This window comes from Burkholderia sp. M6-3 (assembly GCF_050858985.1).
Lineage (GTDB): Bacteria > Pseudomonadota > Gammaproteobacteria > Burkholderiales > Burkholderiaceae > Paraburkholderia > Paraburkholderia caledonica.
The window spans coordinates 57,672-171,359 of the sequence record NZ_CP110090.1 but is presented as its reverse complement, the minus strand read 5'-3'; the positions used below and the strand labels follow the sequence as shown (position 1 = coordinate 171,359).

The following is a 113,688-nucleotide window of genomic DNA, read 5'->3' as shown; positions in this document are numbered from 1 at the left end:
GGCCATTTCGTTGCGCAGTTAAGGCTGCCCAACAATAAACCCGCGTCGAATGCTCGAAAAGGAACTCCCCCTCCGAGTGACGTATGTATCGGGCAGCGTCGCGTGCCAATTTGCTGTCAGGGATTGCTATGTGGGGCGTTCTATCGGCCGTGTCCGAACTTTGCTGGTGCGGTGCAGGAGCACGGTCAGCGGCACACACGTTCGACGCCTGAATGAAACCCATCACAAAAATTAGAAGCACGGCGCTAGCCATACTCATAAAGCGAGCGATCTTCATAGTCCAATTCCTTTTCAACATGCAGACTTCTGCCGCCGTCCCGTCCGGCGAGAGATAGCTATGACATTTCCCCCCAACTGTTCGACTTCCGCCAAGACCATTGCGGATGACCGTCGAGTGGACAGCACACGCGTTGATGCATGGGATCCTGACAACTACAAGCGCATCGTGAGTGGTCGTTCACCGTGCTGAAGGTCGACTGGAGTCGATGCTCATTCCCATCGTTGAACGCATCGGCGATTTGTTCCTTGGGATTCCCTTCAGGAACGCGGAGCACTTCCGCCAGCATTCGCGGGTCTTCGGTGAACTCGCTTTATGCAAGTCCGAGCACTTCAACCTCGACGCCTCTGGTCAACCAGTTGAACGACTGTGATTATTTTTAGACATGCAATCGCGCCGCGCCTATGCAAAGCGGCTGCATTATTACGTCACAGAATCGTGCGTGCTTATGTCGAAGTCCAGGCGCTTTCGGTGTGAAAGCCCGGAATGTCTTTACGTTTCCATCACGGCCTGCGGCGTGTTCCGGAAGCCGATTGCCATACGGTTATACGTGTTCATTAGACTGATGGCGATGGTCAGGTCAACCAGTTCGCGTTCATTGAACACGGCGCGGACAACCTCGTAGGCCGCGTCCGGCACGCCGGTCTGCGCCACCAGCGTGACCGATTCGGCCCACGCGAGTGCGGCGCGCTCACGGAGGTCGAAGAGATCGCCCCCTTCGCGCCATGCCTGCACCAAGGCCAGTTTTTCGATCTTTACGCCTTTTTTCATCAAGTCGCGTGTATGCATGTCCAGGCAATAGGCGCAGTTGTTGATCTGCGAGACGCGCAGGTAGACCAGGTCGACGAGAACCGGCGACAGGTCGCTCTGCATGACGTAGCCGTAGACGCCGCCAAGGGCTTTGACGCCCGCAGGCGCAATCTGAGCGTAGTCGAGACGCTTGCTCATGAGGTGCCTCCTTAACGTGGTGGATTACTTGATGGGGGTGGTCAGCACTTTGTCGTTGGTGTCCGCGACGAACACGGCGAGTAGCTTTGCAGGCTCTGTTTCGCTCGCGTTGCGGCTTATGCGGTGAACGGCGCCGGGCTCCTCGAAGAAGCTTTCGCCAGCATGGTAGACACGCTTCGGACCGTCATCGACCTGTGACTCGATCTCGCCCGATACGACATAGGCATAGATGAAGGCCGAGTTCGCATGCCTGTGCGCTGAAGACGCGGCACCCGGTGCGTAATCGACGACGACGGCGGTCAACGACTTCCCCGGAATGTTGGGAATGGCATGCTGAAAATTTGGTGTGACCCTTTCAGCCACACCGTGCGCCGCGGCCGGCACGGCGATGGCGAAGGCCATGGCTGTGCAGGCGGCTCTTGCGATGGTTTGAATGTTCATGGATGTCGGGCTCCTTTGTGCTTTCGCATTGTCTCGTGGCATGCGGGCACGCAAAAGCACCAGGAATGAACATTTTTACTGTACCAAGAAGCGATGGCAAAGTAGGTGTCGTTGGTCCGTCAGTGGCGCCCGCGAGCGAGTTCCAGCAGGCGGGAACAGTTGGCCGGCAGCGTTTTTTCATTCAGATTCGTCACGCTGAGCAGCAGCCCCTGCTGCCCCGGATCGCCTGTGTACCAAGGAGACAGAGGAACTGGGGCCAGCCCGAAAGCTCGCGCCCGCAAAGCGATGTCGACATCCGATACGGATTGGGAAAGCGCGGCCACGACGGTCATGCCGGCGGCGGCCTGCACTCTGAGCGATTCCGAGGCCTGCTCCTTGAGACAACGAACGAGAGCTTCCTGCCGCGCAGCGTAGAGACGTTTCATTCGTCGCAGATGGCGAAGATAATGTCCTTCGTGCATGAACTCTGTTACGGCGTGCTGCACGGCTGCAGCCGGGGCAGGCGAAAGGCACGCCGCGACGTCGCCGAAGTGCCGCGCCATGCCCGGCGGGACAACAAGGAACCCTAGGCGCAGTGCCGGGCTGATCGTCTTGCTGAAGGTTCCGATGTGCAGCACCCGTCCATCCCGATCGAGCGAGGCCAGTGCCGGTGCGGCCCGTCCTTTCAGCTGCAACTCGCCGAGGTAATCGTCTTCAACGATCCAGGCTTCGTGTTGTCTGGCCCAGCCGAGCAGTGAAATCCGTCGAGCGAGAGACATCGTCATCCCAAGCGGGGCCTGCTGGCCCGGTGTCACCACCGCGAGGACCGCTTTGGGTGCGATCCGGATGCCTGCGTCGATATCGAGCCCATCCGCGTCCACCGGCACGCCTGCCACGGTCATTCCCGCCAGCTCAAGCGCCGTACGCGTGAGCGGAAAGCCGGGGTCTTCCATCCAGGCTTGTCTACCCTCCACGCGCAGGGCACGAATCGCGAGATTGAGCGCGCCGGAGAAACCTCCCGTGACGAAGACTTGGGACGGACTGCATCGAAGTCCGCGTGAGACACCAAGATACGCCGCGATCTCCTGTCGCAAGTCCGGTTCGCCGCGTGGATCGGGGTAGCCTACAGGAGCCGCTGCCGCATGGCGCGCCGCGCGCGCCTGAATGCGTGACCAGAGCTTGAACGGAAAGGCGTCCTGGGAGGGCACACCCATTTGAAACGCCAAAGGCGCTGCGTTGAAGTCGTAGAAGAGATCGGGCAGCGGCGGCGTCTCGGGAGACCATCCGGTCGTCGTTGGCGACGGCCGCTCGGTTACCCGGGTGCCGGCCGCACCCAGGCCGATCGCGAACTGCTCGTCGATCAGACGTTCATAGGCGGCCCGCACGGTGCCCCGGGCCACGCCGAGCTGGGCGGCCAGATCCGACCAGGAGGGCAGCCGCGCGCCGGCGGCAAGCTGGCCCGACTCGATCGCATCTCGAATCGAGCCGTAAATTTGCGCCGATAGAGAGATGCGTCCGGCGCGATCGAGGCCGATAGAAAGCTTTGTCATGGACGCGATAGTACATTCGGATTGTTCGATCTTGGGTCTTTTGCATGACTCAAGGGAAGCGTAACTTTCCCGGAGTAGCGCCGCCAGACAATGCCATGCGGGATCAGCGGACAACGCGGCACGGTCCAGAAGTCAGGCGTGTAGCGGAAACCGCACGCTATCTCCAGCTTGAGGAACCCAATGAAGCACGATAAAACAACGCCGGCGAACGACATGCTCGGCGTCGTCATTCCCGACAGCCAGCTCGCGCGGGAGGTCGCGCAACTCATTCGCGACACCGAGAGCGAACTGCTGTTCAATCACTCGACACGCGTCTACCTATGGGGTGCACTGCTGGGAAAACGAAACGGCGTCTCCTTCGACCCGGAACTGCTCTACGTTGCGTCTATGTTCCACGATATCGGTTTGACGTCGGCCTATCGCGAAAGCGAACTGCGTTTCGAGGTAGACGGCGCCAACGCCGCGCGCGATTTTCTGCGCAGCCATCATGTTGACGAGGTTGACATAGCGAAAGTGTGGACCGCTGTCGCGCTCCATACGACGCCGGGCATTCCCGAGCACATGCACGGTGAAATCGCGCTGGTGCAAGCCGGAGCGGGGATGGACGTGGCGGGACGGGGCTTCGATACGTTTTCGGAGGAACAGCGCGCGGCGGTGATCGCAGCGTGGCCGCGCGGCGCTAATTTCGCCGGCAGGATGATCGACGCCTTCTACGACGGCATGAAGCATCGTCCAGCCACCACGTTCGGCACGTTCAACGACGATTTCCTCGCATACAAGGACCCGGGCTTCGAGCGCGTGAACCTGTGCAGCATCATCTTGAATTCCCGTTGGGGCTAACGTCCTTGCGGACGATACAGCCCAGCTCTCTTATGCCTTTCAGGATTTTCCGATGTTCAAACGTACATTCTTGGTAACGGGCGCCAGCAAGGGTATCGGGCGGGCGTTGTCGAACCGGCTCGCCGCCGACGGCCACCTGGTCGTCGGTCTCGCACGCGGCGCCGACGATTCAAGTTTTCCCGGCACACTGGTTTCAGTCGATCTGACGGATCGAAATGCGACCGCGCGTGCGCTCGCGGGGCTGGCCGAGCGCTACGCCTTCGATGGCGTCGTCAATAACGCGGGTTTTGTCCGGCTCGCCGGCGTTGAAGCGATCGATCTCGACGATCTCGAAGCGTCCTTCCGTCATAATCTCACGTCTGCCGTGCAGACCGTACAAGCCCTGCTGCCCGGCATGCGGAACCGAGGGTGGGGGCGAATCGTCAATCTCTCCAGCCTTGTCGTTCTTGGCGTGGCCAACCGCACGGCCTACGCTGCGGCGAAAGCCGCGATGATGAGCTTTACGCGCACGTGGGCGCTCGAGCTTGCGCAGACGGGCATCACTGTCAACTCCGTCGCGCCTGGGCCCACCGAAACCGAACTGTTCCGGCAGAACACGCCCATGGGCAGCGAAGCGGAGCAGCGGTTTCTTTCGCTCGTACCGATGAAGCGGTTTGGCAAGCCTGAGGAATTGGCCGCGGCTTTAGCATTCTTTCTGTCCGACGATGCGGGCTTTATCACTGGACAAACGTTATTCGTTGACGGTGGCGCGTCGGTGGGAAAGGCGGCGTTCTGATCGCCCACCTATCATCGTGCTCGAAGTCGGCGGGGCGCATTACCGCGCTTCGCTGATACGCCCGAAACGACTTCGCGACAGCCGCTAGCGCGTTAGTGGCAAGAACAACTTTCTCTCCGGTTCGTCAACCGCTCTCGGCACAATGACGAACTTCTACGCCGCTCCAGCAATGGGGTGGCTCTTCTATATCCCCAGCGAACGACTGTTGCACTCCATCAAGGGACGCCCATGGTAGTAGTGCTGACTGGCCGAAGCGGGTCGGGTTGCGTCAATCCGCTCTTCAAATTCATCGCCGGAAAGCGGCCACTTGAATTCCGCTTCCCGGAAGCGGCCAGTCGCCAGTGCGTACTCCCGACCCCGTTCCCGTCGTTCGTTTCCAAACTGTGTCGAAGGCGGTTTCCACTGTACAACGGTCGTTCACTTCAATACTCGCCCAGCGCTTAACGTTGACGTATCTGCTAGCGACCTCAAAGACATAAACGAGCCCACGTCCGCGCAGTCGAAAGCGTAGGCCAAGCCTGCAGCGGTCAAGATTGGCGAGGATGCTGCAGGCTCAGGGTTTTCTAGGCGGCGTAATTCGCGACTCACGAATTGCCGCGTAATGCCAGCAACCACCTTTGTAAGTACGTCCTCGGCGCAAAAAGAGGCCGCATGTAACAACGGTCAAGCCGATCAACATGCAGTACGGCCAGTTGATCGGCCAGCGTATATTCAGCGGCCAAATTACGTAACGTACTAGGAAGGCCCACAAAAGAAATACGTAGAGACTGACTACTTGGTTGATCTTTGAAACTGAGAACGCTGAAATCCCGGTGATGAGATGATCCAGACGTTCCAGAGGCGTCAAGGTCGGATTGCGGAAAAGCGTGATCTTGTAAAGTGCCCAGTCTCATAATCCTCGAGCAAATCCACATGCTTTTCCCAATTTTCTTGCCAATATTGCTTCCTCGATTGACAAGCAACCAAGCGAACGAGAACACTTGCCAAGGCACGACAGCAGGACGGAAGTATTTCGCGTCTGGGCGAGTTCCCTGCCTGAATTGCAATAAACCCGGCGAGGGTTGCGCCGATAAAAGTCCAGAAATAGGTCGCCCGCTTCCAATAGAGGTCAATCTCGAACTGGCGGGTGTCCAGCGCGCGCTCTAAAGCCTCCTTTCTTCTCGCCCTCGAACGCCTTGAGATTTCCTCAGGTGTCATATTTTTCGTAGTAGTCTCTTCCATACTCCTCCAAAGGTTTGCCTGTTATCGAAAAGGCCTAAATCGCAAACGGCCTCATCGGTATCACCGAGCGAGTCTTTTGCGTCTAGACGTTCTTTTTGTCTCGATTGTGTCACGCAGGATTCCATGCTCTTCCATCATTTTTTTGGCGTCGTCTTTCTCAGCATCGGTCATTGGCTCTTTCGCGCTAAACGCAATAACTGTTTCTGACGACCTTTCGGCACCTCGCGTATCCATCCCAACGACGACAATCTCTTCTGCTTGAGGGTATTTATATCTCGCAACATGCGCGTACAGATTCATGCATGCGGTCCGCTCCTTCCTATATTCTATGTAGTTTTCGTAATTTGTGGACCAAGGAAAAAAGAGAAACACATACAATCGCTCAGGTTTGCTTAGTGAGAAGACAATTCGAGAGCTTCTGGCTCCGGGGGGAACTTCGGCATACTTTTCGAACAGCGCCTTGGATAGATGCGCACGCGAGAAGAGATTTTCGGAGGCCAGCACGCGAACTGCGATTTCGTGATCGAGAAAATGTAGACTCTCCCCTTCTCCCACCTGTGCCGTTGCTATGGCATTCGAAAAATCGCTTACAATTTTGCCCCACGGCCGGGCTTGCTTTCGGATTTTTTCGTATTCGTGGTACATTTTCGAATCGAAAAAACTTTTCCACCAAAGTTCTGGGATCGAAAAACTGAAATCTTTGGGCATTCTTTTTGGCGACGAAATCCTTCCGAAACCTTGCTCGGTTATTTCATTCAGGTAGTACGCAAGGAAATCCTCCTCGCCCGCAAGTTGACTTAGTCCTTTCCTACGAACCGCCGACTCTTTTTCATTCAGATAGTTGACGAAATCGCTGATTGTCTCAAGGTGAAGCAGGACTAAATCCAAAGAAAAGTCATCAAAGACATGAATAAATGTCTTGTTCGGATTTAAATCTGGAACGTTGAAGGGATTGTCAAGGGCCTGTTTTTCATTCATGAAATAGGCGTGCATCAGCGAACCGGAGCTGCCTGGCATTATTTCGTCAAAATATTTTCGCGAGTTAAAACTCGAATTGCGTGCTATTGCAACCAGGTGAATTTTCAGGTCGTCCGGGTTAACGGGGAGCGGGAAGCTGACCTTGCAGGTTTTGTCGAGGAATAAGCGGCCGGGATGATTCCGAATGAACGATTCAGCACCGAAAAGTTGCTTGGCAGAATCGTTGATCGCTGCTCGATACCAACGACCCCAAGCCACTTTGATGTCGATGTGTTTCGGGAAAGAAATATCTTTGTCGGAGAAGATTATTAAGTCCGTACCAAACAATACTAGCAAATCGGCAACTTCCTGACCGATTCCATTCTTTGCGATTCCTTCGTCGCGGTACACACTCGGGTAGCTCCAAAGTCCAAAAAACGCATCCTCCGCGATCATCGCGAGGTGCTTCTCCGTTCGCGTGCTGCCTTCTTGTTTTACGATGGGCGTTAGCATTTAGCAAAGTAAAGACGTGGTGAGCGACGCGATGTTAGCCGCGTACGCGGTATGCGTCGAGACTATTCCACCTCGCCGCACCACACATCGCGCGAATTGTACAGGCGCGTCAGCTGTTTACTGCCAGAGCGCAGACATTCCGCTACCGACCAGGCGCGTCCGCAGTGGCTTATGAACCGCCACCGCGTTGCGAGGTTTGCCGACCGCTTTCGATGGGCTACCGACGCTCCAATGTCGAATTGCGGCACCATGGGAACGTCGCTTCATGGTCGCGTTGAGGCAAAGCCACCGGCAAATTGCTCGCCGGAAACCGGCCATTGAGCGGGAGCTGTCGAGACCTTGGCGCTTCGAATTGGATGACGACCACGACCGGCTGCTCGTGGCCCGCACTGAGACCGACGACTGACACCGTCTGTCAAATCAAGTCCAGACTTTTACACTTAAAAGCCCAAGCCGGAAAACGTCGTCAGGCTTGGGCCTCTGTCATCTGTCGTATTCGAGGTTGTTCCGCGCTAGGCGTGAGAACGACCGTGACCATTAAGCCGTGGATTTGTGGACAAACCCGCTACGCGGGTTTCCGTCCTCAGCACTGCGCGCTCACCGTTGCCCACAAGCTCCACCGCTCAACGTTACCAATGAGATCGAAAAACGCCACCCCTGACTACAAATATGCGGCTTACTTGATGCGTGGGCGTGGTGTACGTTGAACCGGCTCCGGCGCGTTGTCTGGCTCGCGGTATGGGACGACTGGAGTCGCTACGGGCACCAACTTTTCACCAAAGTCCTTGTACTGCTGGGTCTTTGTCCGCGCCATCTGAGAGCGCCGCTCCGCTGTGATTTCGTTCAGCTTCGGATCCGCGAACTCGACTCGAATATGCCGCTCGGCGGCCAACTCCGCTACCCGCCGCTTCTCCGCGTCCGTTCCCGACATGTCAAGGGCTGCGCCCCAACCTCGCGCGATTGCAAGCCGCATGGCTGTCTCAAGCGTCGCGTCGTCATGCCGCAGTATTTTCACTTCGTGTGCGCGATCGACGATGACTGTATGACCGTCCTTCGTATAGGTCACGTCACCATTCGCAGCGACAACGTACGCCAACGCGATGCCCGGATGCAATGGATCTCGTTCGGTCTGTGGCTGCGATCGCGCTGGGCGCATGATGGCTTCATTCGAAACATCCGCCAGCGACTTAGCGCGTCGCTGAACGCGCCGCAACTCCGCCAGTGCTAGCTCGTCGCCCACCTGCACACGTTCGGCGAGGAATACGCGATAGCGTTCGACGTAGGGCTTGTTTTTCGCCGCCTTCAGTTCCGCACGCTCAAGTTCGTTCTGCTCACGCAGAGCCGTCTCCTGCGTTACGCGCGTCATGCGCGCAATCGATAGCTGCGCGCGAATCTGTGCGCCATTGCCGGTGCTGCGCTGCGCATTGAGCCGCGCGCTCGTTGCGTCGAAACTATCCTTGATGACTGCCTTACGCGCCTTCGCTCTCTCTCGTTGCTCCGCACTTCGCGCGGTGAGCTGTCGCGATCGCTCGCGGTTCCATACCTGGTAGGCACGCCAGAGGTCGCGCCTTGGGTCCTGTGCTAAGCCTCGTAGATCGTCGCTGCCGTGTACTTGCTGAACCGCTACAGCCGCCCGGAAACGTTCCAGTCCGCCACTGTCCCGCTCTTTATCGTAGGTAACACCTCGCTTCTGCAAACCATTCCATTTGTAAGCCTCTCCTAGGTCCTGCCCCTTAAAATGGATGCCGCTAATCTCAAAACTGAAGCCATTCAGACGACCAGTACTTGCGAGATTGATCCGAGCGTTGACCTCGACGGCCTCGAGGCGCCTTGCAAACTCCAATGCACTCGGCCTTCCTTTCGCTGCATCATCAATCAGCCGCTGCAAACGCTCACGCGGCGGTTCCTGCCCTGTTCGCGCCGCCGACTTCGTTTCATTTCGGGTTAATTTCTTTCGCTCTACACGAGCATCCCCGAGTCCGGGCGTTACGGTTAATCCATGCTTCTTTTCGAGCTCTTGCGTCGCCTCGATCGCGCGACGAGCTTCCCATTGACCTAACCAGACACTCCCGTCTAACGCTATTCGTGATGCGATAATATGAATGTGGTCGTGTTCCGTATCGTTATGCCTGACCACCACATAGAGCGTTGTATCTACTTGGAAACCCATACATTCCATAAAGTCCCGCGCTATCTCGTCCCACTTCTCGGTGGACAGGCTTTCGTCTTTCGGCAACGCGAGCGAGCAATGCCAAACTGGTTTTTTGATATCAGGCCTCAATTTACGGACGACCCCGAACTCGCGAGAAAGGGCCGCAGGATTGTCGCCAACCATGTTGCCGCCAACTAACTCTGCGTTCTTCTTTTGGGTAGCCTCTGATCGTACGTCGAAAGTGTAATTTAACGCTCCGCGAAAACCACCGCCCCGTGTAATGTTTGCCTTCATCGTTATTCTTCTTCGCTATCCTCATCATTGGCTGGTTTGACGCCGACTAGATCCCTGCGCAAACCTTTCACCGCATCTCGCAAATCGGCCAGGAAACCCCGCGGATATCCGTGCGCCCGCCCTTCGTTGACAGCGGTCTGGTATTGATTGAGGTTACCGGCGACACGCGCCATCACCGCCCATGCCTCACGATTGACCATTGGTATGGTCGGCGGCAACTGGTGAAGCGCAGCCGCCCGCAGGTATTCGCCACGCTGCATCGATACCCGCGCTCGTAGCGAATCCAACCGATCTAATTCCCCGGTATTCAGGCGGACAGATACCGTGTGATGGCGCTTATCGTCGGCATCCAATGGGACCGGTCCACGGCGTCGCCGCTTGCTAACGTCAATGGCCATGCATCCTCATTTGCAAGTTGAGTTTTGCGAAACGCGCAGTGTCGAGCGAAGCGCGGACACGAAGGCAACCCCTGAGCAAAGCGATTGGGGCGAGTGCTCGGTCCGAGCGTAACAATTCAAGCGAAGCGCGAATTACACCTTGCTTCCCAACCGCATTTATCTATCGCGTCAAATTCGACTCTACAGAAGACATCGAAAAACAACTACATCGTTATAGGACGCGAAAAGCAACGTCAAGGAAACGCGACGACGCACAAAAGAGAAACAATTTCGTTGTGCACAACGTTTTTCGAACAGCAATGAAACACTGTGGCAACAAATAGACAACATTCAGGCAACATTCATCAGTCCCGCAATCTTCATAACTTAGTATGGCTTTTGATGTATAGCCGCAACACAGGAGGTTTGACTAAAGCGCTACTGTTGGCGAAAGCCGTCGCGAGGCACGAGAACGGATTCGGCGGGTCCGTCACTCGGCTGCTTGCAACCGTAGCCCAGCACCCCACGCTGACAAAGCTGGGCCTGCGGATGGTCGACGCCGAACAGACAATGGAAGACGACGTCTTTCGTGAGCCGGTTGTAAACACAGACGATCGATTCATACGCGGCCGCCGGGAGATCCAGCTCCCCCGAGCAGCAAAGAAGGAGAGTCGGTCACGTCTTCGCCTGCCGGCTTTTGCTGCCACGGGAAAGATCGTCGCGAGAATTTGACCGCGGGTTAAAAAATTATTTGCGTGACGGTCAAAATGCTTGGCTACCTCGCGTCTAGATCAAGGCTGGTACCCAACTGCAACCAACGCCCGCTGTGTGTCCTCACCCAGATACCCGAAAAGCTCTGCTCGCGCCTTCGGCTGAAGGCTCATGAGTCGCTTCATAAGCGCACGCACGACGTTTGAGTCAAGGGCCGGTTGTGTGCTTTGGGTGCCTCTGGGCTGACCTTGCATCTCGATTACCACTACACTGCTTACGACGGCGATCAGCGAGACTAGAGCCAAGAGCGCCGCGACCGTCATCCATGGCGTGGCCCACGTCATCGAAAACTTCATGGGACCTCGCTTTGTCGGTTTAACCGCATCGCTCGATGCCTGTGCAGCCGCTCTCAACTGCCTAGCCTCTGCCTTGATTTCCTTTGCTGAATCCGCACCGGCTTGTCGTACCATGCGTGAAAAAATGAGCGCGGCGGCTACGACCGGGTCACTCAGATCAGTCTTCTGGCCAGTTAACTTGAAGACATCGTTGACGACTTCTTTCGCTAGCCGCACTGACTCCGCACCGGTGTCCATGACGAGCCCCTCCCTCAAATGCCCACTCCCTCAAGTTGACCAAAAATTGACTTCTGAACGACCATCAGTCGGTTGCGATGCATGAGATGTGCAGCTCCCATGGCCTGATCAAAAGTCAGCTTGTTGACGATCATCAGCTCCATGTCCTTTCCGAAGGTGTCTGCGCTTCGCTTGTGCAGCGTGATTATTCCTTTCACACGGCCACGATTTTTTTCGTACATCTTCGATTCCGAAAAACGACGTCCTTCTTTTGATACAGCGCCGAAATATTCGTTTTCCCAAACGACAAGTTGTGCGGACATCGTTGCGAAGAGGGCGTTGAGGCCCGTCATCGTGTCATCCAACGCCTGCCCGCCGGTCAGAATAGTATGAATGTAAACCTCTTTCCCGGACTCTCGCAGCACGTCAATGACATTGTTTTCCGCCATATATGAAGAAAGCGGAATAAAGGTCGACGCGCCGTTGTCTACCACCGCCGGGCCCTGATGTTCGACTAGGCTTTCGATCAGACTGTCGAATGCGCGGGTATCGATCTTGTCACCGACCAAAATCTTGAAGCGCTTCGCGCCAAACGCCTCATACCGTGCAAATGTATCGTTCACCGGGTCAGTATCGCCACAAAATACGTTTTGATGTCGAGATTTGATGTATTGCGCAATCAGGGATGCAACCAAAGACTTACCGACTCCCCCCTTACCCTGTAGAACGATGTGAATTGCATGTTTAACGTCGGTTGCGACTTCGCTCATGATGCCCTCCTTCTTTGAAGGTGAATGATTACCACTCGACTTTTTTTCCGCGTTCTGATTCCCAATCGAACGACGCGGGTGCAACGCTGCCGATGGGTGTCGTCGACTGCTTTGGTAATGCTGTAGGCGCATGCTCGGTAGGCGATATGGCTGCGTTCCCCCGCGTCGAGCCCGGCAATACCTGCGAAACTATTGTCTTGCACGTCTCCGCCCGCTCCTTCCTAATGCGATACAGCGTCGTCTTGTAGACCTCCAATGACATGCTCAAGCCGAGTTGGTTGAGCACGGTATGAATATCCTCATGGCGAACGCCCTCTTCGACCTTGGCTTCTATGATCGGAAGTAATTCGCGCAACCGGCCGGTCTTGCTTTTCGCCCTTAGTCCAAGCAGAGCATCCTTGACTCCATCCATCACTGATCCTTCCATGCATGATCACCGACTTCGATAATTCGACGCGATATCACGCCCCGCGCACGGATCGGCCCATACGACGCTCAAAGGCGGAGCAACGCGGCTTTGGCGCCGATCAACAGGGACATTGAGGCAACGAGTATCACTGCGGCTCGCGCCTGCCGGGACATCGGAAGACAAGTCGGGCCACTGGGCAGCACGAATCTTGGGTGAAAGGGCACGAGCCCCCCGTTGTCCACATGTCCGAACGATGGTTAAAAGCTAGGGTAAGTAAACGGTAAAAATACCAACGGTTAGCCTTGGCAAATTTCGATCGAAAGAGCAAGCCCAGCAGGGTTTTTGATATATCTCTTGGTCGGTCATACGTCAACGCTCTGGGTCGGTCATGCGTCAATACTTTCAGCCGATCATAGGTCGTGTCGAAGTCGGTCATAGGTTGACTCGGTCGGTCATACGTCGATATGGAAATACGCAAACCAAAACACAGGTTCCAGTTCATAAATACGACTGCGAGATAGCTGCTTCGGCGGAGCGACCGGCGTAGCAGAGCAGGGCAACAGGGCTTCATGGTCGGTCATAGGTCGATATCACGCGGCGTCAGCTGCTCAACGGTGTGCATTTCATTGTTCGCGTGCTGCCGCTTGACATGCACGAGTCCGCCCTCAACCCGCCCGTCGCGGAGAAATTTCACGTCCTTCAGCGCAGCAAGCGCCTGTTCGACCAACTCCCTCAGATGTTTTTGATTCGCAGTACTCAATCCCGCTCCGAGTCTGATTGTTTCGAGACGAACTGGATGCGGATCGCGATGACACGAGTAGTAGCCGTGAAGCCAAGTTGCCAGACCGTCCGGCAACATAAGGCGTTGCCGCCACTGCACGTAGGGAATAGCATTTCCGCCGTACATCGCAACAAGCGGCGGTGCCAGAGCAACCTTGTAGCGAGCTAAAGGCTTCCCGGTGCGTGGATTCTGCCATTGGAACACTGGGATCATCGAAAGGCTAACTCCCTCTTCGGCTTCAAATCGGTCCGATATCACGGTTAGGGATGTGGCCTGCATACGTGCCAAACATTTCCGAAGCCGCTCGTAACTTCCCTTGTTTGGCGCCCAGTGGATGGCCTTGCAAAACGCATAGGCGGTAAACTCCACGACCATCCCGACTGGCAGCGACTTTGCGATCTGGACCAGCTGCAGCCACACTTTCTGATCAACTTGTCGCAGCTCTTCCCCACGATACAAGAGACGCGCGGTACCGGCGCTTGCAGTTCCAATTACGTAGAGCTCGACATCATTCAGCTGAATTCGTTTTTGATTCCGGTTCCGCGCATTGAAGAGAGGGGACGCTGCAAACACGGGCGGCAGGCCTCGAACATCAGCCGGCCAGAACGGCAGCATCTTTTGTTTTTCAAAGCCGGCCGCAGCAGGCGTATCTGCCGCGGTGTCCCCTTCGTGCGTTCCGTCGGAGCGTTTCGGCTTCTGCGCGACTTGGACCGCTAACGCGCCAGCGGAGGTTAGCTTCCCCTGTCGGCGCGCCACTACGTCCGCTCGAAGCACTCGCCTCGTGGCACTAGGAACGAGCGTGGTCGTGTCTCGCACAACCATCCAGTCGTGGTCAAAGCCTGCGGCCCCGTCAGCACCGTCGACGACCTGTGTGGCGTCCATCCGCTTCATTTGCTGAGCCCGTTAGATAAGCCAACAGCCGCAGCGTCTTGCCGCATTCGCCCACGTCATCGCCTTCAATTCTCCGCGCGATAAGTGGCAGGGGAGACGAGAAAATCGTCAATATCGCCTGCTCGCCAGCCGACGGAGCGCGGCCCTAGCTGGACCGCAGCCGGGAAGGTCTTCTCTCTGATACGAGCGTAAATTGTGGAACGAGACAGCCCTGTTGCCGCCTCCACCTCTCTACGTCTCAGAATGGTTAGTGCAACCTGGATGTGTGCAGCCATGTTTCACCCTTAGTGAATTTCCCCGGAACGCACCGGAGTACATGGCTTCTCATTATTGTTATTTTTCCTTCAACGCCTAGACGCCTGAGCCGGCACAGTAACGATCTGACCGGCTTGGTCACTACCGAGCTAGCTCGGTAGCTTGGATCTGGTCCGTAGCTTCGTAGCAATCATCTCACTCGCATTGCTCTTTCTCCCATTGACGTGTCCATCGCTTGATCGCCTCCTCGCTCTCCAGTTCAGGATGTTTATCCCGCATCGCGTCTGCAAAGGCGCGCTTGCTCTTGTAAAGCGATGGATCGCCTTGCCACTTGGACCACCACGTATGCACGTCCTCCTTCGCAGACGTCTTCTTGCTTTTTGCGACTCGTGCGATGGCGCCCCGTCGCGCCATTTCGCGTTTTCCTTTCTTTACCTGCTCTTTGTATCTCAGGATCTCCATCGCCAAGTTGTACGCTTCGGATGCGTTGAGGGCCGAACTGACAGCGCCTTGGCCGTCGGCGCTCATTGCCAAAAGCGCTGCATCAACTTCGTGAAGACACACAAACAGAAACGCCTCGCCAAAAATATCGTGAATTTCGAAATCCGTTCTTGCGTCTGCTTCGTCGATCGCTCCGGTGAATCTCCATCCCAATTTCATCAGATCGTGCATCGGCAGACGTTCGAGCCAGGCGCGTGCCACGTGAGAATCTAGATCGTGAGGCAACCCCATACGACCAGCTTTCAGCACGCCCCTTAGATCGTGCTTCACTGAAGCGACGTGCTCTTGGAATAAGCCGATCCGCTCGGCAAATTCATCTCGTGATTCACAGAGAGGTAACGCCACGTAGGCGTCACGCGCAAGTATCCACAACGATCCCAGATCTGCATTTTCTCTAACAAGCCGCCCCCGCTTGCCGCGGACATCAACGAAATGTTCAGCAGCCGGATCAAGGAAAGTCGAATATGGGTCATAAGCAACAAAGCCAGCGAAATCCATCTGCGTCCTCAAGTGAGCTTTTTATGAAAGCCAAGCCGGCGGGCAAGTGACCTGTCCGACACGTTGTTTAACCCGGTCAATGCGCTTCCACAAAAATATTGTTGGGGCCAACCGCTACAGTTGTCGCAACGCTCACCCCAAAGATGGCACCTTCCATCTGCCAGTGTCAGGCTTTGCGCAACTCGCGATGTTTTCTTTGCCAGCGCCGGAATGAACTCACTGTTCAACATTGAGGCTAGGGCGGAAGCTCATCGGCCGCCAGTTACTCCCGACTTCGACTTGATGTGCGCCCCAGCTTTCAGCTGGTCCAGATAGTCGGCCCACTGTTGCATCATTTCAACGCGATCATCAATAAACCTTGTGCGGTTGTAGGCGCTCCCCAGTGCGTCGGGAACCTTGTGTGCAAGCTGATGTTCGATAACTTCGCTCGGAAAGCGCAGCTGCTCGTGAAGAATCGTGCGCGCCATAGCCCGGAATCCATGTCCGGTGATTTCGGTCTTTGTATCGAAGCCCATTCGCCGGAGAGCCGCATTGATCGCCGCGCCGCTCATCGGCTTTTTGACGTCTCGCCCTGGGAAGACATGTTTACGTTGTCCAGTAAGCGCGTGCAGTTCTCGAAGGATTTCGACCGCTTGCTTCGCAAGTGGCACGAGGTGCTCAGTCTTCGTCTTGGAGACTGTATAGCGCCACTGAGCTTTGTCGAGGTCGAATTGCCCCCATTCAGCCGTCCGCAGCTCACCCGGACGAACGAATATCATCGGGGCGAGACGCAGCGCGCACTGAACGACGAACGTCCCTTGAAAACCGTCGAGCGCCCGCAGGAGACTCGCAACCTCGGCGGGCTCCGTCACAGAAGCGAAGTGCGTGTGCTGTGCTGGCGGGATTGCACCGCGAAGATCCGAACTGATGTCGCGCTCCGCTCGCCCAGTCGCGACCGCATACCGGAATACTTGGCCACAATTCTGATGAACGCGATGGGCAGTATCGAGCGCACCGCGTGCTTCGACCCGGCGCAGCACGGTGAGCACTTCCGGGGCTTTGATCTCCGCGATCGCCCTACCGCCCAGCCAAGGGAACACGTCCTTCTCCAAGCGCCCCATGATTTTGTCAGCGTGGCTGGCAGCCCAACCCGGCGCTTGTCGTGCAAACCATTCCCGCGCCACGGCTTCAAAGCTGTTCGCCGCGCGGTCCACCGATGCCGCTTTCTGCACCTTGCGTTCAATACTAGGATCGATACCGTTGGCCAGAAGCTTGCGAGCTTCATCCCTGCGATCCCGTGCGTCCTTCAAACTCACGTCAGGATAGACACCAAGGGAGAGCCGCTTCTCTTTGCCTCCAAATCTGTACTTGAGGCGCCACCACTTGCCCCCCGTGGTCGAAACCTCCAGGTACATGCCGCGCTCGTCAAACAGGCGGTAAAGCTTGTCTCTCGATTTCGCGTTGCGAACCGCTACGTCGGTCAATGCCATTTTCACTCCTAGACGGGTACGCACCGCGTTGCGCCCAGAAAGGCGCGAAGCCCGGCAGTTTCCGATGGACTAAAGTTCACTCTGTGGGCCCCCGATCCGAATCGAAGCCGCCCCGTCGCTATCCAAACAATCGCGCATTTCCGCTTCGACCCGCGCGGGTTCGCCCCGGAGAGCTGTGTTTCTGCTTTCTTACCTCGTCCGGGCTCACTGCTACGACAAGCAAGGCCCGAGGTTGCTATCGAAGCCTACTCGCACCGCAAACGTTACTCGCGGGTAATGCTGAACGACAAACGTTCCTCCTGCCAAGTCCGTACTCGAGCCACCAGTGCTTGCCATCACCCGGCGGCGGGGGCACATGCCACCGGCGGCCTTCGTGCTTCTGACGGGAGGTTCCATCGGAAGCGTTTGGGGAATACAGCATTGTAAGGGCGGCAGGTTGCCCCAAGAGTGTTCCCCCGACGGGGGCAGATGTCAATGGAACAGCTTGGACAGTGTCGGAAATAAAAAACCCCGCGAGCCTTGCTGGCTGCGGGGTTTCCGGACTTTCCAGGACATCTTAAGAACTGTTAGTGGTGGAGAGGAGGAGGATCGAACTCCCGACCTTCGCATTGCGAACGCGACGCTCTCCCAGCTGAGCTACCCCCCCAACGTGCAAATTATTCTAGCACAGGCGTTTTCCGTTTTGCCAAGCCGCCAGCCCCGGCAAAAACTCACTTCGAAGGCGCCCCAGCAAGCACCCAATCGACCACCGCGCGAATATCCGCATCGCTCATCGACTGATGCGCGGGCATCGGAATCATGCCCCACACACCCGAGCCGCCGTCCTTCACCTTGCGCGCCAACTTCGCGGGAGCCTGCGCGTCGCCCTTGTATCTGGCGGCGATCTGCTGAAACGAAGGACCGACCAGTTTGCGATCCACCGCATGACATCCCATGCAGGCATTCGCATTCGCGACCCGCTGACCGCTCGGCATATCGGCCGCGTAGGCCGTCGATACAAACAAGCTCGCCGCCCCGAACATCAAAGAAACGATAACAACACCGACAACCCCGAGCTTCATTGCGGCGCCTTCGGATTGCCCGGATGCACCGCGTTCGAGTTCGTGACCGGCGCAGGCGCCTGCTGCTCGAGCGGCCTCGCGCTGACCGACGAGTCCGGAATCGTCCCAACCGTCGCCGCGCCAGCATCCGGCTGCGACGCGGCAACAGGCGCTGTCGCCGCAGCCGCATTTGCCGCCGCTGCCTCTTGCGGCTGGATGTACTGGAAGACCTTCACGACCTGCGTGACGCCCGGCACCCGGCTGGCGACGTCCGCGCCGCGATTGCCTTCGTCCATCGTGACGAGGCCCATCAGATACACGGAACCGCGTTCGGCGACCACCTTGAAATCGTTCGCCGAAATATCCTTCTCGGCGATCAGCGCGGTTTTCACGCGCGTCTCGAGATACGTGTCGTTCGTGCGCGAGGAGAATGAACTCGCCGGCATGATCGCAAGTTCGTTGACGATCGTATTCACGTTGTTCAAACCACGCACGACACTTTCGGCGCGCTGCTTGGACACATCCCCTGCCACTTCGCCGGTCAGCAGCACGCGGCGGTTGAACACCGTCACGTTGACGTGCGCCGAATCCGGCAGGTTCTGACTGATCTGCGAAAGCGCCTTCACCTGGATCTCGCGGTCCTCGGTTTGCGCGCCGATTGTGCGCCGGTCGGTCGCCATCAACGCGCCGCCGCCCGCCGCGCCCGCAACGGCGAGAAAACAACCCTGCAACGTCGCGGATAACCCCGCCGCAAACCCAACTACAAGCACGGTTCTCACCAGTGTCTTCTTGACGCGGAATACACTCATCAACTAGCTCTCCTTCGGATCAATCTCAGTCTTCGCCCAGCAACATGGCATCGATGCCGTCGCATAGACAATGGATGGTCAGCAAATGCACTTCCTGGATGCGCGCGGTACGATCTGACGGCACGCACACGTGGATGTCGGTATCGCTCAATACTTCCTGCATGCGTCCGCCGCCCTTTCCACTCAACGCGACGACAATCATCTCGCGCTCGTGCGCAGCTTCGATTGCAGCAATCACATTCGCGGAATTGCCCGATGTGCTGATCGCGAGCAGGACATCGCCCGGCTGGCCCAATGCCCACACCTGCTTCGAGTAAATCTGCTCGAACGAATAATCGTTAGCGATGGCGGTGAGTACCGACGTATCGGTACTGAGTGCGACGGCCGGCAAGCCAGGCCGCTCGCGTTCGAAGCGGCCAATCAGTTCGGCGGCAAAATGCTGCGCGTCCGCCGCGGAACCGCCATTACCGCACGCAAGAATACGGTTGCCATTGGCAAGCGCGGCAAACATCGTGTCGATTGCTGCGGCAATCGGCATCGACAAGGTTTCCAAAGCTTCGAGTTTGACTGCCGCGCTATCGCGGAAGTGTTGTTGAATGCGTTCGACTGACATCGAGTCTCTATCTTCTACCGCGAGTAAGCCGCGACATGCGGCCGTGTTGTGAAGTTGTATGAATGAAGTCTTGCTGCAAGCAATAACGCTCCACCGACCTTTGAGCGCAACGAACTGTGTGCGTTTCTACACCTCGCAAAATGCGCTGTGAAGCACGCTGAAATCTCACCAATTCGCCCCGTAGCTCGCACGCGAGCGCAAGTTTATCGCACTAACCCGTGTTCTCCGCGCAATTGCGTCACACTTCGTCGGCACGGAAAGCATCGCGTAACCAGACGAGGCGCCCCGCTTCGAACGCAATCACGTCGAAGCGGCAAGCGGGTTGATCCTGCGAATGCGAACGGTGGGTCGCAAGATAGTGCTGCGCGGCGCGTACGATTAGTTGCCGCTTCTGCCAACCGATGCTCGCCGCCGCGCCGCCATATTTGCGTTGCGCGCGTGCACGAACTTCGACGAATACAAGCCCGCCGTCGCGCTCGCGCATCACGAGATCGATTTCCCCGCCGCGGCAGCACACATTGCGCGCCACGAACCGCAAACGCTGACGCTGCAAAAACTCCTGCGCACGCAACTCGAACGCCGCGCCGACGAGTTTGGACCCCGCCTGCCGGGAAAAGTTGTTCGTGATGGCGGCGCTTGCGTTCGGCTTCTTCCTCGCCGCGTCGGCATTCGTCGCGCCGGCCGGAACGCGCGGCGCTGCGTGGCACAATGACGGCCTCATTCCGTCCGTTTGCGTTTTCTGCCTCATGACTCCTCTCTCCGAACTCGCGCAAGGACAGCAGTACCCCGCCGCCGCGCTGTATGTGGTGGCCACGCCGATCGGCAACGTCGCCGACATCACGCTGCGCGCGCTGCATGTACTCGGACTCGTGGATCGCATCGCCGCGGAAGACACGCGCAACACCGGTCAGTTGCTCGCGCGCTATGGCATCTCAAAGCCGCTCATCGCGGTTCATCAACATAACGAGCGAGCCGCCGCGCAACGCATCGTCGAGCATTTGCAAGCAGGCGAGCGCGTGGCCTATGTGTCCGACGCGGGCACACCCGGCATTTCCGATCCGGGCGCAAAGCTCGTCGATGCAGCTCGCGAAGCGGGCTTCGCAGTGATTCCCCTCCCGGGCGCCAGTGCTCTTGCCACCGCGCTGAGCGCGGCCGGGGATTGGGTCTCGACGTTCTCGTTCCTCGGCTTCCTTCCGCCGAAACCTAAAGCCCGCGCCGCCGCGCTGCAAACGCTCGCGCAGCATCCGCACGCGATGGTCTTTTACGAAGCGCCGCACCGCATCGTAGAAACGGTGCAGGCGTTGGCCGATGTGTGGGGCGGCGAGCGCAAGCTGCTCATCGCGCGAGAACTGACGAAGTTACACGAAGCATTGCATTGCGGCACCCTGGCCGAAGCGCCAACGTGGCTCGCCGCCGATCCAAACCGCCAACGCGGTGAGTTCGTACTGGTGGTTGAAGGCGCGCAACAGGCGACGTCCGGCGAACACGATCACGACGCGTTGCTCGAGATGTTGCTGGAGGAGTTGACGGTGAGCAGCGCGGCCAGGATCGCGGCGTCGATCACCGGCGGGTCGCGCAACGCACTGTACACGCGCGCATTGGCGCTCAAGAAAGAAGACGATTGATAGAAGCGGCAGCGCCTTGCACGCAGCAGCAAAGATCAAACAAAAAAGGGCCGCCCATGTGCATGAGCGGCCCTTTCTTTTTTCAGGCAGGCGTAGTTCGCCATACCGACCGACGCAAACAGCGCCTTGCGCCTATTACTTCTGCGCGAGCGGCCCCGAATCGGACGCCAGCGTTTCGTCGCGCGCCTGGCGCGCTTCGTCCTGCGTCAAACCTTCGATCTTCACGCGCGCGGTGCCTGCGTGGCGCATATCGAGAACATTCGCTGCCGCCATCGACAGATCGATCACACGGCCGCGTGCGTACGGGCCGCGGTCGTTGATCCGGACGACGACAGAACGCGAAGTGGCGGGATTCGTCACCCGCACATACGAACCGAGCGGCAACGTGCGATGCGCTGCGGTCAGCGCGTGCATGTCGTAACGCTCGCCATTGGCGGTGCGGCGGCCATGAAAGCCGCGGCCGTACCAGGAGGCGCGTCCGGTCTGATGAAAGTCCGAGACTCCGGTACTGTCATCCGAAAGCGGCTTTGCATCGGCCAGCGACGGCCCTTGGGCGGCACCATCGGCGGACGCCGGCGCGCTGCCGTAGGCTTGCGGTCCGAAAGACGCCGCTTGCGCGTTTGTGCGGAGCGGCACGGCGCTTGCGATGCTGTTGTCGGCGCCCGGCGGCGTAGCGCAACCAGCCAGCACAAAAAAGGCAAAAAGTGTCCCCAGACTACGGGATAACCGAGTTTTCATAAGACGTGCAATCAAATTGTCGAGCCGCATCACGCGTAGTTGCGCGTGTTGCCTGCGACTCCGGCGGCAAAGGACGACAACGCGCCGCGCAGACGAGCGCAGAACGTCAAAGCCCGGATGCGGCTCATTCAGCCGCTACCGCACGGTTAATTTTCACGTCTGGCGCAACCTGTCCCCGGCAGCCTGACCAGACCCCACATGCCGCCATCGAACGTGGCAAACACGTTCTTGCGCGCGAGACTCAGCGCGCAGGAACGGCGGCGTAGGCCCCACCCAGCGTCACGACCGTAAGAGTCATAGCAGGCGCGTGGCGCCTGGCTGGGCAAGACGTGTGCATCGAAAGCTCGATACCTGATGGCCGTCCAAAACCGCGACAGCCCATACTTGAGTGGCGATCCGCGCTCCTATTTTTGATAGGGACGCATCGCCTTGTGGCAGCACGATTCCTCGTGCATGGGGTGCATTATACCCAAAACAGAATGTTGTGTTGCTAAGCGACTGAAAACCTTGATGAATCTTCACCGTTGCTGCAAAAATCAGCAGACAAAACGGTGCGCGGCAAGCATTCGCGGGCGCCGGCAAACGTCGGTGCGGCACGTCGAGACGCCGGTACAATCAACGTTTTACCCGCGGCGCCGTCATTCATGAAAGTCACTTTGATCCCCGTCACGCCGTTCCAGCAAAACAGCTCGTTGCTCGTTTGTGAGGCAACCGGGCGCGCGGCCGTCGTCGATCCGGGCGGCGATCTGGACGTCATTCAGGCTGAGATCGCGCGCCAGAACGTGAGCGTCGAGAAAGTCTTCCTGACGCACGGTCACATCGACCACTGCGCAGGTGCGAAGACACTCGCCACGCATTACGGAGTGCCGATCGAAGGCCCGCATCCTGACGAACGCTTCTGGCTCGACAAACTGCCCGATCAAAGCACGCGGTTCGGCTTTCCGGCAGCCGACGCGTTCGAGCCCGACCGTTGGCTCGACACTGGCGACACCGTGCAGTTCGGCGACGAGACGCTCGAGGTCTATCACTGCCCGGGACATACGCCCGGCCACGTGGTGTTCTTTAGCCGCGCGCATCGGCTAGCGCTGGTCGGCGACGTGTTGTTCGCAGGTTCGATCGGTCGCACGGATTTTCCGCGCGGCAATCATGCGGATCTGGTGCGCTCGATTCGCGAAAAGCTCTGGCCGCTCGGCGACGACGTCACCTTTGTCCCGGGCCACGGTCCCACGTCGACCTTCGGCGCGGAGCGGCGTAGCAATCCCTATGTTGGCGACGGAGTCGTCCCATGAGCAGCGAAATCTATGTCAGCACCGACGTCGAAGCGGACGGCCCGATTCCCGGTCCGCATTCGATGCTGAGCTTCGCGTCGGCGGCCTATACGGAAGACAAGCAACTCATCGCCACTTTTTCAGCGAATCTGGAGTTGCTCGAGGGCGCAGCGCCGCATCCCGTGCAAGAAGCGTGGTGGAAGACCCAGCCGGAAGCTTGGGCGGCTTGCCGCAAGGACTTGCAACGGCCGGAGGCGGCGCTCGCGGCGTATGTCGACTGGGTGGAGGCGCTGCCCGGCAAACCGGTGTTCGTCGCGATGCCGGCCGGCTTCGACTTCACCCACATGTTCTGGTACATGATGCGCTTTGTCGGCCGTTGCCCGTTCTCGTGGTCGGCGCTCGACATCAAGACACTCGCGTTCGCAATGACCGGCTTGCCGTATCGCAAGAACATCAAGCCGCGCTTTCCGAAACACTGGTTCGACGAACATCCGCATACGCATGTGGCGCTCGACGACGCTATCGAGCAGGGCGCTCTGTTCTGCAACATGCTGAAGGATCTGCGCGCAATGCAGGCGGCAGGCTCGGCGGCCGGCGTCGAAGGGGACGCGTCAGGACAAAATCCCGCTGAGGAACCGGCAAATTAGGTAATCTCCCTCGCTCAGGCCGTTTTGCATTGCGTTTCGTTTTCGCGCCCTCTACCATGCGGTGATACGGCGACGCCAACGGAGGCGCAGTTGACACTCGATACGTTCTCTCAAAAAATCCTGCGCCTTTTGCAGCTGGATGCACGCCGCTCGGTGCAAGAAATATCCGACCAGGTCGGTCTGTCGAGCACGCCTTGCTGGCGGCGCATCAAGGACATGGAGCAATCGGGCGTGATCCAGCGCTACACGGCGCTGCTGGATCGCGAGAAGCTGGGACTGCACGTGTGCGCGCTCGCGCACATTCACCTCACGCGTCATACCGAGGGCGGCGTCGAACAGTTCGAGCGGGAAATCGCCACTTGCCCGGAAGTGACCGAGTGCTACAGCACCACCGGCGAGTCCGATTACATCCTCAAGATCGTCGCCCCGGACATCAAGGCGTACGACACGTTCCTTCACGAACGCATCTTCAAGATTCCAGCGGTTGCTCAGGTACGCACGAGCGTCGTGCTTCGCGAAATCAAATTCGATACGCAACTACCGCTGTGATTCGCGCGCATAGGCGCTAACGCGCGCTGTTAGATGGCCGCGGGCCGTTTAGCAGCCGCACAAACCGGTGCGGCTGCGTGCGGTGGCTCGTTCAACGAGGCTTGCAGCGGCGTGCGTCGTGTCGTGCCGTGTCGAGTTGCATCCTCGCTCTGCTTAGCTGGTGCCATGCGGAACCCTGCCCTGATGACGATCCGCACCCGCGCCGACCTGCGTCGACGGACCGCTTTGCGCCGACGGCGTGTCGACTTCGCGCAGCACATCGAGCTTGCGCGCGCCGAGGCGGCGCTTGAGCGCGGCAAGGTCGACACGTTGGAGCGCCTCCGTGCCCTCGATATCGTTATCGCGCACGGACTGCGCGGGTAGTACGACTTCGACGTCGAGCCCAGAACTCAGATAATGAATGTTGACCGCCGCGGCCTTGAGGCTGACCGTCGCCAACGCCGCGTTCACGTCTGCAACGATCCGCTCGCGCGAAGGCAACCCAACCGGCGGATGCGCGACCGCATCGTTCTCGGGATCGACGTGGATCAGCGCGTCGAGCACACGGTTGTCGCTCAACACACGCAGGCGTGCACTCTCAGCAATGTAATGCCCCTCGGACACCGAGATCAGCGGATCGACCAGAATATGTGCGTCGACCAGCGCGAAGTCGCCCATTTTTCGCGTTCGTAATTCGTGGACATCGCGCACGCCCGGCGTCGACAGCAACAGTGCGCGCATGTCGGCAGTGGCGGCTTCGTCTAGCGCGCGGTCCGACAGATCCTGCAGCGCGTCCCACCCGAACATCCAGCCCATGCGCGCCACCATGAAACCGACGATCGCGGCCGCGATGGGGTCGAGCAGTCGCACGCCGGCGAGACTGCCGAGAATACCGAGCGCGACCACCAGCGACGACGCAGCGTCCGACCGCGCATGCCACGCGTTCGCAATCAGCATGGCCGAGCGCACGCGTTGCGCTTCGCGCAGCATGTAGCGGAACAGTCCTTCTTTGGAAAAGAGCACGAGCACTGCCACGAACAGAGCGCTCAGATGAACGGCCGGAATGTTGTCGAGATCGGCGAGGCGAGTGCCGGCACGCCACAACATGCCGACGCCGACTGCGATGAGCAGCGCGCCAAGAAATAACGAAGCGACCGTTTCGTAACGGCTATGCCCGTAATTGTGATCCGCGTCCGGCTTTGCGCCGCTGTGCCGATTGGCAAACAGCACGACAAAATCTGAAATCAGATCGGCAAGAGAATGGATGCCGTCGGCCACGAGTGCCTGCGAGTGCGCGAACACGCCGATGGCGATTTGCAGCACCATCAATACGGCATTCAGCGCAATACTCACAAACGTACTTTTGCGCGCGACGCGGTGTTTCTCGGCGGACTCAACGGCGGCGGAGGGCATCTTGGAGAAAGCAGGAGTTCAATGCCTACATTCTACCCGCCGGGCCTTCTTAAACTGCGCCGACTCGAAAAACATCCATAAAAATCAGCCGCTTATGAAAACGAAAACTATTCGCATTCCAATTACGCCAAGCAGCGCATGCGGCAACTTCGGGCGAGTTAGGCGCGACAATGAAAAGGCCGCGTTCTGAACAGCACGCGACCTTTCATGACGAGGCATCGGCGCTAGTCCGACCCGCTCGTATTCGTATTACATTTAATGGGGCAGCCATTTACATCTGAGTAATTCCGAGGGAATTACTTTTGAATCAGAAACTTCTCACGATCGAGACCGGCAATCCAACGCGGCGGTTTGCCGCGCCCGGACCATGTGCTGCCGGATTCTGGGTCACGATATTTCGGTGCAACGCCGGCGCGCGGACGCGCGGCTTTGGCGCCTTTAGGTGCGCGGCCGCCACCCAGTTCGCTAAGCGAGATGCCGTAGTCGGCCATTTTCTGTTTGATTTCGTTCAGCACTTCCGCGTATTCGCGCGACTTAGCCTCTTCGATCTGCTTTTCAAGCTTCTCTCGCTGAGCGAGTAGTTCCTTGTAGGAAGACATAGGTTCCCTTGTGGTTTGAATTAACGACTGCCAGTCTTAGCCAGCTTGCCCTTTGAAGGTGTTCATGCCTCGGAATTTGAACGCGAGATTAACACAAAATAGAAAGACTACAAATGCATTGGCATGAAACTAATACTTCTTCGTTTCAAAAACTTTCCTTCCGGCGCCCTGTCTGCGCGTTCCCTTTCATTTAGCCATGTCCGCAATTTGCAGCGAAAGACCGTGTCGTGTCGGTAATTATGGGATTAATTATCAGCAGATGAAAATTAAGATACGTTTCAACGGTCAAACATGTCATTTCATGAAAGCTTTGATATGAGACCACGTAACATATTGCGATAGGAATTTCCCGCCGTCTTTTCTGCGATAAGGTCGTTCGCAATCGGCAATAAACGCCTAATTCGTTTGTCGCCGTATGCAATCTTCTAGCGCCGCGTGCAAGGTTTCCCGATCAGGCATTCCGCTGTCGAATGGAAAACGTTTGCGAAGCCCGTCTTTCCTTAAATCGGCGCCATACCGGTCCACGCCGATGAGCTGATAACCGGATCGGTTTGAAAACGCATCGGCGAATTCTTCTATGAGTGCTTCTTCCTGATCGGATTGCAGCGCGGGCAGCGGGTCGAGCTCATCACCACCAAGCCACCCCATCGCACCGAACCCGCCGATATAGCGCAGGCGGTCGAGCGTCATGGTCCAGAACGTAAAGTCGCCCAGAACAAGATAGCGCTCCGCGTCAGGGTGATAGCGCAAATAGCGCGCAACGAGCTCCGGCGCCGGATCGACCGGTTCGAACGTTCCCAGCAAGGTGACGCGCTGGCCATTGAGTACGTCGCCGTCGGGCGCGTCGACCACGAGAAAGCCGGCCCGCGGGTCCGCATGCAGGTTGTGCGTATGTTCGGCGAGCCGACTCACCAGAATCGTAGGCCGGTGGCGCACGTCTGGCGCGAACGGCAGCACGGACGGATAAGGGAAACCTTCCGGCTGGCGAGCGTGCGTCGCGAGCGTACCGACGGCGGAGGTATGCAGCAGGTGCAATGGCGCTTGTGCAGGAATGTTCAATTGCTTTCCTTGATGGATGAGCTCTGCTCGCCGGAGACCCCGAAAACGCAGTCGCACGGGGGATTCCTGAGCTATCGCCTGGGGCCGGCGCTAGCGCTTGCAGTCGGCGCCGATCGCCTCCGGACCCAAGCTTTCATGGTCTCAGGCGCTTCAAGCATAAGACAGCGTGCCTGGTTAGAATCGGAAATTCGCTTTCAGTGCGCTTTCTCCCGCATCTTCCTCCACGAGACTTCCGTGTCCGATCGCTCCCCCGACTTCGCCGCCATTCCCGCCGCTCACCGAGACCTGTCCTACACAGTTCGTCAGCGAGCCCGGATTGCGACCATGGCAGTGTTTTTCATCGCCGGGATGGTGTACGGGTCGTGGGGCGTGCATGTGCCAACCGTGCGCGATCGTTTCCAGCTTAGTCCAGCATTGCTGTCGCTCGCGCTTCTCGCCGTCGCCGGCGGCTCGATCGGCGCGATGGCCGCCAATGCGTCGTGGATCGCGCGTGTCGGCACACGCCGCGCCTGCCTGACCGGCGGCCTCGTGATGGCGGTCTGCGCCGCATTCATCCTGGTGGTGCCGTATTACTGGCTTCTGCTGATCGTGCTGGCAACGTTCGGCGCGGGCATGGCCACGCTCGATGTCGCCATGAACGCAGAGGCCAGCGCCGTCGAAAAAGCGCTGGGCAAGCCGATCATGTCGTCGTTGCACGGCATGTTCAGCGTCGGCGGGATGTTCGGTGCGGCGGCGGGCGGCGCGCTGCTCGCACACGGCATGGCGCCGGCCGTGCATCTGGCGTTGGCGGCCACCGTCAGTGCACTGGTGCTGATCGCCGCGTGTCCGGCAGTGTTGCCGCACGTGCCGCACGACGAACATCCGGATTCCGCGACGCCGCGCGCCAATCGTTGGCGCTCGCCGGCGTTGTGGGCGCTCGGCACCATGGCGCTCGTCGCGCTGATCGCAGAAGGCGCAATGTACGACTGGGCGACCGTCTATATGCGCGACGTCGTCCTCGCCACGCCCGCGCTCGCGAGCGCTGCTTATGCGGCATTTTCCGGCGGCATGGCGGCGGCCCGTTTTGCCGGCGACGCGGTGCGCGCGCGCTTTGGCGCTCCGCAACTCGTGATGGGCAGCGCAACGCTCGCGCTCGCGGGAATGATCGGCGCGCTCCTGCTGCCGACGCCGGTCGCCGCGCTAGTCGGTTTTACTTTGATGGGCCTCGGCTTGGCCAACATGATGCCGGTGCTGTTCGCTGCCGCGGCGAGCGTAAAGGGCATTCACGCAGCCGAAGGTCTCGCGCACGTCGCGGGGCTCGCGTATTTCGGGCTGCTGTTCGGGCCAGTGGTGATCGGTGCAGTCGCGCAGGTGACCAATCTGTCGATCGGGCTTTCCGTTGTCGCCGTGTGTTGTGCATTGATTGCGTTCGCGGGCCCGAAAGTACTGCGACGCCTGAAAATCTAGCAACAACGCGCGGCATCAAAAGAAAAGGCACGCGACCTGACGGTACGCGTGCCTTTTTAATCATGCGTTCACAGGCAGCGCAAGCTGCCCGCGTACATGCACTTTTACATCTTCACCACGTCGAGCAGCGTCTTCTTGCCCGACTTGTAGTTGTACAGCGAGATCACGCCGTGCTTCAGGTCGCCCTTCGAATCGAAGCTCGTCTGGCCGATCACACCCTTGTAGTCGGTGTTCGGCATTGCAGCCAGGATCTTCGCCGGATCGGTCGAGCCAGCGCGCTTCATTGCGTCGACGATGATGTACACCGCGTCATACGTGAACGGAGCGTAAATCTGAATCGGCTGGCCGAAACGCTTCTGATACTTTGCCTGGAACGCCGGGCCGCCTTCCATCTTCTCGAGCGCCATGCCGGCTTCCGAGCAGACGATGTTGTCGGTTGCGTCGCCTGCCAGATCGGACAGCTTGTCGGTACACACGCCGTCACCTGCCAGCACCTTCGCACGCAGGCCAAGCTGCTTGGCTTGCTTCGCGAACGGGCCGCCGGTTGCGTCCATGCCGCCGTACATGATGGCGTCCGGATTCTCACCCTTGATCTTCGTCAGAATTGCGCGGAAGTCGACAGCCTTGTCGTTCGTCGCGTCATGCGACATCACGTTCAGGCCCAGCGACTTTGCGGTCTTTTCGAATTCGTTCGCGAGACCCTGGCCATAAGCGGTCGAGTCGTCGACGATCGCGACGCTCTTCACTTTCAGACCCTTGGCTGCGTAGTTAGCCAGTGCCGGACCTTGTTGTGCATCGGTCGCGACGACGCGGTACGTCGTCTTGAAACCTTGTTGCGTGTAGGCCGGGTTCGTTGCCGACGGCGAGATCTGCACGATGCCTGCATCGCTGTAGATCTTCGAAGCCGGAATCGACGTGCCCGAGTTCAGGTGGCCGACCACTGCGACGACTTTATCGTCGACCAGCTTCTGCGCGACCTGCGTAGCGGTACGCGGGTCGGCTGCGTCGTCCTGTGCGTCGAGTTGCAGCGTGATTTTCTGGCCGCCAATCGTCAGGCCCTTCGCGTTGATTTCTTCAACCGCGAGGCGAGCGCCGTTTTCGTTGTCTTTCCCCAGGTGAGCGATACCGCCAGTCAACGGTGCAACGTGACCGATCTTGACGACCGTGTCAGCCGCAGCCGATGTTGCCAACGTCGCGAACAGCATCGCCGCAGCGCTGATCGGCAACAGCTTTTGAATCTTGATGTTCATGTAAGTCTCCAGTTTCGGTCCCAAAAACAACGTAATCGCCCTGTGCCCCCGCTTCCCCTACACGTGTCGCTCAGTCCCGTGGACGACCACGCCGGTTGCATCGTTCATGCACTTGGCCAGCACGTTCGCCGGACTGTTTGTGGCAGGCGGCGACCCGTACTTGCGCGCAAGTGTAGGCTATCAAATTAATTTGTGGGACTTTTTTGAGGAAGTGGGATGAACACTAATAGCGTTTATCCAACAGCGACCGTTTCCGGCCTGCATGACGGGCCGGAGAACTCCAGCCCATGCGGGTTTCCGCTATGTAATGCGATCATCGAGGAACCAGGCCTCAAGCTTTTAGCGGGTTAAACCGTTAATCGTTGGAATAAGCTTCGAGCGGCTTTTGATTGTGAAAACAACGTGCAACGCAAGCGGCGTCGATGTACGCCTGACTCATGCCGATCAGCGCCCGAATGCCGCAATACGCGCGCTCGCCGCACGCCATTCCTGCTCGAGTTGCTCCATCAGTTCAGCGGCGCCGAAATCTTCGCGTCGCGCGCGCCCCAACGGTGCGCCCTGCCCCGACCACAGCGAGAGATAGTCGCCGTTCTGCGCGCGGGCGGCCGTTTGACGCAACTCTTGCGTCAATGCGTTCTGCACCGGATACGGCGCGATGTTCTGCGGGGTGTCGCTCAAACGCTGCATCAGCGGATTACGTATGCCGCGGGCATGACGGCCTGTGATTGCGCGCGTCACTGAAGTCGATGTGTCCGTGATCGAACGCAGCCGCTCTTTCCATGCCTGCGGTATCGCGCTCTCGCGGCTCGTCAAAAACGCGGTGCCCATCACGGCGGCTTGTGCACCGAGCGCAAGCGCGGCGACGATCCCGCGTCCGTCCATGATGCCGCCCGCGGCCAGCACCGGCAGCCCGGTTGCATCGACCAGTTGCGGCACGAGCGCCATCGTGCCGACCAGCGCCTCTTCGAATGAGCCGATGAACGTACCGCGATGCGCGCCCGCCTCCGATCCTTGCGCGGCGATTGCGTCGGCGCCGGCATCTCGCCACGCGACACCTTCGGCGACGTGCGTTGCGGTGCCGATTACATATTGACCGTTGGCATGAAGCCGCGCGACATCCTCGCTCGACAGCACTCCGAAAGTGAAGCTCACGACCGGCACGCGCGACTCGATCAGCGCCTCCAGTTGCGCGCGAAAATCGGGTGCATAGCGTTCGAGCGGCCGGCCCGGCGGCAAGCCGAGATCCGCGCGCACCGGGTCGATTGCTTCGAGCGCGCGGCGCACCGTGGAGTCGTCAGGCGAGGCCGGCTCCAATACAAACAGATTGACGCCGAACGGACGATCGGTGAGCGCGCGAATCGCTGCGACATCGGTTGCAATCTTCTCCGGCGACAGCGCCGCGGCCGCCAGCGTCCCCAGGCCGCCGCTATTCGATACCGCAGCCACCAGCTCCGGCGTGGTCGCGCCCGCCATTGGCGCCTGGACGACCGGCACCCGCATTTCAAAACGCTCGGCAAACGGCGTCACAAAATTGACTTCACCCATGATCGATTCTCCTTCGCGCGACCCACTCTTCATTACGGCAAACCACTACCGTGGACTCTACCGGCACCACGCGCAACGGAAAAATGAATTATCGAGAACGTTTCAATCGTCTTACGAGATTGCCTTCAGAAGGCGCGCCGCCACGGCTTCCGAAGGCTGCGCGCAAGGCTGCCGGACCCCTGCCTGCAGCGGCTTTCGTTTGGTGGCAAACTGACCGCCCGCTTCAGGCATTCGAGCCTCTTGCGTTGACCTGGACTCAATTCGCAGACTCACCTCGCGCGCAACGCGCGACTATGGAGAACATCATGAGCACCACTTTCCGATGGATCGACATCCCTGCCGGCAACGACACGTTCGGCGGCTATCTGGCGTTGCCCAAAGGCGGCAAGGGACCGGCCGTCGTCATCATTCAGGAAATTTTCGGCGTGAACAGCCATATTCGCTCGGTCGCCGATCAGTACGCGCAAGACGGATATATCGCGCTTGCCCCGGACGTGTTCTGGCGGGTGCAGCCGCGCGTCGAGTTGACGTATGAAGGCGCCGACCGCGCAAAGGGCATCGAACTGATGCAAAAGCTCGACGCGAACGAGGCCGCCGACGACATCGGCGCCGCTGCCGCGGCACTGCGCGCGATGCCCGAGGTCGCCGGCAAGATCGCCGCCATCGGCTTCTGTTTCGGCGGACGCCTTGCATATATGGCGGCGGCGCGAGGCAGCGTGGACGCCGCAGTCGCCTATTACGGCGGCGGCATTCAGAACCAGCTCGACGAAGCCGCAAAGATCAAGGTGCCGATGCAGTTTCATTACGGCGAACTCGACGAGCATATTCCGCTGTCGGCCGTCGGGCAGATTCAAGAGCGCTTTGCGGGCCGCACGGATACCGAATTCCACATCTATCCGAATGCCGATCACGGCTTCAACTGCTGGGACCGCGCGTCGTACAACCAGCGCGCTTCGGCGCTCGCGCATGGCCGCACGCTGACGTTCCTCGGCGAGCGTGCCTAAATCAAGCCAATAGTCGGCACGAGGCGCGCGGCTTCTCACATCTGCGCGTAAGTCGGCTACCCTGTCAAGAACGGCGCGTCGCCAACGCGCCGTCTTCTTTTGTGCGCGCCCATGAGCGGCTCGAACATCGCGGCGCCCCGTTTGCCGCAGCCGTTGGCGCGCATGAATATCCGGTATTCAACATTCGGCAACGAGGGCTCTTCCGTCGTGCTATCAGACTATCTTGCCCATGACGCCATCGGCCTGGCCGAACTGGTGCGAACTCGAGAAGCGAGCGCGCGCGAGTTGATCGACACAGCGATCTCACGCACCGAGGCGGTCAATCCCGCGATCAACGCGATCGTGCTGAAGGACTATGACGCGGCCCGCGAACGCGCGTCGCGTTACGACGCAAGCATGACGAACGGAGCGAATCCCGCAGACGCCGGCAGCAAAGGAACGACGCCGAGCGCGCAGACTGCGCTTGCCGGCGTGCCGTATCTGATCAAGGATCTCGGCGCTCCCGTTGCAGGACTGCGCATGACAATGGGCAGCCGCCACTACCGTCACTTCATTCCCGGCGACGACGCGCCAGTGGTCGCGCTTGCCAAGGCGGCAGGGTTGAACATCTTCGGCAAGACCAGCACTTCTGAGCTTGGCCAGATGCCTTATACGGAGCCCGAACTGTTTGGCGCATGCCGCAATCCGTGGAATCTCGACCATACGCCGGGCGGCTCCAGCGGCGGGGCGGCAGCGGCAGTCGCCGCCGGCATCGTGCCGCTTGCGCATGCGTCGGACGGCGGCGGTTCGATCCGCATTCCTGCATCGTGCTGCGGGCTCTTTGGACTGAAGCCGTCGCGTGGACGTGTGCCGCGCATGCCCGCTGCGGTGACGGCCGGCGAACTCGGCATCGATCACGGCGTATCGCGCAGCGTGCGCGACAGCGCGGTGTTGCTCGACCTTCTTACTGGCAATGCCGACCGTCCGCTCGGCGCGCCCGGCACGTTTCTCGGCGCGAGTCGCGAGCCGTGTAAGCCGCTGAACATCGCTTACGTCACCGAGCCGATGCTTGCGCCGTCCCTGTCCGCCGATGCGCGCGCCGCACTGGAGGACGCCGCGCAACTCGCAAGTTCGCTTGGCCATAACATCGAGCCGATTTCGCTTGGCATCGATTTCGCGGCTGTCAGACACGCGTTTCTCACGCTCTGGTCCGTCACTGCGGAAGATCTCGTGCTGAACGCCGAGCGCATCACCGGGCGCAAACCGCTGCGCGGCGAGTTCGAAATCTCAACATGGGTGATGGCGCACGTGGGCCGCAAGCTCGGCGAACGCGGCCTGCCCGCTGCGCTCGAAGAACAGCGCCGCATCACCGAACGTTTGACCGGTTTGCTGCAGCGCTACGACGTGATCTTGTGCGCGACGCTTGCGAGCGCGCCAATCAAGATCGGCGAGATGCAGCCGACTTCGACGGAACGCATGCAAATGCGCGCCGTCAGCGCCATGCCGCTTGAGCCGCTGCTAAAGAAGCTGCTCGCCGAAGCGTCGAATAAAGCATTTGCGTGGGCAGGCTGCACGGAGTTGTTCAATCTGAGCGGCCAGCCGGCCATGTCGATACCGCTTTACTGGAATGCACGTGGACTTCCGATGGGTGTGCAGTTCGCTGCTCGCGACGGTGGCGAAGCGACGCTGTTGCGCCTCGCCGCGCAACTGGAAGCGGCGCGTCCCTGGTTCAACAAACGGCCGCCGCTTATCAGGGCGCGCACCTAGGCGGCGCAGTTGCTCTTCGACTCGGGCTCAGCAGCTATGACACGCCCGACGCCAACGCCATGCAGATATCGCACCTCCGGAAAGTGTCCCGTGATGTTCTGTGTGAGCGTCAATATGCGTCCGCGCGGCGAAGCCACAAAAAGGGCGTCTGCCGCGCATGGCGGCAGACGCCCAAGTGACAGGTCATTGAACGTGCGCCGCAATATTGCAGCGCTTTTCACATTACAAGTCAGCGCAGCATGTGGGCCACGCGTTCACGCCTTCTTGTTATACGCGCTGCACCAACCCTTGGCCGCGACCTGCTTGCCGGCGAACATCGGGCACGGCGCGTACGGGTCTGCCGCCTTGCCCTGATAGAAGCTGCAATTGCCGCAGTCCTGGCCCGGCGCGTACTTGGCGAACTTCGCCTTGTCGACCTTGCTGGCGTCTTCCTTGTAGCCGAGCGCTTGCGCGGTCGGATCGCTTTCGGCGACCTTCGGCGCATCGGCGAAGGCCTGGCGGGACAGCGCGAGCGACGAGGCAACACCGATGCTGGTGATCAAAAACGTACGACGGGAAGCTTTCATGGGGACTCACTCCATTTATATTGAACTGATCGCCGTTCTATCGACAGCGGTCCCCAAGCATAGCAATGAAGCCGCCGTGCGTGACGGCTCAAATGATAGAGATAAGCGAATCGGTACGAATTGATGCAGCATGGCGGCAGACGCAGCCGCCCTCCTCACGCGCGCCCGCTCAACTCACAGACCCGTTGCGCGATCGCGAGCGAAGCGGTCAGTCCCGGCGATTCGATGCCGAACAGATTGACCAGTCCGCGCACGCCGTGCGCGGCGGGCCCCTGAATCACGAAGTCTGCGGCAGGTTCGCCCGGGCCCGACAGCTTTGGACGGATGCCCGCATAGGCGGGCTGCAACGCATTGTCGGGAAGCGCCGGCCAGTACGCGCGGATTGCCGCGTAGAACGATTCGGCGCGCCGTGGATCGACGTCGTAGTTGATTGCATCGACCCATTCGACGTCGGGACCAAAGCGCGCCTGGCCGCCCAGATCAATTGTCAGATGCACGCCGAGTCCCGCTTCATTGGGCATCGGATAAATCAGCCGGCTGAACGGCGCGCGCCCCGAGATACCGAAGTAGTTGCCGCGCGCGAGATAAAGCGGCGGCACGTGCCGCGCGTCGAGTCCGCGGATCTGGCGGGCGAGCGCGTTTGCGTGCAGCCCGGCGCTGTTGATCACGCAAGCCGAACTGATGGTGGCAGGGGCGTCGCCGCCCACTTTGATGATGAATCGGCCATTACTCGCTTCGATTGCCTCCACAGGCGAGTGAAACGCGAACACCGCGCCATCGCGCTCGGCGTCGCCCTGCAACGCAAGCATCAGCTGATGACTGTCGACAATGCCCGTCTGCGGCGAGAAGACCGCCGCCACACATTCGAGCGCCGGTTCGAGCGCCTGCGCCTGGTCGCCGGTAATACGCATCAGGTCGAGCACGCCGTTTTCGCGGCCTTTGTGCATGATGCTTTCCAGCTGCGGAATCTGATTGGACGACGTCGCTACAAGCAGTTTGCCGCAGCGCGAATGCGGCACGTTATGCTCGACACAGTAGTCGTAGAGCATCTCGCGTCCCCGCACGCACAGCGTTGCCTTGAGCGAGCCGCGTGGATAGTAGATGCCCGCGTGAATCACTTCACTGTTGCGCGAACTCGTGCCTACGCCAATGGCCTCGGCCGCTTCTAGCACGATCACTTCCCGCCCGCGCGCCGCGAGGGCGCGCGCTACCGCGAGCCCGACCACGCCCGCGCCGATTACGACACATTCGATTTGGTCCATGTCCCTCGACGCAGCCAACTTCGCCGCGCGCCGCCTCGTTCACCAATATAGATGACGCCAGCATGCAGCCAACGAGCGTCTTACACCGCTCGCTGGCGAACGCACTGCCGTTTCGCAACCCGCTGCGTGGAATTGTACGACGCCGCACTGAGCTTGATGCCCTCCGTGGTTCCCGAGGCGGCGTAACGCGGGCATCGGCGCCCAAAACAAGCGCAGAGGAGCGAGCAGGAACGTTAGAAGCCGATCGGTCTGCGACGATTGCCATAGTCGAGCCGGATGTCGCCGCCGCCTATCTCGTCGCGCCCGTCGATCCGCGCGGCGCCGAAGCCGTTCAGAATCGCGCGGCGCATTTCGCGTGGCGACGCATTCTTCAACGCCTCGAGGGCGCCCTCTCCGATCTGTTCGGGAAAACGCAGACCCCAGTTGTGTGCGCCGCGAATTTCCGCGTAGATGGATTGCGCGATCCGGCGCGCGCCGTCACGGTCCGGCGGCGGAATTTCATACACATTCATCCGGTTCATGATCGGCTCGGGAATCGAGCGCTCGTCGTTGGCTGTGGCGATCCAGATCACATGGCCGGCGTTGATGGGAACTTCAGCGAATTCGTCGATGAAAGTCTGCGCCGTGTCGTGCTCCAGCAACGCGTACAGCGCGCCGAGCGGATCGTATTGCGAGTCGCCGGTAGCCTTGTCGATTTCGTCGACCGTGATAACAGGGTTTGCATAGCTGCCGTTCACGAGCGCGTCGAACACCTTGCCCGGCTTCGCATTTTTCCATTGCGACGACGCACCGGAAAGAATCCACCCAGCCGTCAACGAACTCATCGCGACGTAGTGATAAGCCGTGCCGAGCAGGCGCGCTAACTGCTTCGCGAAATGCGTCTTGCCGATGCCGGGGTCGCCGAGCAGCAGAATCGGCATCAGTTCGAGCCGGTCTTCCGTCTCGAGACAGAGGGCGACCTGCTTGCGAATATCGTCGAGCGGGTCGGCAAAGTTTGGCAGTGCGTCGATCAGATCGTCGATAGACGGCATGCGGTTCGGCTTGACGCAGAAGCGCAGATTGCCGGTTTTCAGCATCTTTTCGTAGGTTGTACGCAGCGCGTCGTTGGCGCCTTCGCCGAGATCGTTCAAAGCGGTCTCGACCTGATCGAGGTCGTACACCTGACTGAACGATGCGACGGCGATTTCCTGTTTGACCATTGCTGTTGTCATTGCTCACCCCGTTCTGGCTGGCCTTGCTCGGCGGCACCCAAGCCGGGCGCCGTTTCAGGTTCAGTTTAACGAGGACAAATCGCCACGCAAGCCAGCAGTCGCGCGGCTCTGCTGCTAAACAGCCGGTCGTTTGAGACGGGCGGGGGAAGCGCCGTCCGGATTACCGGCCCGACAGGAAATGCATTGTTGCTGAACCCGGCCCCGTTTAACCTGTCAGAAAAGCGTTCTGCTCATCAGGCGTAAGATGGCCATCTAACAACGCTGCCGGACGCAGTCACCGGAGATTTGCTTTATGTGGAAAACCAGTATCGTGGCCGTGCTGCTTGGCACTTCGTTGCTCGCACAGGCGCAGCAACGCCCGCCACAGCCGGTCGTTCAATGGGAGCTGCAAGTACTAAGCGACGGTCAACAGATCGACACGTTCGAAGGCACCACCACGGTTGGCCAGGCGCGCACGGATACGCATCACAAAGTCGTTCAGCATAACGTCGGCTGCAAGGATCGGCCGGCCGGCAGCATCGACCTCGCCCGGACGCTAACCGTGTCGCCATTGCAGGCGGACAGTAACGAGGTCACGCTGTCCATCGAGGCGCAGGAAACTTTCGAGGACTCCGCCGCGCGGCAAACGGACACCGGCTGCAAACTGCCGCCGCAGCCGCGTCAGGTGAGCGCGAGCCACCCGGGTCTGAAAGTGGCAGCGGGTCAAATGGCAAGCTGGACGATCGTCGCCAAAGATCCGAACCTGGTCTATCGCGTCCGCGCGAGCCTGACTAACGGGGCAAGCGGGGCGACAGGCACGAGTGCCGCGAGTGGCGCAAGTGACGCGAACGCCGCGAACTGAGCGGCTAGGCGAAGGGTTGAAAAGCGAAGCTGAAGAGCCAACCTGCACGTTGTTTGAACAACGCACGAATAATCAAAGCCCCGAAAACAGAACACGTGGATAACGCGGCATGCGAAACCCCGAAGAATTGATCCGCGAAAGCACAGCACCCAAAGATTTTGTGGCGGTGAGCTGGAACCTTCACAAAGGGAGAACGCCGCTCGGCTTTCAGGCCTGGCAGGCCATGCAGCGCTGGGTTCAGTCGACTCAAGCCGACGCCTATTTTCTCCAGGAAGCCATGGCGCGGCGCATGCCGTCGCCCGTGCTGGGGAGCAGTTTCGGCGCACCGGTTGCCGATCCGCTAAGCGACGTCTGGCATTGCCAGGCCACCGAAATCGCGCGGGCGCTCCAACTCGAAATCGCGCTCGGGCCGAACGTCTTCAAACCGTCCTGGCGACACGGAAATGCAATCCTGTCGCCGCATCCGCTCGATCTCGGCGGACGCTGGGACATCTCCGCGCATCGCTTTGAGAAACGCGGCCTGCTTGTCGCGCGCGCAACGTTCGGCGGGCACTCGGTCACCTTGTTGTGCGCGCACCTTGCCCTTACGCGCTCGGCGCGCTTGCGTCAGATGAACTGGATCGCCCATTGGATCGCGAAAGAAGCGCCGGACGGGCCACTCGTGCTGGCCGGTGACTTCAACGACTGGCGCAACGACTCGGTGCCGCTTTTCGGCGAACATGGCCTGCACGAAGTCGCGACGCTGCTCGGCGAATCCGGCCGCACCTTCCCGGCTTTTTCGCCAGCCCTCGCGCTGGACAAGATGTTCATCCGCGGCATGAAGCCGATTGAGTGGATTCAACCGACGCAGGAGACCGCGTGGCTTTCCGATCACCTGCCGTACATGGCGCGGCTGCGCGTCGAATGACGGCGCGAAAGTGAAATGGAAGTTGTAAGGGGCGGTGCGACCGCCCCTTTTCTTTACCGCAGCAGGTGTAGGAGATTCCGACGGACTCCACGCCCCAAGCGGCTACATCCGTTTAGGCGTCCACGTCACCGTAGCCGAGAGTTCCTCGCCCGGTTGCAGCACGCAGCCGCCCACATGCTCACGCGGACCGGACGCGTTAAAGCAATCGGTCGTGTTCGTCACCGGCTCGACACATAGCTGCGAGTCGTCGGCGGGCGCAAAAATCACCATATGGTCGAACGGCGCGTCGGCGGTCATCGTCAATTGACGGCTTTCGTCGGGCCATGCGATCGTCGCTTCGCGCGCCCAGTTTGCGAAGTTGTTGTCCAGATCGAAAGCATCCGCAGAGAGACCGTCGCAGCGCAATGCATCGACAGCCGGATGCTGACCAAGATGCGTCGGCAGCACTTGAGCGTCGGCGTGCCACATCGCCGATACATCGGCGTAGATGCGCGTTTGCCGCGTGCGCGGATAGTAAGGATGGTGTCCCATGCCGAACGGCATTGCCCGCCCCGACAGGTTTTGCGCCGACAGCGTGATGCGCAACGCCTGATCGCTGAGTTCGATCCGCTGCCGCGCGCGATACCGGAATGGCCAATCGCCGGCAATGCGCGAATCGGGTTCGTGCTCGAAATGCAGATCCACCGAATTTGGCGTGAGCACGGCAACTTGCCACGGACGTCGCCACGCATTGCCATGCAGCGCGTGCGCAAAGCGCGGGTCGTTACCGCTGAGATCGACTATGGCGCCGTCGAATCCGAAGCGCGCATCGCGAATCCGGTTGCAGTACGGAAAGAGCGGAAAACTCGCCATGCGCAACGGGTCCTGCTCGGTGAAAGCGGCATGCGAAGCAGGCCGCATCCAGTGCAGCGGACCGTTCGCCGTGCTCTCGTAGAAAGCAGCCAGCGCGCCGCCAATCGCAGGCGCGACCACGAGCCGCAGCGTGCCGGCCGTCAGCGTGACAAGCTCCGGCGCGATGGAACGATCGTCGAGCCAGGCCAGTTCGGTTGCAACAGGTAACTTCGGATTGGCGGAAACGTTGGGCATGTGGAGAGAGAGAAAACGTGGCATCGCGCGAAGACAGCTAACGGCTACAGCGCGGACGCTGTTGGCGTCGATGTACCGCGCGCTCTGCACGGTCCGTGCGGATCAAGGTCCGCGCGTCGCAGAATCGCACGCCACGACGCGTCGGTCAATATTATTAGTAATAATACCGCCTTCAACCACAGCGAAACTCCCTCCCACCTGCGCCCGTCATGACGGGTTAGCGCGCGTTGCCGGGCGCATATTATTAGTGGTACCGTCAGCACGGAATGTTCAGCATGTCTTCGCTTTAGCGCCGCTGCCGCGCGGCCCGCACAATGAAAAAATCGACTCAACGCCGTCCCACCATGACCGACATCGCCAAATTCACTGGCGTGTCGCAATCGACTGTCTCACTGGTGCTCAACAACGCGACCGGCGCGAAGTTTTCCGAGAATACCCGCAAGAAGATTCTCAAGGCCGCGCACGACCTCGGCTACCGGCTTGCACCGCGCGCGCCGGTCGCGGCTTCGAGCGACGAACGCAATCTGATCGTCTATCTCGCCGACGAAATCTCCACGAGCCCGCATCCAGTCGTTAATGTTGACGGCGCCCGTGACGCGGCCTACGCGAGCGGCAAGATGCTGGCGGTCTATTCGACGCACGGCAACGCCGACATCGAAAAGCAGGTGCTCGACACAACGTTGTCGAACCCGCATGTGCTCGGCGTAATTTACGCGACCGTCTATACGCGCAAGGTGACGCCGCCCGCCGCGCTCTCTCGCGTGCCGACCGTGCTGCTGAACTGCTACACGGGCGACAGCGGCTTTTCGTCGGTCGTGCCGGCCGAAGTCGCGGGCGGTCATCTGGCCACCGACTATCTGCTGCAAGCGGGGCATCGGCGAATTGGCTATATCAACGGCGAGCCGTGGCAGGATGCGTCGAAAGACCGGCTCAAAGGCTATCGCACCGCGCTGGCGACGGCCGATCTGCCGTACGCACCCGAACTGGTCCGCGACGGCGACTGGAGTTCTGGACTCGGCTTCGAGCTGACGCTTTCGCTGATGCGCGAACCCAATCCGCCGACAGCGATTTTCTGCGCGAACGACCTGACCGCGATCGGCGCGATCGAAGCGCTGAAGCAGCTCGGCCTCCGCGTTCCCGATGACGTCTCCGTGCTGGGCTACGACGACCAGGAAATTGCTCGCCATACGCATCCGCCGCTATCCACGGTCGTGCTGCCGAACTACGAACTGGGACGTTGGGCCGTCGAAACGCTGCTTCAGGAAGAGCACAACCGGGCAGCCGGCGCACCGGTGCGGCACCGCATGGTGAAGCTCGACGGACCGCTCGTCGAACGTGCTTCAGTGCGGGTAATTACCGAGGCGAAAAATCCCATGACTAATATTATTAGTGATTGACCGATAATAATTCACGGTGAAATAATCGACGCGTCCGGTCGTGGCAAAGTTGTCGGGCGAAAGCAAAATCAAAAAGCAAAATACACCTCACCAGGTACTGGAGGAAGACATGGCGTTGCTCAACAAAGAGGCGCGCAGGAATGCGCGCACGCAGAAGATTCGTCCGCTGGCGGGTTCACTGCTGGCTCTGGCAGTCGGTCTCGGCGCGGGTCTTGGTGCGATCGCGGCGCACGCGGACGACGCGTTGCCGAAACTGCCCGGCAAGACTCCGCTCAAGGTCGGCTTCGCGCAGACCGAAAGCAATAACCCGTGGCGCCTCGCGGAAACACGCAGCTTCAAGGAAGTGGCCGCGAAATGCGGCTGGCAGCTCGTGATGACCGACGCCAACGGCTCGAACTCCAAGCAGGTGTCCGACATTCAAAGCATGATCGCGCAGCACGTCGATCTGCTGGTTTTCCCGCCGCGTGAAGAGAAGCCGCTTGCACCCGTCGTGCTGCAGGCGAAAAAGGCCGGCATTCCGGTGATTCTGGTCGACCGTAACGTCGATCAGTCGGTGGCCGTCGCGGGCCGCGACTACATCACGTTTATCGGCTCCGACTTCATCGATCAGGGTCATCGCGCCGCAGACTGGCTCGTCAAGGCAACGGGCGGCAAGGCGAAGATCATCGAACTCGAAGGCACGACAGGCGCGTCCGCCGCGAACGATCGCAAGAAGGGCTTCGACGAAATCATCGCGAAGAATCCGGGCATGACGATCATCGCGTCGCAGAGCGGCGACTTCGCGCGCGACAAAGGCCGTCAAGTGATGGAAACGTTGCTTCAGGCCCATCCGGACGTCACCGCCGTCTACGCACACAACGACGAGATGGCGCTCGGCGCGATCGCCGCGATCAAGGCGGCGGGCAAGCAGCCTGGCAAAGACATCCAGATCGTCACCATCGACGGCACCAAGGGCGGACTCGACGCCATCGCCGCCGGCGAACTGGGCGCGAGCGTGCAGTCGAGCCCGTTCTTCGGGCCGCTCGCCTGCGACGTCGCTCAGCGTTATGCGAAAGGTGAAAAGATCCCAACCTGGGTCAAGGTGTCGGACCGTTTCTACGACAAGAGCAACGTGCAGCAGAGCATGCAATACGGCTACTGACCGTGTTGCTGGCGAAGCTCGCCAACCAGGCAGCAAGAAGTCTCCGGCTTGAAGCAGTCTCCTCTGCAAGCGGATGACGGAAGGGTTCGAAGCGACGCGCCCGTGAACCACGGACCGTCGCTTCGCTTTTATGCAGCGTAAGATGGTCAGGCGCAAAGCGCCGAGCGTTGTACGCGCATCAGGAGGACACCTGTGACGCAATCCGGCATGCACACGCCGCACTCCCCGCAGCCTTCGCAGTCTCCAGTTACACGTCCGCTGCTGCTCGAGATGCAGGACATCGGCATCAGCTTCGGTGGTGTGCCCGCGTTGCGCGGCGCGAATCTCAGCGTCGCGGCGGGCGAAGTGCACGCGCTGATCGGCCAGAACGGCGCAGGCAAATCCACCATGATCAAGATCCTGACCGGCGCTTATCGGCGCGGCTCGGGCAGCGTGCGCTTCGAGGGCCGCGAAGTCGATTTCCGCACACCGAAGCAGGCGCGCGAAGCCGGTATCAGCACGATCTATCAGGAGATCAACCTGGTGCCGTTCCGCTCGGTGGCCGAGAACATTTTTCTTGGCCGCGAGCCGCGCCGCTTCGGTCTGATCGATTGGCGCACGGTGCAGCATCGCGCCGCCGCACTACTCGACTCGTTCGGCTTGCATATCGATGTGAAGAGACCGGTGGGTCGCTATTCGACTGCCATTCAGCAAATGGTCGCGCTTGCGCGCGCCGTTTCTTCCGACGCGAAGATGGTCATCATGGACGAATCCACTTCGTCGCTCGACGAACGCGAAGTGGAGTTGCTATTCACCGTGGTGCGCAAGCTGCGTGACGATGGGCGGGCGGTGATTTTCGTGTCGCATCGGCTGGACGAACTGTATGCGCTGTGCGACCGCGTCACGGTGATGCGCGACGGTCAGACCGTTGCGCAAAGCACGATGGCGGAGATGGACAAGCTGCAACTCGTGACGACGATGCTCGGCCGTACGCTCGCTGCCGTCGTCCACGACGATCCCGCGGCACGCGAAGCGAATCTCGCACGACGCGGCAAGCAGGCCATCGCCGCGCGCGATCTCGGCGCGCATCCGAAAGTGGGCGACGTCTCGCTCGAAGTGCATGCGGGCGAAGCCGTGGGTCTGGCGGGCCTGCTCGGTTCAGGGCGTACCGAAACCATGCGGCTGATGTTCGGCGCCGATCCGCTGGAACGCGGGTCGGTTTCGGTCGACGGTGCAACGGTGACGCTGAAATCGCCGCAAGACGCAATCGCGCGCGGTCTCGCGTATCTGACCGAAGACCGCAAGGCCGAAGGCATCGTCCCGGAACTGTCGGTGCGCGACAACCTCACCCTCGTCTGTCTGCGCACGCTGACGAGAAACGGCATCGTCGATGTGAAGAAACAGCAGGCGATTGTCGATCGCTTCATTGCGTCGCTCGGCATCAAGCTGCGCTCCGCCGATCAACCGATCCGCGAACTGTCGGGCGGTAATCAGCAGAAAGTGCTGCTTGCGCGTTGGCTCGCCGCCGAGCCGTCGCTTCTGCTGCTCGACGAACCGACGCGCGGCATCGACGTGGGTGCGAAGGCGGACGTCGCGAAGATCGTGCGCGAGTTGCGCGACGCGGGACTCGCCGTGCTCATGTCCGCTTCGGAACTGGAAGAGTTGACGGCGGTGGCCGACCGCGCGGTCGTGATTCGCGACGGCCGGACCGTCGCGGAACTGAACGGCGCCGAAATGAGCGAGAGCGCGATCATGGACGCCATTGCCTACGGCGGCGACAGCAGTTCGCAACTGGCCGAAGCGGCGCAGACGCAGACGGCGAATGCCGCCCATATCGAAGACGCGCTGGAGGGCGACCGTCATGGCGTTTAAGCTGGACACGGAGTCTTTGCAAAGCGAGCCGCAGGCAGGGCAGGAAGCCAGACCGCAAACCGGCAGCGAAGCGTCGCCTGAGCAGGCAAGTTCGTCGGCTTCCCAAGCCACCGGCGTGCGCAACTGGCGGCGCCTCGCGATGCAACGAGAAGTGATCGTGCTGCTCGCGATGGTGCTGTTCAACCTGATCTTCACGCCGCATTTCTGGTCGCTACAGACGTTCAACGTGAACCTCACGCAGGTGGTGACGATCGTGATCGTCGGCATCGGCATGACGCTGGTGGTCGCGACAGGCGGCATCGATTTGTCGGTCGGCGCGTCCATGGCCATCTCGGGCGCGCTCGCACCGATGCTCTTCCTCAACATACCCGGACCCGGCGGCATCGCGCTGGCGTTTGTACTGCCGGTGCTGGCCGCGGCGTTGTGCGGTGTCTTCAACGGACTGCTGGTAACAAGGCTTGCCGTTCAACCGATTGTCGCGACGCTCGTCCTCTTCATCGCCGGACGCGGCATTGCCCAGGTCGTCACCGACGGCAGCCTGCAGGCGTTCAACACGCCGGCCTTCCAATGGATTGCGCTTGGCAAGGTCGCGGGCGTGCCGTTCCAGGTGCTCCTCATGCTCGCGCTGGTGGTCGCATTCGCGTGGATCGTGCGTAAGACGCTGTTTGGTCAGTATCTGCTGATCACCGGCGGCAACGAGAAGGCGGCTTATCTGTCGGGCGTGCCGACGGCGAGCGTCAAGCTGATCGCCTACACGTTGTGTGCGGCGCTGGCCGGACTGGCCGGGCTGATTTCGATCTCCGTTAATTCTTCGTCGGATGCGAACGTGGTCGGGCTCGGCATCGAACTCGATGCGATCGCCGCGGTGGCGGTGGGCGGCACGGCGCTGACCGGCGGCAAGGCGTTTATCGGCGGCACGCTGGTCGGCGCGTTGATCATCCAGTTGCTGCGCTACACGTTGCTCGCGCACGGCATTCCCGATGCAGCCGCGCTGGTGGTGAAGGCCGGCATTATCGTCGCCGCGGTGTACGTGCAGCGGCGCTCGCGCTAACGCCAGGAACCTTATCGCGATGAAAAAGAATCTGCCTATCCTGCTCGCGCTGGTTGCGCTCGTCGTGCTCGGCCTGGTGCGCTACGAGCATTTCGCGTCGGCGTACAACATCACTTCGTTCTGGCGTTACAACTCGATGTTCGCGCTGATCTCGGTCGGCATGGCGTTCGTGATCATCACGGGTGGCATCGACCTGTCCGTGGGAACGGTCGCGGCCATGTCGAGCGTCGTGGCGGCACTGGCGAGCGCGCACGGAGGCTGGGTCGCCGTGGTCGCGGGTTGCGCGGCCGGGCTTGCAGTCGGCGTGCTGAACGGAGTCATCATCACGCGGCTGAAAATTCTGCCCTTCATCGTGACGCTCGCGACGAGCCTCGGCGCACACGGCGTCGCGCTGCTGCTCGGCAAGAACGATGCAGTGTCGATAGCCTCGGATTCAAATTTTGCCAACGTCGGCCAAGGCGATCTGTTCGGCTTGCCGATTCCCGGCATCGTCGCCGCGCTGGTCGCCGGGGCCGGCTGGCTTGCGCTGCGCAGCACGCGCTTCGGGCGGCATTCGCTCGCCATTGGTGGAAGCGAGGAAGCGGCGCGGCTAATGGGCCTGAACGTGGACCGCACGCTCGTCATGGCCTATGCGGTCAGCGGCCTGCTCGCCGGCATGGCGGGCGTGATCCTGGCCGCGCAGTTCGGCGCAGGGCAGCCGAACGAGGGCGTCGGCTGGGAGTTGTTCGCGATCTCCGCAGTGGTGCTCGGCGGCACGCTGCTCACGGGCGGAGAAGGCTCGATTGCGATGACGATTGCCGGCGTGCTGTTGCTCGGCCTCGTGTTCAATCTGCTGAACTTTGAGAACGGCCTCGGGTTCATCAGCCTGTCGGCGTACTGGCAATCGGTGATTCGAGGCGTGTTTCTGCTGCTCGTCATCGTTTTGCAAGCAAGAGTGTTGAAGCAGCGGGGCAACAAGAGGATGGACGCAGCCGCGCAGAGTTAGGCGACGGGTGACTGGCTAGAGCGCGGCGCCCCCAGCCGCGCCGGGCTGCCGCGAGGCCGCTCCACGCGGCTTTTTTCTGGCGCGTTTGCCTGCTTTATCGGCAGGGTCTATGCTGCGCCGCACGGCAGGTTTCGGTATTATCCCGAAAATGTTGGCCGCGCGGCGCACCTACCCGGCGCGATCCGGCAGCCAATGGCGACCGCCCTGCGCGGCTTTCGCCCATCGCCGTACCCGTGGTGAAGCGCGGCTACCATCACGCCAGTTTTTCCCGCCGCCGATCGCACTTAGATGCGGCGCGGGCGCTTTCAAACCAGTAATCCGCTTGATGACCGCAGGCCGCTAACCGTCGCCTGGACTGCTGTATCAGTGCCAGCCGCAATGCTTTTGGCCGCGCTCCTGGCGGCGCTTGTCTCTGTATTTGTCGCGCCCTATCGCCCGCGCCACGGCCCACCAGCTGCGGGCGCGGTAAAATAATGGATTGCGTGCACTTCCCGTTCGCGGGTGAGCGCAGCATCGCCCTTGCCGTGCCGGCCGGCTCGAACGACTGGCCGCCTTTGTTTTCGCACTATCCAAGAAGCCATGAGCAACCTCAATTCACAAACCGTCCTGAGCGTCCATCACTGGACCGATACGCTTTTCAGCTTCACCTGCACGCGCGATCCGTCGTTCCGTTTCGAAAACGGCCAGTTCACGATGGTGGGCCTCGAAGTCGACGGCAAGCCGCTGATCCGCGCTTACAGCCTCGCCAGTGCGAACTACGAAGAACATCTCGAATTCCTGAGCATCAAGGTGCAGGACGGCCCGCTCACGTCACGTTTGCAGCATTTGAAGGTGGGCGACCAGGTGCTGATCGGCAAAAAGCCGGTCGGCACGTTGATGGCCGACAACCTGCTGCCGGGCAAGACGCTGTGGCTGTTGTCCACGGGTACGGGCCTCGCGCCGTTCATGTCGATCATCAAAGATCCGGACATCTACGACCGTTACGAGCGCGTGGTTCTCACGCACACCTGCCGTTTCGTCGACGAACTGGCGTACAAGGAATACATCACCGACCACCTGCCGGCGCACGAGCACCTCGGCGAACTGGTGCAGGAAAAGCTGCTGTATTACCCCACCGTCACGCGTGAACCGTTCCAGAACCGTGGCCGTATTACCGAACTGATCGAAACCGAAAAGCTGTTCGCCGACCTCGGCGTGCCCGGCTTCTCGCTCGAAGACGACCGTGTGATGCTCTGCGGCAGCCCGCACATGCTGCGCGACACGCGCAAACTGCTCGACGACCTCGGCTTCCAGGAAGGCAGCAACAATGCGCCGGGCCATTACGTGGTGGAAAAAGCGTTCGTCGGTTAAGCCGATTACCGCGGCCTACGCCGCAACTCGCGCAAAAGGAGCCTTCTGGCTCCTTTTTTTTCGCGGTTACAATTGGGCGTCACACAGTTGACGTTTAATGTCGGAATTCTTCCTACAAAAGCGCCAGTGACCAAGGGCAACCGTTGCTCCTGATATTCGCGCTAACCCTTGGTGCGCCTGTATTGTTCCTCTTTTTAAGATATGATCGCGGCGCACTGACGGTCGATTTTGTTGTGGCTCATGGTGCGCCCCGCTTGTTACTGAATGTAAATTTCGTTACGTTTGCGGTAGTGAATTCGCCTCGCGCTTTTCCAATACGGGCCGTCCGGGTGTACTGAGACCTTATGCATTCTTTCGTTTTCGCGGCGCCGATGCGCCACTCTGTCGTTGTCCGCGCCGCTTGCTGAGAGAAAGTCATGGATACGTCGACTGTCGTCCGATTAACCGCCCATTCGCCGACGCCGTTGCTGCGCGACGGTTTCGACGCGAGCGGTATAACCGCTAAGTCGGCTGAGCGCGAACTGGCGCGGCTTCGCGCTCGGGTGCGTGAACTTTCCACGGAACTCGTCAGGGCGCAGGAAGCGGCTTGCCGCCATGTTGCGCGCGAGCTGCACGACGGCGTGGGCGCCGAGTTGACCGCCACGCGCTTTGCGCTCGCCGGCGTGGAGACATGGCTACCCGCCGACGCTCCGGCACAATGCTCGGCCGCGCTCGCCGTCGCGAACCGTTCGCTCGACGCCGTCTGCACCGCAACGCGTCAGGCTGTGGCGGAACTACACGCACCGGCGCTGGAAGCGGGCATCGTCGGCGCGCTTTCGCAATGGACCGGTGATTTCGCCGCGCGCACGCAGTTGCGCACGAGCTTCGTCTGCGCCGCCGACGTCCGTATCACACGGCTACCCGGCGACGCGGCGCTAGCCGTGTTTCGCGTCGCGCAGGAAGCACTGAACAACATCGCCAAACATGCGCGCGCCCAATCCGCCGACGTGCGCATCGAGACAAGCCGCCGTCATCTCACGCTGATAGTCAGCGACGACGGAATCGGCGTTTCGCGCAACGCCCAGCGGCGCAATGGTCATTTCGGCTTGAGCGGAATGAAGGCGCGTTGCGCCACCTTCGACGGCTCGCTGCGCGTGACTGCGCGGCGCGACAAGAACGATGGTTCGCGCGGTACCGGCGGCGAAGACTCGCGCGGCACGCTCGTGCGTGCGCGCTTCGCGTGGGACGCGATGCTCGTCGACGGGCACGCCGCCGGACTGCGCGCGGTGCAATTGTGAGCGAGCCGTCATGAGTCTGCGCATCCTGCTCGCCGACGATCACGCCGTGGTCCGCCAGGGCGTGCGTCAATTACTGGTCGATCGCGGCGTGGCCCGCGAGGTCACCGAGGCGCAAACCGGCGCAGAAGCGCTCAATGCCGTCGCCGGCCAGAACTACGACGTGGTGCTGCTCGACATTTCGCTGCCGGACATGAACGGCGTGGAAGTACTCAAGCGCCTGAAACGCACGGCACCGCGGGTGGCGGTGCTGATGTTCTCGATGTACCGCGAGGATCAGTATGCGGTGCGCGCCCTGAAGGCCGGCGCCGCGGGCTATCTGTCGAAGACCGTCGACGCCGCGCAGATGATCGGCGCGATCCAGCAGGTCGCTGCGGGCCGCAAGTACGTGAGCCCGGCGATGGCGGAGGCGCTGGCCGATTACGTCTCGTTCGACGGCGAACAGTTGCCGCACGAAAAGCTCTCCGACCGTGAATACCAGACGCTGTGCATGCTCGCTTCGGGCAAACGGCTGACTGACATCGCCGAAGCACTGTCGCTGTCGGTGAAAACGGTGAGCGTGTATCGCACCCGTCTGCTCGAAAAGATGAAGCTGCGCAACAACGCGGAACTCACTTTCTACGTGATGAGCAACCGCCTCGTCGACCTCAATCCAGCGATGGCGGGCTGAACCGCGGCTTGTTATCGCTCTTGCCGCTTCACTATCGCTTTCGTCGCCACTCCGACGTCCAAAAATTAACCGGCGATCACGCCAGTCCAATAGCGCGTCCCAAAAAGGTGCATAGGGCGCGCATCCGCTAAAATTGCGGGTTTCCCCGACATTCGGCGCGCGACGCGCGTGCACTACTGGAGACCCCCGCCAATGTCCCTCTTCCGCAAAAAGAGCGTCGAGCACATGATCGCGACGAGCGCTCAGAATGCCGGCCTGAAAAAAGCGCTCGGCGCGCTCGATCTCACGTTTCTCGGCGTCGGCGCCATCATCGGCACCGGCATTTTCGTGCTCACGGGCACGGGCGCCGTGCAGGCCGGCCCTGCGCTGATGGTCTCGTTTCTGATCGCCGCCGTGGCCTGCGGCTTTGCCGCGCTGGCATATGCCGAGTTCGCGTCGACCATTCCGGTCGCGGGCTCCATCTACACCTATTCGTACGCGACGCTGGGCGAACTGGCCGCGTGGATCATCGGCTGGGATTTGATGCTCGAATATGGGCTCGCAACCTCGGCCGTGTCCGTTGGCTGGTCGGGGTACTTGCAATCGCTGCTGTCGGGCTTTGGCGTGTCGCTGCCGGTCGCGCTGACGGCGGCGCCCGGGGCGCTGCCAGGCCACGAAACGCTCTTTAATCTGCCCGCGTTCCTCGTAATGATGGCGATTACCGCCCTGTTGTCGGTGGGCGTGCGCGAATCCGCGCGGATCAACAACATCATGGTCGCGATCAAGGTGGTCGTGGTGCTGCTGGTGATCGCCGTGGGCGTATTTCACGTGACGCCGGCCAACTGGCATCCGTTTATGCCGAATGGCTGGAACGGCGTGTTCGGCGCGGCTGCGGTGATGTTCTTTGCGTTCATCGGCTTCGACTCGGTGTCGTCCGCCGCCGAAGAGGTCAAAAACCCGAAGCGCGATCTGCCCATCGGCATCATTGCGTCGCTCGGCGTGTGCGCGGTGTTGTACGTGGCGGTGGCGGCGGTCGTGACCGGCATCGTGCCGTCGGCGCAGTTCGCGAACATTTCACATCCGGTGTCGTACGCTTTGCAGGTGGCGGGGCAAAAGTGGGTGGCGGGCTTTATCGACCTTGGTGCGGTGCTCGGCATGCTCACGGTGATTCTCGTGATGGCTTACGGCCAGACCCGCGTGATCTTCGCGATGTCGCGCGACGGCTTGCTGCCCGCGCGGCTCTCGCGCGTGCATCCGCGCTTTGCGACGCCGTTTTTCACCACATGGCTCGTCGGCATTTTCTTCGGGCTGATTGGGGCGCTCGTGCCGCTGAATGTGCTGGCCGAATTGATCAACATCGGCACGCTCGCCGCATTCTCGATGGTGTCGATTGCGGTTCTCGTCTTGCGTAAGACGCATCCTGAACTGCCACGGGCGTTTCGCTGCCCGGGTGTGCCGGTGGTGCCGGTGCTCGCTGTCGCGTCGTGCGTGTTTTTGATGGCAAATCTGCAAGCCGTGACGTGGGTCGCTTTTGTAGTGTGGCTTCTGATCGGAATGGTGATTTATTTCGGGTACTCGCGGCGGCGGTCGCATCTGGCCAGGTAACGGGTGGTTGCTGAGGGCGGGCAAAAAACCCCTCATAGCGCGCCCGCCCGATTTGTGCTTTACTTTTCGGCAGACTCATAAAAACCGCAGCACCCTAATCGGGCCCATGAAGGCAGGCTGAAGGCAAAAACAAAACGGTCCGGTTTCACCCCATAAGGAGACGACTTCATGGCGATCAGCATCAGTCTGACGGTGAACGGCGCGCCCATCAGCGCTTCAGTCGAGCCCGGCACCCTGCTTGTACAGTTCCTTCGCGATCAACTCCGGCTCACCGGCACGCACGTCGGCTGCGATACGGCCCAATGCGGCGCATGCACCGTCCACCTCGACGGCCGCGCAATCAAATCCTGCAATATCCTCGCGGCCCAAGCGGACGGCGCGCAGATCACCACCATTGAAGGCCTCGCCAAAGACGGCGCGCTGCATCCAATGCAAGCCGCCTTCAAACACTGTCACGGCCTGCAGTGCGGCTTCTGTACACCCGGCATGGTGATGAGCGCGATCTCGCTCGTGCAGCGTCAGCCAGACCTCACCGGCGAAGACGTGCGCACCCAACTGGACGGCAATCTCTGCCGTTGCACTGGCTACCACAACATCGTCAAGGCAGTGCTCGAGGGCGCCGAAGGGATGAAGTCCTCCGGCACAGCCAACGCCACCGCAAATGCCGATGCGAATGCATCGACAAACGCCAACGCAGCGGCCACCGCCTGAGGAGCCGACGATGAACGCACCCGAAACTCACAGCCTGATCGGCGCTTCCGTCGAACGTAAGGAAGACTACCGGTTCCTGACCGGCAACGGCCAGTACACCGACGACATCCTGCTACCGCAGCAAACCTACGCGGTGTTCCTGCGCTCGCCGCACGCGCACGCAAAGATCAACAGCATCGACACGACCGCGGCGAAGCAGTCGCCGGGTGTGGTCGCGATTTTTACCGGCGCGGACATGGCTGCGGAAAACGTCGGCGGCCTGCCGTGCGGCTGGTTGATCCACAGCACTGACGGCAAGCCGATGAACGAGCCGCCACATCCGATCATCGCGCATACGAAAGTGCGCCACGTCGGCGATCAGGTCGCGCTCGTGATCGCCGATTCGATCAAGGCCGCGAAAGATGCCGCCGAACTGATCGAAGTCGACTACGACGTTCTCCCCGCTGTGGTCGATACCGCGCATGCAGCTGACGCAGGCCAGCCGGCCGTTCACGACGAAGTGCCGGACAACGTCTGCTACAACTGGGGCCACGGCGACAAAGCCGCGACCGACGCCGCGTTCGCCAAGGCAGCGCATGTCACGACGCTCGACATCGTCAACAACCGCCTCGTGCCGAACGCGATCGAGCCGCGCGCCGTGAATGCCAGCTATTCGTCGCAGGACGACAGCTACACGCTTTACGTCGCCAATCAGAATCCGCACGTCGAGCGACTACTCATGGCCGCTTTCGTGTTGTCGTTGCCCGAGTCGAAACTGCGCGTAATCGCGCCGGACGTCGGCGGCGGCTTCGGTTCGAAAATTTTCCTCTATGCGGAAGACGTCGCGCTGACGTGGGCGTCGAAGAAAATTCGCCGTCCCGTGAAATGGACCGCCGAGCGCTCGGAAGCATTCCTGTCGGATGCGCATGGCCGCGATCACGTGACGAAAGCCGAGTTGGCAATGGATGCCGACGGCAAGTTTCTCGCCATGCGCATTCACACCATCGCGAACATGGGCGCATATCTGTCCACGTTCGCTTCGAGTGTGCCGACCATCCTCTACGCGACGCTGCTCGCAGGCCAGTACGCGACACCCGCGATCTACGCGGAAGTGAAAGCCGTTTTCACCAACACCGTTCCCGTCGATGCGTATCGCGGCGCGGGCCGTCCGGAAGCGACCTATGTGGTAGAGCGTCTGGTCGAGACCGCCGCGCGCGAGATGAAGCTCGATCCGGCGGAAATTCGCCGCCGCAATTTCATCCGCGAATTTCCTTATGCGACGCCGGTCGGCCTCACCTACGATACCGGCGACTACGAGACGATCCTCGCGCGCTCGCTCGAACTCGCCGATGTGAAAGGCTTCGAAGCGCGCAGGCAGGAATCCGAACGGAACGGCAAGCGGCGTGGCTTGGGCTACTCGTGCTACATCGAAGCGTGTGGACTCGCACCGTCGAATATTGCCGGCGCGTTGGGCGCTCGCGCGGGCCTCTTCGAAGTCGGGCAGATTCGCGTGCATCCGACCGGTTCGGTCACCGTGTTCACCGGCTCTCATAGTCACGGCCAGGGTCACGAAACGACCTTCGCGCAAGTGGTCGCGGACCGGCTCGGTCTTCCGCTCGAAAGCGTCGAGATCGTGCACGGCGACACCGGGCGCATTCCGTTCGGCATGGGCACGTATGGCTCACGCTCGATCGCGGTGGGCGGCTCGGCGATCATGAAGGCGCTCGACAAGATCGAAACCAAGGCGAAGAAAATCGCCGCGCATCTGCTCGAAGCCGCGGCGGAAGACATCGAGTTCAAAGACGGCGTGTTCCGAGTCGCGGGCACGGATCGCACCAAGGCGTTCGCCGAAATTTCGCTCGCTGCTTACGTACCGCACAACTATCCGCTCGACGTGCTCGAACCCGGCCTCGAAGAAAGCGCGTTCTACGATCCGAGCAATTTCACGTATCCATCGGGCGCGTATATCTGCGAAGTGGAGGTCGATCCGGATACCGGCGTATGCCGGATCCAGCAGTTCACCGCTGTGGACGACTTCGGCAACGTGATCAATCCGATGATCGTTGAAGGCCAGGTTCACGGCGGACTTGGTCAAGGCATCGGGCAAGCCATGCTCGAACGCTGCGTGTACGACAACGAAAGCGGCCAACTGCTGTCGGGCTCGTATATGGACTACGCCATGCCGCATGCGTCGGACCTTCCCGACTTCACCGTGGAAACCGCGAAGGGCACGCCGTGCACACACAATCCGCTCGGCGTCAAAGGCTGCGGAGAAGCTGGCGCGATTGGTTCGCCGCCGGCGGTGATCAACGCGATCATCGACGCGCTCGCGCCCTTGGGCGTGACCGATCTGCAAATGCCGGCAACGCCACATCGCGTATGGTCGGCGATTCACGCCGCCAAGCAGGCAGCCCATTGAGACCCTGAGCGGAGCATTCGACATGTATTCATTCGAGTATCAACGCGCGACGGATCCGCAAGCGGCCGCCGCAGCCATTTCTGCCGACAGCGATGCCAAGTTTCTCGCCGGCGGTCAGAGCCTGTTGCCCACCATGCGGCTGCGTCTCGCGCAGCCATCGCAACTGATCGACGTGACGCGCATTCCCGCGCTCAAGTCGATCGCCGTCGACGCAAATCTGGTCACGATCGGCGCGGCCGTCTGTCACGCGGACGTCGCCGAGCACGCCGAGTTGCGGCGTGTGTCGCCGGCGCTCGCGGACCTCGCCGCGCATATCGGCGACCGCCAGGTGCGCGCGCTCGGCACGCTGGGCGGCTCGCTTGCCAACAACGATCCCGCCGCGTGCTATCCGGCTGCTGCAATGGGATTGGACGCAACCATCGTCACGCAGCGCCGTCGCATTGCATCGAGCGACTTTTTTGTCGGCATGTACGAGACGGCACTGGAGCCGGACGAGTTGATCGTCTCCGTCGAATTTCCGGTTCCCGAGCGCGCCGCCTACGAGAAATTCCGCAATCCCGCCTCGCATTTCGCGCTCGTCGGTGTGTTCGTCGCGAAGTTCGCAAGCGGTGTGCGCGTTGCGGTGACGGGCGCGGCGGCGTCCGTCTTTCGCGTGCCCGAACTGGAAAGCGCGCTGTCGGCGAACTTCACGCCGGAGTCGGCGCGAGCGGTCAGTGTGCCGTCGGCGAATCTGAACGACGATATGCACGCAAGCGCCGAGTATCGCGCGCATCTGATCCCCGTTCTGGCGGCGCGAGCGGTGGCGAAGGCAAACGCTTAGTCTTGCTTGCTATTGGCTGCTGACGTGTCGAGCGTGGAGCTCGCGCACGTCAGTCGCTCGCATTCGCCAGCGCATGCTGTATCGCGCAACGAACGCGCTTCACGTTTCATTGACGCTGCATTTGACGAGCAGACAGCGCGCAGATTCAGGAACGCCATGCACCCCGTTTCAATCGACGACACCCTCGCGCAACTCGCCGCTCAAAACTACTTCGCGAGCCGCGAGCTTGCGACGGCGTTATACCTCGCGCTGCGTATGGACCGGCCGTTGTTCGTCGAAGGCGAGCCGGGCGTCGGCAAGACGGAACTTGCCAAGGCTGCCGCCGGCATGCTCGATACGTCGATGCTGCGGCTGCAATGTTATGAAGGGCTCGACACGGCGAGCGCGCTGTACGAATGGGACTATCCGCGGCAGATCATGGCGTTGCGTCTCGCGGAAGCCGCCGGCCAACGGCCCGATAACGACACCTTGTATCGCGGCGAATTCCTGCTCAAGCGACCGTTGTTGCAAGCGCTGATGCCCGACGAAAATCATCCGGGCGCGCGGCGCGTGCTGCTGATCGACGAAATCGACCGCGCAGACGAACCGTTCGAAGCGTTCCTGCTCGAACTGCTCTCCGACTTCCAGGTGTCGATTCCCGAGTACGGCACCGTGCGCGCAACGCAACCGCCGCTCGTCGTGATGACGTCGAACCGCACGCGCGAAGTGCACGACGCGTTGAAGCGTCGCTGCCTCTATCAGTGGATCGGTTATCCGGAGCGCGATCGCGAGCTTGAAATTGTCGCGGCGCGTGCACCGATGACATCGGCGGAATTGCAGCGGCGCGCGGTCGATTTCGTGCACCGCCTGCGCGGCATGGACCTGTTCAAGGCGCCGGGCATCGCCGAAACAATCGACTGGTGCCGTGCGCTCGATGCACTGTCGGTCACGGAACTCGATCCGCAATCGGTGCAGAACACGCTAGGTGTGCTGCTCAAGTATCAGGACGATCTGGCGCGTGTCGATGCGGATCAGATCGCGCAGTGTCTCGCCGCGCCGGGATAGCGGGCATGACGACGCGACACTCCGCAGACGAGACCGGCATAGGTGCCGACGACGCGCCGCGCGCTCAGCGCGTGAAAGATGCGGCCGCCGATCCAGCCGCGCCACTTGCTGCCGCGACGCCAACGCTTGCTCGCAATGTGGTGCATTTCGTGCGCGTGCTGCGCGGCGCGGGCCTGCCGATGTCGCCCGCACACGCAGTCGATGCGCTCGCCGCGTTGCACTGGATCGACTTGAGCCGCCGCGACGACGTGCGCGCAGCGCTAGCCGCATCGCTCGTCTCCGCGCCCGACGAGCGCGAGCTTTTCAACGCCGCATTCGATCTGTTCTGGCGAGATCCGGATTGGGAAGGGAAGCTGCGTGCGCTGCTTCTGCCGAAGGTCCGCGACGGCCTTCCGCCGCCCAGACGCAACAACCGTCTCGCCGACGCGCTAGCGGTTCGCGCGCCGCCCTCTCCGCATACGCACAGCCCGCAGGAAACCGAGCGACAGGATTTGCGCGCGCACGTCACCTTTAGCGCGGAAGAGCGGCTGCGTCATCGCGACTTCGACACCCTCTCCGCCGATGAATGGCGCACGCTGCGCCATCTGATCCGCGCTCAGCGTCTGCCGCTTGCGAAGGAGCCGACACGCCGCCTCAAGGCCGCGTCGCATGGCACGCATGCGGACCTGCGCGCGAGCGCGCGGCAGGCGGTGCGCGCGGGCGGCGACTGGACCGTGTGGAAATATCGCGCGGTGGTCGAGCGCAAGCCGCCGCTGGTTCTGATGCTCGACATTTCGGGTTCGATGAGCAGCTATTCGCGTGCGGTGCTGTATTTCTGCCACGCGCTCGTGCAGTCGCGTGAACGCCTGCAGGTTTTTCTGTTCGGCACGCGCCTCACCAACGCGACCCGCGCATTGCGCGAGCGCGATCCGGATGTGGCGATTGCCGCGCTCACCGAACAGGTCGTCGACTGGTCGGGCGGAACGAGAATCGGCGCGGCGCTCGCTGAGTTCAACCGGCGCTGGGCGCGGCGCGTGTTGACCGGTCGCGCAACGGTGCTGCTCGTGACCGACGGCCTCGATCACGAAGCGATCGACGTCCTCCAGCTGGAAATGGCCCGTCTGCGCCGCTTCGCGCACCGTATCGTATGGCTTAATCCGCTGCTGCGTTTCAGCGGCTTTTCTCCGAAGGCACGCGGCGTGCAGGCGATCCTGCCCTACGTCGACGCCCATCGTCCGGTTCATAATCTAGACAGCCTGGCCGCATTCGGCCGCGACCTCGCGCAACTCACGCGCGCGCCGCGTCGGGACGTTGCTGCCACGTCAACCGCAGGAGCAGGTCCATGGAACTGACCGAAACTCATACGCTGCCGGTTTCGCAGCAGCGCACGTGGGATGCGCTGAACGACACCGAGGTTTTGCGCGCCTGCATTCCGGGCTGCGAAAGCATCGACCCGGACGGCGAGAATGCGTACCTGGTGGTCCTGAGCGCCGCGGTCGGCCCGGTCAAGGCGCGCTTCAAAGGCCGCATGCAATTGACCGATATCGACGCGCCCAACGCGTACAACATCGTGTTCGAAGGCCAGGGCGGCGCGGCTGGCTTTGCCAAGGGCAACGCCCGCGTCACGCTCGAAGCCGACGGCGAAGCAGCAACCAGGCTCAGCTATACCGCGAACGCACAGGTCGGCGGGAAGCTCGCGCAGATCGGCTCGCGGCTCGTCGATGGGGCGGCGCGCAAGATCGCCGGCGAGTTCTTCAAGCGCTTCGGGGCACGATTCGATGGCGAAGACGCCGGTGCCGTCAGCGATGAAAACGCTGAAGATGCCGGCGGCGCTGCAGCCGCCGACGCGGAGGGGCACAATATGGCATCGACCGAGGCCGCGGACGGCGGGTCCGGCGGCGATGCAACGAAGAGGAAGAAATCATGGACAGCGTGGATCTCGAAGTCCTGAAGTCCAGTGCACGTTGGCTGGAAGAGGGACATCGCGCGCTACTGGTGACGGTGGTGAAAACGTGGGGCTCGTCGCCGCGCCCCGAGGGCGCGATGCTCGCGGTGCGCGACGACGGACTCGTAGTCGGCTCAGTGTCGGGCGGCTGCATCGAAGACGACCTGATCGATCGCGTGCGGCAGCGGGGCATCGAGCAGGCGCATCCCGAGGCCGTGAAATACGGCATCTCGGCAGAAGAGGCGCATCGCTTCGGACTGCCTTGTGGCGGCACGATCCAACTGGTGCTCGAACCGTTGACGCCGCAAAGCGGTATCGCCGAACTCTGCAATGCCGTGGAAGAAGGCCGCCTCGTGGCGCGTGAACTGGACATGAACTCGGGTGAGGCGCGGCTCGGCAAAGCGCTCGCAACAGATGGCGTGCTTTTCGACGGCCAGCGTCTACTGACGATTCACGGTCCGCGTTACCGCATGCTCGTGATCGGCGCGGGACAGTTGTCGCGCTATCTGTGCAATATTGCCGTGGGTCTCGACTATCAGGTGACGGTCTGCGACCCGCGCGAGGAATACACCGAAGAGTGGAACATCCCCGGCACGAAGATCGTGCGGACCATGCCTGACGACACCGTTCTCGACATGAAACTCGACGAGCGCTGCGCGGTCATTGCGCTGACACACGACCCGAAGCTCGACGATCTCGCACTGATGGAAGCGCTCAAGACGCCGGCGTTCTACGTCGGCGCGCTGGGTTCGAGGCGCAATAATCAGGCGCGTCGCGAGCGGCTCAAAGAGTTCGACCTGAGCGACACGGAACTGGCGCGCTTGCATGGGCCGGTCGGTATTTATATCGGCAGCCGCACGCCGCCCGAGATCGCAGTGTCGATTCTCGCCGAAGTGACGGCGGCGAAAAACGGCGTTTCGTTGCCGAGGCTGCTGCAGGTCGAGGGCGCGAAGGCAGCGCGCGAAATTGCGGCTTCCGGCGGGGAAGCCTGCAGCGCGTAGTTGTCTGGACGCTTGGGCGTTCGGCCACGTGGCTGGCGCGACGCCCGGCGGCTTACATCAATCCGCACACCACGGCGGCAATCACCGATCCGCCGATCAGCACCACGCCCACCACGCGGCGCTTGTTCAGTTCGGTCCACAACAGCACGCCGGTCAGCGAAAGCAGGATCAGCGAGCCGGCGATCGTATCGACCAGCAGCATCCATCCGATGCTCAAGCCCACGCCCTTGTGCAGATTGGTCATCGTCGCGAGGAAGGAATTCTGCGTGCGTTTGACCGCGACGAAGCCGTTGCCGACCCAGTACTCGGCCTGCACGTTTTGCGTGGGCGCGGCGAACGCAATCTGCCAGAACTCGGGCTGAATCGTGCTGCGATCGCCCCAGGCCACGGGATGCGCCGGCTCGCGCTTCATCCTGCCAGGCTTGCCGTCGATCTTCAGTTCGCCCTTGAGCCACTTCGCCATGTCCATCGGCGAATGAAACGGCTTTTCGGGCACGGCCATTTGCAACTCTTCGACTTGCGGTTGTCCGGTCGACATCTTCATTGGCCCCGCGCGATGGTTCAGCAGGAAGCCGGTTGCGCCGAACAGGAGTCCGAGCACCGCGCCCCACAAGCCAACCCAGCCATGCACTTTGCGCAACCACTTGATGAAGTTCGCGCGCCGCGAACGCTGACGCCGTGCCGCCTGCTCGGCGTCGTCCATCAGATGATGGCCGGGCCGCTGTTCATGGGCGACATATCGCGAAGCGCCATTGGCAGCAGGTTTCATATCGATCGAATCAGGCGCGTTCATCATGCTCCAGGCACGGCAGGTTAAGCCGCCGACCGCGCGCAGGCAGGAGCGCGCTCAGAGACGGGCGGCGACGGAATTTCTGAGGAGAGAGCGGACAGCTCCGGCTTGCGGTCCAGAGCGGTCCTGTTGAGAGGCTGGCTGGCAGTCACAGAGGAGGAGAAATGTGACAGGAAGCTGGCGACGCCCTTCAATTGAGAATGGCTATCATTACACAATTGGCGCGTTTGCTCAATCGCGGCAAAAAGCTCACACCGGCCACAACGGCCCTTCCTGCATCGCGCCGAGTTGCTCGCGCATTTCGAGGATACGATCTTCCCAATAACGTTGCGTGTTGAACCAAGGAAACGCTGCCGGAAACGCCGGATCGTCCCAACGGCGCGCGAGCCACGCCTGGTAGTGAATCAGCCGCAACGTACGCAGCGCTTCGACCAGATGCAGTTCACGCGGCTCGAAGTCACAGAAGTCTTCGTAACCGGAGAGCAGATCCGCCAGCGCGCGCGATGCCTCAGCGCGCTCGCCGGGCAGCAGCAGCCACAGGTCCTGCACGGCCGGACCCATGCGGCTGTCGTCGAAGTCGACGAAATGCGGGCCCGCGTCGGTCCACAACACGTTGCTCGGATGACAGTCGCCGTGCATGCGGAGCATGCGGATCTCGCCGGCCCGCTCAAATGCACGCTCCACGCCTTCCAGCGCCAGATTGACGACAGTTTCCCAGGCAGCGCGCACGTCGTCGGGTATGAAGCGGTGCGCGAGCAGGAAGTCGCGCGGTTCATAGCCGAACGTTTGACTGTCGAGCGTGGGACGCTCCGTGTAGTCTTGCGTCTGCCCAACCGCGTGAATGCGGCCGATGAAACGTCCCAGCCATTCAAGCGTATCGCGCCGGTCCAGATCGGGCGCGCGTCCGCCGCGGCGCTCGAAGATCGAGAAACGGAAACCATCGAAGGTATGAAGCGTGCGGCCCTCGTACGCACGCGCCGGCACAGCGGGAATCTCCCGCGCGGCCAGTTCGGCAACGAACGCGTGTTCTTCGAGAATGGCGGCGTCGCTCCACCGCTCAGGACGATAGAACTTCGCAACGACGGGTGGGCCGTCTTCCACGCCCACCTGATACACGCGGTTCTCGTAGCTGTTGAGCGGCAACATGCGCCCGTCGGTACGCACGCCGACTGTGGCGAGCACGCTGTCGAGCGCGTCAAGCACGATTTCCGGCTGGAGCCGGGCGAAAGGCACGGCGCGGTCCGCGCCGTCCTGTGTATCGAGAATGTCGTTCATGCCCGCATTGTGCGCCGCGCCGCCGTCAAAGACGAGTGCGAGTGAACATGGGGGCACGCGTCTGCCGTCACGCGACAGACGCGCCAAACGGTGATCGCTTCAATGCATCTGCGCGCTTGACGGACGCACGAGTTCGCCGGTGTCGATAAGGTCTTCGAGGAAAAAGGGTTCAGTGTTCAGTTGCGGCGAAGCGCCGGGCTCGCCGGCATACCACGCCACCATGGCCATGTCGCCGAGAATGCGCATGACGATTCCGCGCGCGCCCTGCGGCACGGCGATATGCACTGATCGGACAATGGAACCGATTTGCATGATGTTTCCCCGTTCTCCCATAGCCGGCTTTATAAGTTCGCGCCGGTCAAGGTGATGATAAAAGCGCCGCTTCGCCGGTAACGTTGCGTACGCACCCAAACAGCTGCGCGTGAATACGCGTGAGAGCTTCGAGTCATTGTTCCCGTTTTGCGGGGCCTTGGAAAGCGGGAACTGAGGGCGCTTCACCCGTCGTTTCGCTTGATTCGTCGAGACGCGCGGCATCGCGACGAGACCATCATAAACCCTCGCGGGCTGAGATATCAAAAACGTGCGGCGTCGGCGCGACGCGTGCGTTGCGGCGCACGCAGGCGCCATTTTCAGCGTATCCTTAACTGTTTTGCACGAGCGTCGTCTGCGCGTGGCGGCCCCCTTCGCGCCGCGCCTGATACATCGCTGCCGGTTGTTCATCTGCTTCGTTCCGCCCTCTGCTCTTTGCTCTCTGCCGTGCCCAATACCTCCGACACGCCCTATCTCGAACGCGGCACCCGCGCTTACTGGCGCGCCAGCATCGCATTGCTGTTCGCGGGCTACGCCACATTTTCGTTGCTCTATTGCGTGCAGCCGCTGCTGCCGTCGTTTTCAGCGGCATTCAACGTGACGCCCGCGCAAAGCAGTCTCACCGTCTCGTTGAGTACGGCAGCGCTAGCAGTCGCCATCTTTATGGCCGGCTTCGTCTCCGAAGGCTGGAGCCGTCACAAGCTGATGACGATGTCGCTCACCGTCTCCGCGCTCCTCACCATCGGCGTGTCGATCGCCCCGCAATGGCACCAGTTGCTCGTGCTGCGCGCGCTCGAAGGTCTCGCGCTCGGCGGTGTGCCGGCTGTCGCGATGGCTTATCTCGCGGAAGAAGTGCATCCCGACGGCTTGGGTCTTGCAATGGGCCTCTACGTCGGCGGCACGGCAATCGGCGGGATGGCGGGGCGCGTGATTACGGGCATCGTCGCCGATCTGTTTTCATGGCGCGTTGCAATCGGCACGATTGGCGTACTCGGCATTCTGTCGATGCTCGCGTTTCGTTCGCTGCTACCGCCGTCGCGCCATTTCGTGCCGCGGCGCGGGCTGGGCTTCACGCATCATCGCAGCGCGCTCGTCAGGCAGTTCAGGCGGCCGGGTCTGCCCCTGTTGTTCCTGCTTGGCTTCGTGCTGATGGGCAGCTTCGTCACGCTGTACAACTACATCGGCTACCGGCTGCTCGCGCCGCCGTACCGGTTGAGTCAAACCGAGATCGGCGCGATCTTCGTGGTGTATCTGACGGGCGTGATCGCCTCGCCGTGGTCGGGACGCATGGCCGACACATTCGGCCGCGCTCGTGTGCTGACGGCAAGCCTGCTGTTGATGGCCTTGGGACTCGCACTCACCATGTTGAGTCCGCTTTCGGCGATTGTCGGCGGCATCGCATGCGTGACCTTCGGCTTCTTCGCCGGACACGCCGTCGCGAGCGGCTGGGTCGGGCGACTCGCCAAAGAGGCGAAAGGCCAGGCGGCCGCGCTGTATCTGCTCGCGTACTACATCGGCTCGAGCCTGGTCGGCTCGTACGGCGGGCACATGTGGGCCGGTTATGGATGGAACGGCGTTGCTGGACTGGTCTTCGCACTGCTCGTGATCGGCGTGCTGGCGACGCTGAGGTTACGCCGGCTCGACCAGGCCTGAGCGTGACCGGCGAATCCGCGACTGCCTCCATCGCGCAGTTCGCCCGGTGATTCACACTGCATTGGAAATCCATAAAAAGTAAGCAGCGCGTAAGCAAACGCTTCACACTTTCTGGCCAGCTTTGCTGCGTCGCGGCAACCGCGCCAAGCCTTGCGGCAACTGGGTTCTACGGATTGCGAATAAAGCTTCTGGATGTACCGGACGCGCCTACGCCGTCTCAGCCGTCACCTATACTCAAATCGAGCGTTGCAGCGTGCGACTCTGAACGAGTTCCGCTCACTACGCCGCCAATACAAAAGGAGACGAGTATGACGACCTATTTCACGATCGGCGATTTCATTCTGGTCATTCCGATGGCGCTCGCCGGGGCATTATTCGTAGGCGCGCTTCCTTGCAAAACGGAATTGCGGCACAACGCGCTGCGCGTGCTGGGCGCCCTGCTCGGCGTAATGTTCGCAGTCGTGCTGGTCGAAGGCTTACCCGCGCTCGTATAGCAAAAAGCCGCCTGATCGGCGGCTTTCTTTTTTCATTTGCGCGGCGGCAGCGCCGCTGTAATCAGACCGCCTGATCCGTCGACGGCTTTTCCCACAAGTTGACGCCGCCCTCCGTCGCGTAGCGGTCGATCTCCGCGAGTTCCTCTTTCGAGAACGCGAGGTTCTTCAGCGCGCCGACGTTCTCGCGCACCTGTTCCGCGCGGCTCGCGCCGATCAGCACCGAGGTCACGCGCGGATCGCGCAACGCCCACGCAAGCGCCATTTGCGCGAGGCTTTGTCCGCGACGCTGAGCAATATCGTTCAGCTTGCGTACATGCTCGATGTTCTGCGCGCTCAAATGCTCCTCTTTCAGCGAACCGCCGCCCGGCTTGTTGACGCGCGCGTCTTGCGGCACGCCATTCAGATACTTGCCGGTGAGCAGGCCCTGTGCGAGCGGCGTGAACGCAATGGTGCCCGCGCCGACCTGTTCGAGCGTGTCGAGCAGATCCTGTTCGATCCAGCGATTGAGCATGTTGTACGCGGGCTGATGAATCAGCAACGGCACTTTGTATTCGGCGAGCAGCTTCGCCATTTCGAGCGTTTTGCTCGCCGAGTACGACGAAATGCCGATGTAAAGCGCCTTGCCCTGCTGCACCGCGCTCGCCAGGGCGCCGGCGGTTTCCTCGAGCGGCGTGTGCGCGTCGAAGCGATGCGAATAGAAAATGTCGACGTACTCGAGGCCCATACGCTTCAGACTTTGGTCGAGACTCGCGAGCACATATTTGCGCGAACCGCCGCCTTGTCCATACGGACCGGGCCACATGTCCCAACCGGCCTTCGACGAAATCAGCAGTTCGTCGCGATACGGTTTGAAGTCGTCCTTGAAGTGGCGGCCGAAGTTCGTTTCGGCGCTGCCATACGGCGGCCCGTAGTTGTTCGCGAGATCGAAGTGCGTGATGCCAACGTCAAACGCGGCACGCAGAATTTCGCGTTGAGTCGAGAGCGGCGTCGTATCGCCGAAGTTGTGCCACAAGCCGAGCGACAGTGCGGGAAGTTTGAGGCCTGATTTGCCGCACACGCGGTATTGCATGTCCGAATAGCGTTCTGAAGCTGCTTCGTAAGCCATTGCTGGTGTCCTTGATGGTGATGTCGCCCGGAATCTGCGGGCATGGGCAATCGCATGTTGCGGGAGGCGTGCTGCTGTGGGTTTGTTTTTATATGCGGTCAGACCACTATGGTAGCCAATCGACGGGATGCGTGCAGACGCCCACTATGCAGGATGGACGACTGCTTGCACGTCCCCTACACTTTCGCCGTTCGAGCTTATGGAGCGTTAAATGACGAAGGCGATCTCAATCGCGTTGATTGTCGGTGGCATTCTGTTGCTGTATTTCGGCGGACAAGCGTTCAATTCGGTCAGCAGCGACGTGTCCCGCGTCTTTACGGGCTCGCCGTCGAACAAGGCGATCATGCTGATCGTAGGCGGCGTGGTGGCGACGCTTGCGGGAATAACTGGCATCGCCCTGTCTGGCCGCAAGCGCTAGGCGCGAAGCGGCGCAGGCCAGGGTGGCGACAAAACCCGACAGAAAGCGCCAAAAAGTCAGAAGGCGATTTCAGGCTTCGCCGCTGACCGGGTGCCCGGCAAGGGCACATTGCTCGCGCCGTGGTACGTGTACACGAGCGAGAACTTCACCTGATCGCTGATGTTCTTGCCCGCCGAATGCAGCGTATTGCAATGAAAGAACACCACGTCCCCGGCTTTCAGTTCCGGCGACACGGCGGTGCGAATCCACGCCTGGTTTTCCTCGAGATCGGAGCGGAAGAACTTCGCCTCGTCGAAGCGTTCTCCTGTGAATGCAGCTGTGTGCGATCCAGGCACGAACCATAGCGCGCCGTTGTCGACGGTTTCGTTGCCTAGCGCGAGCCATACCGAAACCAGATCGTCGCGCTCGAACGACCAGTAGCGCACATCGCGATGCCAGCCGGTCAAGCTGCCGTAAGCCGGATGCTTCGTCATCATGCAATTGTGATGGGCGCGCGACAGGTGCGGCTCCTCACCGAAATACAGTTCCATCCAGCCGCGGATTTCCGGCGCAGTCGCCCATTCGGCGAAACTGCGATCGCGGGCATACGCGTCGAGCAATCGCCGCACGGTTTGGCCGCCGGGCGCATGCCGGGATGACGGCGCTCCGGGGTATTGCAGATCCGCTTCGAACTCGACCGGTGCCGCGGCTTCGTTCAGCTGACGTTGCGCGACCTGCTTCATCTCCTCGCACCGCTCGACCGGCACGAGGCCAGGCACGACGACGAAGCCCTGCTCCCGCAATGCTTGAATCTGCTCTTTCTTCGAATGAAATGACATGGTGTTCCGTGACCGTCGACAAACCGATGTTCGATTGTAAAACGGGCGCGATCATATCGCCCGGTGTTTGACGTCGCACGTTGCGACGACTTGATGCAACCCGGCCATTTGCGCACTGTTTGCATGCGGCTCGCGATGGCGCCGCACATTTCTCGGGCAGCCGCGCACGCTAATCGTCCGCGAAGGGTGCGAGCGATGTCCGTCTCAAAGCCTTCATGCACCCCGTGAAAACCCGCATCCGCAGGGTAAAAACCGACTTTCAGACGTCACGAATCACGTGTAGCCTGCATGCATGTTGATCGCTATTCCCGCCTGTTTGCGCGCTGCACCGGCCATCAAGGCCCGCCCGGCTGTCCGCCGCGCAGTTTTCCATCGAATCCCGGGCTCCCGCGCAGTCGATCGCGATGCCGCCATTGGCATGCTTGGTGCTGCTATTGGCGCACATTTGACCGCGCGACACGTTGCCTACCTGTAAAGCCATGCATACTCTTCTGAGCACCCGTTTTACGCGAGCCGCACTTAAAGCGGCCCGGCCCGCGCGTCGCCATGTGGTGCGCGCTCTGCGTCACCACGCCACGCGCACACGCGCTTTAGGCGAACAATGGCGCGACGCCCGAGCGGTCGACGGCATTCGCACCTGGTTCAATACTTTCTTCTCGGCGCTGCGCACACGCGGCGGTTCGCGCCGCTTTTCACTGCGCACGCTCCTGCGCAAACCGACACCAGTGCGCCTGAGCGCGACTCAGCGCGCGCCCGTCGCCGTGCCGGCGCAAAGCGCGAGCCGCCGTCCCCGTCGGATGTCGACGAACGGCAGCACGGGCTGGTTTGCGTTCGCGTTTGCGAGCCGCTGACGAGCCGCTAACGAGCCGCTGAGCAGCACGCGTCGCTAGCCGCAATGATGCGGCGGCTTCGGACGGTTTAAAGCACACCAGCGCTCGGGCCACGCGCGATGCCGACGCATCGCGCTTTGTCCGCGCCGAAGCGCCGAACAATCCACGGCCAATAAAAAACCCCGCGCGGCGCAAGCCGGCGGGGTTTTTCACACTAAAGACGCGTGCAGCTAGCGTTAATCGGCCAGCGCAGCGACCGGTTCGGTACCGGCAGCTTCCGCGAGTGCCAGAGCCTTGTCGGTGGCTTCCCACGTGAATTCCGGCTCTTCGCGGCCGAAGTGGCCGTAAGCCGCGCTCTTCTCGTAGATCGGGCGCAGCAGGTCGAGCATCTGGATGATGCCCTTCGGACGCAGATCGAAATGCTCCTGCACGAGGCGCGTGATCGTTGAATCCGAAACGCGGCCCGTGCCGAACGTGTTGACCATGACCGAAGTCGGCTGCGCGACGCCAATGGCGTACGACACCTGAATCAGGCAGCGCGATGCGAGACCGGCCGCCACGATGTTCTTCGCGACATAACGGCCCGCATAAGCAGCCGAGCGGTCGACCTTCGACGGATCCTTGCCCGAGAACGCGCCGCCGCCGTGGGGCGCCGCGCCGCCGTACGTATCGACGATGATCTTGCGCCCCGTCAAACCGCAGTCGCCTTGCGGACCGCCGATCACGAAACGGCCGGTCGGGTTCACGAGGAACTTGATGTCGCCCTTGATGAGTTCAGCCGGCAGCGTCGGCTTGATGACTTCTTCGATCACGGCTTCGCGCAGCGTATCGAGGTCGATGTCCGGCGAATGCTGCGTGGAAAGCACCACGGTGTCGATGGAGTGCGGCTTGCCGTCGACATAGCGCACGGTGACTTGCGACTTCGCGTCCGGACGCAGCCAGGGCAGACGGCCGTCACGGCGCAGATTCGCCTGGCGCTCGACCAGTCGATGCGACAGGTGGATCGGCAACGGCATCAATTCAGGCGTTTCTTCGCACGCGTAGCCGAACATCAGGCCCTGGTCGCCCGCGCCCTGATCGAGGTTGTTGTCGTGCGCACGGTCCACGCCTTGGGCGATGTCCGGCGACTGCTTGTCGTACGCGACGAGCACCGCGCAACCGCGGTAGTCGATACCGTAGTCGGTGTTGTCGTAGCCGATGCGCTTGATCGTGTTGCGCGCGATCTGGATGTAGTCGACGTTGGCGGTCGTGGTGATTTCGCCCGCGAGCACCACGAGACCGGTGTTACACAGCGTTTCCGCGGCAACGCGCGAGTATTTGTCCTGCGTCAGGATGGCGTCGAGAATCGCGTCGGAGATCTGGTCCGCGACTTTGTCGGGATGGCCTTCGGAAACGGATTCGGAGGTGAAGAAATAGTCGTTTGCCACGTTGCAGACTCCTGTTTTGTGGTTACGGTTGAGTTTCACGTAGCCAGCTTCGGGAGTCTGAAGCGGCGACGCTTTAGCGGATTACCTTACCGGCAGGCGCATATCACGTGGATCGCACCGCCCGGCTTCGCCCCGCAAGTTGTCTATTAACTCGGCGAAGCCCTTATTATAGCGACTTCCATTGATTGTCACAGAGTGCCCACGAGTGCGGTATTACGTCCACCTCTCCGCTTTCCTGAACCCCGTCCCGCAAAACGCCTCCATGGAGGCCACATGCTGAGCCGCCTTGGAGCCCGGCTCGCGATCGGCCTGCTCAAACTTTTCGCGCTGCTGCCGTATGGTCTCATCGCCCGCCTCGGCGACGGACTCGGCTGGCTGCTGTATCAGATTCCCAGCCGGCGCAAGCGCATCGTCCATATCAACCTGAGCCTCTGCTTCCCACAATGGAGCGACGAGCGGCGTGAAGAAGTCGCGCAGAAGCATTTCCGTCACGCGATCCGCAGTTACCTCGAACGCAGCGTGCAGTGGTTCGGCTCCGCCAAAAAACTCGAGAAGCTGATCCAGCTCGACAGCGCGATCGATTTGACCGACCCCAATCTGCCGCCCACGCTTTTTCTCGGCTTTCACTTCGTGGGCATCGAGGCGGGCTCGATCTTTCTCAATTACTCGCTCAAGCGCCGTTGCGGCTCGCTTTATCAGCCGATGTCGAATCCGGAGCTGGAAAAAGTCGCCAAGGCGGCCCGCGCGCGTTTCGGCGCGGACATGGCAAGCCGCGCCGACAGCGCGCGCATCGTGCTGCGCTGGTTGCGCGAACGCAAGCCGGTCATGCTCGGCGCCGACATGGACTACGGCGCGCGCAATTCAACTTTCGTGCCGTTTTTCGGCGTGCCGACCTGCACGCTGACCGCCGTCGGACGTCTTTCGAAAGTCGGTCATGCGCAAGTCGTGCCGTTCATCGGCGAAGTGCTGCCTAACTACAAGGGTTATCGCCTGAAGGTGTTCAAGCCGTGGGACAACTATCCGACCGGCGACGACGAAGCGGATGCGCGACGCATGAACGCTTTCCTCGAAGAACAGATTCCGTTGATGCCCGAGCAGTACTACTGGGTCCACAAGCGTTTTAAGACGCGGCCGCCCGGCGTGCCGAGCGTGTATTGAAGTCGGCCTGCCCGGCTGGTGAGGTTGGAAGCAGCGCCCCGTTCGGCTCACCGACTTGGCTCACCAGCTTGGCTCACCGGTTTGGCTTACTTATGGGCGCGTCACTTACAATAGCGTGATGAAACTGAAATTCACCAAAATGCACGGCGCGGGCAACGACTTTGTCGTGCTCGACGGCTACACCCAACCGGTCAACCTGACGCCGGCGCAGGTGCGCGCACTTGCGGACCGGCATTTTGGCGTGGGCGCCGACCAGCTTCTGCTGGTCGAGAAGCCGACGGTGGAAGGCGTCGACTTCAGATATCGCATCTTCAATTGCGACGGCGGCGAAGTCGAACATTGCGGCAACGGCGCCCGCTGCTTCGTGAAGTTCGTCCGCGACAGCGGCCTCACCGATCAGCGCAGCGTGCGCGTGCAGGTGCAGAACGGCACGATCACGCTGACCATGCAGGAAAACGGCGAAGTGCTGGTCGATATGGGCACGCCGGTGTTCGACCCGGAACGCGTGCCTTTCGCTACCAAAGGTCTCGAAGGGCGCCAGGAAGGAGCGGACACGCTATGGCCGCTCGACGTCAACGGCACCACACGCTGGATTTCGGTCGTGTCGATGGGCAATCCGCACGCCGTGCAAGTGGTCGACGACGTAGAGCAGTTCCCTGTGCTCGTCGAAGGTCCGGTGATCGAGCGGCACGCGCGCTTTCCGCAGCGGGTCAACGCGGGCTTCATGCAGATCGTCGGTCGCAGTGAAATCAAACTGCGCGTGTATGAGCGCGGTGCCGGTGAAACGCTGGCGTGCGGCACGGGCGCCTGCGCGGCAGTCGCAGCGGGCATTCGCCGCGGATTGCTCGACGCGCCGGTGCTCGTGCATACGCATGGCGGCAAGCTCACCATCTCATGGGACAGCAAGCAGCAAAACGAACCTTTGCTGATGGCGGGCCCCGCCACAACCGTTTTTCAGGGCGAGATCGAACTGGCCGATTGAACGCCTCCAGTTCCATCGCGCATGACTGGTGCACAAACTCTTTTGATCGACGCGTCGCATGAAGGCGTCGTCCCGTAGTCCTACAGCCGAAACCATGAACGATCGCGAAGTCGCCGAATACCTGCTCGCCAACCCCGAATTCTTCACCGAACACGCGGAAATCCTCGCGACCATTCGCCTCGCGAACCCGCACGGCAAAGCCGCGGTGTCGCTGCAGGAGCGGCAAATGGAAATGTTGCGCGACAAGAACAAACATCTCGAGCGCCGGCTTGCCGAACTGCTGCGCTACGGCCACGAAAACGACAGCATCGCCTCGCGCTTCAATCGCTGGACGATCCGCGTCATGTCCGAGCGCGACTCGTACGCGCTGCCGCGCACGATCGCCAACGGCTTGCGAGACATCTTCGACGTGCCGCAGGCCGCGCTGCGCGTTTGGGACGTCGCCGAACCGTACGCCCAAGCGGACTTCGCGCGCCACGTCGGCGAGGAAGTACGCATTTTTGCGAACAGCCTGACCACGCCCTACTGCGGCGCGAACACGGGTTTCGAGGCGGCGCAATGGCTGGTGCCCGCGGCCGGCGCACCGGGCGCACAGGCCGCGTCCGACGAAAACACGTCGGGCGGCGCAGCGCCCGAGTCGGCGCATGTGACGGAGTCGATTGCACTTCTCGCGTTGCGCGATCCGGAGGGGAAGGACGAAGCGTCGGCTTTCGGCCTGCTGGTAATGGGCTCAGCGGACGCGCGGCGCTTCCACGAAGGCATGGCGACCGACTTCCTCACGCAGATCGGCGGGCTCGCGAGCGCGGCGCTCAGCCGTCTGCTTCCGCGCTGATTCAGCGAGCGCCACGCGTCAACCGCCGGTTAAAAAGCCAACCGTGACCGAAGCCGATCCCATCGCCGCCTATCTGTCGAATCTCGAACATGAGCGGCGGCTGTCGGCGCATACCTTGCGCGGCTACACGCATGAACTCGAAGAACTCCGGCTGCTGGCCAAGGGCCGGCCGCTCCAAAGCCTTACCGCCGTCGACATTCGCGGTGCTGTTTCGCGCGCGCATGCCGGCGGCCTGACGGCGCGCTCGATCAGTCACCGCCTGTCCGCATGGCGCGCGTTTTACCGCTGGCTCGCTGGCCGCGTCGATCTGCCTGCCAACCCGGTCGCCACCGTGCGCGCGCCGAAGCAGGCCAAGACGCTGCCCAAGGCACTGTCCGTCGACGACGCCAACCGCCTGATGGAAAGCCCGCCCGCCGCATCGGCAGAAGGGTTGCGCGATCACGCCATGCTTGAGCTGTTCTATTCGTCGGGGCTGCGTCTCGCGGAACTCGTCGGTCTGGACGCACGTTTCGCCGACGCCGACGGTTATCGCTCGGCGGGCTGGCTCAAGCTCGATTCCGCCGAAGTCGAAGTGCTCGGCAAGGGCAACCGGCGCCGCATCGTGCCGGTCGGCAGCAAGGCGCTCGACGCGCTCAACGCGTGGCTGGCAGTGCGCGATCAGATGGTAAAGCACGACCCGCATCCGCTTTTTCTGTCGGCGCGCGGCAACCGGTTGTCGCCGAATGTGGTGCGCGAGCGCGTAAAGCGCGCGGCCCTCGTGGCCGGCATTCCCGCCAATGTGCATCCGCACGTACTGCGGCATTCGTTTGCCACGCACGTGCTGCAGTCGAGCGGCGACCTGCGCGCCGTGCAGGAATTGCTCGGGCACGCGAGCATTACGGCGACGCAGGTCTACACCGGGCTCGATTTTCAGCATCTCGCGCACGTCTACGATCAGGCGCATCCGCGCGCCAAAAAACGCGACTGACGCCGCTTTGCGGCTTTTCGGTCTCCGCCTTCGCTTTATTCGTCGCGCGTGCGCAGCAAGCCGCGCGGCCCTTTGCTCTCGCTGACATCCTGATGAATATCGTTACGCTCAAACCGTCGAAAGAAAAATCGCTGCTGCGTCGCCACCCGTGGGTCTATGCAAACGCGATCGACCGGATCGACGGCAATCCCGCGCCCGGCGCGACCGTGCTGGTTCGCGCGCACGACGGCCGGTTTCTCGCGCGCGCCGCGTACAGCCCGCACTCGCAGATCCGCGCCCGCGTGTGGAGCTTTGACGAAAGCGAGCCGATCGACCATGCGTTTTTCAAGCGCCGCGTGCAGCGCGCGCTGGCGCACCGTCGAACCATGGTTCACGACACCGGCGCAGTGCGGCTCATTTTCGGCGAAGCGGACGGCCTGCCGGGACTGATCGTCGATCACTACGTCGCCGAAGACGAGGGCCAGCGCAGCCAGCTCGTGTGCCAGTTCATGGCGGCGGGCGTGGAAGCGTGGAAGGAGGCGATCGTTGCGGCACTGGTCGACGCGACCGGCTGTCCGAACGTCTACGAGCGTTCGGACGTGTCGATTCGTCAGAAGGAAGGGCTCGAACAGACCACCGGCGTGCTGGCGGGCGAGCCGCCCTCGGAGGCGCTGATCGCGAGCGAGAACGGCGTGCGCTATCACGTCGACGTGCGCAATGGCCATAAAACCGGCTTTTACGTCGATCAGCGCGACAATCGCCTGCTCGTGCAGCAGCTCGCGCAGGATCGCGACGTCTTGAACTGCTTCTGCTACACCGGCGGTTTTTCGCTGGCGGCGCTGAAAGGCGGCGCGGAGCGCGTGGTCTCGATCGATTCCTCCGGCGAAGCGTTGGCGCTCGCCCAGCAGAACGTGGCGGCGAACGGTTTCGACGCCGAACGCGCGACCTGGCTCGACGCCGACGCGTTCAAAACGCTGCGCCGCCTCTACGACGAAGGCGAGCGCTTCGACCTGATCGTGCTCGATCCGCCGAAATTCGCGCCTTCGCGTGAACACGTGGACCGCGCGTCGCGCGCTTACAAGGACATCAACCTGACCGGCCTCAAACTGCTGCGCCCGGGCGGCCTGCTGTTCACCTACTCGTGCTCCGGCGCGATCGATTCCGAGTTGTTCCAGAAGATCGTTTCGAGCGCCGCCGCCGATGCACGCGTCGACGCGCGCATCCTCAAGCGCCTGGGCGCCGGGGTGGATCATCCGTTGCTCACAGCATTCCCGGAAGGTGAATACCTGAAAGGCCTGCTGTTGCAAATCGCCTGATCGCCTATAGATTCAAGGTTATTTCGCGCTGGGGCGTGCGCGGCGGCGGCTTCTCAATTCCGCCTGCCAGCGTCGGCTTGACAGATATGTTTCAATAACCGGCTAGACGGGCCGCGCGCCGCGAGGCTGCCGCGCCCGCTTGTGTATACGCATCGTTTTACGACCATATAGGCGAACAACATGATCCCAGTCACCATCCTGACCGGCTTTCTCGGCAGCGGCAAAACCACCCTGCTCAAGCGCATCCTGAATGAAAAGCACGGCATGAAGATCGCCGTGATCGAGAACGAGTTCGGCGAAGAAAACATCGACAACGAAATTCTCGTGCAGGACACGAGCGAGCAGATCATTCAGATGAGCAACGGCTGCATCTGCTGCACGATCCGCGGTGACCTGTCACGGGTGCTCAGCGACCTGGCCGCGCAAAAGCAGTCGGGCAAGCTGGATTTCGACCGCGTGGTCATCGAAACGACCGGCCTCGCAAATCCCGGCCCCGTTGCGCAGACTTTCTTCATGGACGATCAGATCGCCAGCGAATTCCTGCTCGACGCGATCATCACGCTGGTCGACGCGAAGCACGCGAACCATCAGCTGGACGAGCATGAAGTCGTGCAACGCCAGGTCGGTTTCGCCGACCGCCTGTTCATCACCAAGGCCGATCTCGTCGACGAGCAGCACCTGGATGATCTGCGCCACCGTCTGTTGCACATGAATCCGAAGGCGGCGATCAAGGTCGTCAATTTCGGCGAAGCGGACATCAAGGAGATCTTCGACCTGCGCGGTTTCAACCTGAATTCGAAGCTCGAGATCGATCCGGACTTCCTCGTTGAAGACGAACACGCGCATAGCCATGCGCACGCGCACGACGAGCACGGCAACACGCACGCTCATGGTGACGATCATGCGAACTGCGATCACGACCATGGCCATTGCGATCACGAAGGCCATGATCACGCGCACCACCCTCACGCGCATCACGACGACAAAATCAAGTCGTTCGTGTACCGCAACGACCGTCCGTTCGATCCGAACAAGCTGGAAGACTTCCTCGGCGGCATTCTGCAGATTTACGGCGAACGGCTGCTGCGCTATAAGGGCGTGCTGTACATGAAGGGCGTCGATCGCAAAGTGGTCTTCCAGGGCGTGCATCAGATGATGGGCAGCGATCTCGCGGCGAAATGGCAACCGGTCGAGAAGAAGACCAACAAGATGGTGTTTATCGGTATCGAATTGCCGCAAGACCTGATTACAGACGGTTTGGACGCTTGTCTTGCCTGAACGACGTTGTCGACATTCAGGCAATAGTCAGCAGAAAAAGCATGACGCGGCGGCGCAATCGCCGCCGTGAAATGTGCGCTGGCGCACACGTGTGAAAAGAGCGTGAAAACCCTGCTGTATTAATGCGTGCACGACCATCGCTTTTTGACCGTTCGCGCGTTATATTTTCGGGATACCGGTGCGCCGCAGAGGGATTTCCACCAGTTGCGGTGCCGGATTGTGATTCAGTTACAATACGTGCCCACTGGAGAATGAGAACGATTTGCCCGGTCAGTGCGCGGTCAGTGAATAGTGCGCGCCGGGCCTGAAGCGGCGCCGGAAAATCTAATCCGGGGAACACGCCGACAGTGCCCGCCGCCGCAGCCTGACAAGGCTGGTGCCCGGGAGCAATACCTCAGGAGCATTTGAGAATCGGTTTCCAGAGGAGTTCGGCCCCGCATTGGCGTTACGACGCCCGAGTTGGGCGAGAGACGCTCCGGCGTCACGACAGCCCATCGTCCGTGTCCGCCCTGCGCTCCGCGTCCCAGGCGCCTTGCGGGCAATACGAAAGTGCGGGCACTATGCAGAGTTTTGCCTCACATTGAAGAAGTAAGCCAGATGACGACGAAACGACTCTTGACCGAAGCCGAAATCCTGAAGATGAGCGACAAGGATTACATGAATGAGGATCAGCTCGCTTTCTTCAAGAACAAGCTCGAACAGCTGCAGGCGGACATTCTCCGCAATGCCGGCCAGACGACCGAGAACTTGCGCGAGACCGTGATCGTGCCGGACCCGGCCGACCGCGCAACGATCGAGGAAGAGCACGCTCTCGAACTGCGCACGCGCGACCGCGAGCGCAAGCTGCTGAAGAAGGTGCAGCAGTCGATCGCGCGCATCGACTCTGGCGACTACGGCTGGTGCGAAGAAACCGGTGAGCCGATCGGCATTCCGCGTCTGCTCGCGCGGCCCACGGCTACCCTGTCGCTCGAGGCGCAGGAGCGCCGCGAACTGCGCCAGAAGCTCTTCGGCGACTGAACGCCGGCGGCGCGGCTTCGGCGCTGCGCCAACAAACGCTGCTTCGTCGAGAGGCGCACGGTGATCCGTGCGCCTTTTTTCTTTTGCGCGCGAATCTCGCACATCACGCGTGCACGTCATCCTGCGAAGTCACGTTTTTTGTCTTATGCCGTTTGCCGGCTCTTGATATGACAGCGCAAGCCCTAAAATAAACCGGACATGCGCTGTACGAGCGCGCCGACCGCCAGCACTACAGGCGTCGCGCGCCGTCCGCTTCCAGGATTCATGCGGTGGCGCATCTCGCCGCCGTGTCCTACCCGCTTTGCAAAGAGGAACGCATATGGAGCAATTTCACGGCACGACGATCGTCTCCGTGCGCCGCGGCGACAAGGTCGCGCTTGGCGGCGACGGCCAGGTGACGCTCGGCAACATCGTCATGAAGGGCGGTGCGAAGAAGGTCCGGCGCATTTATAACGGCAAGGTGCTGGTCGGCTTCGCAGGCGGCACGGCCGACGCATTTTCGCTGCTCGACCGCTTCGAAGCGAAGCTCGAAAAGCATCAGGGCAACCTCACGCGAGCCGCAGTGGAGCTCGCAAAAGACTGGCGCACCGACCGCATGTTGCGTCGTCTCGAAGCCATGCTGATTACGGCGGACGCGACCACCACGCTCGTTATCACCGGTAACGGCGACGTGCTAGATCCCGAAGGCGGCATTTGCGCGATCGGTTCGGGCGGCGCATATGCGCAAGCCGCCGCGAAAGCCCTCGCCGACAACACCGAGTTGTCGCCTCGCGAGATCGTGGAAAAGTCGCTGGAGATAGCCGGCGACATGTGCATCTACACGAACCATAACCGCGTCATCGAGACGATCGAGTAAGGACCCACGATGAGCACCATGACCCCTGCCGAGATCGTCTCGGAACTCGACAAACATATCATCGGCCAAGGCCGCGCGAAAAAAGCGGTGGCCGTAGCGCTGCGCAACCGGTGGCGCCGTCAGCAGGTAGAAGACCCGCTGCGTCAGGAAATCACGCCGAAAAACATTCTGATGATCGGACCGACCGGCGTCGGCAAGACCGAGATTGCGCGGCGGCTGGCCAAGCTCGCGGACGCGCCGTTCATCAAGATCGAAGCCACCAAATTCACCGAAGTGGGCTACGTGGGCCGCGACGTCGACAGCATCGTGCGCGATCTGATCGAGATATCGGTCAAGCAGACTCGCGAATCGGAAATGCGCAAGGTGCGAACCAAGGCTGAAGACCAGGCCGAAGACCGCATTCTCGACATCCTTCTGCCGAGCGCGCGTCCGGTTGGCTTCGGCTCCAGTTCGAGCGCCATTGACACCGCCGACGAAGGCGGCACCACTCGTCAGACGTTCCGCAAGCGTCTGCGCGAAGGACTGCTCGACGACAAGGAGATTGAACTCGACGTCGAACAGCCGCAAGTCGGCATGGACATCATGGGGCCGCCGGGAATGGAAGACATGACCGAGCAGATCCGTTCGATGTTTGCCAACATCGGCGGCGGCAAAAAAATGCGCCGCAAGATGAAAGTGAAGGAAGCGCTGAAGGTTCTCACCGACGAAGAAGCCGGCAAGATGCTGAACGACGAAGAGGTGAAAACCAAGGCGGTTCAGAACGTCGAGCAGAACGGCATTGTGTTTCTCGACGAAATCGACAAGATCGCGTCGCGCAATGAGGCTGGCGGCGGCGAAGTGTCCCGTCAAGGCGTGCAGCGCGACTTGCTGCCGCTCGTGGAAGGCACCACCATCAACACCAAGTACGGCATGGTGAAGACGGATCACATTCTGTTCATCGCGAGCGGCGCATTCCATCTGGCAAAGCCGAGCGATCTGATTCCCGAACTGCAAGGGCGCTTTCCGATCCGCGTGGAACTGGATTCGTTGTCCGTGAAGGACTTCGAGTCGATTTTGGTGTCGACGGACGCGAGCCTCGTCAAGCAATACCAGGCACTGCTCGCCACAGAAGACGTGCATCTTGAATTCGCCGACGACGGCATTCGCCGCCTCGCCGAAATCGCTTATTCGGTGAACGAAAAGACCGAGAATATCGGCGCGCGCCGTCTATATACGGTTATCGAAAAGCTGCTCGAAGAAGTGTCGTTTTCCGCCGGCAATCACTCCGGCCACACGGTGCAGATCGACGCGGCCTATGTGGATCGCGCGCTGAACGAAGTCGCCGAAGACGAAGACCTGTCGCGTTACGTGCTGTGACGTGGGGACGTAGTCACATCAAGCGTTGAACGAACGCAAAAACGGGCTGCCTGTAAAAAGGCAGCCCGTTTTCTTTTGCACAATGTCAGCAATAGCTCCGCGCTTACTGCTTGACTGGCCGCTTCGCGAGTTTGCGCTGCAACGTCCGCCGATGCATGTTCAAAGCGCGCGCGGTGGCCGAGATATTGCCGCCATGCTCGGCGAGCACGCGTTGAATATGCTCCCACTCGAGCCGCGCGACAGACAATGGCGTCGGATGCTCGATCGCCTCTTCCGCCTGCAACGCGCTGGCCTCGCTTTGCAGCGCAGACAGAATAGTTTCGACGTTGGCAGGCTTTGCCAGATAGTTGTCCGCACCGTCTTTCACCGCTTGCACCGCGGTGGCGATGCTTGCATAGCCGGTCAGCACCAGCATGCGAGCGTCGGGCTGCAAATCACGTAGCGGTGCGACGAGCGTGAGGCCGGAGTCGTTGCCAAGGTGCAGGTCTACCGTGATCTGACTGAATTTTTGCTGGTTTGCCAGCTTGATCGCTTCGTCCGCGTTGTGCGCTTCGCTCACGGTGTACCCGCGACGCGTCAGGCCACGAGCGAGGATGCCGGAGAACACCTCGTCGTCGTCGATCACCAGAAAATTCATTTCGCTCATGCCTGTTTCTCCGTGTTGGATGGTGCGGCGCCTTGACGGCCCGTGCCGGATATTTTTCGCTCGGTGAGCGGCAACCGCAAAACCGCGCGCGTGCCACGCGGCTTGATCGAACTGACGTCGGTCAATTCGATCGAGCCTTTGAGGCGCGCCGCCGCCGAAAAAGCCAGATACAAGCCGACGCCGTGGCCGCCTTGCGTGCTCTCGACCGGCACCGCGCCGAGGGAGCCGCGCAGCGCGGCTGGAATGCCGGGGCCGGCGTCGCATACTTCGAACTCGACCTGATCGCCGCGCGCGGTCAATGCGCATGACAACGTGACGTGATCGCGGCTCGCACGCGCGGCGTTGTCGAGCAAAATCGTCAGAATCTGGCTGACGGCAACCGTGTCGTCGAGACCGACATCGGCAGGCGGCGTGCCGATCCGCTCGAACTTCACATGCGGATGACGCAAGCGCCACTGCTCGGCAAACGACTCGAGCCATTCGTCGACAGGCTGACGGTTCGTCGCGGTCGTTGCGCGGCTGCGCAACCTGGCAAGCGCCGACGTGCACAGACCCATTTGTTGTTCGAGCAACTCGAGATCGGCCTTGTACGGCGCGAGCCCTTTATCGGTTCGCGCCGCGTCGCGCAGTTCTTCGGACAGCATCGCAATTGTAGACAGAGGCGTGCCGATTTCGTGAGCAACGGTAGCGGCCTGCACGCCAAGCGCGACCGCGCGTTCGTCGTGAAGCAAGCGCTGCTGCGCTTCTCCGAGCGCTGCGTCACGTAGCCGCAGGGCTCGCGACATGCGCGCGACGAACCATGCAATCAGCCCGACGCTCACCATGAAGTTGACCCACATGCCGGCGCGATAGTAGTCGAACAGGTTCGCGGGGTTGTCGAGATTCAACGGCACCGAGTCGAAGCCGAGCACCGCGTAACAGGCCACGGCGAATGCGGCGAGCCAGGCCATCAGTTGCCACGGCAGAACGGCTGCGGCAATGGCGAGCGACGGCAGGTACAGCGATACAAACGGATTCGTCGTGCCGCCGGATAGAAACAGCAACGCGGACAACGCGCCGAGATCGACCCAGATCTGACCGAACAGCTCCATGTTCGACTCGGGGCGCTGCTGCGCGACGCGCCACCACGTGAGTCCGTTGAAGAGCACCTCGAGCGAGATGACCAGCAGCATGGCCGGCAACGGCAAATGCACGCCGATAAAGATCTGCACGAACGCGATGGTCAGCAACTGACCGATGATCGCGAGGCTGCGCAGCCAGAACAAATGGCCCAGATTGACCCGACCCGTGTTGGTTATACGATGCATGACTTCAGTTTACCCGTTCGGACGCTTCCGAATCATCTCGCCGCTGCACGGCGATACCATAGGTTTCCTTGTTAGCGCGCGGAGCCGGTCGTTCGGCAGCCAATTATCCATGGTCACCTCTGACATGTCGTCAGCTTTCCTTAACTTCATGCGGCAAGCCGCCGCAGCCCGGCGAAACGGCGCTGCGGAATCCGAAACGCAATGGCTCGACGCCGCGGCACAACTCCACTCTCTCGGCAACGCGCCGCTCGCCTCGCTCATCCACGCTTTGATCGAGCAGCAACGCCACGGCGATGCGATCGAACTGGCCGCCATTATTGCGCAACTCGAAGCAAACAACGCCGACGCGCATTTTCGTCTCGGCTATGCGTTGCAAATGGCGAACCGTCACCACGAAGCCATCGCTCCATATCGCCGCGCGCTCGCACTGAACCCCTCATTGCCGTCGCTCCGCTGCAATCTCGCCGGCGCACTTGCGGTCAAGCACGGCGAGCTGAGCGAACAGATTCAGCTGCTCGAAGATACGCTCCAGGATCAACCTGACGACGGCAACAGCTGGACCAACCTGTCGAACGCTTATCGCAACAACATGGACGTACCTCGCGCGCTTGACGCAGGCGCGCGAGCCGTCCAGTGCGCACCGCTTAGTCCGCTCGCCCACAACAACTATGCGCTGGCACTACGTGAAGCGCAACGCTGGGCCGAGGCGGCACAAGCCTCGCAAACCGCTTGCGCGCTCGCGCCCACTGACGCGAGCATGCGTTTGAACCTCGCGATGCTGCAGCTCATGAGCGGCGACTATGCGAACGGCTGGCAGTCGCATGAAGCGCGCTGGAGCGGTTCGTCCGAACTGCGCGGCAATCGTCCTGCCTTGCCCGCGCCCACCTGGCGCGGCGAGTCGCTCGCCGGCAAAACGCTGTTAGTGTGGGGCGAGCAAGGCATGGGCGATGTGTTGCAGTTCAGCCGCTACATTCCGATGCTGGGCGAGCGTGTGCATCGCGAAGGCGGCCGCCTCGCATGGAATTCGTTTCCGCAAATGGGCGCCTTGCTCGCCCGCAGTCTCGGCGGGCATGTCGACCACTACTCGGCGGGCGGCGGCGTCGAATGGCTGCCGCCTTTCGACTTCGAGATTCCATTGATGAGCCTGCCGTTGATCTTCGGCACGCGCGAGGCGACCATTCCCACCACCACGCCTTACCTGTATGCGGACCCCGCGGCTGTGCAGCGCTGGCAGCAACGGCTTGCCGGCGAGTCGAGGCTAAAGGTAGGACTCACATGGACCGGCAGCCATGGTCATCAGCGCAATCCTTTCCGCCGGGTAGGCCGGGAACGCTATGCGAAGCACTTTGGCGGCATTCAGAACGTATCGTTCTATTCGCTGCAACCCGGCGCAGTTGCCGAGGTCGACGCGGCAAACGCCGCAGGCCTGCCGCTTACCGATTACACCGCCGAATTTTCGACCTTCGACGACACAGCCGCCTTTGTCGGCGGGCTCGATCTTGTTATCAGCGTTTGCACGTCGGCTGCGCATCTGAGCGGCGCGCTCGGACAGCGCACATGGGTGCTGCTCGACGTCAATCCGCACTGGGTCTGGCTGACCGGTCGCCGCGACAGTCCGTGGTATCCCGGCGCGACGCTGTACCGGCAGGAAAACTTCGGCAACTGGGACCCGGCGCTTGAGGCGGTGGCCCGCGACCTCGAAGCACTCGCTGCCCGGCACCGCGCGGCCTGACGGGCCGCTGAAGCCAGCCGCGGCTTCGCCAGCAGCCCGGCGACGGTCGCGGCAGCTGTCACGGCAGCGTCACGGCAGATTGGCGCCAGGCTCGGCTTGGGCCGCTTTCGCGATCTCCGCGACGAGACATTCAGGGCAGAGGCAACGGCCGGCCGGATCCAGCCGGTCGCGCGGCAATGCGGGCATTTCGCGGCACCAGCAGTCGAAAGGCTCTGCATGCATCGCGCAGTCGAACGCGTTACCGCAGCGCGGGCAACGCGCGCTGCCTTGCGGGCGGGAAGCAGATGGTTTCATGGCAGGCAGATGGCCTCGCGAAGCATCGACGAGTCAATAATGCCACGGCCAGCGTCCCGCCGTGAGTCGTCCATTCGGCTAGTTCACAGGCGTGAGCGAGGCGCGGTACGCTCGGTCGTCGGCTGGCGCTGCAAACACCGCTTCCGCCGGACGCAAACACCGGCTGCGTGCCGCGAGCGCGCGTGTCGAAAACCCTGTTGCAGCGCGCCAGTCCTGTACAATTCGCCGTGTTTTAACTGTTCCGTGCCCGAGCCTGCCGCCATGTCCGAGCTTCCCGACCTTTCGCAGATTGCGCCCACCCTGAAGGCTGAAATCCTGGCCGAGGCGCTGCCTTACATTCGCCAGTATCACGGTAAGACCGTGGTCATCAAATACGGCGGCAACGCCATGACGGAGGAGCGGCTGAAGCAGGGGTTCGCGCGCGACGTCATTTTGCTGAAGCTGGTCGGCATCAATCCGGTCATCGTGCACGGCGGCGGTCCGCAAATCGACCAGGCGCTGAAGAAAGTCGGCAAGCAGGGCACGTTCATTCAAGGCATGCGCGTCACCGACGAAGAGACGATGGAAGTCGTCGAATGGGTGCTCGGCGGCGAAGTGCAGCAGGACATCGTTACGCTGATCAACCACTTCGGCGGACACGCGGTCGGTCTGACCGGCAAGGACGGCGGCCTGATCCACGCGCGCAAGATGCTGATGCCCGACCGTGACAATCCCGGTCAGTACGTCGACATAGGCCAGGTGGGCGAAGTCGAAGCCATCAACCCCGCGGTTGTAAAGGCGCTGCAGGACGACGCATTCATTCCGGTGATCTCGCCAATTGGTTTCGGCGAAGACGGCCTGTCGTACAACATCAACGCCGACCTCGTCGCGGGCAAACTGGCGGTCGTGCTGAACGCCGAAAAGCTCGTGATGATGACGAACATCCCCGGCGTGATGGACAAGGAAGGCAATCTGCTCACCGACCTGTCAGCGCGCGAAATCGACGGCCTGTTTGCCGACGGCACGATTTCCGGCGGCATGCTGCCGAAAATCTCGTCGGCGCTGGACGCGGCCAAGAGCGGCGTGCGCTCGGTGCATATTATCGACGGGCGTATCGAGCATTCGGTGCTGCTGGAAATTCTCACCGAGCAGCCGTTCGGCACAATGATCCGCTCGCATTGATTGCTGTCCCCCGCCCAGCACATAAGGCACGCCAAACCGGCGCGCCTTATGTGCACTGCGGCAACAATCCGGCAACGTACGGCCGCCGCGCGCAGCAACTGCTCCGGCCTGAACGGCCCTCCTGACCATGCGCACTCCAACTTCCCGACGCCGCCGTCCGCACATCGCAGGCGGCCGTCCGGTCTGGCTGTTCGATCTCGACAATACGCTGCACCATGCGTCGCACGCCATCTTCCCTGCAATCAATCAGGCGATGACGCAGTACATCATCGACGCGCTCCAGGTGGAGCTCGACGAAGCCAACCGTCTGCGCACCGGCTACACCGAGCGCTACGGCGCTGCGTTGCTGGGTCTGACGCGCCATCATCCACTCGACGCAAACGACTTCCTGAAGGTCGTGCACACGTTCCCCGATCTCGGCTCTATGGTCCGTCACGAGCGCGGCGTCGCGCGTCTCGTTGCGGCGCTGCCCGGCCGCAAGATCGTGCTGACCAATGCGCCCGAAGCGTACGCGCGGGCCGTGTTGGCGCAACTTCGTATCGAGCGCCTGTTCGAGCAGGTGATCGCCATCGAGCATATGCGCGACCGGCGCCGCTGGCGCGCAAAACCCGACCACGCGATGTTGCGCAAGGCGATGCGCGACGCTCATGTGTCGCTGAAAGACGTGATCCTCGTCGAAGACACGCGTTCGCACCTGAAGAATTACCGGCGCCTCGGCATCCGCACCGTGTGGATTACCGGCCATCTGCCGCGTAAGCCTCATGCGGACGGCGTGCCCACCCGGCTGCCGGGTACAGGCCGGCCGCACTATGTCGATCGCAGCATTCGTTCGTTAAAATCGCTACGACTGAGCACCCGCTCGGTTCGAGTGAAGCGCCAGCAGACGGGACGACAGCCATGCAGCCGATCGACAAGCCTGACGAAGCCCTAGCCGAACACGATCCCGCCGCGCCCGCTGCACCGCGCGGGCAGCGCCTGAAGCCGGGCGAGCGCCGCGTGCATATTCTCCAGACGCTCGCCTCCATGCTTGAGGCGCCGAAGAGCGAAAAAATCACCACGGCTGCGCTTGCGGCACGGCTCGGCGTGTCCGAAGCCGCGCTTTATCGGCACTTTGCCAGCAAGGCGCAAATGTTCGAAGGGCTAATCGAGTTCATCGAGCAGACCATCTTCGGATTGATCAATCAGATCGTCGACAGAGAAGAAAGCGGTGTGCTGCAGGCACGCGCAATCGCATTGGTGCTGCTGAATTTCTCCGCGAAAAATCCTGGCATGACCCGGGTACTGACATGTGAGGCGCTGGTCGGCGAACATGAGCGGCTGACCGTGCGCGTCAATCAGATGCTGGAGCGTGTGGAAGCTTCGTTGAAGCAATGTCTGCGCTTAGCCGCAACGAACGCCGATGCAGCCGCTCAGGACGCACCTTCGCCGGTGCCCGTTCCGGCCGACTACGATCCGGCCGTGAGGGCAAGCCTGCTGCTCAGCTATATCATCGGCCGCTGGCATCGTTTCGTTCGCAGCGGCTTCGTGCGCATGCCGGCCGCCGACGCGGATTCCCAATTACGAGTGATCCTTCAGTAGTCCGCCGAAGAAGGCGCGCCACGGGGCGTCAGACGCTGCCGCGCGAGTTTTTCCGCTATACTTTGCGCCTGATCGCGGCCCTGATTGTCTCCGGAAATCGCTTCCCAGCTTCTAATGCCGCGCTTCAGAACACGTCTAATACGTGTGTGAATTCCTGTTGTGAAAGCCTAGTACGCGCCGATTTGCTGACTCGATTGCGGGCGCGCGAACCAGTGGAAGATTTCCGCGGTTCACTATAAATGCGGCTAAAGAGGTCGTCAGCCGCGCACAAGTCTTTCTCCTCCGTGCTTTGCCGACGCCGTCTAGCCGCCCTGTCTTTGTCAAATGGCGGAATGAATGGAATCGATCGGTATCGTCGCTCCACAAAAAATGCATTTCACCGAGCCGTTGCGTCTGCAAAACGGCAGCTCGCTCGCCAGCTACGACCTGATGGTCGAGACGTATGGCACGCTCAACGCTGCGCGCAGCAATGCGGTACTCGTGTGTCACGCGCTGAACGCGTCGCATCACGTCGCAGGTGTCTATGCGGACAATCCGAAGGACATAGGCTGGTGGGACAACATGGTCGGCCCCGGCAAGCCGCTCGACACCAATAAGTTCTTCGTGATCGGCGTGAACAATCTCGGCTCGTGCTTCGGCTCGACGGGTCCCATGAGCATCGATCCCGCCACCGGCAATCCATACGGCGCGACGTTCCCCGTGGTCACGGTGGAAGACTGGGTCAACGCCCAGGCGCGCGTCGCGGATCAGTTCGGCATTACACGCTTTGCCGCTGTGATGGGCGGCAGCTTGGGCGGCATGCAGGCGCTCGCGTGGAGCATGATGTATCCGGAGCGGGTCGGGCATTGCATCGTGGTGGCGTCGACGCCCAAGTTGTCGGCGCAAAACATCGCGTTCAACGAGGTGGCGCGCTCGGCGATCCTGTCGGACCCCGACTTCCACGGCGGCAACTACTACGCGCATAACGTGAAGCCGAAACGCGGCCTGCGTGTCGCACGAATGATCGGCCACATCACATATCTGTCGGACGACGACATGGCCGAGAAATTCGGCCGGTCGCTGCGCCGTGCCGAGGGCGCGCTCGACGCATACAACTTCAACTTCGACGTGGAGTTCGAGGTGGAGTCGTATCTGCGCTATCAGGGCGACAAGTTCGCCGACTACTTCGACGCCAACACCTATCTACTGATCACGCGCGCGCTCGACTACTTCGATCCGGCGAAAGCCTTCGAAGGAGATCTGACAGCGGCCGTTGCCCATACAACGGCGAAGTATCTGATCGCGAGCTTCACAACCGACTGGCGTTTCGCGCCGGCCCGTTCGCGCGAACTCGTGAAGGCGCTGCTCGATCACAAGCGCACCGTCACCTACGCGGAAATCGACGCGCCGCACGGTCACGACGCCTTCCTGCTCGACGACGCGCGCTATCACAACCTGATGCGCGCCTACTACGAACGCATTGCGGACGAGGTGAACGCATGAACCAGCGAGCTCTGGACTATCTGGCGCTGCGCCCGGACTTTCGCGCGATCGCCCGCTGGGTCGAACCGCGCGCCACCGTGCTGGATCTCGGCTGCGGCGACGGCTCGCTGTTGTCGCTGCTCACCGAGGAACTGGACGTGCAAGGCTACGGCATCGAGATCAACGACGCCGGCGTACTGGCCGCGACGCAAAACGGCGTCAACGTGATCCAGCAGAATCTGGAAGACGGCCTGCGCCTCTTCGAAGACGGCAGCTTCGATTTCGCGGTTCTGTCGCAGACACTGCAAACCATTCACCAGACCGCCGCGATTTTGCGCGAGACCGTGCGTGTCGGCCGTGAATGTATTGTGTCGTTCCCGAACTTCGGCTACTGGGCGCACCGTCTTTCCGTGCTGCAGGGACGCATGCCGGTGTCGAAGTCACTGCCTTATCAATGGCACAACACGCCGAACGTGCGGGTGCTGACCATCAAGGACTTCGAGGCGCTCGCGCCCGAAGTCGGCATCGAAATTCTGGACCGTGTGGTACTGCACGACGGTCAGACGGTGCGATGGGGCGTGAACTGGCGTGGTAGTCTTGCGGTCTATCGCGTCAAGAAAAGCTAACGCAAGTTATCCACATGTCGAACCCGCCGCACGAGGCGCCTGCACTTACCGCTCACGAAGAACATCCCGGCTGGCGCGCGTTTTTTAATACGCGCATGCTGATCTGCGTCTTTCTCGGCTTTACGTCGGGACTGCCGCTGTTCACGCTCGTCTACCTGGTGCAGGCGTGGTTACGCTCCGAAGGCGTCAATCTGAAGGAAATCGGCCTCTTTGCGCTGATCCAGTTCCCGTACACCTGGAAATTCATCTGGGCCCCGTTGATGGACCGCTACGTCCCGCGCTTTCCGGGCTGGCGCCCGGGCAGACGGCGCGGCTGGATGCTCGTCACGCAGATTCTGGTCGCGGGGGCCATCGCAACGTTGGGCTTCGTGTCGCCGCGCGACTCGATCTGGACCGTCGCGGCATTGACGGCGCTGGTCGCATTCTTTGGCGCAAGCCAGGACATTTCGATCGACGCATACCGGCGTGAATTGCTAAGCGACACGCAACAAGGCCTTGGCAACGCGGTGCACGTGAATGCCTACAAGATCGCAGCGCTGGTACCCGGGTCGCTCGCGCTCATTCTGTCGGATCATTTGCCGTGGACTAGCGTGTTCATGGTCACCGCAGCGTTCATGGTGCCCGGTATGGTGATGACGCTCGTTGTGCGCGAACCCGAAGTGCACGGCACGCCGCCCAAGAATCTGCGCGAAGCGATCGTGCAGCCGTTCCGCGAATTCCTCGATCGTGACGGCTGGCGCGGCGCGCTGTTCGTGCTCGGCTTCATCTTTCTCTACAAGCTCGGCGACACCATGGCAACGACGTTGTCCACGTCGTTCTTCCTCGACATCGGCTTCTCGCGCACGCAGATCGGCGTGATCGCGAAGACTACGGCGTTCGGTGCGAGTCTCGCGGGCGGAATCGTCGGCGGTATCTGGCTGATGAAAATCGGCATCGGGCGAGGCTTGTGGATCTTCGGCATCCTGCAGATGGTGTCGACGCTCGGCTTCGCATGGCTTGCGCATCTCGGACCCGCCTCGCCCGGTTTGACGGCGGTTTATGACATCGCCGTGTGGATAAGCGAAGTTACGACGAGACTGCTCGCGTTCATCGGCGTCGACTGGTCAGTGCAACTCGAGCCGCGCTCTGTCGCGCTCGCGCTGGTCTACGGTTTCGAAACCTTCTCTACTGGTCTGACGATGGCGGCTTTCACCGCGTACATCGCCAGCACCACGGACCCGCGCTACACGGCTACCCAGTTCGCGCTCTTCACGAGTCTCGCTTCGGTGCCGCGCACGCTGGCTTCGGCGGCGAGCGGCTACGTGGTGGCAAAGATCGGCTGGTTGGACTACTTCATTGTCTGCACGGCGTTAGCCGTGCCGGGCATGCTGCTTCTGTTGCGCATCGCGCCGTGGAGAGACCGGTCGTGAAGGTGCGTCTCCCGAAGCGGTTGTTGTCGCCGGTCCCGCGTGCTGCGTGGTGCAAGGCCCGCCGCGGGTGGCATGCAGCGTTGAGCCTTGGCTTTCTGAGCCTGGTGAGTGCCGCAGCACCCTCCGGCGCTTATGCAGCCGCGGCAGCGCTCCCCGCGGCTGCGGCCCCGGCTACTGGTAACAGTGCCACCGCCGGCACGTCCGCTAATGCAACAGCGGCAGCACCGCCGGCGCCGGTCACAAAATCCGCAGCGCCATCCGCCGGCGCGGAAAGCGCCACTTCCGCGACACCGGCCGCGAGCAGTGCGGCCAACGCGACACCCTCCGGGAGCGGGCAGGCCGCAGGCACGTCGCCCGGTGCATCGGCGCAACCACCCGCTATCGTGCGAACCCCGACGGCAACGTCTTCGCCCACTGGCGCGACGAAACCCCCAGCGGGCGCGGCCGGGTCGGTGCCGTACAGCCCGAACAACCAGTTGCGCTTCGGCGACTATCTCGTGTTCCGTAATCTGGTGCCGTCGCCGGTGCTCGAGGCGCAAGCCGCCGAGGAGTTCAGCCAGATCGCGTACGGTGCGGAGCACGCAAACCGCCTCTACGGCGACACTGATGCGCACGTGACACGTGTCCGCTCGATCGTCGACAAAATGGTGCCGTACTCGCTCAAATGGAACGAGCGGGCAAAGGGTTGGAAGTGGGATGTCGCCGTGGTGCGCTCGCCCGACGTTCGTATGTACTGCCTGCCCGGCGGCAAGATTGTCGTGTACGGTGGACTGCTCGACCGCGCGCATCTGAACGACAACGAACTCGGCATGCTGATCGGCCACGAGATCGCGCATGCGCTGCGTGAACATGCGCGGGAGCGGCTCGGTCAATTGCAGGCGAGCCAGGTCAATTCGTCGGGCACGATTCCACAGCTGTTCGGTCTTGCGGATCTCGGCATGGCGCCGCTCGGCATCGGCTCCCGCCTGCTCGAAATGAAGTACGAAAACACTGACGAGACCGAAGCCGACGTGATCGGCAGCGACATCGCCTCTCGCGCAGGCTTCGATCCGCGCGCGGCAGTGACGCTTTGGGACAAACTCGCTCAGGCCACGCGCAGCAATCGCGAGCAGGGCTTCATCTACGTGCACCCGTACACGCCGGCGCGCCGCGACGACATCATCAAGCGCTTGCCCGATATGCTGCCGCTCTATGCAAAAGCCATTGGCAAGACCGTGGATGCGCTCCCGGACTACGCCGGCATGGGCCGCCCGCGCCGCAAGCTCGCGCGCGACTAAGACGGCTCGAGCAACTCCGCACGTCCTGTCAGACGTTGCTCACAATCGAGCTACGCATGTTCCAGCCGCCTGGCGACGAACGTTAAATTCACTTCTTCACGTCGTGGTCGTAGTCGACCGTGAGCGGCGCGTGGTCGCTGAACTTGATGTCGCGAAACACGTCGGTGCGTTTCGCCTTGCTAGCGATGCCCGGCGTCGCGATCTGGTAGTCGATTCGCCACCCCACGTTCTTCGCATACGCCTGGCCGCGATTGCTCCACCACGTGTATTGCTCCGGTCGCTGATCGAGCGTGCGGAATACATCCACGTAACCGACTTCGTCGAACAGCTTGGTGAGCCACGCGCGCTCTTCCGGCAGGCAACCCGAGTTCTTCTGGTTGCTCTTCCAGTTCTTGATGTCGATTTCCTTGTGGACGATGTTCACGTCGCCGCACACGATCACTTCGCGCTCACGGGAAAGTTCCGCGAGATGCGGCATGAACTCGTCCATGAAACGGTATTTGGCCTGCTGGCGCTCCTCACCGCTCGACCCTGACGGGACATACACCGACACGATCGACAGCTTGCCGAAACGCAGTTCGACGTAGCGCCCTTCAGGATCGAACTCCTCGCTGCCGAAGCCAATCACGACTTCGTCCGGCTCATGACGCGTATAGACGCCCGCGCCGCTATAGCCCTTCTTCACGGCGTGCTGGAAATAGCCGGTGAAGTCGTGCGGCGCGAGGAATTCCGGCGTCATGTCGTCTTGCGAACATTTGATTTCCTGCACGCAGAGCACGTCGGCATTCTGCTCGCCAAACCAGTCGAAGAAACCCTTCTTCGCCGCTGAGCGGATGCCGTTCAGGTTGGCGGTAATCACACGCAACATGTCGTTCCTTTATCTTCAATTCGTTTGTGAGATTCGTTCGGAGCGAACGGCGAAAGTCACTCGACCTTGACGCCCTTCAGCGATTGTTTCGCGGGCGGATATTCGAGCTTGAGCGCTTCGAACGTACGCAACAGCAGTTCGGCGACCATCAGGTTGCGATGCGTTTTCGAGTCGGCGGGAATCACGTACCACGGCGCGTATTCGGTGGAAGTCGCGGCGAGGGCGTCGCGATACACGGCCTGATACTTGTCCCACTGTTTGCGCGCGTCGAGATCGGAGACGTCGAATTTCCAGTGCTTGGTCGGGTCGTCGATCCGCGCTTGCAGGCGCGCGCGCTGTTCGTCTTTCGAAATATGCAGCATGCACTTGACGATTGTCGTGCAACTGTCGGCGAGCAACTCCTCGAACTGCCGGATGTGTCGGCAACGTGTGTTGAACGCGTCGTCGTCGAGCGAGCCGAGGACGGTCGGCACCAGCAGATCTTCGTAGTGGCTGCGGTTGAAGATAGTTAGCTCGCCGGCAGCAGGCGCCTGCGAATGGACGCGCCAGAGAAAATCATGCGCGAGTTCCACGGGCGTCGGCGCCTTGAACGGCACAATCCGCAAACCGAGCGGATCGACTTCGTGAAACACCGCGCGAATCGTGCCGTCCTTGCCGCTCGTGTCCATGCCTTGAAGGACCAGCAACACGCGCCGTTTCTGCTGCGCGTGCAGGCATTCCTGCAAGCTGTCCAGCTTCGCGCCAATTTCTGAGAGACGCTCGCGGTCGGTGTCTTTCGATCCCGTCGAAAACGGTTTTGCAGCGGGATCGAAATCATCGAGCGAAAACTTGCCGTTCTTCTTGGCCTCGAAATGAGGCACGCGGAAATCGTCGAGTTCGGGTTGCTTCGCCATCCACATACTCCGTGATCTGCGTTCAGCGGCTCGCAAAAGCGCGACCGCGAAATGAAACGGGCCGTTGCCCCCAACTTTCGTTTCCGGCAACAGCCCGCTGTCGCTAAAGCGCGAGCGCTTCAGCCGTATTTTCTCTTCAACTGCACTTCACTTCAGCTTCAGCCACGCTCCGGCTCACGACAGCTTTTTCTTCAGCAGTTCGTTGACCTGCGCCGGATTGGCCTTGCCCTTCGTCGCTTTCATTGCCTGACCGATCAGCGCGTTAAACGCCTTCTCCTTGCCTGCGCGGTACTCCTCAACCGACTTCTGATTCGCAGCGAGCACTTCGTCGATGATCGCCTCAAGCGCGCCCGTGTCGGAGATTTGCTTCAAACCCTTCGCTTCGATGATGCGGTCGGCGGCGCCTTCGTCTGTGGCCTTCTCTTCCCAGATCGCGAGGAAAATTTCCTTTGCGATCTTGTTGGAGATCGTGCCGTCTGCAATGCGCTGCAGCAGCAACGCCAGTTGCGCGGACGACACAGGGCAGTCCGCCATATCGAGACCTTCGCGATTGAGCTGCGACGACACCTCGCCCATCAGCCAGTTCGCCGCGACCTTGGCGTTGCCCGCACCGAGCTTGACGACTACCGCTTCGTAGTACGCGGCCATTGCCTTGCTCGACGTGAGCACGTTCGCGTCGTACGGCGTCAGGCCGTACTGCGACACGAAGCGCTGCTGGATCGCTTCGGGCAACTCCGGCATTTCGCTCTTCACGCGCGCGACCCACGCCGCGTCGACCACGAGCGGCATGAGATCGGGATCGGGGAAATAGCGGTAATCGTGCGCGTCTTCCTTGCTGCGCATGGAACGCGTTTCACGCTTATCCGGATCGTATAGACGCGTTTCCTGCACCACCGTCCCGCCGTCTTCGATCAGTTCGATCTGACGGCGCACCTCATACTGGATCGCTTCTTCCAGAAAGCGGAACGAGTTGAGGTTCTTGATCTCGGCTCGCGTGCCGAACTCCGCCTGACCGACCGGACGCACCGACACGTTCGCATCGCAACGGAACGATCCTTCCTGCATGTTCCCGTCGCAAATGCCGAGCCAGGTCACGAGCGTATGCAGCGTTTTTGCGTATGCGACGGCCTCTGCCGCGCTGCGCATTTCAGGCTCGGTGACGATTTCGAGCAGCGGCGTGCCCGCGCGATTCAGGTCGATGCCCGTCATGCCCGCGAAGTCTTCGTGCAGCGACTTGCCTGCGTCTTCTTCCAGATGCGCACGGGTGAGATTGACGACCTTCGAATACGCTTCCTTGCCCGCTTTCTCGTTGGCCGGCACCTGAATCGTCACCTGGCCGCCCTGCACGACGGGAATTTCGTACTGGCTGATCTGATAGCCCTTCGGCAGGTCGGGATAAAAATAATTCTTGCGCGCGAAGATGCTGCGCGGCGCGACCGTTGCACCGATTGCGAGGCCGAACTGGATTGCGCGTTCTACAGCGCCGCGGTTCATCACCGGCAACGTGCCCGGCAACGCGAGATCGACGGGGCTCGCCTGCGTGTTGGGCGCGGCGCCGAATTGCGTCGGGGAGCCCGAAAAAATCTTCGATTGCGTGGACAGCTGCGCGTGGGTCTCCAGACCGATCACGACTTCCCATTGCTTGGTCATGGTGCTCACACTCCTGCCGGTGCTTTACGGTGCCAGTCGGTCGCACGCTGGAACGCGTCGGCCACCTGCAGCATCCGGGCTTCATTGAAATAGTTGCCGATGATCTGCAATCCCACAGGGCGCTGCGCGTTCGCGCCCGCGCCGAAGCCGCACGGCACGCTCATACCGGGCAAACCGGCGAGGCTCACCGACAGCGTGTAGACGTCGGCGAGATACATCTGCACCGGGTCGTCGCCCTTCGCGCCCAAATCCCACGCCACCGACGGCGCGACCGGCCCCATGATCACGTCGCACTGCTTGAACGCTTCCTGGAAGTCCTGCGCGATGATGCGGCGGATTTTCTGCGCCTGCAGGTAGTACGCGTCGTAATACCCGTGCGACAACACGTAAGCGCCGACCATGATGCGGCGCTTCACTTCCGGACCGAAACCTTCGGCCCGCGACTTCTTGTACATGTCGAGCAGATCGCGATATTCCGCGGCCCGATGGCCAAAGCGCACGCCGTCGAACCGCGACAGGTTCGACGACGCCTCCGCCGGCGCGATCACGTAGTAGACCGGGATCGACAGCTCGGTTTTCGGCAACGATACTTCGACGAGCGTTGCGCCGAGTGCTTCGTATTCCTTCAACGCAGCGTCGATAGAAGCACGCACGTCGTCGGCGAGACCCGCGCCGAAATATTCTTTCGGCAGGCCGATGCGCAGACCGGCGAGCGGCTTGCCGGCGCCGTCCTGCTTCCAGGGCTGGCCGAGATAGCGCGTGTAGTTTTCGTCGTCGCGCACGAGGCTCGTGGAATCGCGCTCGTCGAAGCCGGCCATTGCGTTGAGCAGCGTGGCGCAATCGGCGGCGCTCTGCGCCATCGGGCCGCCCTGATCCAACGACGACGCAAACGCGATCATGCCGTAGCGCGACACGCGGCCATACGTAGGCTTGATGCCGGTGATGCCCGAGAACGACGCCGGCTGACGGATCGAGCCGCCGGTGTCGGTGCCGGTCGCGGCGGGCGCGAGGCGCGCGGCGACAGCCGCCGCGGAACCGCCCGACGAGCCGCCGGGCACGGCCTGACGATCCCACGGGTTTTGTACGGGACCAAAGTACGAATTTTCGTTGGACGAGCCCATTGCGAATTCGTCCATATTGGTCTTGCCCACGCAAACCATGCCCGCCTTCTGCAGACGCTCGACCACCGTTGCGTCGAACGGGCTTTCGTAGTTCGACAACATTTTCGAGCCGGCAGTGGAGCGCCAGCCCTTGGTGACGAACACATCTTTGTGCGCAATGGGCACGCCGGTCAGCGGACCGCCGTGGCCCGCGTGGAGCAGCGCGTCCGCAGCCTTTGCCTGCGCGAGCGTCAGGTCCGCGTCGACCTGAATGAAAGCGTTCAGGCTATTGGCCGCGTCGATGCGCTTGAGATACAGCTGCGCCAGTTCGACGGCGGAGCATTCCTTCGCCGCCAGTGCGGCGCGCAGTTCGGTGAGACTTTTTTCATGCATTGCGTTTTGTCCTGGAAAGCGCGGCAGCGCGGATCACGCTGCCGTGGAGGCGTTCGATTGCGCGCCAGCAAGCCCGGCCGGGGTGTGGGCTCCCAGCAGCGCCCGCGAGGGCCGCGCGGGAAACGGCATGCCTTTTCCCGGCGCGCTGCCCGCGAGCTGCGCGGGGCTCGCCATGCGGGTCTTATTCGATCACCTTCGGCACGAGATACAGACCGTCCTGCACGGCCGGCGCGGGACGCTGAAAAGCTTCGCGTTCGATCGTTTCGGTCACCACGTCGTCGCGCAGGCGCAGCGCAACGTCTTCGATCTGTTCGATCGGATGGGCAAGCGGTGCGATGCCTGTCGTATCGACCGCCTGCATCTGCTCGACGAGGCCAAAAAAGTCGTTGAGCTGGGCAAGCGTGTGTTCGGCGTCGGCGTCGGCCAGTTCGAGCCGCGCGAGATGCGCGATGCGCTTAACATCGGTCAGGGTCAAAGCCATGCAGTCACCGGAAAAAGTGGCAGACCGCCGCAACGCGAAAAGAGCGCTGCGACAGTGGGTTACGACGCGGGAGGATGACCTCGAAAAAGGGGCCAGCGGCGGCAAAAAGTGCCGTCCGTTTCCTTCAAAACATCCAAAATTATAAGGTATCATTACGCGTTCGACCCAAACCCGGACCGACTTACCAAGGCCTTTCTGGACAATTCGTAAAGATAGTTCGGATATTTCTGACTCGGCCTTGCTTCGGCCTCCGGTAGACTCCCTCGCAGCTTCAAGTTCCGGTGGCGCCGCTTCGCCCGGTTGAAGCTGTTATTTTTTTCCGCTGCCGCCCTGCGCATCGTTGCGAGGGCCGGCTCCAAGCGAGACAGGATTTTGAATGTTCGGTTTTTTGCGCAGCTACTTCTCCAACGATCTGGCGATTGATCTAGGCACCGCCAACACGCTCATCTACATGCGTGGCAAAGGCATCGTTCTCGATGAACCGTCGGTGGTTTCGATCCGCCAGGAAGGCGGTCCCAACGGCAAGAAAACCATTCAGGCAGTCGGCAAGGAAGCCAAGCAGATGCTTGGCAAGGTGCCGGGCAATATTGAGGCGATCCGCCCCATGAAAGACGGCGTGATCGCCGACTTCACGGTGACCGAGCAGATGATCAAGCAGTTCATCAAAACTGCTCATGAGTCGCGCATGTTCTCGCCGTCGCCGCGCATCATCATTTGCGTGCCGTGCGGTTCGACGCAGGTCGAGCGCCGCGCCATCAAGGAAGCGGCTCACGGCGCCGGCGCTTCGCAGGTGTACCTCATTGAAGAACCCATGGCCGCCGCAATCGGCGCCGGCCTGCCGGTGTCGGAAGCGACCGGCTCCATGGTCGTCGACATTGGCGGCGGCACGACCGAAGTCGGCGTGATCTCGCTCGGCGGCATCGTGTACAAGGGCTCCGTGCGCGTTGGCGGCGACAAGTTCGACGAAGCTATCGTCAACTACATCCGCCGCAACTACGGCATGCTGATCGGCGAGCAAACCGCCGAAGCCATCAAGAAGGAAATCGGCTCGGCCTTCCCGGGTTCCGAAGTAAAGGAAATGGAAGTGAAGGGCCGCAATCTGTCGGAAGGCATTCCGCGCAGCTTCACCATCTCCAGCAACGAAATTCTCGAAGCACTGACCGATCCGCTCAACCAGATCGTCTCGTCGGTCAAGATTGCGCTCGAACAAACGCCGCCGGAACTGGGCGCGGACATCGCCGAGCGCGGCATGATGCTGACGGGCGGTGGCGCGCTGCTGCGCGATCTGGACCGCCTGCTCGCCGAAGAAACCGGTCTGCCGGTGCTCGTCGCTGAAGACCCGCTAACGTGCGTCGTGCGCGGCTCGGGCATGGCGCTCGAGCGCATGGACAAGCTCGGCAGCATCTTCTCGTACGAGTAAGCGAGCGAGATCGATGTCAGTAGCGCGGATCTGGCAAACGGCCCCTTGCGGGCCGGTTTGCCGTTGGCTGGGCCAACCAGCCTCCGTACGCTGAACTCGCGTTTCCAGCGCGCCGCCGCCTCACCCAACCGCTTACGCCCCCGGCGCCGACCATGGAATACAGTCCGCCGCCCCTGTTCAAGCAAGGCCCATCCGCTCTCGCCCGACTGCTGTTTTTCGTCGTGCTCGCGCTGGCTTTGCTGATCTCCGACGCACGCTTCAGAACGCTCGAAATCGTTCGGGGCGTGCTCGGCGCGGGTCTTTATCCGTTGCAACGAGCGGCGCTCGTGCCGCGCGACGTTTTCATGGGCGCCGCCGATCTGGCCGTGACCAGCGCCACGCTGCGCAGCGACAACGAAAAGTTGCATACCAGGAACCTCCAGCTCGCACAGCAGGCGAACACGGCCGCTGAGCTATCCGCTGAAAACGCCCATTTGCGCGCGTTGCTGCAACTTTCGCAACGTGCGACCACGCAATCGCTGCCCGCGGAAATCCAGTACGACACACGCGATCCGTTCACGCAGAAGGTCGTAATCAACCGCGGCGCGCAGCAAGGCATTCAGAACGGTTCGCCGGTCGTCAACGAAGACGGCGTGATCGGCCAGGTTACCCGCGTGTTCCCGCTACAGGCCGAAGTGACGCTGCTCACCGACAAAGACCAGGCTGTGCCAGTGCAGATCGTTCGCACCGGCTTGCGCAGCGTGATCTACGGCACGCCGAAGGGCGACACGCTCGATCTGCGCTTCGTGCCGATCAGCGCCGACGTCCAGACGGGCGACGAACTCGTCACGAGCGGGCTCGACGGCGTGTACCCGCCGGGGCTGCCGGTCGCCAAGGTGGTCCGCGTCGACAAGCAGGCGGACACCGCATTTGCGCGCGTCATCTGCCTGCCTATCGCGCCGGTGCGCGGCGCGCGTCAGTTGCTGGTGCTGCACTACGTGGCCGACGTGCCGCCGCGTCCGGCTGAAGAGCCGGAGCTGTCGGCTAAAGACGCGAAGGCAAAGAAAGGCGCGAAAGCGGCCGACAGCAAGGCCGCCGCCGCCGACAAATCCGCCAAACCGGCGGAAAAGCCGGCCGCTGACAAGAACGCCACCAAGCCCGCGGCAAGCGCGCCTGGTCAGGCAGGTAAAGCGGCGCCGGTCGACCAGAAGCCGGCTGCGTCAAAGAAACCCGCCGCCGTCGAAAAAGCCAGGCCCCAAGCCGCGCCGGGGGTGAAGCCATGAACCGTCCGCAATACATTCTGCAGCCGGTCAATCCGTACTTCATCGCGTTCAGCCTCGCTGCGGCCTTTCTGCTGAACCTGATGCCGTGGGGGCGCCTGATCGGCGTGCCTGACTTCGTCGCGCTCGTGCTGCTGTTCTGGAATGTGCATCAGCCGCGCAAGGTCGGCATGGGGATCGCGTTTTTCCTGGGTCTGCTAATGGACGTGCACAACGCCAGTTTGCTGGGCGAGCACGCGCTCGCGTACACGCTGCTGTCGTATGGCGCAATCACGATCCATCGCCGCGTCCTGTGGATGTCGCTCGGCGTGCAGACTTTCGCCGTCATGCCGCTCCTGGTGATCGCTCAACTGGTGCCGTTCGTCATCCGTCTGCTGACGGGCGCGGCCTTTCCCGGCTGGGGTTATCTGATCGACGGGTTCGTCGAAGCCGCGCTGTGGCCCGTCGCGAGCCTGCTGCTGTTGATGCCGCAACGCCGGCCAGCCGACCCCGACGACACGCGGCCAATTTAACAAGGCGTCGAGCGCGCAGGCGGTCCTCATGGAACTCATTTCTTCCGCCCGTTCGACGCCCTTCGCTGTTCATGCCTTCCGGTTCAGGCCGGATCAGGCGCACACTCATGATGGCCGTCGCCCGGCCTTTTGCAGAATCGCATGACCGAATTCAAGGACACTCAGCAACAGCTCTCGAAGTTCCGCCTGCGGGTCGCGGCGGCGGGCCTGTTCGTGTTCGTCTGCTTTGGGCTGATCGGCTTTCGCTTTCTGTTCCTGCAGGTGTGGCACTACAGCAAATACTCGCTGCAAGCCGACGAAAACCGCATTTCCGTCGCGCCGATCGTGCCAAACCGCGGCATCATCACTGACCGTAACGGCGTGGTGCTGGCCAAGAACTATTCCGCTTACACGCTTGAAATCACGCCGTCCAAGCTGGGTGCGCCGCTCGAAACAGTGATCGACGATCTGGCCTCGGTCGTGTCGATCGACGCACGTGACCGGCGCCGCTTCAAGAAGCTGCAGGAAGACTCGAAGAACTTCGAAAGCCTGCCCATCCGCACCCGTCTGACAGACGACGAAGTCGCGCGCTTCACTGCGCAGCGCTTCCGTTTCCCGGGCGTGGAAGTGCGTGCCCGCCTGTTCCGCCAATATCCGCTCGGGCCGACAGCGGCACACGTGATCGGCTACATCGGCCGCATCTCGCAGCGCGACCAGGATCGTATCGACGACGCCAGCGATCAGAACGACAGCGATCCGGAACACTACGATCCGCGTCTGGACGCAAACAACTACAAGGGCACCGACTACATCGGCAAGATCGGTGTCGAGCAAAGCTACGAGACCGAGTTGCACGGCCAGACGGGTTTCGAGGAAGTCGAAGTCACCGCCGGCGGGCGGCCCGTGCGGACAATGTCGCGCACGCAGGCAACGCCGGGCAACAACCTCGTGCTGTCGCTCGACATCGGCTTGCAGCAGGTTGCCGAGCAGGCCTTCGCGGGCCGCCGCGGCGCGCTCGTCGCTATCGAGCCGGCCACCGGCGACGTGCTCGCGTTCGTCTCCGCGCCGAGCTTCGACCCGAATTCGTTCGTCGACGGCATCGACCAGCAGACCTGGGACGAACTCAACAACTCGCCCGACCATCCGCTGCTGAACCGGCCGCTGCACGGCACTTATCCGCCTGGTTCGACGTATAAGCCGTTCATGGCCCTCGCCGCGCTGTCGCTGCACAAGCGCACGCCGGGTTGGGGTTTCCAGGACCCCGGCTCCTACACTTTCGGCGGTCATACGTTCCGCAACGACGTGCGCTCGGGTCAGGGTTGGGTCGACATGAACCGCGCGATCGTCGTATCGAACGACACTTACTTCTACATGCTCGCTCACGACCTGGGCGTGAATGCCATTGCCGGGTTCATGAAACCGTGGGGTTTCGGCCAGATCACGGGTATCGACATTTCGGGGGAGGCGCGCGGCATCCTCCCTTCGACGGAGTGGAAGCGCAAGGCCTACCGCAAACCCGAGCAGCAACGCTGGTACGAAGGCGAAACGATCAGCCTCGGCATCGGCCAGGGCTACAACTCGTTCACGATCCTGCAACTGGCGCACGCCACGGCCACGCTGGCCAACAACGGCATCGTGATGAAGCCGCACCTCGTGCGCGACATCGAAAATCCGATCACCAAAGGCACGCGCCCGGTCGTGCGCGATCCGAGCGACAAGATCGCGGTGAAGCAGTCCGACATCGACATCATCAAACGCGCGATGGAAGGCGTCATAACGAACGGCACGGCGTCCAAGCTATTCATCGGCGCGCCGTATGTCGCCGCAGGCAAGACCGGCACGGCGCAGGTGTATTCGCTGCAAGGCGCGAACTATAAGGGCCATGCGATTGCGGAGCACTTGCGCGATCACGCGCTTTTCATCGCTTTCGCACCGGCGGAGCAACCGAAGATCGCGCTCGCCCTGATCGTGGAAAACGGCGGTTGGGGAGCGGAGGCGGCCGGCCCGATCGCGCGCAAGGTGCTCGACTACTACCTCGTCGGCAAGAATAAGCCGGGCGCGGAGGCAGCGGCAGTTGCGGCGGCAGCGTCGGCGACCGAAGACGCGTCCGCGCCGGAAGTCGGCGGTGCGCCGGCGCCGCAGGAAGCCGGGCAGCCGGTCAAGATCGCCGCGGGCTTCACCATGCTGCCGATGCCCGGGGCGGCGTCAGCCGCGGCGGCTGCGTCGGCTGCCGCCGCGACCGCTGCGGCTAACGGGGCATCGAGCGCAAGTGCTGCGTCTGGGGCGGCTGCAGCGTCTGCCGTCATGCCGACATCGAAGTCGTCCGCATCGACGGGGGCGGCGGCGACCACGCCAAAGCTACCGGCCTCGGCCACTGCGGCCACTGCGGGCACACCCGCGTCGGCAGCAAAGGGTTCCGCGCCCCGCAAATCCGGCGCCCCGCGTCAACCGCGACCGGCGAGCGAGCCGGCACCAGTCGCCGCGCGCTCTGGAACCAACGCGCTGCGCGATCCATCGCGCGATAACGGCACTCAAGCCACCTCGCCACGCCAGCCGGTTACCGGCGGCATCGACGAGTAAGGAGAAAGGCATGCAATTCGACAAGCGCGCCTGGATCGACCGCATCAAGCGGATGTTCGCAGGCTTCGACCGCCCGCTCGCACTGGTGGTGTTTCTGCTGCTGTGCGTGGGCATCGTCACCTTGTACAGCGCGAGTCTCGATGTACCGGGCCGCGTGGAAGACCAGTTGCGCAACATCATGCTGACGTTCGTACTGATGTGGGCGCTCGCCAACGTTCCACCCACCACGCTGATGCGCTTCGCGGTCCCGCTTTATACATTCGGGATCGCGCTACTGGTTGCGGTGGCGCTCTTCGGCCTCACGCGCAAAGGCGCGAAGCGCTGGATCAATGTCGGCGTGGTGATTCAGCCGTCGGAGATCATGAAGATCGCGACTCCGTTGATGCTCGCCTGGTACTATCAGCGGCGCGAAGGCGTGATGCGCTGGTACGACTTTCTGGTCGGACTAGTGATTCTTGCCGTGCCCGTGGGCTTGATCGCTAAACAGCCCGACCTAGGCACCGCCGTGCTCGTTTTCGCAGCCGGCTTCTTCGTGATTTATTTTGCGGGTTTGAGCTTCAAACTGATCGTTCCGGTGTTGATTGCCGGCGTGATCGCGGTCGGCTCGATTGCGGCGTTTCAGGACAAGATCTGCCAGCCGGAAGTGCAGTGGCCGCTCATGCACGACTATCAGAAGCACCGCATCTGTACGCTGCTCGACCCGACTTCCGATCCGCTCGGCAAGGGCTTCCACACCATTCAGGCGGTGATCGCGATCGGCTCCGGCGGCCCGCTCGGCAAGGGCTGGCTGAAGGGCACACAGGCGCATCTGGAGTTCATCCCCGAAAAGCACACCGACTTTATCTTTGCCGTGTTCTCCGAGGAATTCGGCCTCGCGGGCGGAGTCGTGCTGCTCACGCTGTACATGTTGCTGATCGCGCGCGGGTTGTATATCGCCGCCAACGGCGCGACGCTATTCGGACGCCTGCTTGCAGGATCTCTGACAATGGCGTTCTTCACCTACGCGTTCGTCAATATCGGTATGGTGAGCGGCATCTTGCCGGTGGTCGGCGTGCCGTTGCCGTTCATGAGTTACGGGGGCACCGCGCTGACGACGCTTGGCGTCGCCATCGGCCTGATCATGAGCGTCGCGCGACAGAAACGGTTGATGCAGAGCTAGCCGGTGTGCTGATGGGAAGCAGCGGCTTCGTTTAGCTGCGAGACAAACTGCAAGCCCGGCTGCAACGCGGACTGCAAGCACCCCGCACCGCAAGTCGGAAAACAGAAAGGGCGCATCGCCAGATGCGCCCTTTCTCGTTATTGCGGTTTCACTTCCTTGTGGTCCCGCAGCTGCGCGCTCAGTTGCTGATACTTCAAGCGCGCCGCCGGATCGCCCTGCGCGGCTGCAGCCGCGTAATAAGCCCGCGCCACGTTGAGGTTTTTGTCGACGCCGTCGCCGCCGCGTTCGTAGAAGGAGCCGGTCACGTACTGCGCGGTCATATCGCCGCCCTCGGCAGCCTTCTTGTACCAGACGAACGCCTGCTTGTTGTCCCGATCGGTGCCCCGCCCATCGAGGAACTGATTAGCGAGCGCAAGCTCGGCCTGCACGTGTCCTTGCTGCGCGGCTTTTAGAAACCAGCGGTGAGCCTCGACCGGATCGCGGCCGACGAACTCGCCATCGTCATACATCTTGCCGTACACATATTGCGCGTGCGACATGTTCGCGTCGGCGGCCTTGCGCAGCCACTTCTTGCCTTCGTCGACGTTGACCGCGGTGCCTTCTCCGTTGAGCAGCATCATCGCGTAATTGAACTGCGCAAGCCGGCTGCCGCGCTCGGCGGCCTTGCGGAATTCTGCAAGCGCCGCACCGAAATTGCCTGCGTTGTAGTCGGCGACCGCGGTTTGCGTTTCCGGATCGTTCGGCTTCGCGAGACGATCCTGCGCATGCGCTGCGACGCCCGTGGTCAACGCCGCCGCAATCAACATGCGCGCGACAACGCCTTGCACCATCCACTTCATGACCTCACCTCCTGCAGCGCCTGGCGGGTTGCGCGCAACATCCACATGACGTCGGCGGCCAGAGCGATAAAACGAAAACCGGCATCGCGATGCTGCCTTGCGCTCGCGACGTCCATCGAAAAAATGCCGGCGGCGATGCCCGCCTTGTCCGCGGCGCTGACAATGCGCGCCATGGCTGATTGCACATCGGCGTGCTTCGAATCGCCGAGATGACCGAGGCTCGCAGCGAGATCGGCGGGTCCGACAAACAGGCAATCGACGCCCGGCGTCGCTGCAATCTTGTCGACGTCGTCGAGGGCGCGCGCCGACTCGATCTGCACAATGGTCGCGATTTGCGCGTTGGCCGTTTGCACGTAATCGCGCCGCATGCCGTAGGCGGCGGCCCGCACGACGCCAGCGACGCCGCGCAGACCATCGAGCGCCTCGGCGCTCGGATATTGCGTGAGGCGCACGGCATGCGCAGCTTCTTCGGCGGACTCGATATTGGGGAACATCAGCGTGCGTGCGCCAGCGTCCATCACGCGCTTGACGAGCCAGCCCTCGCTCGCCGGTACGCGCACCACCGGTTCGCTCGGCAGATGCGCGGCCGCAATCGCACGCAATTGCGAAGTCACGTCGCCGCTGTCGTTGGGCGCGTGCTCCATGTCGATCAGCAGCCAGTCGAAGCCGGCGTGAGCGAGTGCCTCAGCGGCGGAATCGCTGCCGAGCGACAGCCACAGCCCGAACAGGGGATCGGCTTCTTTAAGACGTTGCTTGAGGGGATTGGTGAAGGTGCTCATCGCCACACTCCGTGACGATGACCGACTTCATTGCCTGACATGAGGGGAGGCGTGCTCGTCGGGCGAACCCGGCGACGAGCCAGGCTCGAACGCGGACGGCTTGTTTGGCTGCTGCGACGCATTGCGGTGACCGGCATGTCTCGCTCCGTGTGGTTATCGGAGCGATCATACCGTGACAATAACGCGGCGGTTGGCCCGCGCAACGCGTGCGAGGGTTAGTCGCGAACCACGTCGGCCCAACAATTCGGCGTCTCGTACAGACGCAGCTTGTGGAGGCGCAGATTCACGCCATAGTGCGCGTCATAAACGTTCGCGAGAATGTCGAACGCCACAGCCGCGAGGTTTTCCACAGTCGGAATGCGGTCGAGCACCACGGTCTTGTGGCCTGCCATTGTCTCGAGGAAGCCGCGCACCTGCGTGTCGCCTTCGTAGACGAGGAACGCATGATCCCACTTGTCGACGAGATGTTCGACGGCGAGCGACTTGACGTCGGCGAAGTCCATTACCATGCCGCGGTCGGGCGCGCCCTCCGTGTCCACCAGATCGCCTTGCAGCGTGATTTCGATCACATAGCGATGGCCGTGCAGATTACGGCACTGGCTGCGGTGATCGGGAATGCGGTGACCCGCGTCGAATTCGAGTTTTCGTGTAATCGTCAGCACGGCAAATCAGGGAATATTCAGATACTTGTGGGTCTGCATCGACAGGCGCCATTGCGGATGGCGTTTGCACCAGTCGATCGCGAGCTTGGTGTTGATGTCGCGCGACGGGCCGTCCATTGGCTGGACGAGGAAATACTCGAAGTCGAGCTTCGCATAGTCGGACAGGCGCTGGTTGTCCTGCGGGATCACGACCTTCAATTCGTTGCCCTTCGTGACGACGAGAGGCGCGTCGGCCTTCGGGCTCACGCAGATCCAGTCGATCGTTTCGAGCACCGGCAACGAGCCGTTGGTTTCAATCGCGATTTCAAATCCCGCCGCATGCAGCGCGTCTACCAACGGCTGGTCGATCTGCAACATCGGCTCGCCGCCCGTGCACACGACAAAGCGTTGAGCCTCGCCTTCGGGCCATTGCGACGCGATCATTTGCACGAGATCTTCGGCCGTTCGGTATTTGCCGCCGTTCTCACCGTCCGTGCCTACGAAGTCCGTGTCGCAGAACCGGCAGACGGCTTCGGCGCGGTCTTCCTCGCGGCCCGACCACAGATTGCAGCCGGCGAAGCGGCAAAACACAGCCGGACGCCCGGCATTCGCGCCCTCGCCTTGCAACGTATAGAAAATTTCCTTGACCGCGTACGTCATGCTGCCTTCTGCCTAGATTTGTACTTGTGTACCTAAAAACGACTGCCGGAGCCCGCCGTGGCGAGGCCTTCTCACACCGGCTCGGTTACCTTTTCACCGGCCAGATAGGCTTCGTAGCCACGCTTGCGCAAGCGGCAGGCCGGGCATTCGCCGCAGCCGAAGCCCCATGCGTGCAATTCCGCGCGCTCGCCGACATAACAGGTATGCGTCTCTATGCGCACCAGTTCCACCAGCTCGTCGCCGCCTAGCTCATGCGCAAGGCGCCACGTGTCCGCCTTGTCGAGCCACATCAGCGGAGTTTCGAGCAGAAGGCGCGTGTCCATGCCGAGATTCAGCGCGACCTGCAAAGCCTTCATGGTGTCGTCCCGGCAATCGGGATAGCCCGAAAAATCCGTCTCGCACATTCCGCCGACCAACACCTGCAATCCACGCCGATATGCGATGGCCGCCGCGATCGTCATGAACATCAGATTGCGTCCCGGCACGAACGTATTCGGCAAACCGTTGGCCGTCGCCTCGATTTCGATCTCGCGCGTCATGGCCGTGTCGCTGATTGCGCCCAGCACGGACAGATCGATCATGTGATCGTCGCCGAGGCGCTCGCTCCACGCCGGGAACGTACGCACTACTGCATTGCGGAAGCCTTCGCGGCATTCGAGTTCGACGCGGTGCCGCTGACCATAGTCGAAGCCGAGCGTCTCAACCGTTTCATAACGTTCAAGTGCCCATGCGAGGCACGTGGCGGAATCCTGGCCGCCGGAAAACAGCACCAGAGCGCTACGTTTAGCGTCTTTGCGGATCACCGTGAAACTCCGTGAATGATGAGTGCCGCGTCGCGCTGCGCGAGGTGCGCCATGCAAACAACGCGGCGCGACGCGAGCCGGCACTACTGCCGGCCCAAAGCAGTATAGGCCGCGCCTTCGGCCTGCAAAGTCGCTGGGCGCTTATACCGTTGATCGTCGGGCGAGGGGTTCGGTGCGGATCGCGGCTCGGCCGCGGGCCCTTGAACGAATTCGGCGGGCGACGCACTTGCATGCAAGTGCTTGAACTGGCGCGATTTTATCACGCGATGCCGAACCTCGCCCGGCGTGCCCCGACGTACTACCGGCGAGCACCGAAGCAGCGAAAGCTCACCGCAAAAGGAAAAGCCCCAGGAATCTTGCGATTTCCTGGGGCTGAATCCTGGTGGCCTGGGACGGAATCGAACCATCGACACGCGGATTTTCAATCCGCTGCTCTACCAACTGAGCTACCGGGCCAACGAAGAACGAAATGATATCAAAGGGTCATTCGCTGGGCAAGCCCCTTCCGGAAAAAATGTGGGGCGGTGAAATACGCGCGTAACGCGGTGTTCACTCACCTTTGTTCTTCCCGAGATCGACGCCGAGCTGTTTGAGCTTGCGATACAAGTGCGTGCGCTCCAAGCCCGTCTTTTCCGCGACACGCGTCATGCTGCCGTTCTCGCGCGCGAGGTGATACTCGAAGTACGCGCGCTCGAATGCATCGCGCGCATCGCGCAGCGGGATATCGAACGAGATGGATGCCGTTTGCGCCGCGAGCACGCCGCTGCCCACGCCGTCGGCTGAGGAGAGCATCGGCAATGCCGCCGCCGAAGCCACCGCCGAAGAATTCATCGGCGACGTCAATTTGGCGGCGGTGCCGCCCGGCGCAACGGCCGCAGTGCCACGAGCAAGGCCTTGCTCCACAGCCTTCAGCAATTTCTGTAACGCGATCGGCTTCTCGAGAAAATTCAGCGCGCCGATCTTCGTCGCTTCGACTGCGGTGTCGATCGTCGCGTGGCCTGACATCATGATCACCGGCATCGTGAGCTGCCCTTGCGCAGCCCATTCCTTGAGCAGCGTCACGCCGTCGGTATCGGGCATCCAGATGTCGAGCAGCACCAGGTCCGGCGCCTGACGCAGACGGAATTCGCGCGCCTGCTGCGCGTTTTCCGCTGCCTCCACGACATGCCCCTCGTCGCTCAGGATCTCCGAGAGCAATTCCCGGATGCCCATTTCATCATCTACCACCAGGATGGTTGCCATTTACGCTGCCTTTGTCTGCACTGTTGCTTTTGTCTTTCCCTGCGACGTACTGCCGTGCGCAGGACGCGGTCCCGCTTCGGGAGCCGCGGCGTCGTCTGCCAGTTGAAGGAAGAGAATCGAAATTTGCGCGCCTTCGATGACATCGCCCGCTTTCAGGCGGTTTCGAATGTCGATGCGCGCGCCATGTTCGTCGACGATCTTCTTGACCATCGCAAGACCCAGGCCCGTGCCTTTCGCCTTGGTCGTGACGTAAGGCTCGAATGCACGGGTGAGGATGCGCGTTGGGAAGCCCGGTCCGTTATCCGACACTGTCAGACGTACCGCGACGCGTGCCTTGCCTTCCGCGTCGGGGTCTCCGTATTCTACTGTCCTCGTCTCGAGCACCACACGCGGGTGCTCGATCTCTGCCACCGCGTCCTGCGCATTCTGCAGCAGGTTGTGAATTACCTGGCGCAATTGCGTTGCGTCGCCACGAATCGCGGGCAGCGCGGAGAGTTCGACATGAATCGCGCCCTTGCCTTCCTCGATGCCATACAGCGTCAGCACTTCGGTCACGAGATCGTTTAATTGCAGATGCGCCAGCACGGCGGGAGGCGTGCGTGCGTAGTCCCGGAAATTGTCGACCATCTGCTTCATCGCGGCGACCTGGTTCACGATTGTGGTCGCGCCGCGCTTGAGCACATCTGCGTCGGACGGCGACAGCTTGTCGGCGAGCTTCATCTGCAGACGTTCGGCCGAGAGTTGGATCGGCGTAAGCGGATTCTTGATCTCATGCGCGAGCCGCCGCGCGACCTCGCCCCATGCAATGGAACGCTGCGCGGAAATGACGTCCGAGATGTCGTCGAATACCACGACATAGCCCGACGTCTGCATGTCCTGAGCGTCGCGATCGGTCGCGGACACGAGGCGCGCACCGCGCACGAGTAACGTGAGGGGCTCGCTTTCGCCCGCCACCTGAACCGAGAACTGCTGCTGCCAGTGGCCGCCGTCGTCGTGACCGTCGCCGCTTGCCGCTTCGCGATCGGCAAACGCCTTGCGCACCATGCCGCCGAATTCGCTCAGCACGCCGATCTGTTCCAGCGCCGAGCCCAGCACCTCCTGGAACTGCTGACGGAAGATCCGCTCGGCGCCCCGATTCGCGGTGGTGAGCCGGAACTGGCGGTCGAACACGAACACGCCCGCAGTGAGGTTCGCGAGAATACTTTCCAGATACGCTTTCGAATGCTCGAGTGCGATGCGATTGTTCTCGACGGCCGCGCGTGCCTCGGACAATTGCCGCGTCATTGCGTTGAACGACTGGGTGAGAAAGCCGAGTTCGTCGCGCGATTTGATTTCGCGCTTCGGCGTGTAGTCACCCTCGGTGATTTCCTTCGTGCCCTGCGCGAGCAGGAACAGCGGACGCGCGAGCTGATTGCCGAGCGCGAGCGCGAGCATCATCGCAATGAACGTGGCGAGAAAGAGCGCGAGCGTCAGCGTGCCGATATACATCTTGCGCAAGCCGGTACGTCCGAGCGCTTTCTCCTGATACTCGCGATACGCGCGTTGCACAGCATCGGCGTTGCGGGCGAGCGATTGCGACACTGGCTGTGTGAGTTGCAGGAAGCGTTCAGTGGGCTGCAACAGCGACGCGTTCGAATCGGGAATACGCTGCACGACACGCAGTCGCAGCGCGCCCTTGCCGCCGTGAGCGCGAGGATCGCCGTCGACTTCGCCTTCTATTGCCGCGTAGCCGCGTCCGCGCGCCTGATCGAGCATTAGCGGCGTAGGCAAATCGTTCGGTACGAGCGACGCGTAATTGCTGGATGCCTGCGCGACCACATGCATGTCGGGCGTTGCGCCGGACATGCTGCGCGTGGGCTCGACGATTGTCGCGTCCTGCACGCCGAACTGGTCGCGCAGACGCAGCAGCGTGAGCGTCGTTCCCGCGGCGTCCGCGCTCGCGAGCTGCTCGGACATCAGGCGGCCCTTGGTTTGCAGATCGGACAGCGACGCGTCGAGCATGCCGCGCCCAAGGTTCAGACCGGACGTGAGCGCGGTTTCGACATTCACGTCGAACCACGACTCGATACTGCGCGACACGAACTGATACGAGACCACATAAATGATGCCGCCCGGCACCACGCCGACCAGCGCCATGAAGAACGCGAGTTTTGCGAGAAGCCGCGTGCCGAACTTACCCTTTCGTAATCGCGCAATGATGATGATGACGAGCGTCGCCACCACCAGCAGAAAGATCATCGCGACCACGAGATTCGCGGCATAAAGCCACTGGTAATAGCGGTCGAAGAATTCGGTGTTCGCGCTTGCCGCGGCGAGCAGCACAAGCAGCAATACAGCCGTCACGGCGACCGTGGAAACCAGCACGCGCACGACAATGCTGCTGACACTGGTGGCGGAGCGCACTTTATTTAGCACGTTCGGTCACCGTAAAAGTAAAGCGCTTCCATTCGGAAGCGAGATTCCAGTCGCGGTTGTTGACCGCGTCGATCTGGAACGGCTTGGGCATCAGTGCGATGTCGAGTTGCATGCGCACGGACGCGTTGTACGTCTCGCCGGCATGCACTTCGTTGCGGTCGATCACGTGCCACGACGTGACGTGCTTGATGACCGCGAGCGCATCTTTGAGCGTGGTGAAGCCGAGTTGCAAACCACCCGACGACACGCTGGACACGCGATATTCGCGCGTGAGCGGCTGAAACGACAGGCGAAGGCTTTGCGACACGTTCACCGGCTGCTCGTCGAACCAGTACCATCGCGGCCGGCTCAACTCGAAGTCGGTGGTGAAGTACAGCGGGATGCCTTTATTCACAGCGTCTTCGAGATTACTGTTCAACTCGAAGTCGAAACGCGCGTCCAGGCTCCAACCGGTGTTGTCGGCTTGCAGCGAAGCGCGCTGCACGGCGATCGAGTCGGCGTACGCCACGCCGGGCGCGACAAGCCAGACGGCCAGCGCGACCCAAAGCACGGCAGCGAGCCGAAGCGGGAAGAAGCGTTTGATGGTCACCGTTTCTGAAAGCGCGCGTAGAAAAATCCGTCGTGGTCTGAGTTCGCGCCGGCGCTGATGTCAGCGAATTCTCCGGCATGGGAACCGGCCGATGTGTCGGCGGGCGCGCGGGCGACCGTAGGTAAAAGTTGCCCCGGCGCGCCCAATCGTACCGCATCCTGGTGCTTGTTTCCAAACCACTGCGCCTGCAACTCGCCTTCTTCGGGAAAGATCGAGCACGTAACGTAGAGCAATTCACCGCCTGGCTTCACGAGCGGCCAGAGCGCGTCGAGAATGCGCCGCTGTTCGTCGACGAGCGCGGGAATATCGGAGGCGCGGCGCAACCAGCGAATATCCGGATGACGCCGCACGATGCCCGACGCCGAGCACGGCACGTCGGCGAGAATGCGGTCGAACGGCTGATCGATGTCGTCGTGCCATTTCGACGGCGTGCCCGCGTCGCCAATACGCACTTCCGCCTGAAGCTTCAGCCGCTGCAAGTTTTCGCCAATGCGCCGCGCGCGCGTCGCATCGCTTTCGAGCGCGACCAGTTGCAGGTTCGCCAGTTCGAGCAGATGCCCGGTCTTGCCGCCGGGCGCCGCGCAGGCGTCGAGCACGCGCATGCCGTCACGCACGCCGAGCAGTTGCGCGGCAAGCTGAGCGCCTGCGTCCTGCACCGAAACCACGCCCTCGTTGAAGCCGGGAATGCGGTCGACGGGCATGGGCGTGGCGAGCTTCACCGCGTATTCGCCGGCTTTGCTCGCGGCAATGTGATGCTGCTCGAGAACCTGCAGATACGCATCAACCGTTGAATGACGGGCGTTCACACGCAGCGTCAACGGACCTTGCGTGTTGCCGGCAGCGAGCACGTCCTGCCACGCGTCGGGCCATGCGCGTCTTACCGCGTCGATCCACCATGACGGGTAGTTCCAGCGCGCGACTTCGTCGTTCTGCGCCGCTTCGAGCAGCGCCTCGCGTTCGCGCAGGAAGTTGCGCAGCACGGCGTTGACAAGCCCCTTGGCGAACGAGAATTCGCGACGCGCCGAGATCGCGCTGACCGCCTGGTCGACCACCGTGAACGGCGTGTAGGCTGCGCTGGCTTCGTCGTCGATCAGAAGCGCGATCGCGCAGGCAAGCACATGACCGACGTGCGGCGGCGGCGCCTTTTTGACGAGCTTTGCGATCAACCATTCGGCAGTCCCGAGACGGCGCATCGTGCGATAGGCGATGTCCTGCACCGCGCCGCGCGCAGCAGCGGCACTACCCTCGGGCGCAGACACGAAAACAGATTGCAGCGCGGCCGGCAAAGCCGCCCCGAGGCGGACAGCGCCAACCGCTTGCGCTGCGCAGTCGAGCGCAAAGCCAAGCGATTCCGGCGCGAGATGCAGCACGGACAAACGGGATTCGCGCGGACGCGCCGACGAAGAAGCAGAACGCGAAGAAGGCTTTAGATTCATGGGAAGGCAAAGGCAGGCCGTGCGGTACGCGCGACACAATGAACACACATTGTAGCGTGGCGCGGCTAACGGACCCGACACCGGCTCCTGCACCGCGGCGCCAGCGTAAGCGTAGGCCGGCGCCAAATAAAAAAGGCGAGTCAGAAGACTCGCCTTTGGTCATGCACTGCGCATACGCGTTATTCGAAGCGCCCGGTTCGGGCCATTTCCATCAAGCGCGCGATGCGCTCTTCCGTGGCCGGGTGAGTTGAAAACAGATTCGCGATGCCGCCGCCCGCCAGCGGATTCATAATCATCATCTGCGCAGTGGCCGGATGTTGCTCGGCTGCCGGAAACGGAATGCCGCTCGCATAGCGATGAATCTTGTCGAGCGCCGAAGCCAGCGCTTGCGGGTCCCCGGAAATCTGCGCGCCGCCACGATCCGCTTCGAATTCGCGCGCGCGCGAGATCGCCATCTGGATAAGCGCACCGGCAATAGGCGCGAGCAGCGCGACCGCAATGCTGGCGATCGGGTTCGTGGGACGCCCGTTTTCGTCGCGGCCGCCGAAGAACATGGCGAAGTTCGCGAGCGCGGAAATCGCGCCGGCCATGGTGGCCGAAATTGTAGAAATCAGAATGTCGCGGTGCTTCACGTGCGACAGTTCGTGTGCCATCACACCGCGCATTTCGCGCTCGGACAGCACGCGCAGAATGCCGGTGGTCGCGGCAACCGCTGCATGCTCCGGATTACGGCCGGTAGCGAACGCATTAGGCGCGTCTTCGTTGATCAGATACACGCGCGGCATCGGCAAGCCGGCGCGCGTGGAAAGCTCGCGGACCATGCGGTAGAACTGCGGCGCGCTGGTTTCGTCGACTTCCTGCGCGTTGTACATGCGCAGCACCATCTTGTCCGAGAACCAGTACGAAAAGAAATTCATGCCGAGAGCGATGACGAGCGCGATCGTCATGCCGCGCGAGCCGCCTATCACTCCGCCGATCACGATGAAAAGGGCCGTGATCGCGGCCATCAACATCGCGGTTTTGACCCAATTGAACATGTCTGCAACTCCTTGCCCTAACGCGGGGTTCATTTCCATGCCGCATCGTCGCGGCGCCTGATTGTAAGCTAACTGTTAGATATAGGCGCGCGCGGAAAATTCAATCATCTCGATGCGGTGGCGAGCTTGATTCCCAGGCCGACAAAGGCGCTGCCGACGCCGCGGTCCAGCCACTTCTTCACCGACGGCTTGCCGGAGAAACGCCGCGTCACGCTGCCGGCGATCCAGGCGACAAAGCTGTTCCACAGCATGCTCATCACGACGAATACGGCGCCCAGTGTGAGAAAAGCGAGCGCCTTGTGATCTGTGCCGGCAGTAACGAACTGCGGAAAGAAAGAGACGAAGAAAAGCACGACCTTGGGGTTCAGTACGTTTGTCCAGAAGCCTTGGAGGAACAGCTGACGCAGCGACTTGGGAGCACCCGCCCCGCGCGCTTCGCCGCGGGCCTGGTCTTCGGCAGGTTTCGCGAAGATGAGGCGCACTCCGAGATAAATCAGATAAATCGCACCGACGAACTTGATGACAGTGAACGCCGTGGCCGACGCGGCGAGCAGCGCGGTCAAGCCGAACGCGCAGGCTAGCGAATGGACGCAGCACCCGGCCGAAATTCCCAGCGCAGACATAAGCCCGGCGCCGCGGCCCTGCGCGACGCTACGCCCGACGATATAAGCCGTGTCGGGCCCGGGCGTCACGTTCAGCAGAAAGACCGCGACGACGAAGAATTCGAAATGGGTGATGCCGAACATGAGGATCCTCGGAACATGAGCGTTTGCATGGAGGATTTTAACGCGCGGCGACTGTCGGGCGGGGCCGTTGAACATCGGCCAAACGGACGATGTTCAGGCGCCGCCGACTGGTGCTACTTTGCTTCGGGAAGCTGGAAACGCTGCCCGGCAGCCAGCGCAAAGCCGGCCAGGAATTCGCGTACCGGCAGACGTTTGCCGCCGGGCTTCTGCAATTGCGTGAGACGTAGCGCGCCGTCGCCGCAGGTCACGACGACCCGGTCCGGGGCAACGC

At 61.6% G+C, this 113,688-nt stretch carries 109 protein-coding genes and 2 tRNA genes (2 of these 111 running past the window's edge); 54 read left to right on the top strand and 57 right to left on the bottom strand.

Going from position 1 to position 113,688, the window contains the following annotated elements; translation table 11 throughout:
- A protein-coding gene (locus tag OH764_RS00760) for an HD domain-containing protein (RefSeq protein WP_498847674.1) crosses the window boundary here: on the bottom strand, positions 1–277 show its 5' end (the start). 497 nt of this gene lie to the left of the window's left edge; the window shows 277 of its 774 coding nt (coding positions 1–277); its start codon is at positions 275–277; the stop codon falls past the left edge of the window.
- A 208-nt stretch (positions 278–485) separates the two neighbouring features.
- On the opposite strand from OH764_RS00760, the gene OH764_RS00755 reads away from it, so the two are divergent.
- Positions 486–650, top strand: coding sequence for a hypothetical protein (locus OH764_RS00755; RefSeq protein ID WP_498847673.1), 165 nt, complete (start codon positions 486–488; stop codon positions 648–650).
- 119 nt (positions 651–769) lie between these two features.
- Here OH764_RS00755 and OH764_RS00750 read toward each other — a convergent pair whose 3' ends face one another.
- The 3 genes from OH764_RS00750 to pdxR form a co-directional block, all read right to left on the bottom strand.
- Complete coding sequence (locus tag OH764_RS00750; RefSeq protein WP_498847672.1) at positions 770–1,225, bottom strand: carboxymuconolactone decarboxylase family protein; 456 nt, start codon at positions 1,223–1,225, stop codon at positions 770–772.
- A gap of 24 nt (positions 1,226–1,249) precedes the next feature.
- Complete coding sequence (locus OH764_RS00745; protein ID WP_498847671.1) at positions 1,250–1,666, bottom strand: cupin domain-containing protein; 417 nt, start codon at positions 1,664–1,666, stop codon at positions 1,250–1,252.
- A 119-nt stretch (positions 1,667–1,785) separates the two neighbouring features.
- Positions 1,786–3,195, bottom strand: coding sequence for an aminotransferase-like domain-containing protein (gene pdxR, locus OH764_RS00740; RefSeq protein WP_498847670.1), 1,410 nt, complete (start codon positions 3,193–3,195; stop codon positions 1,786–1,788).
- Between the two features lie 180 nt (positions 3,196–3,375).
- Here pdxR and OH764_RS00735 point away from each other — a divergent pair, with 180 nt between their 5' ends.
- Positions 3,376–4,035 (top strand): HD domain-containing protein, encoded by a 660-nt coding sequence (locus tag OH764_RS00735; protein ID WP_498847669.1) that lies wholly within the window; start codon positions 3,376–3,378, stop codon positions 4,033–4,035.
- A gap of 52 nt (positions 4,036–4,087) precedes the next feature.
- The gene (locus OH764_RS00730; protein WP_498847668.1) at positions 4,088–4,810 is read left to right on the top strand and encodes an SDR family oxidoreductase; all 723 of its coding nucleotides are present in this window, start codon (positions 4,088–4,090) and stop codon (positions 4,808–4,810) included.
- Between the two features lie 843 nt (positions 4,811–5,653).
- Here the strand turns inward: OH764_RS00730 and OH764_RS00725 are convergent.
- The 16 genes from OH764_RS00725 to OH764_RS00650 all read right to left on the bottom strand — a co-directional run bounded on the left by OH764_RS00725 (position 5,654) and on the right by OH764_RS00650 (position 20,352).
- Positions 5,654–6,031: a RipA family octameric membrane protein gene (locus OH764_RS00725; RefSeq protein ID WP_498847667.1), complete on the bottom strand. Its 378-nt coding sequence runs from the start codon at positions 6,029–6,031 to the stop codon at positions 5,654–5,656.
- Between the two features lie 60 nt (positions 6,032–6,091).
- Positions 6,092–7,444: a hypothetical protein gene (locus tag OH764_RS00720; protein ID WP_498847666.1), complete on the bottom strand. Its 1,353-nt coding sequence runs from the start codon at positions 7,442–7,444 to the stop codon at positions 6,092–6,094.
- A 733-nt stretch (positions 7,445–8,177) separates the two neighbouring features.
- Positions 8,178–9,947, bottom strand: coding sequence for a relaxase/mobilization nuclease domain-containing protein (locus OH764_RS00715; RefSeq protein WP_498847665.1), 1,770 nt, complete (start codon positions 9,945–9,947; stop codon positions 8,178–8,180).
- A gap of 2 nt (positions 9,948–9,949) precedes the next feature.
- The gene (locus tag OH764_RS00710) at positions 9,950–10,300 is read right to left on the bottom strand and encodes a plasmid mobilization protein (RefSeq protein ID WP_498847664.1); all 351 of its coding nucleotides are present in this window, start codon (positions 10,298–10,300) and stop codon (positions 9,950–9,952) included.
- 815 nt (positions 10,301–11,115) lie between these two features.
- Positions 11,116–11,628 (bottom strand): hypothetical protein, encoded by a 513-nt coding sequence (locus OH764_RS00705; protein WP_498847663.1) that lies wholly within the window; start codon positions 11,626–11,628, stop codon positions 11,116–11,118.
- 14 nt (positions 11,629–11,642) lie between these two features.
- Positions 11,643–12,377: a P-loop NTPase family protein gene (locus tag OH764_RS00700; protein ID WP_498847662.1), complete on the bottom strand. Its 735-nt coding sequence runs from the start codon at positions 12,375–12,377 to the stop codon at positions 11,643–11,645.
- Between the two features lie 28 nt (positions 12,378–12,405).
- Positions 12,406–12,804: a hypothetical protein gene (locus OH764_RS00695; protein ID WP_498847661.1), complete on the bottom strand. Its 399-nt coding sequence runs from the start codon at positions 12,802–12,804 to the stop codon at positions 12,406–12,408.
- A 559-nt stretch (positions 12,805–13,363) separates the two neighbouring features.
- On the bottom strand, positions 13,364–14,449 hold the full coding sequence (gene trfA / locus OH764_RS00690) for a replication initiation protein (RefSeq protein WP_498847660.1): 1,086 nt from the start codon (positions 14,447–14,449) through the stop codon (positions 13,364–13,366).
- Positions 14,450–14,523: 74 nt separating this feature from the next.
- Positions 14,524–14,733, bottom strand: a complete 210-nt coding sequence (locus OH764_RS00685) for a helix-turn-helix transcriptional regulator (RefSeq protein WP_498847659.1) — start codon at positions 14,731–14,733, stop codon at positions 14,524–14,526.
- 175 nt (positions 14,734–14,908) lie between these two features.
- Positions 14,909–15,712, bottom strand: coding sequence for a hypothetical protein (locus OH764_RS00680; RefSeq protein ID WP_498847658.1), 804 nt, complete (start codon positions 15,710–15,712; stop codon positions 14,909–14,911).
- A 248-nt stretch (positions 15,713–15,960) separates the two neighbouring features.
- Positions 15,961–17,181, bottom strand: a complete 1,221-nt coding sequence (locus tag OH764_RS00675; RefSeq protein ID WP_498847657.1) for a tyrosine-type recombinase/integrase — start codon at positions 17,179–17,181, stop codon at positions 15,961–15,963.
- A 570-nt stretch (positions 17,182–17,751) separates the two neighbouring features.
- A tRNA-Ala gene (locus tag OH764_RS00670) sits at positions 17,752–17,827 on the bottom strand.
- A 64-nt stretch (positions 17,828–17,891) separates the two neighbouring features.
- The gene (locus OH764_RS00665; RefSeq protein ID WP_498847656.1) at positions 17,892–18,242 is read right to left on the bottom strand and encodes a c-type cytochrome; all 351 of its coding nucleotides are present in this window, start codon (positions 18,240–18,242) and stop codon (positions 17,892–17,894) included.
- A complete protein-coding gene (locus tag OH764_RS00660; RefSeq protein WP_498847655.1) occupies positions 18,239–19,030 on the bottom strand; it encodes a BON domain-containing protein in 792 nt (263 codons plus the stop codon). The genes OH764_RS00665 and OH764_RS00660 overlap by 4 nt, the downstream gene beginning before the upstream one ends.
- A gap of 25 nt (positions 19,031–19,055) precedes the next feature.
- Positions 19,056–19,643 (bottom strand): phosphoheptose isomerase, encoded by a 588-nt coding sequence (locus tag OH764_RS00655; protein ID WP_020067187.1) that lies wholly within the window; start codon positions 19,641–19,643, stop codon positions 19,056–19,058.
- 238 nt (positions 19,644–19,881) lie between these two features.
- Positions 19,882–20,352: a YraN family protein gene (locus OH764_RS00650; protein ID WP_498848849.1), complete on the bottom strand. Its 471-nt coding sequence runs from the start codon at positions 20,350–20,352 to the stop codon at positions 19,882–19,884.
- A gap of 37 nt (positions 20,353–20,389) precedes the next feature.
- Between OH764_RS00650 and rsmI the strand changes: the two genes are divergently transcribed.
- A complete protein-coding gene (rsmI, locus tag OH764_RS00645) occupies positions 20,390–21,268 on the top strand; it encodes a 16S rRNA (cytidine(1402)-2'-O)-methyltransferase (RefSeq protein WP_498847654.1) in 879 nt (292 codons plus the stop codon).
- Between the two features lie 135 nt (positions 21,269–21,403).
- On the opposite strand, the gene OH764_RS00640 is transcribed toward rsmI, so the two are convergent.
- The gene (locus OH764_RS00640; RefSeq protein WP_498847653.1) at positions 21,404–22,006 is read right to left on the bottom strand and encodes a septal ring lytic transglycosylase RlpA family protein; all 603 of its coding nucleotides are present in this window, start codon (positions 22,004–22,006) and stop codon (positions 21,404–21,406) included.
- 644 nt (positions 22,007–22,650) lie between these two features.
- Between OH764_RS00640 and OH764_RS00635 the strand changes: the two genes are divergently transcribed.
- The 3 genes from OH764_RS00635 to OH764_RS00625 all read left to right on the top strand — a co-directional run bounded on the left by OH764_RS00635 (position 22,651) and on the right by OH764_RS00625 (position 24,470).
- The gene (locus tag OH764_RS00635) at positions 22,651–23,295 is read left to right on the top strand and encodes an MBL fold metallo-hydrolase (RefSeq protein WP_498847652.1); all 645 of its coding nucleotides are present in this window, start codon (positions 22,651–22,653) and stop codon (positions 23,293–23,295) included.
- Positions 23,292–23,921 carry a 3'-5' exonuclease family protein gene (locus tag OH764_RS00630; RefSeq protein WP_498847651.1) on the top strand — a complete coding sequence of 210 codons (630 nt, stop codon included), beginning with the start codon at positions 23,292–23,294 and terminating at the stop codon, positions 23,919–23,921. Before OH764_RS00635 ends, OH764_RS00630 begins: the two co-directional genes overlap by 4 nt.
- A 90-nt stretch (positions 23,922–24,011) precedes the next feature.
- Entirely contained in the window at positions 24,012–24,470 is a 459-nt protein-coding gene (locus OH764_RS00625; RefSeq protein WP_006050474.1) for an Lrp/AsnC family transcriptional regulator, read from the top strand.
- Between the two features lie 153 nt (positions 24,471–24,623).
- Here the strand turns inward: OH764_RS00625 and OH764_RS00620 are convergent, their stop codons facing one another.
- The 3 genes from OH764_RS00620 to OH764_RS00610 all read right to left on the bottom strand — a co-directional run bounded on the left by OH764_RS00620 (position 24,624) and on the right by OH764_RS00610 (position 27,520).
- A complete protein-coding gene (locus tag OH764_RS00620; protein WP_498847650.1) occupies positions 24,624–25,862 on the bottom strand; it encodes a cation diffusion facilitator family transporter in 1,239 nt (412 codons plus the stop codon).
- A gap of 296 nt (positions 25,863–26,158) precedes the next feature.
- Positions 26,159–26,461, bottom strand: coding sequence for an H-NS histone family protein (locus OH764_RS00615; RefSeq protein WP_020067195.1), 303 nt, complete (start codon positions 26,459–26,461; stop codon positions 26,159–26,161).
- A 396-nt stretch (positions 26,462–26,857) separates the two neighbouring features.
- Positions 26,858–27,520: a HugZ family pyridoxamine 5'-phosphate oxidase gene (locus OH764_RS00610; RefSeq protein WP_498847649.1), complete on the bottom strand. Its 663-nt coding sequence runs from the start codon at positions 27,518–27,520 to the stop codon at positions 26,858–26,860.
- A gap of 234 nt (positions 27,521–27,754) precedes the next feature.
- Here OH764_RS00610 and OH764_RS00605 point away from each other — a divergent pair, with 234 nt between their 5' ends.
- A complete protein-coding gene (locus OH764_RS00605; protein WP_498847648.1) occupies positions 27,755–28,966 on the top strand; it encodes an MFS transporter in 1,212 nt (403 codons plus the stop codon).
- Positions 28,967–29,070: 104 nt separating this feature from the next.
- On the opposite strand, the gene OH764_RS00600 is transcribed toward OH764_RS00605, so the two are convergent.
- Positions 29,071–30,216, bottom strand: coding sequence for a branched-chain amino acid ABC transporter substrate-binding protein (locus tag OH764_RS00600; protein ID WP_498847647.1), 1,146 nt, complete (start codon positions 30,214–30,216; stop codon positions 29,071–29,073).
- 444 nt (positions 30,217–30,660) lie between these two features.
- Positions 30,661–31,761 (bottom strand): NAD(P)H-dependent flavin oxidoreductase, encoded by a 1,101-nt coding sequence (locus OH764_RS00595; protein ID WP_498847646.1) that lies wholly within the window; start codon positions 31,759–31,761, stop codon positions 30,661–30,663.
- A 305-nt stretch (positions 31,762–32,066) separates the two neighbouring features.
- Here OH764_RS00595 and OH764_RS00590 point away from each other — a divergent pair, with 305 nt between their 5' ends.
- Both OH764_RS00590 and OH764_RS00585 read left to right on the top strand, forming a co-directional pair.
- Complete coding sequence (locus OH764_RS00590) at positions 32,067–32,765, top strand: dienelactone hydrolase family protein (RefSeq protein WP_498847645.1); 699 nt, start codon at positions 32,067–32,069, stop codon at positions 32,763–32,765.
- 207 nt (positions 32,766–32,972) lie between these two features.
- Positions 32,973–34,511, top strand: a complete 1,539-nt coding sequence (locus OH764_RS00585; protein ID WP_498848848.1) for an amidase — start codon at positions 32,973–32,975, stop codon at positions 34,509–34,511.
- Positions 34,512–34,765: 254 nt separating this feature from the next.
- On the opposite strand, the gene OH764_RS00580 is transcribed toward OH764_RS00585, so the two are convergent.
- The 3 genes from OH764_RS00580 to OH764_RS00570 all read right to left on the bottom strand — a co-directional run bounded on the left by OH764_RS00580 (position 34,766) and on the right by OH764_RS00570 (position 37,550).
- Positions 34,766–35,077 (bottom strand): high-potential iron-sulfur protein, encoded by a 312-nt coding sequence (locus OH764_RS00580; RefSeq protein ID WP_498847644.1) that lies wholly within the window; start codon positions 35,075–35,077, stop codon positions 34,766–34,768.
- Between the two features lie 155 nt (positions 35,078–35,232).
- A complete protein-coding gene (locus OH764_RS00575; protein WP_498847643.1) occupies positions 35,233–36,339 on the bottom strand; it encodes an NAD(P)/FAD-dependent oxidoreductase in 1,107 nt (368 codons plus the stop codon).
- 233 nt (positions 36,340–36,572) lie between these two features.
- Positions 36,573–37,550, bottom strand: a complete 978-nt coding sequence (locus OH764_RS00570; protein WP_027804494.1) for an AAA family ATPase — start codon at positions 37,548–37,550, stop codon at positions 36,573–36,575.
- 292 nt (positions 37,551–37,842) lie between these two features.
- On the opposite strand from OH764_RS00570, the gene OH764_RS00565 reads away from it, so the two are divergent.
- The gene (locus tag OH764_RS00565; protein ID WP_498847642.1) at positions 37,843–38,391 is read left to right on the top strand and encodes a hypothetical protein; all 549 of its coding nucleotides are present in this window, start codon (positions 37,843–37,845) and stop codon (positions 38,389–38,391) included.
- 109 nt (positions 38,392–38,500) lie between these two features.
- Positions 38,501–39,298 carry an endonuclease/exonuclease/phosphatase family protein gene (locus OH764_RS00560; protein ID WP_317020465.1) on the top strand — a complete coding sequence of 266 codons (798 nt, stop codon included), beginning with the start codon at positions 38,501–38,503 and terminating at the stop codon, positions 39,296–39,298.
- 102 nt (positions 39,299–39,400) lie between these two features.
- Here OH764_RS00560 and OH764_RS00555 read toward each other — a convergent pair whose 3' ends face one another.
- Positions 39,401–40,384, bottom strand: a complete 984-nt coding sequence (locus tag OH764_RS00555) for an aldose 1-epimerase (RefSeq protein WP_498847641.1) — start codon at positions 40,382–40,384, stop codon at positions 39,401–39,403.
- 344 nt (positions 40,385–40,728) lie between these two features.
- On the opposite strand from OH764_RS00555, the gene OH764_RS00550 reads away from it, so the two are divergent.
- From OH764_RS00550 to OH764_RS00475, 16 genes are all read left to right on the top strand, one after another.
- Positions 40,729–41,781, top strand: a complete 1,053-nt coding sequence (locus tag OH764_RS00550; RefSeq protein WP_087751713.1) for a LacI family DNA-binding transcriptional regulator — start codon at positions 40,729–40,731, stop codon at positions 41,779–41,781.
- 109 nt (positions 41,782–41,890) lie between these two features.
- Entirely contained in the window at positions 41,891–42,922 is a 1,032-nt protein-coding gene (locus tag OH764_RS00545; protein ID WP_087751714.1) for an ABC transporter substrate-binding protein, read from the top strand.
- Positions 42,923–43,114: 192 nt separating this feature from the next.
- The gene (locus OH764_RS00540) at positions 43,115–44,773 is read left to right on the top strand and encodes a sugar ABC transporter ATP-binding protein (RefSeq protein WP_498847640.1); all 1,659 of its coding nucleotides are present in this window, start codon (positions 43,115–43,117) and stop codon (positions 44,771–44,773) included.
- On the top strand, positions 44,763–45,824 hold the full coding sequence (locus tag OH764_RS00535; protein ID WP_498847639.1) for an ABC transporter permease: 1,062 nt from the start codon (positions 44,763–44,765) through the stop codon (positions 45,822–45,824). The genes OH764_RS00540 and OH764_RS00535 overlap by 11 nt, the downstream gene beginning before the upstream one ends.
- Before the next feature lie 19 nt (positions 45,825–45,843).
- A complete protein-coding gene (locus OH764_RS00530) occupies positions 45,844–46,809 on the top strand; it encodes an ABC transporter permease (RefSeq protein WP_498847638.1) in 966 nt (321 codons plus the stop codon).
- Between the two features lie 579 nt (positions 46,810–47,388).
- Positions 47,389–48,159, top strand: coding sequence for a ferredoxin--NADP reductase (locus tag OH764_RS00525; RefSeq protein WP_020067214.1), 771 nt, complete (start codon positions 47,389–47,391; stop codon positions 48,157–48,159).
- 416 nt (positions 48,160–48,575) lie between these two features.
- Positions 48,576–49,436 carry a sensor histidine kinase gene (locus OH764_RS00520; protein ID WP_498847637.1) on the top strand — a complete coding sequence of 287 codons (861 nt, stop codon included), beginning with the start codon at positions 48,576–48,578 and terminating at the stop codon, positions 49,434–49,436.
- A gap of 10 nt (positions 49,437–49,446) precedes the next feature.
- The gene (gene rqpR, locus OH764_RS00515; protein WP_498847636.1) at positions 49,447–50,103 is read left to right on the top strand and encodes a response regulator transcription factor RqpR; all 657 of its coding nucleotides are present in this window, start codon (positions 49,447–49,449) and stop codon (positions 50,101–50,103) included.
- A gap of 192 nt (positions 50,104–50,295) precedes the next feature.
- Entirely contained in the window at positions 50,296–51,687 is a 1,392-nt protein-coding gene (gene bcaP / locus OH764_RS00510; RefSeq protein ID WP_020067217.1) for a branched-chain amino acid transporter BcaP, read from the top strand.
- A gap of 168 nt (positions 51,688–51,855) precedes the next feature.
- Entirely contained in the window at positions 51,856–52,398 is a 543-nt protein-coding gene (locus OH764_RS00505) for a (2Fe-2S)-binding protein (protein ID WP_392392764.1), read from the top strand.
- A 10-nt stretch (positions 52,399–52,408) separates the two neighbouring features.
- The gene (locus tag OH764_RS00500; protein ID WP_088176111.1) at positions 52,409–54,796 is read left to right on the top strand and encodes a xanthine dehydrogenase family protein molybdopterin-binding subunit; all 2,388 of its coding nucleotides are present in this window, start codon (positions 52,409–52,411) and stop codon (positions 54,794–54,796) included.
- A gap of 22 nt (positions 54,797–54,818) precedes the next feature.
- Positions 54,819–55,616 (top strand): FAD binding domain-containing protein, encoded by a 798-nt coding sequence (locus OH764_RS00495; RefSeq protein WP_498847635.1) that lies wholly within the window; start codon positions 54,819–54,821, stop codon positions 55,614–55,616.
- A gap of 156 nt (positions 55,617–55,772) precedes the next feature.
- Positions 55,773–56,660, top strand: a complete 888-nt coding sequence (locus OH764_RS00490; RefSeq protein WP_498847634.1) for an AAA family ATPase — start codon at positions 55,773–55,775, stop codon at positions 56,658–56,660.
- A 5-nt stretch (positions 56,661–56,665) separates the two neighbouring features.
- Entirely contained in the window at positions 56,666–57,991 is a 1,326-nt protein-coding gene (locus OH764_RS00485; RefSeq protein WP_498847633.1) for a vWA domain-containing protein, read from the top strand.
- Entirely contained in the window at positions 57,982–58,590 is a 609-nt protein-coding gene (locus OH764_RS00480; protein ID WP_498847632.1) for an SRPBCC family protein, read from the top strand. The genes OH764_RS00485 and OH764_RS00480 overlap by 10 nt, the downstream gene beginning before the upstream one ends.
- The gene (locus OH764_RS00475) at positions 58,563–59,585 is read left to right on the top strand and encodes an XdhC family protein (protein WP_498847631.1); all 1,023 of its coding nucleotides are present in this window, start codon (positions 58,563–58,565) and stop codon (positions 59,583–59,585) included. The genes OH764_RS00480 and OH764_RS00475 overlap by 28 nt, the downstream gene beginning before the upstream one ends.
- Positions 59,586–59,637: 52 nt before the next feature.
- Here OH764_RS00475 and OH764_RS00470 read toward each other — a convergent pair whose 3' ends face one another.
- The 3 genes from OH764_RS00470 to OH764_RS00460 form a co-directional block, all read right to left on the bottom strand.
- A complete protein-coding gene (locus tag OH764_RS00470) occupies positions 59,638–60,378 on the bottom strand; it encodes a PepSY-associated TM helix domain-containing protein (protein ID WP_498848847.1) in 741 nt (246 codons plus the stop codon).
- Positions 60,379–60,624: 246 nt separating this feature from the next.
- Entirely contained in the window at positions 60,625–61,650 is a 1,026-nt protein-coding gene (locus OH764_RS00465) for a serine/threonine protein kinase (RefSeq protein WP_310065928.1), read from the bottom strand.
- Positions 61,651–61,749: 99 nt separating this feature from the next.
- Complete coding sequence (locus tag OH764_RS00460) at positions 61,750–61,962, bottom strand: hypothetical protein (RefSeq protein WP_006050502.1); 213 nt, start codon at positions 61,960–61,962, stop codon at positions 61,750–61,752.
- A 408-nt stretch (positions 61,963–62,370) separates the two neighbouring features.
- On the opposite strand from OH764_RS00460, the gene OH764_RS00455 reads away from it, so the two are divergent.
- Together OH764_RS00455 and OH764_RS00450 are read left to right on the top strand one after the other, a co-directional pair.
- Positions 62,371–63,612, top strand: a complete 1,242-nt coding sequence (locus OH764_RS00455) for an MFS transporter (RefSeq protein ID WP_498848846.1) — start codon at positions 62,371–62,373, stop codon at positions 63,610–63,612.
- A gap of 308 nt (positions 63,613–63,920) precedes the next feature.
- Positions 63,921–64,106: a hypothetical protein gene (locus OH764_RS00450; RefSeq protein ID WP_020067230.1), complete on the top strand. Its 186-nt coding sequence runs from the start codon at positions 63,921–63,923 to the stop codon at positions 64,104–64,106.
- Positions 64,107–64,167: 61 nt separating this feature from the next.
- Here OH764_RS00450 and mgrA read toward each other — a convergent pair whose 3' ends face one another.
- Positions 64,168–65,211 carry an aldo-keto reductase family protein gene (gene mgrA, locus OH764_RS00445; RefSeq protein WP_498847630.1) on the bottom strand — a complete coding sequence of 348 codons (1,044 nt, stop codon included), beginning with the start codon at positions 65,209–65,211 and terminating at the stop codon, positions 64,168–64,170.
- Positions 65,212–65,422: 211 nt separating this feature from the next.
- Here mgrA and OH764_RS00440 point away from each other — a divergent pair, with 211 nt between their 5' ends.
- Positions 65,423–65,629 (top strand): DUF3185 family protein, encoded by a 207-nt coding sequence (locus OH764_RS00440; protein WP_027776789.1) that lies wholly within the window; start codon positions 65,423–65,425, stop codon positions 65,627–65,629.
- A 56-nt stretch (positions 65,630–65,685) separates the two neighbouring features.
- Here OH764_RS00440 and OH764_RS00435 read toward each other — a convergent pair whose 3' ends face one another.
- Positions 65,686–66,447 (bottom strand): phytanoyl-CoA dioxygenase family protein, encoded by a 762-nt coding sequence (locus OH764_RS00435; RefSeq protein WP_498847629.1) that lies wholly within the window; start codon positions 66,445–66,447, stop codon positions 65,686–65,688.
- A gap of 479 nt (positions 66,448–66,926) precedes the next feature.
- Between OH764_RS00435 and OH764_RS00430 the strand changes: the two genes are divergently transcribed.
- Positions 66,927–67,298, top strand: coding sequence for a hypothetical protein (locus OH764_RS00430; RefSeq protein WP_498847628.1), 372 nt, complete (start codon positions 66,927–66,929; stop codon positions 67,296–67,298).
- A 215-nt stretch (positions 67,299–67,513) separates the two neighbouring features.
- Here OH764_RS00430 and metK read toward each other — a convergent pair whose 3' ends face one another.
- Entirely contained in the window at positions 67,514–68,704 is a 1,191-nt protein-coding gene (gene metK / locus OH764_RS00425) for a methionine adenosyltransferase (protein ID WP_020067236.1), read from the bottom strand.
- Positions 68,705–68,977: 273 nt separating this feature from the next.
- On the opposite strand from metK, the gene OH764_RS00420 reads away from it, so the two are divergent.
- The 9 genes from OH764_RS00420 to hslU all read left to right on the top strand — a co-directional run bounded on the left by OH764_RS00420 (position 68,978) and on the right by hslU (position 78,445).
- Complete coding sequence (locus tag OH764_RS00420; protein WP_498847627.1) at positions 68,978–69,862, top strand: lipid A biosynthesis lauroyl acyltransferase; 885 nt, start codon at positions 68,978–68,980, stop codon at positions 69,860–69,862.
- 118 nt (positions 69,863–69,980) lie between these two features.
- Positions 69,981–70,844, top strand: a complete 864-nt coding sequence (gene dapF, locus OH764_RS00415) for a diaminopimelate epimerase (RefSeq protein ID WP_410801571.1) — start codon at positions 69,981–69,983, stop codon at positions 70,842–70,844.
- Between the two features lie 94 nt (positions 70,845–70,938).
- Positions 70,939–71,676, top strand: coding sequence for a DUF484 family protein (locus OH764_RS00410; protein WP_498847626.1), 738 nt, complete (start codon positions 70,939–70,941; stop codon positions 71,674–71,676).
- Positions 71,677–71,719: 43 nt separating this feature from the next.
- A complete protein-coding gene (gene xerC, locus OH764_RS00405; RefSeq protein WP_498847625.1) occupies positions 71,720–72,643 on the top strand; it encodes a tyrosine recombinase XerC in 924 nt (307 codons plus the stop codon).
- A gap of 92 nt (positions 72,644–72,735) precedes the next feature.
- Positions 72,736–73,938 carry a class I SAM-dependent rRNA methyltransferase gene (locus OH764_RS00400; protein WP_498847624.1) on the top strand — a complete coding sequence of 401 codons (1,203 nt, stop codon included), beginning with the start codon at positions 72,736–72,738 and terminating at the stop codon, positions 73,936–73,938.
- Positions 73,939–74,118: 180 nt separating this feature from the next.
- Positions 74,119–75,216, top strand: coding sequence for a CobW family GTP-binding protein (locus tag OH764_RS00395; RefSeq protein ID WP_498847623.1), 1,098 nt, complete (start codon positions 74,119–74,121; stop codon positions 75,214–75,216).
- Positions 75,217–75,813: 597 nt separating this feature from the next.
- On the top strand, positions 75,814–76,233 hold the full coding sequence (dksA, locus tag OH764_RS00390; RefSeq protein ID WP_012431412.1) for an RNA polymerase-binding protein DksA: 420 nt from the start codon (positions 75,814–75,816) through the stop codon (positions 76,231–76,233).
- Positions 76,234–76,552: 319 nt separating this feature from the next.
- A complete protein-coding gene (hslV, locus tag OH764_RS00385) occupies positions 76,553–77,089 on the top strand; it encodes an ATP-dependent protease subunit HslV (protein ID WP_020067243.1) in 537 nt (178 codons plus the stop codon).
- Positions 77,090–77,098: 9 nt separating this feature from the next.
- Complete coding sequence (gene hslU / locus OH764_RS00380) at positions 77,099–78,445, top strand: ATP-dependent protease ATPase subunit HslU (protein ID WP_498847622.1); 1,347 nt, start codon at positions 77,099–77,101, stop codon at positions 78,443–78,445.
- A 103-nt stretch (positions 78,446–78,548) separates the two neighbouring features.
- Here the strand turns inward: hslU and OH764_RS00375 are convergent, their stop codons facing one another.
- Both OH764_RS00375 and OH764_RS00370 read right to left on the bottom strand, forming a co-directional pair.
- On the bottom strand, positions 78,549–79,091 hold the full coding sequence (locus tag OH764_RS00375; RefSeq protein ID WP_007179684.1) for a response regulator transcription factor: 543 nt from the start codon (positions 79,089–79,091) through the stop codon (positions 78,549–78,551).
- Positions 79,088–80,398 (bottom strand): ActS/PrrB/RegB family redox-sensitive histidine kinase, encoded by a 1,311-nt coding sequence (locus OH764_RS00370; RefSeq protein WP_498847621.1) that lies wholly within the window; start codon positions 80,396–80,398, stop codon positions 79,088–79,090. The genes OH764_RS00375 and OH764_RS00370 overlap by 4 nt, the downstream gene beginning before the upstream one ends.
- Positions 80,399–80,507: 109 nt before the next feature.
- On the opposite strand from OH764_RS00370, the gene OH764_RS00365 reads away from it, so the two are divergent.
- Complete coding sequence (locus tag OH764_RS00365) at positions 80,508–82,130, top strand: tetratricopeptide repeat protein (RefSeq protein WP_498847620.1); 1,623 nt, start codon at positions 80,508–80,510, stop codon at positions 82,128–82,130.
- A 69-nt stretch (positions 82,131–82,199) separates the two neighbouring features.
- On the opposite strand, the gene OH764_RS00360 is transcribed toward OH764_RS00365, so the two are convergent.
- Positions 82,200–82,424 (bottom strand): cysteine-rich CWC family protein, encoded by a 225-nt coding sequence (locus OH764_RS00360; protein WP_214878178.1) that lies wholly within the window; start codon positions 82,422–82,424, stop codon positions 82,200–82,202.
- 261 nt (positions 82,425–82,685) lie between these two features.
- On the opposite strand from OH764_RS00360, the gene argB reads away from it, so the two are divergent.
- The 7 genes from argB to OH764_RS00325 all read left to right on the top strand — a co-directional run bounded on the left by argB (position 82,686) and on the right by OH764_RS00325 (position 89,936).
- Positions 82,686–83,585 carry an acetylglutamate kinase gene (gene argB / locus OH764_RS00355; RefSeq protein WP_013337747.1) on the top strand — a complete coding sequence of 300 codons (900 nt, stop codon included), beginning with the start codon at positions 82,686–82,688 and terminating at the stop codon, positions 83,583–83,585.
- 127 nt (positions 83,586–83,712) lie between these two features.
- Positions 83,713–84,516 carry an HAD family hydrolase gene (locus OH764_RS00350; protein ID WP_498847619.1) on the top strand — a complete coding sequence of 268 codons (804 nt, stop codon included), beginning with the start codon at positions 83,713–83,715 and terminating at the stop codon, positions 84,514–84,516.
- Positions 84,483–85,163 carry a nucleoid occlusion protein SlmA gene (gene slmA, locus OH764_RS00345; RefSeq protein ID WP_498847618.1) on the top strand — a complete coding sequence of 227 codons (681 nt, stop codon included), beginning with the start codon at positions 84,483–84,485 and terminating at the stop codon, positions 85,161–85,163. The genes OH764_RS00350 and slmA overlap by 34 nt, the downstream gene beginning before the upstream one ends.
- Positions 85,164–85,499: 336 nt before the next feature.
- The gene (metX, locus tag OH764_RS00340) at positions 85,500–86,645 is read left to right on the top strand and encodes a homoserine O-acetyltransferase (RefSeq protein WP_498847617.1); all 1,146 of its coding nucleotides are present in this window, start codon (positions 85,500–85,502) and stop codon (positions 86,643–86,645) included.
- The gene (metW, locus tag OH764_RS00335) at positions 86,642–87,250 is read left to right on the top strand and encodes a methionine biosynthesis protein MetW (RefSeq protein WP_020067251.1); all 609 of its coding nucleotides are present in this window, start codon (positions 86,642–86,644) and stop codon (positions 87,248–87,250) included. The genes metX and metW overlap by 4 nt, the downstream gene beginning before the upstream one ends.
- Before the next feature lie 14 nt (positions 87,251–87,264).
- Positions 87,265–88,659: an AmpG family muropeptide MFS transporter gene (locus OH764_RS00330; RefSeq protein WP_498847616.1), complete on the top strand. Its 1,395-nt coding sequence runs from the start codon at positions 87,265–87,267 to the stop codon at positions 88,657–88,659.
- Positions 88,656–89,936, top strand: a complete 1,281-nt coding sequence (locus tag OH764_RS00325) for a M48 family metallopeptidase (protein ID WP_498847615.1) — start codon at positions 88,656–88,658, stop codon at positions 89,934–89,936. The genes OH764_RS00330 and OH764_RS00325 overlap by 4 nt, the downstream gene beginning before the upstream one ends.
- An 88-nt stretch (positions 89,937–90,024) precedes the next feature.
- Here OH764_RS00325 and OH764_RS00320 read toward each other — a convergent pair whose 3' ends face one another.
- The 5 genes from OH764_RS00320 to gatC form a co-directional block, all read right to left on the bottom strand.
- Positions 90,025–90,804: an exodeoxyribonuclease III gene (locus OH764_RS00320; RefSeq protein WP_498847614.1), complete on the bottom strand. Its 780-nt coding sequence runs from the start codon at positions 90,802–90,804 to the stop codon at positions 90,025–90,027.
- Between the two features lie 56 nt (positions 90,805–90,860).
- The gene (locus OH764_RS00315) at positions 90,861–91,697 is read right to left on the bottom strand and encodes a polyphosphate kinase 2 family protein (protein WP_498847613.1); all 837 of its coding nucleotides are present in this window, start codon (positions 91,695–91,697) and stop codon (positions 90,861–90,863) included.
- Between the two features lie 174 nt (positions 91,698–91,871).
- Positions 91,872–93,347, bottom strand: a complete 1,476-nt coding sequence (gatB, locus tag OH764_RS00310) for an Asp-tRNA(Asn)/Glu-tRNA(Gln) amidotransferase subunit GatB (RefSeq protein ID WP_498847612.1) — start codon at positions 93,345–93,347, stop codon at positions 91,872–91,874.
- A 5-nt stretch (positions 93,348–93,352) separates the two neighbouring features.
- Entirely contained in the window at positions 93,353–94,840 is a 1,488-nt protein-coding gene (gene gatA / locus OH764_RS00305) for an amidase (RefSeq protein WP_498847611.1), read from the bottom strand.
- A gap of 181 nt (positions 94,841–95,021) precedes the next feature.
- Positions 95,022–95,321, bottom strand: a complete 300-nt coding sequence (gatC, locus tag OH764_RS00300; protein ID WP_020067259.1) for an Asp-tRNA(Asn)/Glu-tRNA(Gln) amidotransferase subunit GatC — start codon at positions 95,319–95,321, stop codon at positions 95,022–95,024.
- A 376-nt stretch (positions 95,322–95,697) separates the two neighbouring features.
- Here gatC and OH764_RS00295 point away from each other — a divergent pair, with 376 nt between their 5' ends.
- The 5 genes from OH764_RS00295 (at position 95,698) to rodA (ending at position 102,230) form a co-directional block, all read left to right on the top strand.
- Positions 95,698–96,741: a rod shape-determining protein gene (locus tag OH764_RS00295; RefSeq protein ID WP_004189550.1), complete on the top strand. Its 1,044-nt coding sequence runs from the start codon at positions 95,698–95,700 to the stop codon at positions 96,739–96,741.
- Between the two features lie 152 nt (positions 96,742–96,893).
- Entirely contained in the window at positions 96,894–98,003 is a 1,110-nt protein-coding gene (gene mreC, locus OH764_RS00290) for a rod shape-determining protein MreC (protein WP_498847610.1), read from the top strand.
- Positions 98,000–98,512: a rod shape-determining protein MreD gene (gene mreD, locus OH764_RS00285; RefSeq protein ID WP_020067261.1), complete on the top strand. Its 513-nt coding sequence runs from the start codon at positions 98,000–98,002 to the stop codon at positions 98,510–98,512. Before mreC ends, mreD begins: the two co-directional genes overlap by 4 nt.
- A gap of 141 nt (positions 98,513–98,653) precedes the next feature.
- Entirely contained in the window at positions 98,654–101,071 is a 2,418-nt protein-coding gene (gene mrdA, locus OH764_RS00280) for a penicillin-binding protein 2 (protein WP_498847609.1), read from the top strand.
- 10 nt (positions 101,072–101,081) lie between these two features.
- Positions 101,082–102,230 (top strand): rod shape-determining protein RodA, encoded by a 1,149-nt coding sequence (gene rodA / locus OH764_RS00275; protein WP_020067263.1) that lies wholly within the window; start codon positions 101,082–101,084, stop codon positions 102,228–102,230.
- Between the two features lie 137 nt (positions 102,231–102,367).
- Here the strand turns inward: rodA and OH764_RS00270 are convergent, their stop codons facing one another.
- The 13 genes from OH764_RS00270 to fmt all read right to left on the bottom strand — a co-directional run.
- Positions 102,368–103,069, bottom strand: coding sequence for a tetratricopeptide repeat protein (locus tag OH764_RS00270; RefSeq protein ID WP_498847608.1), 702 nt, complete (start codon positions 103,067–103,069; stop codon positions 102,368–102,370).
- Positions 103,066–103,848: an HpcH/HpaI aldolase family protein gene (locus OH764_RS00265; protein ID WP_498847607.1), complete on the bottom strand. Its 783-nt coding sequence runs from the start codon at positions 103,846–103,848 to the stop codon at positions 103,066–103,068. The genes OH764_RS00270 and OH764_RS00265 overlap by 4 nt, the downstream gene beginning before the upstream one ends.
- Positions 103,849–104,063: 215 nt before the next feature.
- Positions 104,064–104,507: a 6-carboxytetrahydropterin synthase QueD gene (gene queD / locus OH764_RS00260; protein ID WP_027776811.1), complete on the bottom strand. Its 444-nt coding sequence runs from the start codon at positions 104,505–104,507 to the stop codon at positions 104,064–104,066.
- Positions 104,508–104,516: 9 nt separating this feature from the next.
- The gene (queE, locus tag OH764_RS00255; RefSeq protein ID WP_498847606.1) at positions 104,517–105,149 is read right to left on the bottom strand and encodes a 7-carboxy-7-deazaguanine synthase QueE; all 633 of its coding nucleotides are present in this window, start codon (positions 105,147–105,149) and stop codon (positions 104,517–104,519) included.
- A 71-nt stretch (positions 105,150–105,220) separates the two neighbouring features.
- The gene (gene queC / locus OH764_RS00250) at positions 105,221–105,952 is read right to left on the bottom strand and encodes a 7-cyano-7-deazaguanine synthase QueC (protein WP_027776813.1); all 732 of its coding nucleotides are present in this window, start codon (positions 105,950–105,952) and stop codon (positions 105,221–105,223) included.
- A 380-nt stretch (positions 105,953–106,332) separates the two neighbouring features.
- Positions 106,333–106,408: transfer RNA gene (locus OH764_RS00245), tRNA-Phe, on the bottom strand.
- Positions 106,409–106,501: 93 nt separating this feature from the next.
- Positions 106,502–107,194: a response regulator transcription factor EsaR gene (gene esaR / locus OH764_RS00240; protein WP_498847605.1), complete on the bottom strand. Its 693-nt coding sequence runs from the start codon at positions 107,192–107,194 to the stop codon at positions 106,502–106,504.
- Positions 107,195–109,609, bottom strand: coding sequence for a sensor histidine kinase (locus OH764_RS00235; RefSeq protein ID WP_498847604.1), 2,415 nt, complete (start codon positions 109,607–109,609; stop codon positions 107,195–107,197).
- Entirely contained in the window at positions 109,599–110,198 is a 600-nt protein-coding gene (locus OH764_RS00230; RefSeq protein WP_498847603.1) for a DUF4390 domain-containing protein, read from the bottom strand. Before OH764_RS00230 ends, OH764_RS00235 begins: the two co-directional genes overlap by 11 nt.
- The gene (gene rsmB, locus OH764_RS00225) at positions 110,195–111,634 is read right to left on the bottom strand and encodes a 16S rRNA (cytosine(967)-C(5))-methyltransferase (RefSeq protein WP_498847602.1); all 1,440 of its coding nucleotides are present in this window, start codon (positions 111,632–111,634) and stop codon (positions 110,195–110,197) included. Before rsmB ends, OH764_RS00230 begins: the two co-directional genes overlap by 4 nt.
- 179 nt (positions 111,635–111,813) lie before the next feature.
- On the bottom strand, positions 111,814–112,671 hold the full coding sequence (gene htpX / locus OH764_RS00220; protein ID WP_498847601.1) for a zinc metalloprotease HtpX: 858 nt from the start codon (positions 112,669–112,671) through the stop codon (positions 111,814–111,816).
- A 104-nt stretch (positions 112,672–112,775) separates the two neighbouring features.
- Positions 112,776–113,417 carry a LysE family translocator gene (locus tag OH764_RS00215; protein WP_020067275.1) on the bottom strand — a complete coding sequence of 214 codons (642 nt, stop codon included), beginning with the start codon at positions 113,415–113,417 and terminating at the stop codon, positions 112,776–112,778.
- Between the two features lie 113 nt (positions 113,418–113,530).
- Positions 113,531–113,688, bottom strand: the 3' portion of a protein-coding gene (gene fmt / locus OH764_RS00210; RefSeq protein ID WP_498847600.1) for a methionyl-tRNA formyltransferase. It continues 829 nt past the right edge of the window; the window shows 158 of its 987 coding nt (coding positions 830–987); its start codon lies off the right edge, out of view; it ends in the stop codon at positions 113,531–113,533.

Excerpts from the sequence above, each read along its gene's own strand:
- OH764_RS00705 (WP_498847663.1), bottom strand. The coding sequence starts at position 11,628 with ATGGACACCGGTGCGGAGTCAGTGCGGCTAGCGAAAGAAGTCGTCAAC.
- rodA (WP_020067263.1), top strand. The coding sequence starts at position 101,082 with ATGCAATTCGACAAGCGCGCCTGGATCGACCGCATCAAGCGGATGTTC.
- OH764_RS00565 (WP_498847642.1), top strand. The coding sequence starts at position 37,843 with ATGTGGAAAACCAGTATCGTGGCCGTGCTGCTTGGCACTTCGTTGCTC.
- hslU (WP_498847622.1), top strand. The coding sequence starts at position 77,099 with ATGAGCACCATGACCCCTGCCGAGATCGTCTCGGAACTCGACAAACAT.
- OH764_RS00330 (WP_498847616.1), top strand. The coding sequence starts at position 87,265 with ATGTCGAACCCGCCGCACGAGGCGCCTGCACTTACCGCTCACGAAGAA.
- OH764_RS00320 (WP_498847614.1), bottom strand. The coding sequence starts at position 90,804 with ATGTTGCGTGTGATTACCGCCAACCTGAACGGCATCCGCTCAGCGGCG.
- OH764_RS00530 (WP_498847638.1), top strand. The coding sequence starts at position 45,844 with ATGAAAAAGAATCTGCCTATCCTGCTCGCGCTGGTTGCGCTCGTCGTG.
- OH764_RS00400 (WP_498847624.1), top strand. The coding sequence starts at position 72,736 with ATGAATATCGTTACGCTCAAACCGTCGAAAGAAAAATCGCTGCTGCGT.
- queE (WP_498847606.1), bottom strand. The coding sequence starts at position 105,149 with ATGACGTACGCGGTCAAGGAAATTTTCTATACGTTGCAAGGCGAGGGC.
- OH764_RS00655 (WP_020067187.1), bottom strand. The coding sequence starts at position 19,643 with ATGTCAGTCGAACGCATTCAACAACACTTCCGCGATAGCGCGGCAGTC.
- OH764_RS00620 (WP_498847650.1), bottom strand. The coding sequence starts at position 25,862 with ATGCCCTCCGCCGCCGTTGAGTCCGCCGAGAAACACCGCGTCGCGCGC.
- OH764_RS00460 (WP_006050502.1), bottom strand. The coding sequence starts at position 61,962 with ATGCAAATCGGTTCCATTGTCCGATCAGTGCATATCGCCGTGCCGCAG.
- mreD (WP_020067261.1), top strand. The coding sequence starts at position 98,000 with ATGAACCGTCCGCAATACATTCTGCAGCCGGTCAATCCGTACTTCATC.
- OH764_RS00590 (WP_498847645.1), top strand. The coding sequence starts at position 32,067 with ATGAGCACCACTTTCCGATGGATCGACATCCCTGCCGGCAACGACACG.
- dapF (WP_410801571.1), top strand. The coding sequence starts at position 69,981 with ATGAAACTGAAATTCACCAAAATGCACGGCGCGGGCAACGACTTTGTC.
- OH764_RS00750 (WP_498847672.1), bottom strand. The coding sequence starts at position 1,225 with ATGAGCAAGCGTCTCGACTACGCTCAGATTGCGCCTGCGGGCGTCAAA.
- OH764_RS00595 (WP_498847646.1), bottom strand. The coding sequence starts at position 31,761 with ATGGGTGAAGTCAATTTTGTGACGCCGTTTGCCGAGCGTTTTGAAATG.
- OH764_RS00635 (WP_498847652.1), top strand. The coding sequence starts at position 22,651 with ATGAAAGTCACTTTGATCCCCGTCACGCCGTTCCAGCAAAACAGCTCG.
- OH764_RS00470 (WP_498848847.1), bottom strand. The coding sequence starts at position 60,378 with ATGAACGCGCCTGATTCGATCGATATGAAACCTGCTGCCAATGGCGCT.
- OH764_RS00545 (WP_087751714.1), top strand. The coding sequence starts at position 41,891 with ATGGCGTTGCTCAACAAAGAGGCGCGCAGGAATGCGCGCACGCAGAAG.
- OH764_RS00420 (WP_498847627.1), top strand. The coding sequence starts at position 68,978 with ATGCTGAGCCGCCTTGGAGCCCGGCTCGCGATCGGCCTGCTCAAACTT.
- OH764_RS00555 (WP_498847641.1), bottom strand. The coding sequence starts at position 40,384 with ATGCCCAACGTTTCCGCCAATCCGAAGTTACCTGTTGCAACCGAACTG.
- OH764_RS00720 (WP_498847666.1), bottom strand. The coding sequence starts at position 7,444 with ATGATCGCGGAGGATGCGTTTTTTGGACTTTGGAGCTACCCGAGTGTG.
- esaR (WP_498847605.1), bottom strand. The coding sequence starts at position 107,194 with ATGGCAACCATCCTGGTGGTAGATGATGAAATGGGCATCCGGGAATTG.
- OH764_RS00640 (WP_498847653.1), bottom strand. The coding sequence starts at position 22,006 with ATGAAAACTCGGTTATCCCGTAGTCTGGGGACACTTTTTGCCTTTTTT.
- mreC (WP_498847610.1), top strand. The coding sequence starts at position 96,894 with ATGGAATACAGTCCGCCGCCCCTGTTCAAGCAAGGCCCATCCGCTCTC.
- OH764_RS00370 (WP_498847621.1), bottom strand. The coding sequence starts at position 80,398 with ATGCATCGTATAACCAACACGGGTCGGGTCAATCTGGGCCATTTGTTC.
- mrdA (WP_498847609.1), top strand. The coding sequence starts at position 98,654 with ATGACCGAATTCAAGGACACTCAGCAACAGCTCTCGAAGTTCCGCCTG.
- OH764_RS00215 (WP_020067275.1), bottom strand. The coding sequence starts at position 113,417 with ATGTTCGGCATCACCCATTTCGAATTCTTCGTCGTCGCGGTCTTTCTG.
- OH764_RS00665 (WP_498847656.1), bottom strand. The coding sequence starts at position 18,242 with ATGAAGCTCGGGGTTGTCGGTGTTGTTATCGTTTCTTTGATGTTCGGG.
- OH764_RS00505 (WP_392392764.1), top strand. The coding sequence starts at position 51,856 with ATGGCGATCAGCATCAGTCTGACGGTGAACGGCGCGCCCATCAGCGCT.
- OH764_RS00295 (WP_004189550.1), top strand. The coding sequence starts at position 95,698 with ATGTTCGGTTTTTTGCGCAGCTACTTCTCCAACGATCTGGCGATTGAT.
- OH764_RS00520 (WP_498847637.1), top strand. The coding sequence starts at position 48,576 with ATGGATACGTCGACTGTCGTCCGATTAACCGCCCATTCGCCGACGCCG.
- OH764_RS00730 (WP_498847668.1), top strand. The coding sequence starts at position 4,088 with ATGTTCAAACGTACATTCTTGGTAACGGGCGCCAGCAAGGGTATCGGG.
- slmA (WP_498847618.1), top strand. The coding sequence starts at position 84,483 with ATGCAGCCGATCGACAAGCCTGACGAAGCCCTAGCCGAACACGATCCC.
- OH764_RS00360 (WP_214878178.1), bottom strand. The coding sequence starts at position 82,424 with ATGAAACCATCTGCTTCCCGCCCGCAAGGCAGCGCGCGTTGCCCGCGC.
- rqpR (WP_498847636.1), top strand. The coding sequence starts at position 49,447 with ATGAGTCTGCGCATCCTGCTCGCCGACGATCACGCCGTGGTCCGCCAG.
- OH764_RS00745 (WP_498847671.1), bottom strand. The coding sequence starts at position 1,666 with ATGAACATTCAAACCATCGCAAGAGCCGCCTGCACAGCCATGGCCTTC.
- gatA (WP_498847611.1), bottom strand. The coding sequence starts at position 94,840 with ATGCATGAAAAAAGTCTCACCGAACTGCGCGCCGCACTGGCGGCGAAG.
- OH764_RS00580 (WP_498847644.1), bottom strand. The coding sequence starts at position 35,077 with ATGAAAGCTTCCCGTCGTACGTTTTTGATCACCAGCATCGGTGTTGCC.
- OH764_RS00495 (WP_498847635.1), top strand. The coding sequence starts at position 54,819 with ATGTATTCATTCGAGTATCAACGCGCGACGGATCCGCAAGCGGCCGCC.
- OH764_RS00395 (WP_498847623.1), top strand. The coding sequence starts at position 74,119 with ATGATCCCAGTCACCATCCTGACCGGCTTTCTCGGCAGCGGCAAAACC.
- OH764_RS00630 (WP_498847651.1), top strand. The coding sequence starts at position 23,292 with ATGAGCAGCGAAATCTATGTCAGCACCGACGTCGAAGCGGACGGCCCG.
- OH764_RS00680 (WP_498847658.1), bottom strand. The coding sequence starts at position 15,712 with ATGGATTTCGCTGGCTTTGTTGCTTATGACCCATATTCGACTTTCCTT.
- OH764_RS00755 (WP_498847673.1), top strand. The coding sequence starts at position 486 with ATGCTCATTCCCATCGTTGAACGCATCGGCGATTTGTTCCTTGGGATT.
- OH764_RS00450 (WP_020067230.1), top strand. The coding sequence starts at position 63,921 with ATGACGACCTATTTCACGATCGGCGATTTCATTCTGGTCATTCCGATG.
- OH764_RS00550 (WP_087751713.1), top strand. The coding sequence starts at position 40,729 with ATGACCGACATCGCCAAATTCACTGGCGTGTCGCAATCGACTGTCTCA.
- OH764_RS00480 (WP_498847632.1), top strand. The coding sequence starts at position 57,982 with ATGGAACTGACCGAAACTCATACGCTGCCGGTTTCGCAGCAGCGCACG.
- OH764_RS00375 (WP_007179684.1), bottom strand. The coding sequence starts at position 79,091 with ATGAGCGAAATGAATTTTCTGGTGATCGACGACGACGAGGTGTTCTCC.
- OH764_RS00560 (WP_317020465.1), top strand. The coding sequence starts at position 38,501 with ATGCGAAACCCCGAAGAATTGATCCGCGAAAGCACAGCACCCAAAGAT.
- hslV (WP_020067243.1), top strand. The coding sequence starts at position 76,553 with ATGGAGCAATTTCACGGCACGACGATCGTCTCCGTGCGCCGCGGCGAC.
- OH764_RS00485 (WP_498847633.1), top strand. The coding sequence starts at position 56,666 with ATGACGACGCGACACTCCGCAGACGAGACCGGCATAGGTGCCGACGAC.
- OH764_RS00490 (WP_498847634.1), top strand. The coding sequence starts at position 55,773 with ATGCACCCCGTTTCAATCGACGACACCCTCGCGCAACTCGCCGCTCAA.
- OH764_RS00410 (WP_498847626.1), top strand. The coding sequence starts at position 70,939 with ATGAACGATCGCGAAGTCGCCGAATACCTGCTCGCCAACCCCGAATTC.
- OH764_RS00660 (WP_498847655.1), bottom strand. The coding sequence starts at position 19,030 with ATGAGTGTATTCCGCGTCAAGAAGACACTGGTGAGAACCGTGCTTGTA.
- OH764_RS00475 (WP_498847631.1), top strand. The coding sequence starts at position 58,563 with ATGGACAGCGTGGATCTCGAAGTCCTGAAGTCCAGTGCACGTTGGCTG.
- OH764_RS00315 (WP_498847613.1), bottom strand. The coding sequence starts at position 91,697 with ATGGCGAAGCAACCCGAACTCGACGATTTCCGCGTGCCTCATTTCGAG.
- OH764_RS00500 (WP_088176111.1), top strand. The coding sequence starts at position 52,409 with ATGAACGCACCCGAAACTCACAGCCTGATCGGCGCTTCCGTCGAACGT.
- dksA (WP_012431412.1), top strand. The coding sequence starts at position 75,814 with ATGACGACGAAACGACTCTTGACCGAAGCCGAAATCCTGAAGATGAGC.
- gatB (WP_498847612.1), bottom strand. The coding sequence starts at position 93,347 with ATGACCAAGCAATGGGAAGTCGTGATCGGTCTGGAGACCCACGCGCAG.
- rsmI (WP_498847654.1), top strand. The coding sequence starts at position 20,390 with ATGACTCCTCTCTCCGAACTCGCGCAAGGACAGCAGTACCCCGCCGCC.
- OH764_RS00715 (WP_498847665.1), bottom strand. The coding sequence starts at position 9,947 with ATGAAGGCAAACATTACACGGGGCGGTGGTTTTCGCGGAGCGTTAAAT.
- OH764_RS00615 (WP_020067195.1), bottom strand. The coding sequence starts at position 26,461 with ATGTCTTCCTACAAGGAACTACTCGCTCAGCGAGAGAAGCTTGAAAAG.
- OH764_RS00675 (WP_498847657.1), bottom strand. The coding sequence starts at position 17,181 with ATGGCATTGACCGACGTAGCGGTTCGCAACGCGAAATCGAGAGACAAG.
- OH764_RS00685 (WP_498847659.1), bottom strand. The coding sequence starts at position 14,733 with ATGGCTGCACACATCCAGGTTGCACTAACCATTCTGAGACGTAGAGAG.
- gatC (WP_020067259.1), bottom strand. The coding sequence starts at position 95,321 with ATGGCTTTGACCCTGACCGATGTTAAGCGCATCGCGCATCTCGCGCGG.
- pdxR (WP_498847670.1), bottom strand. The coding sequence starts at position 3,195 with ATGACAAAGCTTTCTATCGGCCTCGATCGCGCCGGACGCATCTCTCTA.
- OH764_RS00525 (WP_020067214.1), top strand. The coding sequence starts at position 47,389 with ATGAGCAACCTCAATTCACAAACCGTCCTGAGCGTCCATCACTGGACC.
- OH764_RS00570 (WP_027804494.1), bottom strand. The coding sequence starts at position 37,550 with ATGACAACAGCAATGGTCAAACAGGAAATCGCCGTCGCATCGTTCAGT.
- trfA (WP_498847660.1), bottom strand. The coding sequence starts at position 14,449 with ATGGACGCCACACAGGTCGTCGACGGTGCTGACGGGGCCGCAGGCTTT.
- htpX (WP_498847601.1), bottom strand. The coding sequence starts at position 112,671 with ATGTTCAATTGGGTCAAAACCGCGATGTTGATGGCCGCGATCACGGCC.
- OH764_RS00265 (WP_498847607.1), bottom strand. The coding sequence starts at position 103,848 with ATGAGCACCTTCACCAATCCCCTCAAGCAACGTCTTAAAGAAGCCGAT.
- OH764_RS00440 (WP_027776789.1), top strand. The coding sequence starts at position 65,423 with ATGACGAAGGCGATCTCAATCGCGTTGATTGTCGGTGGCATTCTGTTG.
- OH764_RS00365 (WP_498847620.1), top strand. The coding sequence starts at position 80,508 with ATGGTCACCTCTGACATGTCGTCAGCTTTCCTTAACTTCATGCGGCAA.
- OH764_RS00350 (WP_498847619.1), top strand. The coding sequence starts at position 83,713 with ATGCGCACTCCAACTTCCCGACGCCGCCGTCCGCACATCGCAGGCGGC.
- OH764_RS00575 (WP_498847643.1), bottom strand. The coding sequence starts at position 36,339 with ATGGACCAAATCGAATGTGTCGTAATCGGCGCGGGCGTGGTCGGGCTC.
- OH764_RS00600 (WP_498847647.1), bottom strand. The coding sequence starts at position 30,216 with ATGAACATCAAGATTCAAAAGCTGTTGCCGATCAGCGCTGCGGCGATG.
- OH764_RS00535 (WP_498847639.1), top strand. The coding sequence starts at position 44,763 with ATGGCGTTTAAGCTGGACACGGAGTCTTTGCAAAGCGAGCCGCAGGCA.
- OH764_RS00435 (WP_498847629.1), bottom strand. The coding sequence starts at position 66,447 with ATGTCATTTCATTCGAAGAAAGAGCAGATTCAAGCATTGCGGGAGCAG.
- metW (WP_020067251.1), top strand. The coding sequence starts at position 86,642 with ATGAACCAGCGAGCTCTGGACTATCTGGCGCTGCGCCCGGACTTTCGC.
- OH764_RS00700 (WP_498847662.1), bottom strand. The coding sequence starts at position 12,377 with ATGAGCGAAGTCGCAACCGACGTTAAACATGCAATTCACATCGTTCTA.
- rsmB (WP_498847602.1), bottom strand. The coding sequence starts at position 111,634 with ATGAATCTAAAGCCTTCTTCGCGTTCTGCTTCTTCGTCGGCGCGTCCG.
- metX (WP_498847617.1), top strand. The coding sequence starts at position 85,500 with ATGGAATCGATCGGTATCGTCGCTCCACAAAAAATGCATTTCACCGAG.
- mgrA (WP_498847630.1), bottom strand. The coding sequence starts at position 65,211 with ATGGCTTACGAAGCAGCTTCAGAACGCTATTCGGACATGCAATACCGC.
- argB (WP_013337747.1), top strand. The coding sequence starts at position 82,686 with ATGTCCGAGCTTCCCGACCTTTCGCAGATTGCGCCCACCCTGAAGGCT.
- OH764_RS00465 (WP_310065928.1), bottom strand. The coding sequence starts at position 61,650 with ATGAACGACATTCTCGATACACAGGACGGCGCGGACCGCGCCGTGCCT.
- OH764_RS00735 (WP_498847669.1), top strand. The coding sequence starts at position 3,376 with ATGAAGCACGATAAAACAACGCCGGCGAACGACATGCTCGGCGTCGTC.
- OH764_RS00695 (WP_498847661.1), bottom strand. The coding sequence starts at position 12,804 with ATGGAAGGATCAGTGATGGATGGAGTCAAGGATGCTCTGCTTGGACTA.
- bcaP (WP_020067217.1), top strand. The coding sequence starts at position 50,296 with ATGTCCCTCTTCCGCAAAAAGAGCGTCGAGCACATGATCGCGACGAGC.
- OH764_RS00270 (WP_498847608.1), bottom strand. The coding sequence starts at position 103,069 with ATGAAGTGGATGGTGCAAGGCGTTGTCGCGCGCATGTTGATTGCGGCG.
- OH764_RS00725 (WP_498847667.1), bottom strand. The coding sequence starts at position 6,031 with ATGGAAGAGACTACTACGAAAAATATGACACCTGAGGAAATCTCAAGG.
- OH764_RS00430 (WP_498847628.1), top strand. The coding sequence starts at position 66,927 with ATGCATACTCTTCTGAGCACCCGTTTTACGCGAGCCGCACTTAAAGCG.